The following is a 115343-nucleotide window of genomic DNA, read 5'->3' as shown; positions in this document are numbered from 1 at the left end:
CCGCAGCCTGGCCGGCGACGCCTGGCGCGACCTGCGCCGCAAGCCGATCTTCTGGATCAGCCTCGCCCTGGTGGTGCTGGTCGCCGCCATGGCCGCCGTGCCCGGGCTGTTCACCGCGAACGACCCGCGCGACTGCGTGCTGGCCCGCCAGCACGCCGGCCCGTCCGGCGGGGCGATCTTCGGGTACGACTTCCAGGGCTGCGACACGTACGCCCGGGCGGTGTACGGCGCCCGCGCGTCGCTGCTGGTCGGCGCGCTCTCCGCGCTGCTCACCGGCCTGATCGCGCTCGCCGTGGGGATGCTGGCCGGCTACTTCGGCCGCTGGGTCGACGCGGTGCTCTCCCGGGTGATCGACATCGTCCTCGGCATCCCGCTCCTGCTCGCCGCGATCGTGCTGCTCAAGCGGGTCAACAGCGACAGCTCGGCGGTCCGGATCGGCGCGGTCATCTTCGTGCTGGCGATCCTCGGCTGGACCACCGCCGCCCGCGTCGTCCGCTCCTCGGTGATCACCGCCAAGGAGCAGGACTACGTCGCGGCGGCCCGGATGCTGGGCGCCGGCGACGGCCGGATCATGCTGCGGCACATCCTGCCCAACGCGCTCGCCCCGGCGATCGTGGTGCTGACCATCGCCCTCGGCTCGTTCATCGCCGCCGAGGCGACGCTGAGCTTCCTCGGCATCGGGCTGAAGGCGCCGACCATCTCCTGGGGCATCGACATCGACGCCGGCCGGGTGCACATGCGGGAGTCGGCAACGCCCCTGCTGGTCCCCTCGATCTTCCTCGCGCTGACCGTGCTGGCGTTCATCATGCTCGGCGACGCGATCCGCGACGCCTTCGATCCGAAGCTGCGCTGACCCCACCCACCCGTCGCAAGCGAAAGGCAGGAACCGTGAGCCAGTCCGCCGTCCGACCCACGCCGGCCTCCCCGACGCCCGAGGGCGGGCACCTGCTGGAGGTACGGGACCTGCACGTCGAGTTCCGCACCGGCGAGGGCGTGGCCAGGGTCATCAACGGGGTCTCGTACCACCTGGATCCCGGCGAGACGCTCGCCGTGCTCGGCGAGTCGGGCTCCGGCAAGTCGGTCACCGCCCAGGCGATCATGGGCATCCTCGACACTCCCCCGGCCGTGATCCGCTCCGGCGAGGTCCGCTACCAGGGGCGGGACCTGCTGAAGCTGCCGGAGGAGCAGCGCCGGCAGGTGCGCGGCAAGGAGATCGCGATGATCTTCCAGGACGCCCTCTCCGCGCTGAATCCCGTCTTCCCGGTTGGCTGGCAGATCGGCGAGACGCTGCGCCAGCGAGAGGGCATGTCGAAGGCGGACGCCCGCGCCCGGGCCGTGGAGCTGATGGACCTGGTGCGGATTCCCGGCGCCGCCGGCCGCGTCGGCGACTACCCGCACCAGTTCTCCGGCGGCATGCGGCAGCGCGTCATGATCGCGATGGCGCTGGCCATGAACCCCAAGGTGCTGATCGCCGACGAGCCGACCACGGCCCTGGACGTCACCGTGCAGGCCCAGATCATGGACCTGCTGGCCGACCTGCGCCGCGACCTCGACATGGCGATGATCCTGATCACGCACGACCTCGGCGTGGTCGCCGACGTCGCGGACCGGATCGCCGTCATGTACGCCGGCCGGATCGTCGAGCACGCCGACGTCCGCTCGCTGTACCGGGCGCCGGCCCACCCGTACACGAAGGGGTTGCTGGAGTCGATCCCGCGGCTGGACGTACGGGGTCAGGAGCTCTCCACGATCAAGGGGCTGCCGCCCAACCTGATGCGGATCCCGTCCGGCTGCCCCTTCCACCCCCGGTGCCCGTACGTGCAGCAGGTCTGCGTCGACGTGGTGCCGCACGACCTGGTCCTGGGCGACGGCCGGACCAGCGCGTGCCACTTCGCCCAGGAGGTCCGTGATGACAGCGCCCGCTAGCCCGACCAAGGTGCGCGGCGAGACGATCCTCGCCGTCGACGACGTGGTCAAGCACTTCCCGATCCGCCGGGGCGTGCTCTTCCAGAAACAGGTCGGCGCCGTCAAGGCCGTCGACGGGGTCAGCTTCGAGCTGCGCCGCGGCGAGACCCTCGGGGTGGTCGGCGAGTCGGGCTGCGGCAAGTCGACGCTGGCCCGGTTGCTGATGCGCTTGGAGACGCCGACCGCGGGCCGGGCCACCCTGGAGGGCAGGGACCTGTTCTCCGCCTCCGGCGCCGAGCTGCGCCGGCTGCGGCGCAACATGCAGATGGTCATGCAGGACCCGTACACCTCGCTGAACCCGCGGATGACGGTGGGTGACATCATCGGCGAGCCGTTCGAGATCCACCCGGACGCCGCGCCGAAGGGCAGCCGGCAGACCCGGGTACGGGAACTGCTCGACGTGGTCGGCCTCAACCCGGAGCACATCAACCGGTACCCGCACCAGTTCTCCGGCGGCCAGCGGCAGCGCATCGGCATCGCCCGGGCGCTCGCCCTACGGCCCGAGATCATCGTCTGCGACGAGCCGGTCAGCGCTCTGGACGTGTCGATCCAGGCCCAGGTCATCAACCTGCTGGAGAAACTCCAGGACGAGCTCGGCCTGTCGTACATCTTCATCGCGCACGACCTGTCGGTGGTGCGGCACATCTCCGACCGGGTCGCGGTCATGTACCTCGGCAAGATCGTGGAGATCGGTACCGAGGAGGAGATCTACGAGCGCGCCACCCACCCGTACACCCAGGCGCTGCTCTCGGCCGTGCCGGTGCCGGACCCGGAGGCCCGCGACCGGCGCACGATGATCCGGCTCACCGGGGACGTGCCGAGCCCGGCCGACCCGCCGAGCGGCTGCCACTTCCGCACCCGCTGCTGGAAGGCCCAGGAGGTCTGCGCCATCGAGGAACCCCACGCGGTCCCCCGCGCGGCGGACCCGCACCCCTCGGCCTGCCACTTCGCCGAACTCCGCCCCACCCCCTGACCCCGCTCCCCTCCCCACCCCGCTCCCCCTCCCCACCCCGCCCTGTCCGCACCCCACCCGCCGCGTCGATCATGCAGTTGTGGTGGGCGAATCGTGCGGCTCCGCCCCTTTTGCGGGGCACCACAACTGCATGATCGACGCGAGCGGGGGGCGGGGGGGCGGGGGCGGGGAGGGAGGGGGGAGGGGGTGGGGTGGGTGGGTCAGTGGAAGAAGTGGCGGGTGGCGGTCAGGTACATCGTGATGCCGGCTTCCTTGGCGGCCGCGATCACTTCCTCGTCCCGGATCGAGCCGCCCGGCTGCACGATCGCGCGGACGCCGGCGTCGATGAGGATCTTCGGGCCGTCGGCGAACGGGAAGAAGGCGTCCGAGGCGCAGACCGAACCGCGTGCCCGGTCCGCCCCGGCGCGGGCGACCGCGAGCTGCGCCGAGTCGACCCGGTTGACCTGCCCCATCCCGACGCCGACGGTCGCGCCGTCCTTGGCGAGCAGGATCGCGTTGCTCTTCACCGCGCGCACCGCCCGCCAGGCGAAGGCCAGGTCACGCAGGGTCGCCTCGTCGGCGGCCGCACCGGTGGCGAGCCGCCAGTTGGCCGGGTCGTCGCCCTCGGCGTCGATCCGGTCGGCCACCTGGACCAGTACGCCGCCGGTGACCTGCCGCCACTCCGCCGGCAGCGGGTCGAAGGCCGGCGCGTGCAGCAGCCGGATGTTCTTCTTGCCCTGGAGGATCTCCACCGCGCCCTCGTCGAACCCGGGTGCCACCAGCACCTCGGTGAAGATCTCCGAGACCTGCCGGGCCAGCTCGACCGAGACCGGCCGGTTCACCGCGATCACCCCGCCGTACGCGGACACCGGGTCGCAGGCGTGCGCCTTGCGGTGCGCCTCGGCCACGTCGGCGCCGACCGCGATGCCGCACGGGTTGGCGTGCTTGATGATCGCCACCGCCGGCTGCCCGGCGAAGTCGTTGGCCGCCCGCCACGCCGCGTCGGCGTCGACGTAGTTGTTGTAGGACATCTCCTTGCCGTGCAGCTGCTCGGCCTGGGCGAGCCCGGCCGGGCTGGACGGGTCGACGTAGAGCGCCGCCGGCTGGTGCGGGTTCTCGCCGTAGCGCAGCACCGCCGAGCGGCGCAGCGACAGCCCGGCGAAGTCAGGCCAGCCGTCCTCCTCGGGCGCCAGCGTGGCGGCGCACCACTCGGCCACCGCCACGTCGTACTCGGCGATGACGGCGAAGGCGCGGGCGGCCAGCACGCGTCGCTGGGCCAGCGTGAAGCCGCCCTCGCCGAGCGCGGCGAGCAGCGCCGGGTACGCGGCCGGGTCGGTCACCACGGCGACCGAGGCGTGGTTCTTGGCGGCTGCCCGGACCATCGCCGGACCGCCGATGTCGATCTGCTCCACGCACTCCTCGACGCCGGCGCCGGAGGCGACCGTGGCCTGGAACGGGTAGAGATTGGACACCAGCAGGTCGATCCCCGCGATGCCGTGCTCGTCGAGCTGGGCGACGTGGGAGTCCTTGCGCAGGTCGGCGAGGAGCCCGCCGTGCACCTTCGGGTGCAGCGTCTTGACCCGCCCGTCGAGGATCTCCGGGAAGCCCGTCACCGTCTCCACCGGGGTCACCGGCCCCCCCGCGCCGGCGATGGCCGAGGCCGTGCTGCCGGTCGAGACGATCTCCACCCCGGCCGTGTGCAGCGCCCGGGCCAGCTCGACCAGGCCGGTCTTGTCGTAGACGCTGACCAGCGCCCGCCTGATCGGGCGGCGTTCGTCCTGAGTGGAACTCACGGGACCGTGACCTTTCTTCCGGTGATCGTCCAACCTTCACGGACCAGGCGGCCCACCTGCTCGACGAGCTGGCGCCGCTCGGCTTCCTTGATGCGCTCGGTGAGCGTCTCGACGTCGTCGTCGTCGTGCACCGGCACGGCGACCTGCGCGACGATCGGGCCGGTGTCCATACCGGCGTCGACGAAGAAGAGCGTGGCCCCGGTGACCTTCACGCCGTAGGCGAGGGCGTCGCGCGGGCCGTGGATGCCGGGGAACGCCGGCAGCAGCGTGTTGTGCGTGTTCAGGTAGCGGTCGCCGAAGGCGGCCAGGAAGTGCGGGCCGACCAGCTTCAGGAAACCGGCGGAGACGACCAGGTCGGGCCGGTGCTCGGCCACGCGGGCGGTCAGCGCGGCGTCCCAGTCCTCGCGGGTGGGGTGGTCGGCGACCCGCTCGACGAAGGTCGGCACGCCGGCCGCGGCGGCCCGGTCCAGGCCCGCGATGCCGTCCCGGTCGGCGCCGACGGCCACCACCCGGGCCCCGTACGCGGGATCGACGCTCGCATCGAGCAGGGCCTGGAGGTTGCTCCCGGAGCCGGAGACGAGGACGACGATGCGGGCGACGGACGCGGGCTCGGTCACCGGGCCACCCTATCGGGCGTGCCGGCCGGTCCATCCGCTGGGCATTGCGACATTCACCGACGACGTGAATGGTCCGGACCAGGTACGCTGCCGGTCGCTCGGGCCCGGCGCGCGTCCGGCCCGCACCCGTCAGTGATCCGACGCCCGCGGGGTGTCGAGTGGAATGAGGAGTACGCCGAGATGCAGCCCGGATACCAGCCGCAGCAGCCGCAGGTCAACAACAACATGACGATGTCGATCGTCGCCATCTTCCTCTTCTGGCCGCTGGCCATCCCGGCGATCATCAACGCCTCCAAGGTGAACCCGCTGCTCCAGCAGGGTGACTACGCCGGGGCCCAGGCTGCCGCCGCCGAGTCGAAGAAGTGGTCCAAGTGGGCGCTCATCGTCGGCATCAGCTGGTACGTGATCGTGCTGGTGTGCTGCCTGCTCGGTGGGCTCGCCGGTGTGGTGGGCGGCAGCACCTCCACCAGCAGCTACTGACAGATCGGACGAGGAGTCGCATGCAGCCCGGTTACCCCGGACAGGATCCGTACGGCCAGCAGCCGCACCAGGATCCGACCGCGCCGCACCACGACCCGTACGCCCCGCCGCCGGCGGCGCCGTACGGTCAGCAGCCCGTCTCCGGGCAGCCGCAGGATCCGTACGCCGCGCCGCAGGATCCGTACGGCCAGCAGAACCCGTACGGCCAGCAGGACCCCTACGGCCAGCCGCCGACCTCCGGCCAGCCGCTGACCTCCGGCCAGCCCTACGGCCAGCCGCCGACCTCGGGCCAGCCGTACGGGCAGCAGCCGTACCAGGACCCGTACGGCCAGCAGGCGTACGCACCGCCGCCCATGTACCCCAACGCGGGATTCGCCGCGAAGGGGCCGGGGCAGCAGCAGAACACCCTCGGTCTGGTGTCCATGATCCTCGGCATCGCCTCGATCCCGCTGGTCTGCTGCTACCTCGGCATCCCGCTGGGCATCGGCGCACTGGTGACCGGGTGGATGGGCAAGCAGAAGGCCGCCCAGGGGCTGGCCGACAACAACGGTCAGGCCCTCGCCGGCCTGATCTGCGGCGCCATCGGCGTCGTGCTCGGCCTGCTCCAGGTCATCCTGGTGGGCTTCAGCTTCACGCTGCCCAACCAGCCCTGACCGCCATGCGACAGGGGCGTCCCGGCTCGTCCGGGGCGCCCCTTCGGCGTCTGGCGGCCTCAGCGGGGCGCGCGGGACAGCACCCGGGTCGCGGCGGCGCCGATCAGCGCCCCGACCGTGACGACCGCGGTCGCCACCGCCGCCACCTGCCAGGCGACGGGCCCCACCTGGACCAGCCGGCCGCCGCCCAGCGATCCGGCGGAGGCGGCCGCGGCGGCGCCCAGCAGCAGACCGGCCACCGGGCCGGCGAGCGCCGCCGCCCCGAGCAGCGGCCCCCAGCGCAGCGGCGCCCGGTCGTCGGCGGCGAGCCGGAGCAGCCGGCGGGCCAGCAGCCACCCCGCGGCCATCCCGGCGAGGACCGGCACCGCGAGCAGCCCGGCGCCGAGCCCGTCGACCGGCCCGCGCGGCAGCCCGGCCAGCAGCGGTACGGCCGGCAGCGCCCCCACGGAGACCTCGCTGGTGCGTACCGCCGTGTCGGTGCCGACGGCGAAACCCGGGCCGAGCAGGTAGCTGACCGACCAGACCGTGGCATTGGGCGCGTAGGCGAGACTGACCAGCGTGATCCCGGCCTGGCCGGCGACCCCGGTGCGGTAGGCCCCGATCAGGTCGGCGGCGTCCCCGCCCCCGGTGGCCACGGCGAGCCCGGCCGCGCCGGCCCCCGCGCCGAACAGCAGCAGCCCGGCGACGAGCCCGGTGCGGATCCCGTCGCGCAGCGGCTCCGGGGACCGCGCGGCGAGCAGCCCGGCCACACGCGTGGTCCGCACCGAGCCGACCAGGGCCCCGAGCGTGCCGAGCACCACGAGGGTCAGCCCGGCGCGCACCGGTGACACGCCGACCAGCACCGCGCCGAGCACCCCGAGCAGCGCGTACGCGACGCCGACCGCACCGGCGGCGAGGAGCGCCTGCCGGGGTGACCGCCCGCCCCGCGCGCCGATGGCCCGGCTGGCGTGCACGCCCGCCCGCGTCAGCCGCCAGAGCACCAGCGCGGTCAGCGCCAGCGGGGCGAGCCCGAGCGGGCCGGCGGCGGTGTCCAGCGGCACGCCGTGCCCGAGCAGCCAGCCGGCCAGCCCGGCGCGCAGCGCGCCCGGCACGGAGGCGGCACCCTCGCTGAGCTGGAACAGCCAGAGCACGACCACGACCGGCAGCCAGGAGGTGAGCGCCGCCCACCCGGCGGCGACCCCGGCGGCGACGACGAGCGGGGCGCGGCTGCGGCGCGGCTCGCCGGCGCGCGGCGCGGGCACCCGCCGGCTCCGCCCGACGGGCGCGGCCGGCCGGGCGCAGGGGCCGACGTCGGCGCCGGGACGGCTGGGCTGATCAGGGGTGACGGAGGACATCGCGTCTACTCTGGCATGCCGGGCCGGCGGTGGCAGTCCGATACCGCCCCGTAGCGGCGACGAGTTCCGTGATCCACCATCTCCGGCCCCCGATCCGGTCTAGCCTCGGGCGCAGGGACGCGACCGTAGGGTCGCGGCACCGACGTCCGGAGGAGAGCCGTGAACACTCCGTATCCGCCGCCCCCGCCAGCACCGTCCGCGGCCGGTAGCGACCGCACGGTCCTCTGGGGCGTGCTCGGCATCATCCTCGGCCTGCTCTGCTGCGGCATCCTGGGGATCGTCTTCGGTTACCTGTCGATCCGGGACGCCAAGCGCTTCGGCCAGTCGCCCGTGCTCGGCTACCTGGCGATCGCGTTCGGCGTGCTCAACATCATCGGCAACGGCGTTCTCTGGGCCGGCGGCAACTACCCGCTCTACAACGACTGAGGCCGCCCGCGTCACGACGACGGAGGGCCGACCGCGAACGGTCGGCCCTCCGGTCGTACGTCGGTCGGGCTCAGCCCGCGGACATGATCTCCCGCATGAGCTTGGCGGTCTCGGTCGGGGTCTTGCCGACCTTGACGCCGACCGCCTCCAGCGCGTTCTTCTTGGCGTCGGCGGTGCCCGCCGAGCCGGAGATGATCGCACCGGCGTGACCCATGGTCTTGCCGGGCGGCGCGGTGAAGCCGGCGATGTAGCCGACCACCGGCTTGGTCACGTTCGCCTTGATGAACTCGGCGGCGCGCTCCTCGGCGTCGCCGCCGATCTCACCGATCATGACGATCGCGTCGGTGTCCGGGTCGGCCTCGAACGCGGCGAGCGCGTCGATGTGGGTGGTGCCGATGATCGGGTCACCGCCGATGCCGACGCAGGTCGAGAAGCCGATGTCGCGCAGCTCGTACATCATCTGGTAGGTCAGCGTGCCGCTCTTGCTGACCAGGCCGATGCGGCCGGTGCCGGTGATGTCGGCCGGGATGATGCCGGCGTTGGAGGCGCCCGGCGAGGCGATGCCCGGGCAGTTCGGGCCGATGATCCGGGTCCGCTCCCCCTTGGCGACGTTGTACGCCCAGAACGCGGCGGTGTCGTGCACCGGCACGCCCTCGGTGATCACCACGGCCAGGTCGATCCCGGCGTCGATCGCCTCGACGACCGCGCCCTTGGTGAACTGCGGCGGCACGAAGATCACGGTCACGTCGGCACCGGTCTGCGCCATCGCGTCCGCGACGCTGGCGAAGACCGGCAGCTCGGTGCCGTCGAAGTCGACCGTCTGGCCCGCCTTGCGCGGGTTGACGCCGCCGACGACGTTGGTGCCCGCGGCGAGCATCCGCCGGGTGTGCTTGGAACCCTCGGAACCGGTCATCCCCTGGACGATGACCTTCGAGTCCTTGGTCAGCCAGATAGCCATTGTCAGACCCCCGCAGCCGCCAGCTCGGCGGCCCGCTCGGCCGCGCCATCCATCGTGTCGACCCGCTGGACCAGCGGGTTGTTCGCGCCGTCGAGGATCGCCCGGCCGGCCTCGGCGTTGTTGCCGTCGAGGCGGACGACCAGCGGCTTGGTGACCTGCTCGCCGCGCTGCTCGAGCAGGGCCAGCGCCTGCACGATGCCGTTGGCGACCTCGTCGCAGGCGGTGATGCCGCCGAAGACGTTGACGAAGACGCTCTTCACCGACGGGTCGGAGAGGACGATCTCCAGTCCGTTCGCCATCACGGCGGCGCTCGCGCCACCGCCGATGTCGAGGAAGTTGGCCGGCTTGACGCCGCCGTGCCGCTCACCGGCGTACGCGACCACGTCGAGGGTCGACATGACCAGGCCGGCGCCGTTGCCGATGATCCCGACCTCGCCGTCGAGCTTGACGTAGTTGAGGTCCTTCTCCTTGGCGGCCTGCTCCAGCGGGTCCACCGCGGCCTGGTCGACCAGCGCCTCGTGGTCCGGGTGCCGGAACGCGGCGTTCTCGTCGAGGGTGACCTTGGCGTCGAGCAGCAGCAGCTTGCCCTCGCCGGTCTTGGCCAGCGGGTTCACCTCGACCAGCGTGGCGTCCTCGGCGACGAAGGCCTTCCACAGCCCCACGGCGGCCTCGACGACCTGGTCGGCGACCTCGGCCGGGAAGTTGGCGGCGGCGACGATCTCGCGCGCCTTCGCCTCGTCGACGCCGGTGTTGGCGTCGATCGGGGCCTTGACGACCTTCTCCGGGGTCTCGGCGGCGACCTGCTCGATGTCCATGCCGCCGGCGACGCTGGCGATGCAGAGGAAGGTGCGGTTCGCCCGGTCGAGCAGGTAGGAGAAGTAGTACTCCTCGGCCACGTCCGCGGTCACCGTGATCATGACCTTGTGGACGGTGTGGCCCTTGATGTCCATGCCGAGGATGTCGGTGGCGCGGGCCACCGTCTCCTCGGCGCCCTCGGCCAGCTTCACGCCGCCGGCCTTGCCACGGCCACCGACCTTCACCTGCGCCTTGACGACCACCCGACCGCCGAGGCGTTCGGCGATCGCGCGGGCCTCCTCCGGGGTCGTGGCGACGCCGCCGGCGAGCACGGGCAAGCCGTGCCGCTCGAACAGGTCCCGCCCCTGGTACTCGTACAGGTCCACGTTTGCGCGTCCCGTCCCGTCTCCGCGGCGCGCCGTCGCGCCGCCACCAGCGTTATGGAAAACAGTTTGACGCCTGTCATCACTCGAAACAGGCCATTGGGCGCAGCCTAGCGAGGTGGACACCGCCGGCAACCGAGCGGGTGCACGTTGTGTGGTAATGCACAATCGGCGGCGTCGCGCGGCCTTTCCGCGACTTCGGCCCGATGTCAGCCGTCCGGGCGATGTTGCCGGGGGCGCGTAACCCCTCCGTGGGGGCGTCGTTGAGTCAGGTGTCGGAGCGCTGATACAGCGCGGCGACGGGAGCGGCCGATGCCCTGTCGGTCGAGGGGTGGCGGCGGGGCATCGTGCATAGAGGGGCCGGACGTGTGAGGGGTGCGTCCGGCCCCTCCCCCTGTCCGGATTCGGCCGCCGACCGGCCCCGGTGCCGCGACCGCCGTCAGGCGACCGGCCGGATCCGCGACCGTCGTCAGGCGACCGGCTGGGCGACGTTCTGCCGGACCCACTCGACGATCGACTGGGTCGTCGCGCCCGGCGTGAAGATCTTCGCGACGCCGATCCGCTGAAGCTCCGGAATGTCGGCGTCGGGAATGATGCCGCCGCCGAACACGACGATGTCGCGGGCGTCGCGCTCGCCGAGCAGCTCCACCACCCGCCGGAACAGCGTCATGTGCGCCCCGGACAGCACGGAGAGCCCGACCGCGTCGGCGTCCTCCTGGATCGCGGTCTCCACGATCTGTTCCGGGGTCTGGTGCAGGCCGGTGTAGATGACCTCCATGCCGGCATCCCGCAGGGCACGCGCGACGACCTTTGCGCCACGGTCGTGGCCGTCCAGGCCCGGCTTGGCGACGACGACCCGAATACGAGAGCTCATCAGCGCATCCCTTTCACCGGCTCCGCGGCCTTCACTGAACGAACGGTAACCCGCCCGACCCTGCCCGGGAAATCCGGGCGGCGAACCTCACGGCACGCGGGCCCGGCCGGGTTCCCGTCGGCACCGGTACGGCGGACCGCGGCGACCCCCGGCGTCAAGCCGGACGACTCCGCCGTTCGGTCACCCTGCGCGACGAACGGGCAGTTAGGAGGGCACCGTTCGAGGGGTACGACCCATGACAATCACGGACGGAAAGGGACAGAACGCGGTGGCAATTCGGCGCTTCGGCTTGTGACGGGACTGGTGGTTGGCTAACGTGTCCACGGTTGTCATCAGGTCCACGGACGGGTGACGACGCGGCCAGCCGACGTTCACCCGAGCTTCACGGGCGTCGAGGAAGCCGCTTCGGATCCCCGACAACGGAGGGTGTGCGTGCGCCAGCGCCTGTCGTCTGAGCCCGATCGATATCGCGGTCGCCGCCGCGTACCCACCCCCCCGCGTAGCCGCTACGCAGCGGTCGTCACCACCGCGTTCGTCGGCGCCGGCATCGTCGCGATCGGCGCGGGCGCCCTGCCGGACGCCAAGAGCGTCAGCCCGTCGGTCCTCGACGAGCTCAAGGCCGCCTCGGCCGTCAACCAGGACGTCGCGGCCCGTGGCGACAACGCCGACCGCGCCAGCCGCGACAGCGACCGCGCCGGAGGCGACCAGTCCGCCGAGCGCGAGGTCTGGCTGCTCCCCCTCCAGGGCTACGAGTTCAACTCGCCCTACGGCATGCGCTGGGGCAAGCTGCACACCGGCGTCGACCTGGTCGCTCCCGAAGGCACGCCCTACGTCGCCATCCACGGCGGCACCGTCACCAAGGCCGGCTGGTTCGGCGGCTACGGCCACACCGTGATCGTCCAGCACCCCGACGGCAGCGAGGCGATCTACGGCCACTCCTCCGCGCTGAACGTCAAGGAGGGGCAGCAGGTGAAGGCGGGCGACCAGCTCGGCCTCGTGGGCAACACCGGCCACTCCTACGGCTCCCACCTGCACCTCGAGGTGCATGTCAAGGGCGAGCCGCTCGACCCGGTGCCGTGGCTCCAGGAGCGCGGAGTGGACATCAAGCTACAAGTCGAGGCGTACTACAGCGAGGTAGCCGACTCCTGACGCTGCGCATCGCCCGTCGACCGCCCGGATCTGTCGATCCGGGCGGTTTTTCGTGTGCCACGGCCAGCCAAAGTGAGCCGGGTCACAGGATCGACTGTGACCGGCGCCATCGCCATGCATGATCACTTTTGCGATCGAAAACCCCGAACGGGGACGCACCGGGCAGCGTCGACCGTCGTCGGTCCGTCGAGACTCCGTCCCACTACCCGTCACGCCGCGTGTCGACACCAGTATTTCGAGGTCAAGTGCCCCCTCGATCAGTGAAGGTCCGCCGTGCAGGAAGACATTCGGAACGAGAACACCCCCGACGCCCCCGTCCGGCACCGGAGGCGAATCGGCGGCCGCACCCGCGTGGTCATCGCCGCGGCGGCCCTGGCCGGCCTCGGCCTCGGCGGAGCGGCGTTCGCGGCCAACGGGAACGACGAACCCGCCGTACCGGCCGCCGCCGTCGACGCGCAGGCCCGCGCGGAGGCCGCCGACCGCGCCGACCGCTCCACCCGGTCCACGACCGCCCCGGCCACCCCCTCGGCGAGCCCGACGCCCAGCCCGACGAAGGCCAGCCCGTCGGCCAAGCCCAGCCCGAAGGCGACCACCGCCAAGCCGAAGCCGAAGCCGAAGAAGACCAGCAAGCCGAAGCCCAGTTGGGTCATCCCGATGAAGGGAGCGGCGATCACCTCCTGCTACGGCCCGCGCTGGGGCACGCAGCACGCCGGCATCGACTTCGCGCTGCCCGCCGGCACCCCGGTCCGCGCGGCCTTCGGCGGCACCGTCACCAAGGCCGGCGACGTCGGCGACGGGTACGGCATCTCCGTCTTCGTCGACCACGGCAACGGCTACCTGACCCACTACGCCCACCTGAGCACCGCCAAGGTGGGCGTGGGCGAGAAGGTCGCCGCCGGGCAGACCATCGGCCTGGAGGGGTCCACCGGCGACTCCACCGGCCCGCACCTGCACTTCGAGGTGCACCAGGGTCAGATGTGGAACCAGATCGACCCCGCGCCGTTCCTGCGCGCCCGGGGCATCGACGTGGCCTGCTGACCCGCAGCCACCGGAAACGGCCCGGTCCGGCGCGCTACCGGGCCGGGCCGCGCCGGCCTCAGAGCTTGTCGATCGGGGCGTGCCGGAGCACCAGCCACATCGTCTGGTCGCCGAAGTCGATCTGCGCCCGCGCTCCCGGGCCGTGCCCCTCGACGGCGAGCACCCGGCCCAGGCCGTAGCGCTGGTGGTTGACCCGGTCGCCGGCGGACACCTTCGGCCCCTGCGGCAGCTCGCTCGCCGTGGTCAGGCGGCTGGCGTCGACCCCCAGCCGCTTCGCCAGCTGGGCCGCCTTCGGCGTACCACCGTTGAAGCCCGCACGCCCGCCAGGCGCGCGGTCCGCGCGGCCGCCCACGCCGCCGCCCCCGCCGGCCCACGAGGTGTACGACCCCTCGGTGCGCTCCCAGCGGACCAGCTCCGGCGGCAGCTCCTCCAGGAACCGCGACGGCGGGTTGTAGGCCGGCTGCCCCCACGCCGAGCGGGTGACCGCCCGGGAGAGGTAGAGACGCTGGCGGGCCCGGGTGATGCCGACGTACGCCAGCCGGCGCTCCTCCTCCAGCTCCCGGCTGTCGCCCAGCGAACGCAGGTGCGGGAAGACGCCGTCCTCCAGGCCGGTCAGGAAGACCACCGGGAATTCCAGGCCCTTCGCGGTGTGCAGCGTCATCAGGGTGACCACGCCCTGGTGGTCCGGGTCGTCCGTGGGGACCTGGTCGGCGTCGGCGACCAGCGCGACCTGCTCCAGGAAGCCGGCCAGCGTCGCCCGCTCCCCCTCCTCGCCGATCGCCTCGATCCGCTCGGTGTACTCGCGGGCGACGCTGACCAGCTCCTGGAGGTTGTCGACCCGCCCCGCGTCCTGCGGGTCGAGGCTCTCCTCCAGCTCGGTGAGGTAGCCCGAGCGGGTCAGCAGCGCCTCCAGCACCTCCTCCGGGGTGCCCGTCTCGGCCAGCTCACGGGCGCCGTCGAGTAGGGCGACGAAGTCGGCGATGCCGTTGGCCGCCCGGGTGGAGATGCCCGGGGCGTCCTTCGCCCGGCGCAGCGCCGCCCCGAACGAGATCCGGTCCCGGCTGGACAGCGCCTCCACACACGCCTCGGCCCGGTCGCCGATGCCCCGGCGGGGGGTGTTGAGGATCCGGCGCAGGCTGACCGTGTCGTCGTCGTTGACCACCGCGCGCAGGTAGGCCAGCGCGTCGCGGACCTCCTTGCGCTCGTAGAAGCGCACCCCGCCGACCACCTTGTAGGGCAGGCCGACCCGGATGAACACCTCCTCGAAGACCCGGGACTGGGCGTTGGTGCGGTAGAAGACGGCCACGTCACCCGGGCGGGTCTCGTCGGCGTCGACCAGCCGGTCGATCTCGCGGGCCACCCAGTCGGCCTCGGCGTGCTCGGTGTCGGCCACGTAGCCGACGATCGGCTCGCCGGCGCCCGCCTCGCTCCACAGCCGCTTCGGCTTGCGCGAGGTGTTCCGGTCGATCACCGCGTTGGCCGCGTTGAGGATGGTCTGGGTGGAGCGGTAGTTCTGCTCCAGCAGGATCGTCCGGGCGTCGCTGAAGTCGCGCTCGAACTCCAGGATGTTGCGGATCGTGGCGCCCCGGAACGCGTAGATCGACTGGTCGGCGTCACCGACCACGCAGAGCTCCGCCGGCTCGATCCCCTCCGTGCCCGAGACCAGCTCCTTGATCAGCACGTACTGGGCGTGGTTGGTGTCCTGGTATTCGTCCACCAGCACGTGCCGGAACCGCCGGCGGTAGCTCTCCGCGACGTGCGGGTGGGACTGGAGCAGGTGCACCGTCGTCATGATCAGGTCGTCGAAGTCCAGCGCGTGCGCCTCGCGCAGCCGCCGCTGGTAGAGCGTGTAGGCCTCCGCCAGCGCCCGCTCGTTGGGGCCCTTGGCGCGGCCCGCGAACTCCTCGGGGTCGACCAGCTCGTTCTTCAGGTTGGAGACCTGGGCGGCCAGCCCGCGCGCCGGGTAGCGCTTCGGGTCGAGGTCCAGCTCCCTGGCGACCATCTGCATCAGCCGGCGGGAGTCGTCCGCGTCATAGATCGAGAAGGTCGACTTCAGGCCGGCGTGCTCGTGCTCGGCGCGCAGGATGCGCACGCAGGCGGAGTGGAACGTCGACACCCACATCAGGCGGGCGCGGGGACCCACCAGGTGGGCGACCCGCTCCTTCATCTCGCCGGCGGCCTTGTTGGTGAAGGTGATCGCGATGATCTCGCCGGGGTGCACGTCCCGGGCGGCCAGCAGGTAGGCGATCCGGTGGGTGAGCACCCGGGTCTTGCCCGAGCCGGCACCGGCCACGATGAGCAGGGGCGAGCCGGCATGGGTGACGGCGTCGCGCTGCGGCCCGTTCAGGCCCTCGACCAGGGCCTGCGGGTCGAGGTGGACGGCCGCCGACCTGGGCCGGTGCGGCGAGGTCGGGGCGGGCGCCGGTGCGGGCGGGGACGCGGGGATGTCGAAGAGAGGATGCATCGCACGGCGAGTCTATGCCGCCGGGCGGACACTTCCCCCCGCCGCGCACCGCCGGCTCGCCCGAGCCGGCCCCGCGTCCCTCCGGGGATGCGCGGAAAGGTCCCTCCGCACCTCCGTCGAGACGAAGATGTCACCCTGTCGCGTCTGGTGCCGCCGTCCCCCATGCAGAACGATGACGGTGAAAATCCGGCTCCTCCCCCGTACACGACTGGGAGAACGACCATGACTCAGCCGCGTTCGCGCGGTCGGGCGGCGCTGCGCCACCTCGCCGCGCCCACCCTCGCGTTGGCCGTCGTCGCCACGCTGTCCCCCGCTTCCCGGCCCGCGCCGGGCCCCGCCGACGACCGGGGGTCCGGCCTCACCCCCGTCGCGGTCTCCTACGCCGCCCCGACCGGCGGCGAGGTCAAGGGCAACTTCCTGAGCTACAACGACTTCCACGGCGCCATCGACCCGCCCGGCGGCAGCGGCGCGGCGGTCAACGGCACTCCCGCCGGCGGCGTGGAGTACCTCGCCACCTGGCTGAAGAAGCTGCGCGCCGAGGCCAGGGCCGAGGGGCGGACCACCACCACCGTCGGGGCCGGCGACCTGATCGGCGCCACCCCGCTCGTCAGCGCCGCCTTCCACGACGAGCCGACCATCGAGCTGATGGACGAGATCGGCCTCGACGTCAGCTCCGTCGGCAACCACGAGTTCGACGAGGGCGTCGACGAGCTGATCCGGATCAACAAGGGCGGCTGCCACCCGGTCGACGGCTGCCAGGACGGGGACGGCTTCGCCGGCGCGAAGTTCACGTACCTGGCCGCCAACACCGTCAGCAGGAAGACCGGCCTGCCGATCCTGCCCCCGGTCGACGTGCGGTTCGTCGGCGGCGTGCCGGTCGGCTTCGTCGGCGTGACCCTGGAGGGCACCCCGGACATCGTCAACCCGGCCGGCATCGCCTCCGTGAAGTTCACCGACGAGGTGGCGACCGCCAACAAGTGGGGCGGCCTGCTGAAGCTCTTCGGCGTCAAGGCGATGGTGCTGCTGGTGCACGAGGGCGGCGCCCAGTCGGCGCCGCCGACCACGCCCGGCGTCTCAGACTGCGCCAACTTCTCCGGCCCGATCGTGGACATCGTCCGCGGCCTGCGGCCGGAGTTCGGGCTGGTCGTCTCCGGCCACACCCACCGCTTCTACTCCTGCTCCCTGCCGAACTCCTCGGGCGCGCGCAGCGTGGTCACCAGCGCCGGCAACAACGGCCAGCTGATCACGGACGTGGACTACTCGCTGGACCGGCGCACGGGCCGGTTCACCGGGATCACCGCCCGCAACGTCGTCGTCGAGAACGGCGTCCGCAACCCGGACGGCACCTGGCAGCAGAGCGCGCCGGGCACGTACGTGCGCAACCCCGACCTGGTGGACCCGGGCGCCAAGGCGCTGGCCGACAAGTACCGGGCGGCCGTCGCGCCCATCGCCAACCGGGTGGTGGGCCGGATCTCGGCCGACATCGTGCGCGACGCCCTCCCCAGCGGGGAGAGCCCGCTGGGTGACGTCATCGCCGACGCGCAGCTCGCGTACACCCGCGCGAACGGGGCGCAGATCGCGCTGATGAACCCGGGCGGCATCCGGGCGTCCCTGTCGTACGCGGCCTCCCCCGGCGACGAGGACCCTGGCGAGATCACCTACGGCGAGGCGTTCACCGTCCAGCCGTTCAACAACCTGGTGGTCACCCAGACCCTCACCGGCGCGCAGCTGCGCAACGTGCTGGAGCAGCAGTTCGTGGGCTTCAACGGGCAGACCACCCAGCGCATCCTCCAGGTCTCGGCCGGGCTGACCTACTCCTACGACAGCACCGCCCCGGTGGGCTCGCGGGTGAGCGCCCTGGCGTTCGACGGCGCGCCGGTCGACCCGGCCGCGAGCTACCGGGTCACCACGAACGACTTCCTGGCCAACGGCGGGGACGGCTTCACCGAGTTGCGGGCCGGCACGGACCGGGCCACCGCCCCCGGCTTCGACGTCGACGCGCTCATCGCCCACCTGGGCGCCGGCGCTCCGGTCGCCCCCGGACCCGCCGACCGGATCACCCGCCTCGGCTGAGGCGCGGGCGGTCCCGGCGTCACGACGGCACCGGGACCGCCCGTCCGGGCACGGGTTGCGCCGAATCCTTGCGCGGGCCGGTCGGGGGTCGGCATACTCGACGACATGTTCGGTCAGCGCTTCTACTTTTACTACGGCACCGGGAGTCCGGCAGCCGTAGGTCGCGCCTGATCAATCAGACCTACGAGAAAGCCCCGGGCTCCTGGAGCCCGGGGCTTTCTCCGTCCCGGGATCCGGGCACCGGGCACCTGACGGCGAGGGGTACCCGATGATGACAGACGTGGTGGAGTCCAACGGCAGCCTGACGCGACCCGAGGCGGGCCGGCCCGGCCCCGGTGCCTCCGGGTCCCCGGTCGACGCGCCGGGAGGCGCCGACGACGCCGGGCCGGAGGCGCGCACCGGCACCCCGGAGCCGACCGCGGCCGCCCGGATCGTCGAGATCCGGGAGCGGATCGACGAGATCGACCGGGCGCTGATCGAGCTGTGGCAGGAACGGGCCCGGCTCTCCCAGGAGGTCGGGGTGACCCGGATGGCCTCCGGCGGCACCCGGCTGGTGCTGTCCCGGGAGCGGGAGATCCTGGAGCGCTTCCGGGTCGCCCTCGGCGCCGACGGCACGCAGCTCGCGCTGCTGCTGCTCCGCGCCGGCCGCGGCCCCCTGTGAGGCGTACGCCGGCGACGGGCGGCCCTGCGCGGCGTACGCCGGCGACGGCGCCCTGCGCGGGCGGGGCCGGGGCGGGCCGTCCCGGCCCCCGGAAACGACGGAACCGCCTGCCGTCGTCGCGATGACGGCGGCAGGCGGTTCCGTGGGGGTCACGCCTCGTGCGTCTGCACGACTTCGCGCTTCTCCGCGAAGTGACAGGCGCTCGGGTGGTCCGAGCCCGGGCGGATCTCCAGCAGCGGGACCTGCTCGGCGCAGACGTCCTGCGCCTTCCAGCACCGGGTCCGGAACCGGCAGCCCGACGGCGGGCTGACCGGCGACGGCACGTCACCGGTGAGGCGGATGATCGCCTTGTTGTCCCGCACGGTCGGGTCCGGCACCGGCACGGCCGAGAGCAGTGCCTGGGTGTACGGGTGGGTCGGCCGCTCGTAGATCTCGTCCTCGGTGCCGATCTCGGCGATCTTGCCGAGGTACATCACCGCGACCCGGTCCGACAGGTGCCGGACCACCGACAGGTCGTGCGCGATGAAGATGTACGACAGCCCGAGCTCGCCCTGGAGCTTCTCCAGCAGGTTCATCACCTGGGCCTGGATCGACACGTCCAGGGCGCTGACCGGCTCGTCGCAGACGATGATCTCGGGCCGTAGGGCGAGCGCCCGGGCGATGCCGATGCGCTGCCGCTGACCGCCGGAGAACTGGTGCGGGTACCGGTGGATGTGCTCCGGGTTGAGGCCCACCAGGTCGAGCAGTTCCCTGACCTTCTCCCGGCGGCTGCCCTTCGGCGCCACCTCCGGGTGGATCTCGAACGGCTCGCCGATCAGGTCGCCGACCGTCATGCGCGGGTTCAGCGAGGTGTACGGGTCCTGCATCACCAGCTGGATCTGCCGGCGCAGCCGACGCAGCGCCGGGCCGGAGAACTTCGAGATGTCCTGGCCCTTGTAGTGGACGCTGCCACCCGTCGGCTTCTCCAGGTTCATCAGGACCCGGGCCAGCGTCGACTTGCCGCAGCCCGACTCCCCGACCACACCCAGGGTCTCGCCGGCCTTGAGGTCGAAGGAGACCCCGTCGACCGCCTTGACGTGACCGATGGTCTTCTTGAACACCACGCCCCGGGTCACGGGGTAGTGCTTGACCAGGTCACGGACCTCGAGGATGTTCTCAGTCACGGTTCACCAGCTCCTCGGCGAAGTGGCAGGCGCTGGCCCGGCCGGCGCCGACCTGCAGCAGCGGCGGGACCTTCTCCCGGCAGACCGGCTGCGCCATGGGGCAGCGCGGGTTGAACGGGCAGCCCGGCGGGATGTTCATGAGGTTCGGCGGGAGACCCTTGATCGTCCGGAGCTCCTGCCCCTTCTCGTCGAGCCGCGGGATCGAGTTGATCAGGCCGATCGTGTACGGGTGCGCCGGCTTGGCGTACAGGTCGTAGACGTTGGCTTCCTCGACGATCCGGCCCGCGTACATCACCGCGATCCGGTCCGCGACGTCGGCGACCACGCCGAGGTCGTGGGTGATCAGGATCATGCCCATCTGCCGCTCGCGCTGGAGTTCGGCGAGCAGGTCCATGATCTGCGCCTGCACCGTCACGTCGAGCGCGGTGGTCGGCTCGTCCGCGATCAGCACCTCCGGGTCCAGGGCGAGCGACATCGCGATCATGGCGCGCTGCCGCATGCCGCCCGAGAACTGGTGCGGGTAGCTGCTGAACCGGCCCTTGGCGTTCGGGATCTTGACCTGGTCGAGCATCTCGATCGCGCGCTTCTTGGCGTCGGAGCGGCTCATCCCGCGCCGCACCCGGAACTGCTCGGCGATCTGGAACCCGACGGTGAAGACCGGGTTCAGCGCCGAGAGCGCGTCCTGGAAGATCATCGCGATGCCCTCGCCGCGGATGCGGCGCCGCTCCTCGAAGGACATGCGGAGCATGTCCTTGCCCTGGAAGCGGACCTGACCGCCGGTGACGAAGCCGGGCGGTGTGTCGAGGATGCCCATGATGGTCTGCGCGGTGACGCTCTTACCGGAGCCGGACTCGCCGAGCACGGCGAGGGTCTCCCCCGCGTCGACGTGGTACGTGACCCCGTTGATGACCTTGGCGACGCCGTCCCGGGTGCGGAACTCCACCCGGAGGTCTTCCACCTCGAGCAACCTGCCCGAGGGGCGGCCGGACGCGCCGGCCGCGGACTGCTCGGACACCAGAATGTCGGACAACTGAATCTCCCCTAGCGGAGTTTCGGATCGAGGGCCTCGCGGACCGCCTCACCGAGCATCACGAAGCTCAGCACGGCGGTGACGAGGAACGCGGCGGGGAAGAAGAGCAGGTAGGGCGCGACGCGGATGAGGGACTGCGCCTCATTGATCATGATGCCCCAGGAGACCACCGGGCTCTTCAGGCCGACGCCCAGGAAGGACAGCGTCGCCTCGGCGCCGATGTACGAGCCGACCAGGATCGTCCCGTAGACCAGCAGCGGCGCGAGGCAGTTCGGCAGCAGGTGCTTGAGGATGATCCGGCCGGTGCCCGCGCCCAGCGCGCGGGCGGCGACGATGTAGTCCGCCTCCCTGGTGGCCAGCACCGCGGATCGCATGAGCCGCATCACGACCGGCCAGCCCAGCACGATCAGCGACATGCTCACCAGGCCCATGATCTCGGCCTTGCTGTTGTTGGTCCCCGACCCGTTGAAGGTGGTAAGGATCACGATCGCGCCCAGCACGAACGGCAGCCCGAAGAAGATGTCGGCGACGCGGGAGAGCAGGGCGTCCACCCAGCCGCCGCGGTAGCCGGCCACGATCCCCACCGCGCCGCCGATGAGCAGCACGCCAACCACGGAGAGCAGGGAGACCACGATCGAGGCGCGGGCGCCGTAGATCACCCGGGCGAAGACGTCGCGGCCCTGAAAGTCGTAGCCGAACCACGCCTCCGACGACGGGCCGACGAGGCTGTTCTGCAGGTTGCCGTTCTCCGGGTCGCCGGAGCTGAACAGCGAGGGGAACGCCGTCATCAGTAGGAAGAGGACGATGAACGTCGCGGAGATCCAGAACAGCGGCTTGCGGCGCAGGTCGCGCCAGGCGTCGCCGAGCAGGCCGCGCGGCTTCTCCTGGCGGGCGTTCTCCGGCAGGCCGGCGTTGGTCGGCGCGCCGATCTCGTCGGGCGCCGTCGCGGGCGGGGTGCTGACGATCGAGGCGGCACTCGGGTCGCTCATGCCCGTACCCCACTCCGCTCGGCGCGGACACCGGTGCCCGCGCACGCTGCAATGATGATTCGTTCGCTGCGCTCACTCATAGCGGATCCTCGGGTCCAGGGCGGCGTAGAGCAGGTCGACCAGCAGGTTCATCAGCAGGTAGACGAGCACCAGGACCACCACGATGGAGACAACGGTAGCGCTCTCCTTGGTGACGATCGCGCGGTAGACCTGTTGGCCGATCCCGTTGATCCGGAAGATGCCCTCGGTGACGATCGCGCCGCCCATCAGGGCGCCGAGGTCGGTGCCGAGCAGCGTCACCACCGGGATGAGCGAGTTGCGCAGCAGGTGCACCCCGACCACCCGGCGCATCGGCAGCCCCTTGGCGATCGCCGTGCGCACGTAGTCGGCGCGCCGGTTCTCCGCGATGCTCGTGCGGGCCAACCGGGCGATGTACGCCATCGAGGCGCTACCCAACACGAAGCCGGGCACGATCAGCTCGGAGAGCCGCATCTCGCTGGAGACCGTCGGCTCGACGATGTGCAACTGCACGCCGAACAGCCACTGGGCCACGAAGCCGATGACGAAGATCGGCAGCGCGATGAGGAAGAGGCTGGAGACCAGGACCAGGTTGTCCAGGAAGCCGTTGCGGCGCAGGCCGGTGAGCACGCCGGCGGTGAGTCCGATGACCGCCTCGATGGCGAGCGCCACCAGGGCCAGCTTGAGGGTGTTCGGGTAGGAGGTGGCGATGATGTCGCCGATCTCCCGGCCACCCCAGGTCTGCCCGAAGTCCCCCTGGAAGAGGTTCTTCATGTAGTTGCCGTACTGCACGAGGAGCGGCTCGTCGAGCTTGAACTTGTCCTTCATCGCGTTGACGAAGCTGTCGGGGCAGGGACGCTCGCCACACTTGCCGGCGAACGGGTCGCCTGGCACCTTCCAGACGAGCCAGTAGAGCAAGAAGGTGGTCCCGATGAAGACCGGGATGAGTTGGAGCAGCCGTCTCAACAGATAACGGCCCATGGGGTGGTCCTCCAGACAGGGGGCGCGCGTCGGACGGCCGACACGGGGATGACAGACCTGGCGAGGCGGTGTGGTGACACCACCTCACGGAACGGCCCGGGTCGGGCTCACCGGTAGGTGAGCCCGACCCGGGGTCAGACCGTTCGGATCAGAGCTCGACCGAGGTGAGGTCGAGTTCGCCGACGTTGGACAGCTCGATCTTCTTGATCTTCTCCGAGTGGCCGGACTGCTGACCACCGAAGTAGACCGGGATCGAGGGGACGTCCTGGTCGATGAGGGCGACCGCCTCGGCGTACTTGGCGTGCGACGCCTCCAGGCTCGGCGCGGAGGCGGCTTCCTTGGCCAGCGCGTCGACCTGCGGGTTGCTGTACTTGCCGTCGTTCGAGGAACCGCCGGTCACGTAGAGCGGGCCGACCCAGTTCTCCACGTCCGGGTAGTCCTGCTGCCAGCCGGCGCGGTACATGCCGGTCATCTTGCCGGCGTTGATGTTCTGGCGGAACACCGCGAAGGTCGGCACACCCTCGGCGCGGGCGTTGATGCCGAGGTTCGTCTTCACCTGCTGCGCGACGGCCTCCATCCACTCCTTGTGGCTGGCGTCGGCGTTGTAGAACATGACCAGCTCGCCGGAGAAGCCACCGGCCTCGGCGAGGAGCTTCTTGGCCTCGTCGACGTTGAACTGGCAGGCGGTGCAGTTACCGGCCTTGGCGCCCGGGGTCAGCGGGTTGGCCCAGCTGTCGGCCGGCTTGCGCGAACCGAAGAAGATCTTGTCGCTGATCTCCTGGCGGTTGATCGACAACGAGATCGCGCGACGCAGCTTCGGGTTCTGGAAGCGCTTGTCGTAGATCGGGAAGGCGATGATGCCGGTCGACGGGGTGGTGGAGGAGATGGCCCGCTCGCCCAGGTCGTTCTTCCACTTGTCGCCCGCGATGGCGGAGACCGGAACCTGCTGCTGGAAGTCCAGGTTGCCGGCGAGCAGGTCGTTGTACGCCGCCGTGTCGTCCTGGTAGAGCTTGATGTTTACGTCCTTGATCTTCATCTTGTCGTTCAAGGAGTAGTCATCGAAGCGCGTCAGCTTGATCTGGACGTCGTCTTCCCACGACACGAACTTGATCGGGCCGTTGCCGATCGGCTTCTTGCCGAACGCCTCGGCGCCCTGGGTGAAGAACGCGTCCGGCAGCGGCATGAAGGTGCTGTAGCCGAGCTTGGTCGGGAACACCGCGGTCGGCGCGGCCAGGGTGACCTCGAAGGTCCAGTCGTCGACGACCTTCAGGCCGGACATCTCCTTGGCGGCGGGCTCGGGGGCCTTCTTCGGGCCCTCGGCGCCGTCCGGGTCCTCGGTGTGGACCTGGTCGAAGCCCTGGATGTCGGCGAAGAAGCTGCCGTTCTGCGCGCCGTTGGGCGAGTAGGCGCCCCAGTTCCAGGCGTCCACGAAGTTCTTGGCCTTGACGACGGTGCCGTCGTGGAACTTCGTGTCCTTCTTGATCTTGATCGTGTAGACCTTGGAGTCGGTCGTCTCGATCGACTCGGCGACCGCGTTACGCGGGGCGCTGCCGTCGTTCGGGTACTCGACCAGACCGGTCCAGATCCAGTCGATGATCGCCCCACCACCGGTCTCGGTGGTGTTCGACGGGACCAGGCCGACCTCCGGCTGAGTGCCGTCGATGGTGATCGCGCCGTCGCTGCTGGCGCCGGCGTCGCCACCGTCGCTGTCGCTGCTCGAGCAGCCGGACGCGACGAGCGCGAACGCCGCGCCCAGCGCGACCGCGCTGCTTGCCCGCTTCGAGACTCTCATTCCGAGGGGCCTCCTCTTTCTGAACCTGGATCCGTCGTGGGTTTCACGCACGTATGGGGGGTGACACGTCCGGCAACCGCAGTGCGGGAGCCGGTTTCACCGCAGTGAATTCGGGACAAGAATGTGTACCGATCCGCCGGGCCACCTCGCCCGTCGCGCTCGGCACCGCGCACACGAGACCACCACGGAGCACCGTCAACAGGCGGGGCCCATGGTCGTCAGGCCGTACGGAGTGCCTCACATGAGGGGTGAGGTGCTGCCACTGTGACACCCACCGGCCCGTTCCGTGAAGGTGCCGTTATCAAGCCGTTAGTTGGTCGCCACGTTGCCGATACCCGAAAAAAGATCATGATGTACGCCGGTCGTACCCCTCTGAGCAGGAAAGATATGGTTCGGAGGGGGTCCGCCCCCGGCGTAGGCTGAGCGGCTGTGAGCTTCCCCGCGTCCGCTCCGGTGCTGTCCGACGTCGTCCGCACGTTGGCCGTTTTTGCCCATCCGGACGATGTCGACTTCGGCTGTGCGGGCACCATCGCCACCTGGGTGGACGAGGGTGTCGACGTCTCGTACCTGCTCGTCACCCGGGGTGACTCCGGAGAGTGCGGCGACACCCCGCGCGCCGAGGTGGGCCGGCTGCGGGAGGAGGAGCAGCGGGCGGCGGCCGCCGCGGCGATCCGCCGGTTCCGGCCCGACCGGGTGTTGACCAGCTCGCCGCTGCGCCGGTGGGAGCAGCTCGTCGGGCCGGGCCGCCCGGACCACCTCGCCGTGGGCGAGGCCACCACCTGCGCGGTCTACCCGGACGCGCGAAACCGGTTCGCCCATCCCGGCCTGCTGGCCGCGGGGCTGGAGCCGTGGGTGGTCCGGGAGATCTGGTACGCCGGCGGCCCCGCGCCGGATCACGTCGTCGACGTCACCGACCGGTACGCGCGCAAGGTCGCCGCCATGGCGGCGCACCGCTCGCAGACCGGGCGGATGGACGTGGCGACCTGGGTGCGGGACCAACTCACCGCGACGGCCGACGCGGCCGGGCTGCCGGCCGGCCGGATGGCGGAGGCGTTCGCCGTGCTGCGCACCGGCTGAGCCCGGGGGCGAACGGATCCGGCCCCGGCACCGCGCGGGGCGGTACCGGGGCCGGAGCCGTGGAGCGGGCGTCGATCAGGCCGTGAAGCGCAGCTTGCGACGGCGGAACAGCAGCACGGCGACCGCGCCGGCGGCCAGCAGCGCCACGCCGGCGGCGATCGAGGCGGCGATCGGGGAGCCGGTCAGCGGGAGGTCCCCGCCGCTGCTCGCGGGCGAGGTCGACGGGGCCGGGCTGTCGACCGGGGCGCTCGGCGACGGCGACTCAGCCGGGGTGCTCGGCGAGGGCGACTCCGCCGGAGCGCTCGGCGACGGGGACTCGGTCGGGGCGGCGGCGAACGCGGCCTCGGCCTCGGCGGTCACGGTCGAACCGGTGCTGCCACCGAGGATCAGCTTCTGCGCGGCACGCTGGCCGGTGAAGAGGAACACCCGGCCGAAGGAGACCGAGTCCTGGGCGGAAACGGTCACCTTCACCTCGCCGGCGCCGTCCGCGGTCAGCCAGAACTGGCCGCCGTTGGTGGTCGTGGTGACCTGCCTGCCCTCGGCGTCGACCGCCGAGCCGCCGTCGACCGCGAGGGTGATCTCGCCCGCCGGGCCCTTGACGGTGAAGGGGCCGGCCTTCTCGCCGACGGTGGCCTTGGCGCTCGCCGGGTCCACGCTCAGCTCGGCCTTCGGCTCGGGCTGGTCGGTGGCGTTGGCGACCAGGTAGTCGTGGACCTTCTTGACCACGTCGTACTGCTTCTTGCCGAGCAGCTTCTGGTTGTCGACCCAGTCACCCAGCTTGACGCCGTCGCTGAAGTTCCAGATGGCGGTCTGGGTGCCGAAGTAGAGCAGCTTGTCCGCCTCGGCCTTCGCCGGGGCGGTGGCGCCGGCGGCGGCCAGCAGCTTGGCGGAGTCGGCGTTCGGGTAGCCGTGGGTCAGCACCCACTGCACCTTGCCGAGGTTCTTCACCTGGGACTCGTCCCAGGTGCCCTCCTTGTACTTGCCGTCGATCGCCACGTTGGTGTGGTAGTCGATGCAGAAGGCGGGGACGAGCTTCCCGTCGATCTTGAGTGCCAGCGCACCGGTGCTCTTCGGCTGCCCGTTGAGCAGGAGCGTGACGTTGCTGCCCTTGACCGACTTGGCGACGCCGGTCTTGTCGGCGGCGGCGGCCGGCGCGACCGCGCCGATTGCCAGCGCGCCGCCGGCGACGGTCGCCAGCGCGATCCGCGCCCAGCGCCGTCCTCGTTGTCCGAACATCAGATTCGTGCACCTCTCCCCAGGGGTGACCCGCGCACGGCGGGTTGCGTGAAGCCGCCGTTCCCGCGGGATGTGCACCACCCGCACGCGAGAACGCGACGGGGCATTATGTGACGGGACTTGATCGTTTGTCAGCCCCTGTGGGCCGCATTCGTCGGTTCCGCCCCATATGACGGGGAAAAGAAATGGATCACACGAGCCGACGGTCGGCCGCCCAGCGGGACAACTCGTACCTGTTGGACATCTGGAGCTTGCGAAGCACGTTGGACACGTGCGTCTCCACCGTCTTGATGGAGATGTAGAGCTCCTTGGCGATCTCCTTGTAGGCGTACCCCCGGGCGAGCAGCCGCAGCACCTCGCGCTCGCGGTTGGTGAGCTGGTCCAGCTCCGGGTCGGCCACCGGGGCGTCGGGACGGGCCGCGAACGCGTCCAGCACGAACCCCGCCAACCGGGGGCTGAACACGGCGTCGCCGTCGGCCACCCGACGGACCGCGGCGGCGAGCTCCTCCGGGGAGATCGTCTTCGTGACGTAGCCCCGCGCGCCGGCCCGGATCAGCCCGATCACGTCCTCCGCCGCGTCCGAGACGCTCAGCGCCAGGAACTTGACCTGCGGGTGGGTACGCCGCATCGCCTCCAGCACCGCCCGGCCGCCGCCGTCGGGCATGTGCACGTCGAGCAGCACCACGTCGGGCAGCGTGACGGCGATCCGGGTGACCGCCTCGCCGACGGTGCTCGCCTCGCCCACCACTTCGACGTGCGCGCCCAACTCGGCGCGGACCCCCGCGCGGAACATGGCGTGGTCGTCGACGAGGAAGACCCGCAGCCGCTCGGCGCGGGCAGTCGCCCCCTCGACCGGTTCCATCGACTGCTCGGTCATCACTTGTCCCTTTCCGCCGTTGCCGGGTCGCGGGTGATCGGCAGGATCAACCGGACCTCGGTCCCTTCCCCCGGCCCGGAGCGGATCTCCGCCCGGCCGCCGTGCCGCCTCATCCGCCCGATGATCGAACCCCGGACCCCGTGCCGGTGATCCTCCACCGTATCCGGGTCGAAGCCCTTCCCCCGGTCCCGGACGAAGACGCTGACCTGATCCGGCTCGACCTCGGCGTAGAGCGAGACGGTCTGCACCCCGGCGTGCCGGGCGGCGTTCACCAGCGCCTCGCGGGCGGCCGCCACCAGCGCACCGACCCGCTCGTCGGTCTCCCGGTCGCCGACCACCACCGCCTCCACCGTGATCGCGAACGTGTCCTCGACCTCGGCGGCGGCCTGCTCCAGGGCGGCGGCGAACCGCTCGGTGGGCGAACCGGTGGGCTTGTAGAGCCAGTTGCGCAGCGAGCGTTCCTGCCCCCGGGCGAGCCGCTGGACGGTCTTCACGTCGCTCGCGTTGCGCTGGATCAGGGCCAGGGTGTGCAGCACCTGGTCGTGCACCATGGCGGCCAGTTCTGCCCGTTCCTGCTCCCGGATGCGCCCCTCGCGCTCCGACCGGAGCTGGTTGTACGTCCGCCACAGCACCGGCGCGGCCACCACGCCGACCCCGGCGAGCCCGACCAGGGCGAAGATCACGCCGTTGAGCACGGCGTCGAAGTTCTGCGCCGGGGAGTAGACCGCGGCGACGCCGATGATGCCCACCGCGACCAGCACCCCGCCGCCGATGAACCGGAGCACGAAGGCCCGCCGGTCGCTCTCCTCCACCACCGCGCCCAGCCAGGGCACCGGCATGGAGTCGCCCCACTGCCGCCGCCGCTCCGGGGCCGACTGGTGCCAGATCACCCCGGCGCCGACCGCGATGATCGCGACCAGCCAGCCGGCGGTGCCCGCCGCCCCGACCGAGTCGAAGACCATCACCTGCACCAGCAGCACGCCGAGGCCGATCGCCACGAACGGCAGCAGCTGGGCGACGTCCCGGCGGGCCGGCACGGCGGTGTCGCCCGGGCGCAGCGGCACGACCGCCCAGAAGGCCGCGTAGAGCAGCAGGCCGAGCCCGCTCAGCCCCAGCAGCACCATGAAGGCGACCCGTACCCGCAGCACCGAGATGCCGAGGTGGTCGGCGATGCCGGCGGCCACCCCCGCGGCCATCCGGTGCTCGGGGGCGCGGTAGAGGCGGGGCGGCTGGGTCACGGCGCTGATCGGAGACTCCCTGGTCACGGCGGGCACGAAAGCGGGCGACGGTCCGTTTCCGGCGTCGGATCGATCGTCACACGCCGCACCGGGGCCCGACCACGGGGACGCCCCCGACATTCGGGCCGCCGGGATCTCAGGGTGGGGTCAGGGTCGGGTCCTGAGGCCGCCCGGCGGGTCGGGGCAGCAGGATCGAGGCATGACCGAGGAAGCTGCCCAGCCCGCCGATCCCGGGGCCGCTCAGCCGGGCGGGCCACCGCCGACCGCGACACCGACCGCCGGCTCCGCGGCGCCGCCCCCCGTGGCCGCGCCGTCTCCCGCCGGGGACGCGGGTGGGCCACCACCGCCCGGCGCCGGGCCAGGTCCCGGACCGCAGCCGTCGTTCGGCGGCGCCGGCTTCACCTCGCGGTACGGGCTGGTGCGCCCCCGCGACGGCCGCTACCTGGCCGGCGTCTGCGCCGCCATCGGCCGGGCCACCAACACCGACCCGGTCCTCTGGCGGGTGCTGCTGGCGGTGCTCGGCTTCTTCGGCGGCATCGGCATCCTGGTCTACGTCACCGCCTGGCTGATCATCCCGGGTGAGGGGGACAGCGCCTCCCCCGTCGAGTCCATGCTGGGCCGGGGCCGGTCCAGCATGTCCCCGGTCACCGTGATCGTGCTGAGCATCCTGGTCGCGATCAGTTTCGGCTACATCGTCACGGACGCGTTCCGGGCGGTGCTGCTCGGCGCCACGATCCTGATCGGCGGCGCGCTGCTGCTGAACCGCGACAACAGGACCACCCAGGGCGCGCCGGTCGGCCCCGTCCCGCCCGTGCCGCCCACCGCCCCGCCCGGGCCGGTGCCACCGGTCGGCCATCCCGCCCCGGTCGCGTACGCGGCTCCGCCAACCGTGGCCGTGCCCCCCGGGGCGGGTCCGGTCCCGGCCCCGCCGGCGACCGTCGCCCAGGCCACCTGGAGCGCCCCGGTCCCCCAGTCGACCGCCGAGCTGCCCGCCTGGCCAGCCGCCCCGGCCCCGCCCGCCCGTCCACCGGCGGGTACGCCGACCGTCGGCTGGCCGCCGGCAGCGCCCACGTCCGGCTGGCCCGCCGCAACCTCGGGCGCACCGGGACCGGGCCACCCGGCGTCCCCGCCCCTGCCCCCGGGCTACCGGCCCCCGTTCGCCCCGCACGGCCCGTACGCCGGGCAGACCGTCGTGCCGCCCGCACAGCGCAAACCGCCGAAGCCGCCGAAGCGACCGCGTGAGCGCTCCCCGCTCGGCGCGGTGACGTTCTCGCTGATCTTCCTCGCCCTGGGCGTGGTCGCCGTCGTCGACCTGCTGGACGTGTTCGACGTCGGGGCGTCGGCGTACTTCGCGGCCACGCTGGCCACCATCGGGCTCGGCCTGCTGGTCGGCACGTGGTTCGGGCGGGCCCGGTGGCTGATCGCGCTCGGCCTGGTGGCCGCCGCCGCCCTCGGGGTGGCCACCGTGGCCGAGTCGTACGATCGGATCCGGGGCGTCGACGGCAACGTCACCTGGGCGCCCACCGACCACCGCGACCTCGCCCTGCGGTACGAGAACAGCTTCGGCGACACGGTCCTGGACCTGCGCGCGGTCGACTTCGACAAGAAGAACACCGAGATCACCGTCTCCGTCAACTTCGGCGAGTGCACGGTGGTGGTGCCGCCGAACGTCGACGTCACCACGGTGGCCGACGTCAACGCCGGCGACGCGGTCGTCTTCGGCAAGCGCTCCGGCGGGCTCGCCGGCGAGCTGCGGGAGGCGGCCGACCTGGGTCCGGACGGCCCCGGCGGCGGCACGCTGCGCCTCTACATCCACGTCAACGCCGGCAACCTGGAGGTGACCCGGTGAAGGCCCACCGCACCGACATCGTGTCCTTCGCCTTCGGGCTGATCTTCCTCGGCCTCGCCGCGTGGTGGCTGCTCGCCCAGTTGCTCGGGCTCGCCCTCCCACCGGTCGGCTGGTTCCTGGCCGGCGCGCTGATCCTGATCGGCCTGTTGGGCCTGGTGGGCGCGCTGCGCTCCGGGCGGTCCGGCGGCGCGGCCACGCCCGGCGGCGCCGCCCCCTCCGACGCCGCCGCCCCGGACGCGGTCGAGCCGGACGCGGTCGACCCGGACGCGGCCGAGCCCGTCTCCGCCCCGCCGGGCGCGGAACCGGCGGGGCGGGCGACGGATCGGCAGGCCACGGAGGTGGACCCGACCCGCTGGGACCTCGACCGGCAGGCGCCGGCCGACGAGCCGGCGGCCTGGGGCGGCCGCCGGTCCGACTGGGGCGAGCGCTCCGACTGGGGCGGGCGGTCCGAGTGGGACGTCGCCGCGCCGATGACCGGCGGAGCGACGCCGAGCGAACCGACGGTGGGCGGACCGACGGCGACCGGATCCCGGGCCGGGGGCGAGGCCGACGAGTGGCCGACGGAGGCCGTCACCGACGTCCGGCCCGAGGCGGTCGAGGACCGCGCCGCCGACGAGGACGCCCTGCCCCGGCGGACCGACGGGCCGCCGGCCGGTGAGGAGCGCACGCGCGGCTGACCACAGCGGTGCGGCCGTCGGCGACGGCGGCCTATGCTGGCCGTGGAGAACTCGCCTCCGCCGGCCGGCCCGCGCCGACCTGGCCGCCGCGCCGGCCGGACCGCGCCGCCGTGGCGGTCCCGCCGCGATTCCCGTCTCTACCCGTCAGGAGTCCGTCCGACATGACGCAGTCCCCCGCCGTGCGCACCTTCGGCCGGTCCGGCCCGGTCCGCATCGGCGAGCGAGCCGCCCGCACCCTCGTCTCCGAGCTCGCCCGGATCAACGACCCGAAGGCCGCGCTGCTGGTCGGCGCGACGCCGGAGTCCGCGGTGCTGGCCGCGGCGATCGACGCGCTGCTGCCCGGCGACACCCTCACCCTGGTGCCCGCCGGGTCGACCTCCCCGGCGGCCCTCCGGGAGCACGTCACCGCCCAGGGTCGCTGGGTGGCCGACCGGGTCCGCGTGGTCGACACCCTCGCCGAGGCCGAGCCGGCCGCGGTGGTCGTCGCCGGGGAGCCGCTGACCGGCACGGCCGACGAGACCCGCGCCGCCGTCGAGGGCCTGACGAAGTACCTCGCCGACGGCGCGGTGCTGAGCGTGGCCACGACCGCCACGCCGGGGCGTACCGCGGGCGCCGCCGCCGAACTGGACCGGCAGGGCGCGCTGTACGGCGTCGGGGTCGACCTGGTGCTGCGCAACACGCCGCCGCTGCGGGTGTACCGGCTCCGCTACACCCCGGCCGACGCCGCGTCGGCCGCCCGGCTGGCCCCGGCGTACCGCCCGTCCAGCGTCCCGCTGACCAGGGGGATGCACATCGACTCCAACGGGGTGGCCGCGGCCGGCATCGCGCTGGGCCTCGCCGCGGTGGCCCGGGCGACCCGGCCGAAGTCGAAGCTCTGGCTGCTGCCGGCGCTGGCCGCCGCCCCGGTGGCCGCCTTCTTCCGGGACCCGGAGCGCGACGTGCCGGAGGACTCGTCGGCGGTGGTCGCCTCGGCCGACGGTCGGGTGCTGTCGGTGCAGCGGCTGCACGACGAGCGCTTCGGCGAGGGCGAGTGGCTGCGGATCGCCGTCTTCCTGTCGGTGCTGGACGTGCACGTCAACCGTGCCCCGGTGGCCGGCAAGGTGGTCGACTACTTCGTCGCCGACGGTGGCTTCGCCAACGCGATGAAGCCGGCGGCGGAGCACAACGTGGCCGCGTACACGGTGCTGGACACCGCGCGCGGCACGGTGGTCGTGGCGCAGCGCACGGGCCTGATCGCCCGGCGGATCGTGCAGCGGGCGCCGATCGGCGCGCTGCTGGCCCGGGGCGAGCGCTTCGGCCTGATCCGGTTCGGCTCGCGCACCGACGTCTACCTGCCGGCGGACGCGGCGGAGCCGCTGGTCGGCCCCGGGGACAAGGTCGTCGGGGGCTCGACCGTCATCGCCCGCTGGAGCTGAGGGCCTGTCCGGACGAGATGAAGAAGGGGCGCCGCGGGATCGCGGCGCCCCTTCTCGCGTACGTGCCTCAGGCGGTACGGCGCTGACGCAGCCAGAGCACCGGGCCGCTGACCAGGTAACCGACCACGATCAGGGCGAAGGTGAGCCGGATGTCGATCAGCGCGCCGATCACCGGGGCCAGCCATAGCCACGGCGGCAGCTTCACCAGCCGGGCAAGCTTCGCGTAGGGGAAGCTGGAGACCATGGCGAAGGCGAGCAGCGCCACGCCGGCGACCTGGACGATGCCCGGCACGGGCAGCCCGATGGCGACGGTCAGGGCGAGCACGGCGGCGGCCATGGTGGTGGGCACGCCGCAGAAGAACCTGCCGTCCTTCGGCGAGACGTTGAACCGGGCGAGCCGGATCGCCGCACACGCCGCGACGAGGGCGCAGGCCACCGCGGCGGCCGGTGTGGAGACCGAACCGGCCAGCGAGGCGTAGACCACCACGGGGGCGGCCAGGCCGAACGAGCACATGTCGGCCAGCGAGTCCATCTGCGCGCCGAACGGGCTGGCCACGCCGAACTTGCGGGCGAGCGCGCCGTCGAGGCCGTCGAAGACGACGCAGGCGATCAGGCAGAGCGCGGCGATGCGCACCTCGCCCTGCATGGCCAGGAAGATGGCCAGCATGCCGAGCATCAGGCTGCTGAGTGTGCAGGCGTTGACCACCGCGAACTTCATCCGGCGGGCGACCGTCCGCTCGCCCGGAAGCAGCGGGATCGACATCGCCGAGTCGTCGTCGACCGGGGTCGTGGGGCCGAGCGCGGGGCTGACCGGGACGATCGAGGCGACGTCGACGCGCTCCACCCGGGTGAGTCCGTAGCGGCGGCGCGGCCGGTCGGCGTAGCGGTGCTCGGGCATCGAGAGGTCGCTGGTCGCGTGCAGGTCGCCGTCGCGGCGCCCGACGCGGACCAGCAGCACCTGCCGGGCGAGCGTGCTGCTGCGGCGCAACGGGCCCGCCCAGCGACGCCCTGCGGGACGCGGACTGTCAGTGGTACGACGCCGGCGCCATGGGGCTCTCGGCACGTTTCCTCCATCACCGGATCGGTTACCGCCGCGAGGGCGGGTGTCCGGCTGTCTCGTGCCGGACCTTTCTGGCCCGGCAGCCGTTTTGCGGAGTACACCATCGCATAGGGGAACGGGGGTTGGCGATAGCTGCCGGCGGTACTTAATATCTGGTCTAACCGCGCGAACCGCTCTCTTATTCCCATCTCGGGCTCCATCGCCCGTTTCCTCCACCAACCCCACATCGAATGTACCGGACCCAGTCTCCGCCGGCTCGGCGAGCGGGCGCCGGCGACACCGATGTCCGGTTACGGACGGTCGCCTGCGGGGGCCTTGGCCAGCGCCAGTGCGGCGATCCCGCTCAGCGGCAGCCCGGTGAGCTGCTCCGGCGTGAACCACCCCGCGCGGGCGGTGGATCCGCCGGCTAGCTCGGTCACCCGCGGCTCGGTGGGCGTGTCCACCGCCACCCGGTAGACCACCCGGATGCCGTGCCAGTCGAGCGGGCGCCCCTCCGGGCCCAGCGCGGCCGGGTTGTGCAGGTTGTCGACGCAGATCAGTTCGACCACCCGACCGAGCTGGCCGGACTCCTCGACCAGCTCGCGCAGCAGCGCGGCGACCGGCTGCTCGCCGTGGTCGGTCCCGCCGCCCGGCAGGTGCCACCGGCCGGCACCCGGGTAACCGTCGGCGATCATGGTGAGCAGCACCCGGCCCGCGCGGTCGGTGACCAGGCCGTACGCCCCGAAGCGCTGCCTCCGGTCGGGCGGGAGCGGGGCGACCGGCCCCTCCACCGGCGAGCGGGGCAGATCCGGCAGCAGGGGCGACACGGGCAGGCCGAGAAGCTCGGCGGTGAACGGCACCAGCGGCACCGCCGCCGCCTCGGCGGTCGTGAACCAGCCCGCCTCGTCGCTGCCGCCGGCCGGCTCCGGCCGCAGTTCGCCGCCGCGCGCGACGACATCGAAGACCACGCGGTCGGTGTGCACCGCGACGCCGTCGTCACGGAAGGTCGTCACGTCGGCGGACACCGCCCGCAGCCCGGTCACCTCGATCGTGAGGCCGGTCTCCTCGGCGAACTCGCGGACCACCGCGTGCGCCGGATGCTCGGCGTGCTCGACGCCGCCCCCGGGAAGCTGCCAGACGCCCGGGACCGGGCACGCGCCCGAGCCGCGGACCAACAACACCCGCCCGTCCGGGCCCCGACACACCCCGTACGCGCCGACCCGTCGCCGTCGTTCCACCCGCCCGCACTCCCCCGCCCGCGCCGACCCGTTCCGCCGATCATGAGGTTAGCCGCAGCGGGTCCGGCGTGACGCCCGGTCAACCTCATGATCGACGAACAGGAAGGGAGGACCCTGGGGACGGGGCGGTCAGGCCAGGCGGGCGGCCTGGACGGCTTCCGCCGTCACCTCGGTCAGGCGGTCGGTGGGGAGGGCGCCCAGCTCCTCGCGGCCGAACCAGCGGGCCTCGCAGGTGGAACCGCCGACGTCGGCGACGGTGGGCGGGGCCGGCTTGTCGACCACGACCCGGTAGAAGGCGCGGACGCCGTGCCAGTCGATCGGATAGCCCTCCGGGCCGAGGGAGGCCGCGTCCCGGTGGCTGGCCACGCCGAGCAGCTCGACGAGCCGGCCGGTCTGCCCGGTCTCCTCGACCAGTTCCCGGATCAGGGCGGCGCCGGGCTGCTCACCGTAGTCGGTGCCGCCGCCGGGCAGGTGCCAGCAGCCCGCCCCCGGGTAGCCGTCGGAGACGCGGGTGAGCAGCACCCGGTCGTCCGGGTCGGTCACCACCGCGTACGCGGCGAAGCGCTGGGCGCGGTGCAGCCCGTCGGGGCCGGGCACGGCGTAGAACGAGGGGAACTCCGGCGCCTCGTCCGGAACGATGTCGGCGGACGAGGCGGGCAGGCCCAGGGCCCGCGCGGTGAACGAGCGCAGCGGCAGCTCGCTGGCTTCCTCCGGGGTGAACCAGCGGGCCAGGTCGGTCGGCCGGTCGACCCGGTCGGCGAGCGTCCCGCCCCGCACCGAGACCTGGTAGATCAGGCGGTCGGTGTGGATGGTGATGCCCCGCTCCGGCAGCGCCCGCATGTCGGCGAGCACGTCGTGCAGGCCCGCGACGGTGACGGAGAGGCCGGTCTCGGCGGCGGTCTCCCGGACGACGGTGTGGTGCGGGTCCTCACCGTGGTCGACCGCCCCGCCGGGCAGCGACCACGTGCCGGGGGTGCCGGAGCGCTCCGATGCGCGGACCAGCAACACCCGGCCGACTGAGTCAGCACAAACTGCGTATGCCGCGATCCTGCGGAGCGGCTCCAGCATGGTGGTCACGGGGCCAAATTCTCCCCGGCCCGGGTTACCTCCATCGAAAAGAGTCAGATTCCTGACTGAATGCTCGCGCCTCAGGGGCGGGTCAGGGTAGGGATCCGGGCGGTCACCGAGGCCGCTCCGACGACCGGCGCGGACCGTGGAGACATGACCTACACCGCCCCTCCCCAGCCCCCGTACAAGCAGCTCCGTCGCCCCGTCACGGACCGGATGGTCGCCGGAGTGGCCAGCGGCCTCGGCCGGTACTTCGCCGTCGACCCCACCCTGGTCCGGGTGGTCTTCGCCGTCGCCGGCCTGCTCACCGGCGGGCTCGCGCTGCTCGCGTACCCGATCATGTGGTTCCTGATGCCCGAGGAGCCGGCCGGCGCGCCCGCCTGGCCGCACCCGGCGCAGGCCGCGCCGCCCACGGTGACGCAGCCGACCGTGGCGCAGCCGACGCCGCCGACCTATCCGCCGGCGGCGTGAGGCGGGATCACTCCCACTCGATCGTGCCCGGCGGCTTGCTCGTCACGTCCAGCACCACGCGGTTGACCTCGGCGACCTCGTTGGTGATCCGGGTGGAGATCCGGGCGACCACCTCGTAGGGCAGCCGGGACCAGTCGGCGGTCATCGCGTCCTCGCTGGAGACCGGCCGCAGCACCACGGGGTGCCCGTAGCTGCGGCCGTCGCCCTGCACCCCGACGCTGCGCACGTCGGCCAGGAGCACCACCGGGAACTGCCAGACGCCCCGGTCCAGGCCGGCGGCGGTGAGCTCCTCGCGGGCGATCAGGTCGGCCCGCCGGAGCAGGTCGAGCCGCTCCTGGTCGACCGCGCCGATGATCCGGATGGCCAGGCCGGGGCCCGGGAACGGGTGCCGCCAGACCATCGCCTCGGGCAGGCCGAGCTGGAGGCCGAGCGCCCGGACCTCGTCCTTGAACAGCGTGCGCAGCGGCTCCACCAGCGCGAACTTCAGGTCCTCCGGCAGGCCGCCGACGTTGTGGTGGCTCTTGATGTTGGCGGTGCCGGTGCCGCCGCCGGACTCCACCACGTCCGGGTAGAGGGTGCCCTGGACGAGGAACTCGACGTCGCCGTGGGCGGCCACCTCCCGCGCCGCGGCCTCGAACACCCGGATGAACTCCCGACCGATGATCTTGCGCTTCTGCTCCGGGTCGGTCACCCCGGCCAGGGCGTCGAGGAACCGCTCCTGCGCGTCGACCACCTTGAGCTTGATGCCGGTGGCGGCGACGTAGTCCTTCTCCACCTGCTCGGCCTCGCCGGCACGCAGCAGGCCGTGGTCGACGAAGACGCAGGTGAGCTGGTCGCCGACGGCCCTGTGCACCAGCGCGGCGGCGACGGCCGAGTCGACCCCGCCGCTCAGGCCGCAGATGACCTCCTTGTCGCCGACCTGCTCGCGGATCCGGGCGACCTGCTCGTCGATGATGTTCTCGGGCGTCCAGGTCGGCTCGATGCCGGCGATGTCGTGCAGGAAGCGGCGCAGCATCTCCTGGCCGTGCGCGGTGTGCCCGACCTCCGGGTGGAACTGCACGCCGGCCCGGCGGCCGGCCACGTCCTCGAACGCGGCGACCGGCGCGCCCGCCGACTCGGCGGTCACCGTGAAGCCCGCCGGGGCCTCGGTCACGCAGTCGCCGTGGCTCATCCACACCGGCAGGTCGGCCGGCAGGTCGCGGAGCAGCACGCCGGGGTCGAGGAGGCGGGGGCGCAGCGGGGTCCCGCCGTACTCGCGGTTGCCGGTGCGGGCCACGGTGCCACCGAGCGCCTGGGCCATCGCCTGGAAGCCGTAACAGATGCCGAAGACCGGCACCCCGGACGAGAACATGCCGGCGTCGATCTGCGGGGCGCCCGGCGCGTAGACGCTCGACGGGCCGCCGGAGAGGATGATCGCCGCCGGGTCCTTCGCCAGCATCTCGGCGACCGGCATCGAGTGCGGCACGATCTCGGAATAGACGTTGGCCTCACGCACCCGGCGCGCGATGAGCTGGGCGTACTGGGCTCCGAAGTCCACCACGAGGACGGGGCGAGGCGTGCTCATGGCAGCAGATCCTACCGACGGCGCCCGCGCCACCCCCGCCGGTCCGTCACCGCGCCGCCTCGGTGATCCCCCCGCGTGGGCGGGCGACGTCGTCCTCGACCGCGGGGGCGTACCCCTCGGCGACGCTGACCTTGCGCGCGATGACACCGAGCAGCACGCCGTAGATCACCTTGGAGGTGATGTCGGCCACGGTGTAGGTGATCTGCCTGGCCACCACCCCGTCGGCGGAGTCCCACATCGCCGGCATCAGGTAGGCACCCGGGTAGAGCAGCCAGGAGATGAGCACCAGCCACCAGACGGCCCGCGCGAGACCTCGGGCGGACTCCGGCAGCCGGGCCAGGCTGCCGAAGATCACCCGGGCGACCAGGACAAGCAGGAACAGGAAGAACGCCGTGCTGACCAGACCCCAGATCCAGTACGGGGCCGAGCGGTCCACCTCGTAGAACTGCCCGGCGTAGCCGGTGTAGATCATCCCGAGGCCGCCGACCACGAACATCGCCCAGTTGCGATGGAACGCCCGACCGGTGACCCCCAGCACGATCAGCAACTGGATCAGCAGGACGGGGACGTCGATGGACCAGTTCATGTACCGGTAGCCGTTGGAGAAGAGCACGTCCGACTGGACGTATGCCGTCCCGTTCCAGGTGAAGGCCTGGCGCCAGCGTTCCGAGAGCACCCACAGCTCGAAGAAGGCCGACACCATCACCACGGCGGAGAGCACCGAGGCGAGCTGGTAGCGCGGTGCGGCAGAGCCGCGGGTCGCGAGGAAGTAGACCAGCCCGGCAGCCATCACCGCGAAGCCCAACGTGAGCACGTGGGACACCAGCGTGTACTGGATCACGTTGTAACCGAACAGGTTCTCGACGTTCACGGTGACCTCACGGCTTTCTGCGCGGCACGAACCTGCCGCGACTGTCACATAAGGTGCTTTTTATGCGTATAGGTTATCTGTGCCAGCCGGCACCGGACTTCCGAACGAGATCTCCACCGGCGTGCCGGCAGCGGCGCCCCGCTTGCCTCCGGGCCGTCACAAAGCGCCGCCCGGCGGGCGCGGCGCCCAGAACCGGCCGAGGAGCGGACATGACCGAGTGGTGGCTGTGGACGTACGTGGCCGCCATGGCGGGCGGGGTCGTGCTGTTCAGCCGGTGGCGCGCGGATCCGCGGGGCGTTCCCCGCAGCGAGTACCGGGTGGCGATCGCCATCCCGCTCTGGTCCGGCTTCTGGTACCTGGTCCTGGCACTGGGCGCCGGCACGGCGGAGGTGGCCGGCCACACGCTCTACTGGGCGCGGTACGTCGACTGGGCGGTCTCCTCGCCCCTGTTGCTGGTGGCGCTGATGCTGACCGCGACGCACTCGCTGCCCGGACGCTGTTGGGGACTGACGGGCGCCCTCGTCGGGGCGAACCTGGTGGTCTTCCTCTGCGGGCTGGCCGCCGAGCTCGCGGCGAACGACACGATCCGCTACACCCTCTTCACGATCGGGGTCCTGGCCCTCCTCGGGCTCTACGGCCTGATCTGGGGACCGCTACGCACCCACGCGCACCGTCAGCCGGAAGGGATCGCGGCGGTGTACACGGAGGCGGCCCTGCTGCTCAGCGTGCTCTGGGTGGGCTACCCCCTGTTCTGGATGATCGGCCCAGCCGGTGTCGGCCTGGTCAGTTCCGCCACCACCAGCCTGCTCTTCGTCCTGCTGTCCATCCTGACGAAGGTGGGCTGGAGCATCCTCGATCTCGGCCGGCTACGCGCCCTGTCCGCCCGTGATCAGCTCACCGTCGTCTGACCCGGTGTCCGGGGCCGGCTCCCGGGTGCCGGTGTCGGACGACCGGGCGCCCGCCCGGACCGGACGACCGCCGACCGGCGCGGCGGAGGGCCCGGGACGGCCGGACCGGCTGCTGCGGCGCGTCGGCACGGCGACGCAGCTCGCCCTCGGCGGGCTGCTGGCGTCGTCCCCGCTGATCGCCGCCGCCGGGCCGGGCGACTCGCCGGCCTTCCTGGTCGCGGGACTGCTCCTCGGGCTCCCGCACGGCGCGGTCGACCATCTCGTGCCCGCCCGGCTGTCGGCGCGCGCCCGGCCGCTGTCGGCGCGGGTGGCGCTGCTGGCGGCCTACGCCGCCGTGGCCGGCGTCGGGCTGACGGTCTTCCGGGCCGCGCCGGACCTGGCGCTGGTCGGGTTCCTCCTCGTGTCGGTCGTGCACTTCGGCACCGCCGACGTGGCGTTCCACGCCGAGCGGGACCGCCGGCCGGTCCGGCCGGGGGTGACGGCCGTGCTCGCGTACGGGGGACCGCCGGTGGTCGTCCCGTTGGCGCTGTGGCGGGAGCAGGTCGACCCGTTGCTGGCGACGGTGGCCCCTCAGGCGCCGATGCTGCTCACCGACGAGGTGCGGGCGCTGGCACTGGCCACGGTCCTGTGCGCGGTCGCGGTCACCGCGATCCGGGACGTCCGAGCGGGACGCGCCCGCGACGCCGTCCAACCGGTCCTGCTCGCCGGGCTGTTCGGCACGGTGCCGCCGGCCCTGGCCGTCGGGGCGTACTTCGCGGCCTGGCACTCCTGCCGCCACGTCGCCCGGCTGCTGCGGCACGACCCGCGCAACACGGCCGACCTGGCGGCCGGACGGGTCGGACCGCCGCTGCGTCGCTTCGCCCGGCAGGCGGCGGCTCCCACGGCGGTAGCGCTCGCCGCCCTGCTCGCCCTGGTCACCTGGCCCGGCCACCGGGCGGACCCGCTGCCCGCGACGTTCGCCGTGCTGGCCGCGCTGACCCTCCCGCACGCAGTGCTGGTCGCCTGGGCGGACCGACGCGGGCCCGGGTCGCCGCGCCGGGCGGGTGACGGGCTGCTCCCCCGCCGGGGTGCCCGGCGCCGCGGTTGACCGGGCACCGGGTCCCGGTCACCACCGCAGGGCGCCGGGGGCGTCGGCCGGGACCGCCGGGAGGCGGGGTGCCACCGGCGCCAACCGGCGGTACGGCGCACCGAGCGGCGGCCTCGGGTCCACGTCGCCCTTGTTGGGCCAGAAGGACATCGCGCGCTCCGCCTGGGCGGTGATGGTCAGCGACGGGTTCACCCCGAGGTTCGCCGAGACCGCCGCGCCGTCGACCACGTGCAGCCCCGGGTGGCCGAACACCCGGTGCCACGGGTCGATCACGCCGTCGGCCGGGGTGGCGCCGATCACCGCTCCGCCGAGAATGTGGGCGGTCATCGGGATGTCGAACGGCTCGGTCAGGGCGCCGCCGGGCGTACCGCCGATCTCCTCGGCCAGCAGCCGGGCCGCCTGGTTGCCGGCCGGGATCCAGGTCGGATTGGGCGCGCCGTGACCCGGCCCGGAGACCAGGTGACGGCCGAACGGGCCGCGCCGCAGCCGGGTCGTCAGCGAGTTGTCCACCGACTGCATGACCAGGGCGATCACCGTCCGCTCCGACCAGCCGCGCACCGACAGCAGCCGGGCCGCCGTGCCGGGCTGGCGGAGCAGGACCCCCACCCAGCGGCGGAGCCGGCGTGGCCCGCCGTCGACCAGCAGCGACTGGAGCAGGCCCATCGCGTTCGAGCCCCGGCCGTAGCGGACCGGCTCGACGTGGGTCTGCGGGTCGGGGTGGAACGAGCTGGTGATCGCCACCCCCTCGGTGAAGTCGAGCCCCTCGGCGCGGGCCCGCCGGCGGGGCACCGAGGCGCCGAGGATCGCCTCCGAGTTGGTCCGGGTCAGCTCGCCGAGGCGGGGCGAGAGCGCGGGCAGGGCACCCTCCGCCTTCATCGTGTGCAGCAGCCGCTGGGTGCCGAGCGCCCCGGCCGCGAAGACCACCTGGTCGGCGTGGATCACCTGCCGCCGCGCGCGCAGCCAGGCCCCCGTGCGCACGGTGTGCACCGCGTACCCGCCACCGTCGGCCGGGCGGACGGCGGTGACCGTGGTCAGCGGGTGCACCCGCGCGCCGAGCCGCTCGGCCAGCCAGAGGTAGTTCTTGACCAGCGTGTTCTTCGCGCCCTGCCGGCAGCCGGTCATGCACGCGCCGCAGTGCGTGCAGCCGGTGCGCGCCGGCCCGGCGCCGCCGAAGTAGGGGTCGGTGGCCCGCTGGCCGGGCCGGCCGATGAACACGCCGACCGGGGTGGCGTGGTGGGTGTGCCCCGCCCCCATCCGGTCGGCCACCGCCCGCATCGCCCGGTCCGCGCGGGTGACGAGGGGGTACGTGGTGGCGCCGAGCATCCGCTTCGCCTGGTCGTAGTGGCCGGCCAACTCGTCGCGCCAGTCGGTGACGTCCCGCCACTGCGGATCGGTGTAGAAGGCGTCCAGCGGCTCGTAGAGGGTGTTGGCGTAGACCAGCGAGCCGCCGCCGACCCCGGCGCCGGAGAGCACCAGCACGCCGCCGCCGGCCTTCCGGTCGGCCGGACGCAGCAGGGTGAGCCGCTGGAGGCCGTAGCAGCCGAGGCGGGGCGCCCACAGGAACCGCCGCAGCCGCCAGGAGGTCTGCGGGAACTCGTCGTCGGCGAAGCGGCGCCCGGCCTCCAGCACCCCGACCGAGTAGCCCTTCTCGGCCAGCCGGAGCGCGGTGACGCTGCCGCCGAAGCCGGACCCGATGACGAGCACGTCGTACCGCATGACCGCATCATTACCGCTCGGTAGCCATCGCGCCAGCGCCCGATTTCGCGGGATCATGCTCCCGTCCGCGATCCGGAGGCGCCCGCCCGCAACTCGGTGCCCCCGTCGGGACGTTGTCATCACCGGGGGTGTCGCATGACTCAGCGGACAGGGGCGCCACGCCCACGATGGGTGCTGGGGCTGGCCGCCCTCGCGGCCGTGGTCCTGGTGGCCGTGGGCGCCCTGGTGGTCACCCGGCTCGTCCGCGACGACGGGCCGCGGCGCGCGATCGGGCCGACGGGCGGCACCGGGACGCCGCAGGCCACCCCCAGCCCCACCCCCGGCCCGACCGCGCCGCCGGGCGCCGGCATCACCGGCCCGCTCAACCTCCTGCTCGTCGGGGTGGACACCCGGGTCAGCGTGCCGGGCTGGGAGCCGCACGGCGACGCCGTGCTGGTGCTGCACGTGCCGAAGGGCCTCGACCGGGCGTACCTCTTCTCCCTCCCCCGCGACCTGCTGGTCGACATCCCGGCCTTTCCGAAGGCCGGCTACCGCGGCGGGAAAACCAAGCTCACCCACGCGATGAGCTACGGCAGCCGGGTGCCCGGCAAGCCCAAGCAGCCGAGCACCGCCCAGGGGTACGAACTGCTGCGCAGCACGGTCAGCGGCTACACGGGGCTGCGCTTCGACGCCAGCGCGGTGCTCACCTTCAACGGCTTCGACCGGCTGGTGGACACCCTCGGCGGGGTGGACCTCTACGTCGACCAGCGGGTGGTCTCGCTGCACCGCCGCCCCGACGGGCGGCACCGGGAGCCCGCGCCGGGCGGCGGCGGCTACGTCGGGCCGCAGATGGTCTACGAGAAGGGCGAGCGGCACCTCACCGGCTGGCAGGCGCTGGACTACGCCCGGCAGCGCTACGTCACCGGCGGCGGCTACGCCCGGCAGCGCCACCAGCAGCAGCTGATCAAGGCGTTGGCCACGAAGATCCTCGGCGAGGACCTGGCCCGGCAGCCGGAGCGCGTCCAGCAGGTGGTCGACGCGCTCGGCGGCACCCTGCTCTACGCGGGCGGGCCGCGCGTCGTGGACGTCGCGTACGCCCTCGGCGGGCTCACGCCGGAGAGGTTCGTGCTGGTCGACCTACCCGGCGCGGGCGTCGGCAAGGGCAGCGGCTACCGGGGCGAGGAGCTCACGTCGACCGGACGGAAGTTCCTCACCGAGCTGCGCGCCGGCCGGGCGGACGCCTACCTCGCCGCCAACCCGAAGCTGCGCATCACGCGCTGAGCGCCCTCACCGGCGCTCGTGCGGGCGGAGGGCCGTCACCGGCGCTCGGGGCAGGCGGAGGGCCGTCACCGGCGCTCGGGGCGGGCGGGGCGCTGCGTGCCGTACAGCCACGCCTCGAAGAGGTCGTCGAGCTGCTCGCCCGAGACCCGCTCGGCCAGCGCGACGAACTCGGCCGTGGTCGCGTTGGCGTCGCGCTTCTGCGCCGCCCAGGTCTTCAGGATCTCGAAGAACACCTTGTCGCCGACGGCCACCCGCAGCGCGTGCACCGTCATCCCGCCGCGCTGGTAGACCGACTCGCTGAACAGGTTCTCCGCCCCCGGCTCGCCCGGCGGCGTCCGCCACACCTGGCCGGACGAGCCGGCGTAGCGGGCGTCGAACGCCTGCTGGGCCGTGCGCCCGCCGTCGTGCTCGGCCCAGAGCCACTCGGCATACGTGGCCAGGCCCTCGTTGAGCCAGATGTCCTGCCACTTCGCCAGCGACACGCTGTTGCCGAACCACTGGTGCGCCATCTCGTGGGCGACCACGCCGGTGTTCTCGCCGCCGGAGAAGAAGCTCGCGGAGTAGACCGGGCGGCTCTGCGTCTCCAGGGCGTACCGGATCCGGGCGTCGGAGACCACCACGCCGCCGTACGCCCCGAACGGGTACGGCCCGAACACGCTCTCCAGGTAGTCGGCCACCTCGACGGTGCCGGCGATCGACCGGTCCGCCGCGCCCTCCGGCAGGTCGGTGGTGACCGCGTGGAACACCGGCCGCCCCTTGTGCTCGCCCTCGGTGAGCCGGAACCTGCCGATGACGACGGTGCTCAGGTAGCTCGCCATCGGGTTGCGCTCGGCCCACCTCCAGGTGGTCCAACCGCCGGTGGTGCTCCGCCCGGCCGGCACACCGTTGCTGACCGCCGTCAGCCCCTTCGGCACGGTGATCTCGAAGTCGTAGGTGGCCTTGTCCGAGGGGTGGTCGTTGACCGGGAACCACGTGCTCGCCGACTCGGGCTGGCCGAGCGCGATCGCCCCCTCGTCGGTGTGCAGGAAGCCCCCGAGGCCGAGGGCCTCGTTGCGCAGCGGCTCCGGCTCCCCCTCGTACGCGATCTCGGCGACGAAGCCGTTGCCCGCGATCAGGCCGCGGGCCGGCGTGACGACCAGCTCGTCGCCCTTGCGGCCGTGCTTCGCCGGGGCCCCGTCCACCGTCACGGAGCGCACGGTCAGCCCGGCCAGGTCCAGGTTGAACGCGGACAGGTCGCTGGTCGCCGCCGCCTGCACGGTGGTGGTCCCGGTCAGGCGGTCCTCCGCCGGGTCGTAGCGCACCTTGACGGTGTAGCGGCTGACGTCGTACCCGCCGTTGCCGTAGGTCGGGAAGTACTCGTCGCCCGCGCCGGCCGCCCCGGGCGTGAACTGGCGCGACGCGCCGGGCGAGGCGGCGCCCGGGGTCGGGGCCGGGGCCGGCTCGTCGGCCGACCCGCATCCGGCCAGCCCGAGCGTCCCGGCCAGCAGCAGGCCGGTACCCGCGCACAGCGTCCGCCGCGACAGCGTCATCGCCTCGTCCCTCCCTGCGCCGCCGGCTGCCCCACCGGCGGCCCCTGGCGGACCCGCGCCCGACGGGTGCCGCTCGCCCGGGCCGGCGGCGCGGAAGCGGCCGGTGCGGCGCCGGGGTCCGGCGGCAGCCTACCGAGCGCCGCCGGAAGCCCGGCCCTTGCCCGCCCGGCTCAGGGCAGCGCGGGGGCGCTCCCGCCGACGAGCCAGGCGTCGAGGAGCGGGCGCAGGGGCTTCCCGGCGACCCGCTCGGCCAGCGCGACCAGGTCGTCCGTGGTGGCGTTGCCGCCGCGCCGCTCGGCGGTCCAGGTCCGCAGGATGCGGAAGAACGTGTCGTCGCCGACCGTGCGGCGCAGCGCGTGCACGGCCAGCGCGCCGCGCTTGTAGACGGCCGAACCGAACAACCGGGACCGTCCGGGGTCGACGGACGGCCGGGACCAGTCGGTCGCGGCGTACTCCAGCTCGAAGGTGCGCTGGGCGGTGCGACCGCCGTCGTGCTCCTCCCACAGCCACTCCGCGTAGGTGGCGAAGCCCTCGTTGAGCCAGATGTCGCTCCACCGGCTCAGCGCCACGCTGTTGCCGAACCACTGGTGGGCCAGCTCGTGCGCGACCACCCCCGGGTTGGGCCGCCCGCCACGGAAGAAGCCCGGCCCGTAGACCGGCCGCGACTGGGTCTCCAACGCGTAGCCAATCCGGCCGTCGGTGACCACGACCCCGCCGTAGGAGTCGAACGGGTACGGCCCGAACCGGCTGGCCAGAAAGTCGGCGATCTCGCCGGTGCGGGCCAGCGAGGCGGCCTCCGGCCCGGTCGCCGGCAGGCTCGCCGGGACCGCCGTGACCATCGGCTTGCCGGCGTGCGTGCCGCTGCGCACCCGGTAGTCGCCGATCACCAGGGTCGTCAGGTAGCTGGCCATCGGCGACCGCTCGGCCCAGCGCCAGGTGGTCCAGCCGGCGGCGCTGGTCCGCTCCCCCGGCACCCCGTTGCTCAGCGCGGCCAGCCCGTCCGGCACGGTCACCTCGATGTCGTACGTGGCCTTGTCGGACGGGTGGTCGTTGACCGGGAACCAGGTGGCCGCCGACCAGGGCTGGCCGAGGGCGATCGCGCCGTCGGCGGTGTGCAGGAAGCCGCCGCTGCCGAGCTGCCCGTCGGCCTTCGCCGCCGGCACGCCGGAGTAGTCCACCTCGACGGTGAACCGGGCGCCCCGGGGAAGGCCGTCGCCCGGGGTGACGACCAGCTCGTCGCCGTCGCGGGCGGACCCGGCCGGCCGGCCGTCGACGGCCACCCGCGACACGTCCAGCCCGGCGAGGTCCAGGTTGAACCGGGACAGCCCGCTGGTCGCGGTGGCCGTGAGCGCGGCCCGCCCGGAGAGCCGGTCGGTCGCCGGGTCGTAGCGGACGGCGAGGCGGTAGCCCGCGACGTCGTAGCCGCCGTTGCCGGCCCCCGGGACGTACGGGTCGGCGAGGTCGGCCGCCCCCGGCCGGAAGCCGCCCCGCTCGTCGCCGTCGGTGCAGGCCGTGAACACCAGGGCCGCGACGACGGCGACGGCGAGCGCGGGGCGGATCCGACGGCGGGTACGACGCACCGGCCGAGCCTATCGGCGCGGCCGGTGCGGGTGGTGCTGCTTGCGCAGGTCAGCGGTCGAGGACCAGGCCGACCTTCTGGAACTCCTTGAGGTCGCGGTAGCCGCACTTGGCCATGGCGCGGCGCAGGCCGCCGAAGAGGTTGAGCTGACCGTCCGGCTCGTCGGCAGGGCCGAAGAGCAGCTGCTCCATCGAGCCGAGCGGCTCGCCGGCGGTCTCGAACGCGCCCCGGGGCAGCGACGGGTGGCTGGCGGCGGAGTGCCACCAGGCGCCGCCGGCCGGCGCCTCCGCGCAGAGCGACAGCGGCTCGCCGAGCATCACCGCGTCGGCGCCGCAGCCGAGGGCCTTGGCGATGTCGCCCGAGGTCTGGATGTCGCCGTCGGCGATCAGGTGCACGTACCGGCCGCCGGTCTCGTCGAGGTAGTCCCGGCGGGCCGCCGCCGCGTCGGCGATCGCGGTGGCCATCGGCACCCGGATGCCCAGCACCGACTCGGTGGTCGACCACTCGTCGCCGCCGATGCCGACGATGACGCCGGCCGCGCCCGTACGCATCAGGTGCAGCGCGGTCTTGTAGTCGGTGCAGCCGCCCACGACGACCGGGAGGTCCAGGTCGGCGATGAACTCCTTGAGGTTGAGCGGCTCGTCGGTGGTCGAGACGTGCTCGGCGGAGACGATGGTGCCCTGGATGACCAGGATGTCCACGCCGGCGTCGAGGATCACCGGGGCCAGCGCCAGGGTGTGCTGCGGGGAGACCCGCACCGCCACCGTGCCGCCGCCGGCGCGCAGCTCGCGGACCCGCTCGGCGATCAGGTCGGGGCGGATCGGCTCCGCGTACACCTCCTGGAGCCGCTTCGTGGTGCGGGCGTCCTCGTCGAGCCCGGACAGCTCCTCCAGGACCTTCGTCGGGTTCTCGTAGCGGGTCCACAGGCCCTCGACGTTGAGCACGCCGAGGCCGCCGAGCTGGCCGAGCCGGACGGCGGAGGCCGGGCTCATCGTCGCGTCCGACGGGTGCCCGACGCAGGGGATGCCGAACTGGTACGCGTCGAGCTGCCAGGCCGTGGAGACGTCGTCGACGTCCCGGGTCCGGCGGCTCGGCACGATGGCGATGTCGTCCAGGTGGTAGCCGCGCTGCGCGGTCTTGCCCAGCCCGATCTCGACCACGTCACGCATGGGGGACTCCAGTTGTCGCAGGGGGGGGATGGTCAGCGGGAGTGGTAGTTGGGCGCCTCGACCGTCATCTGGATGTCGTGCGGGTGGCTCTCCTTGAGCCCCGCCGCCGTGATCCGGATGAGCTGACCGCGGCGGTGCAGCTCGGGGATGCTCTCCGCGCCGACGTACCCCATCGCCGCGCGCAGCCCACCGGTGAGCTGGTGGGCGACCGCGGACAGCGGGCCCCGGTAGGGCACCTGGCCCTCCACGCCCTCGGGGACCAGCTTGTCCTCGGCGAGCACGTCCTGCTGGAAGTAGCGGTCCTTGGAGTAGGACTTGCCCTGGCCCCGGGACTGCATCGCGCCGAGCGAGCCCATGCCCCGGTAGGCCTTGTACTGCTTGCCGTTGATGAAGATCAGCTCGCCGGGGCTCTCCTCGCAGCCGGCCAGCAGGCTGCCCAGCATCACCGTGTCGGCGCCCGCGACGAGCGCCTTGGCGATGTCGCCCGAGTACTGGATGCCGCCGTCGCCGATGACCGGGACGCCGGCCGGGCGCGCGGCGCGCGCGGCCTCCATGATCGCGGTGATCTGCGGTACGCCCACGCCCGCGACGATCCGGGTGGTGCAGATCGCGCCCGGCCCGACGCCGACCTTCACGCCGTCGGCGCCCGCCTCGACCAGCGCCCGGGCGCCGGCGTAGGTGGCGACGTTGCCGCCGACGATGTCGATCGTCACGTCCTTCTTGAGCTGGCGGACCATGTCCAGCACGGCCCGCTGGTGGCCGTGTGCGGTGTCCACGATCAGCACGTCGACACCCGCGTCGACAAGCGCCCGGGCCCGCTTGTAGGCGTCGTCGCCGACGCCGATCGCGGCGGCCACCCGCAGCCGGCCGGCGTCGTCCTTGGTGGCGTTCGGGTACTGCTCGCTCTTGGTGAAGTCCTTCACCGTGATCAGCCCGCGCAGCCGGCCCGAGTCGTCGACGATCGGCAGCTTCTCGACCTTGTGCCGGCGCAGCAGGTCGAGGGCGTCGTCCTTGCTCACCCCGACCGGGGCGGTGACCAGCGGGGTGCGGGTCATGATCTGGTGGACCGGGGTGGCCGGGTCGGAGACGAACCGCATGTCGCGGTTGGTGACGATGCCGACCAGCTGACCCTCGCCGTCCACGACGGGCACGCCGGAGATGCGGTAGCGCCCGCAGAGGGAGTCGACGTCGCGCAGCGTGTCGTCGGGGCTGGCGGTCACCGGGTTGGTGATCATGCCGGACTCGGAGCGCTTCACGAGGTCGACCTGGAGCGCCTGGTCCTCCAGGGAGAGGTTGCGGTGCAGCACGCCGATGCCGCCCTGACGGGCCATGGCGATCGCCATCCGGGCCTCGGTCACCGTGTCCATCGCGCTGGAGAGCAGCGGGATCGACAGGTTGATGTTGCGGGTCAGCTTCGTCACCGTGTTGACCCGGCTGGGCACCACGTCCGACTCGCCCGGCTGGAGCAGCACGTCGTCGAAGGTCAACCCGAGCGGAACCACCCGGGCGGAGCCGGCGGGCAGCTCCGGCAGGTGGCCGCCCAGCTCGCCGCTGTCGGCGCCGGCCGGAAGATCGGTGCTGGGCGAAAATTCCACGATTGCTCCCCTGAGCTGCTCGGACGGGCTTCAGCGAGGTGGCGCGGGCGGGCACCGGCACACGCCGGGTGACGGGCGCGTCGTCCCATCGTACCCACCGACCCGCGCCGCTCCCGGCCGGTGGCGGCCCAGGTCACCGGTGGCGGGGGCGGACGCGGCCCTGGCGTTGGGTCTACGGTGAGGGGGTGCACGACGAGCCCATCGACCCCTTCAACGGCGACCCGGCTGATCCGGCCGCCGGCCTGCACGATCCGGGCGACGACGCCCCACTCGACCCGCTGACGGACGTCGAGCGACAGGACGTGCTGGAGGATCTCGCCGACCTGGAGATCTACCAGGCGCTGCTGGCGCCGATCGGGGTGCGCGGGCTGGTCATCGAGTGCGAGGACTGCCGGGAGCCGCACTACTTCGACTGGGACCTGCTGCGGGGCAACCTGCGCCACCTGCTCAGCTCGGGGCGCCCCCGGGTGCACGAGCCGGCCTACGACCCCGATCCGGACCACTACGTCACCTGGGACTACGCCCGGGGCTACGCCGACGGGGTGCACGACACGCTGACCGAGGGCACCGACGAGGAGCCCGGGTCCGAACGCTGAGCGGGCGATATCACCGAAAGTCATCGCGCGGTGGCGATCCGTGATCCATTTCACGATTTCCATATTTGCGTTGATCGATAACTGGGCGGAATGTTGAGGTGGTTGGGCCGAGTTGAGAAGCGTCCGCGGGGGCACTCGGAGTCTTCTCCGTGTGGCTGCCCGCGGACGCGCCAACCCCCGATCGGAGAGTTCGTGCATCAGCCACTCACGCATCGTCCGAAGAGGCAGTTGATTCTCCCCGTCGTGGCGGCAGCCGCCATGATCGCCGGCGCACTGCTCGTTCCCGCCCCCCGCCACGGCGGCGCCGGAACAGGAGCGCACCGAGCGGGCCGAGGTCACCGTCAGGACGCAGACCGACCGGAGAACCTCTCAGGCGCTCCGTGCGTTCTGGACCCCCGAACGCCTCGAGGAAGCGGCCAGGAATCCCGTCGACACTCCCGTGGTCCGCCCCGGCACCGCACCGAAGGCCGGAGCGGAAGCCCTCCGGGCCAAGGCGGAGACGGCCCCGACGGCCACGGCCGACGCGGTGCCGCCGGACAACTGGGTGCCCCGCCCCTCGTCCTCGCCCTCGATCTCGCCCCTCGCGGTGAGCGTCTCCCAGCGCGTCTCCAACACCTACGTCCAGCCGCAGTCGGCGGTGGGCCGGATCTTCTTCTCCAACCAGGCCGAGACGGAGTTCTACACCTGCAGCGGGACCTCCATCACCTCCACCACGAGGAACGCCGTGTGGACGGCGGCCCACTGCCTCCACCAGGGGTCGGGCGGTGAGGCGGGATGGTTCGCCAACCACGTCTTCATCCCGGCGTACTCGAACGGATCCGACCCGTTCGGCTGGTACTTCGGACTCAGCATCATCGCCTCCAATGACTGGATCAACGGCGGCGACCTGAAGGACTCCGACATGGGAGCCATGATCGTCGTTCCGGAGGACGGGCTGGATCTCCAGGGCCGGGTAGGGGGCTGGGGCTACACGTTCGGTGGAGGGACGGCGTTCACCAATGCCCGCTCGTACGGCTACCCGGTGATCGGCTACAACAGGCCCGACTCCGACTTCGCGGAGGGCGAATACATGATGTTCTGCGAGGGGAACATCGTCGACGCCGCGAACCTCAACCCCCTTGACGACCGGCTGAGGATGAACTGCGACATGGGCGGCGGGGCGAGCGGCGGCCCCATGGCGACCGGCGTCGGGACGAGCGGCGGCCCCCGGATCGTCGGCGTCAACAGCCATCGCAACGTCGACAGCAACGGGAACTACAACAACAACTATCTGTTCTCCGCCAACCACGGCAGTACGGCGGTCTCGATCATCAACGCCGTCAACAGCTGACCACACCAGCACAGGGGGACCTGCCCGAACCCTCGGGCAGGTCCCCCTGGCGCTAGTCCTTGGTGATCACCGGCATCGGGTTCGACAGCTCGGCGTCCTCGATGCGTTCCGGCGTCCAGACCTCGCGGACGTCCTGCGGAGAATCATCCACCTCGTGGACGCTGACCCCTCCCCCGGCATCCGGGAGGGCTCCGGAGATGGCGATGCCGGCAACCAGCAGCCCTGCGGCAGCAAGCGATGCTCCGACAATCTTCTTCGTCAGCGAGACCTTTCCGCGTCCGCTGTCATCCAAGAAGCTGCGACCAGCCATTCGCACTCCGCTTCTGCAAGAGGTAGAGCGCCTCCTCGGCATTTCTCGACGATCCATCATACCCCGGTGACCATTCGAAAAGCGGCGCCCGGCTCGGCGTACGGATGATGACCTTGAATCGCACGCGCCGGCATCCCTCCGACCTCAGGATCCGGTCCGCGGGCGGCTCGCCGCACCGCCCGAGGGGTACGACTCAGGCCACCAGGCCGGCGCGGAAGCCGGCCGCCACGGCGTGCGCGCGGTCGCGCGCGCCGAGCTTGCGGAACAGCCGCCGCGCGTGGGTCTTCACGGTGTCCTCCGAGACGAACAGCTCCCGGCCGATCTCGGCGTTGCTCTTGCCCTCCGCCATGCCCAGCAGCACCTGGAGTTCGCGTTCGGTGAGCCCGACCTGGGAACGGCCGCCGCGCGGGCCGGGCCCGCCCCGCCGCCCCGGGGGCGTGGCCTCCGCCGGCTCGTCGGCGGGCTCGGCCGGGTCGTCGCCGCGCTGCGCCGGCACCACCGTCGGCGTGCCGCCCGGGCCGTCGGAGGCCGTCGCCGACCAGGTGGGACCCGGTTCGGCGGGCGGCCGGCCGGCCTGGCCGGTACGGGCGGGACCGCCGACCGCCGCCGTGTCCCGGGCCGGATCGGTGACCGGGCGCCGGGCCGCCCTGCCGGGTGAGGAGAGCAGCAGCAGGGCCTTGGCCACCGCGCTGGTCAGGTCCTGGTCGACGCCCTGGATGAGGCCCCGGGCACCGGCGCTGATGGTGGCCGCGGCGGCCTCCGACTCCTCGGTGCCGAGCAGCAGCACGGAGGCCTGCGGCGCGCGGGCGAGCACCCGCCGGACGAAGCCCGCGCTGTCCGGCCGGGTGAGGGCCGTGTCCACGAGCACCACGTCGGCCGGGCGCTCGGCCAGTCGCAACATCACCTCGGGATCGGAGACGGCCGTCCGCACCACGGCGGACAACCCGAGCCGTGCCGCCGCGGACGCCAGATGCTGCGCCGCGAGCGGTGTCCGAACGCACACGAGAACCGTACGCACAGTGGTCTCCTCTCCGTCCAGAAGCAGACCATGACCGGGTCGGGTCGCGAGGGGGTTCGGGCAATCCTCCGAACTTTTCCGACAAGTGGGGCATATGCCACTAGTTGCCGGAAGTTTTCGATCACAGGTGTGTGAGCCGGCGAGCGCCCGGGTACGGAGGTCCCAGGCCGGAAACGGCGCGCCTGCGCGGACCGTCGCCCGGACGCCGATTCACCAGGATCTGCGCGGTGCCGCGCGGGAGGAGGGGTGCTGATGTCGAACGTACGCAGACTGCCCGGACCCATCGTCGACCTCTGGGACTGGCAGCGGCTCGGTGCCTGCCGGGGCCGGGACAGCGCGCAGTTCTTCCACCCGGACGGGGAGCGTGGCTCGTCCCGCCTGCGCCGGGAGTCCGGCGCCAAGGCAGTCTGCCGCGCCTGCCCGGTCCGGGCCGAGTGCGCCGCCCACGCCCTCGCCGTGCGCGAGCCGTACGGCGTCTGGGGCGGCTTCAGCGAGTCGGAGCGGCTGCGGCTGCTCGCCGTCGGCTGGGAGGACCTGGCCGACCGCCGCCAGAGCCGGGTGGACGTGGCCCGACTGGAGGCCCGACTGGGCCAGCCGCACCGGTCTACCGTCCCCGCCCAGCGCAAGATCGCCTGAGCCGGCGGCCTTCGAGACCACACCGACGCCGCGTCCCCGCCCGGGGACGCGGCGTCGCGGCGTTCCCGCCCGCGCGCACCCTGTCCCCCGGCCCGGCGGGGCGCTCAGCGCACCGTGACGGTGACGGTGTGCCAGCCGGTGGCGCCGTCCGGGGCGACCGCCTGCCGCCGCCCGGTCTGCGTCTCGCCGGTGACGTCGGTCGCCCGGACCGAGAGGGTGTGCTCCCCCGGGGTGGCGTCCCACCGCCACGACCACTGGACCCAGGTGTCCACCGAGACCACGGGAGCCAGCTCCGCCTCGCGCCACGGCCCGTCGTCGACGCGTACCTCGACGCGGCGGATGCCGCGGTGCTGCGCCCAGGCCACCCCGGCCACCGTGACCGCCCCGGCGGTGAGCCGGTTGCGCGGGCGGGGCGTGTCGATCCGGGACTGGGTCTTCACCGGCCCCCGCGCCGACCAGCCGCGCGGCACCCAGTACGCGTCGAAGTCCGCGAAGCTGGTCAGCTCCAGCTCGGTCACCCACTTGCAGGCCGACACGTACCCGTACAGGCCGGGCACCACCATCCGCGCGGGGAAGCCGTGCCGCACCGGCAGCGGCTCGCCGTTCATCCCCACCGCCAGCAGCGCGTCGCGCCCGTCCCGGAGCACCGCGGTCGGCGTGCCGCAGGTCCACCCGTCCACCGAGCGGCCCACGACCTGGTCGGCGCCCTCCTCCGGCTCGGCCTCGTCGAGCAGCTCCCGGATCGGCACGCCCAGCCAGCGCGCGTTGCCGACGAGGTCCCCGCCCACCTCGTTGGAGACGCAGGCGAGGGTGACGTACCGCTCGACCATCGGGCGGGCGAGCAGGTCGGCGAAGCTCAGCTCGATCTCGTTGCGTACCCGGCCGTGGATGCGCAGCCGCCAGGTCTCCGGGTCCACCTGGGGCAGCACCAGCGCGGTGTCGATCCGGTAGAAGCCGAAGTTCGGCGTGACGTACGGGGCGAGCTGGGTCAGCGACAGGTCCGCCCCCGCCGGCACCGCCGGGGCGGGCGCCGCCGGTGCGGGCAGCGCGACGGCCTCCCGGGCCGCCGACACCCCCCGCCGGCCGGCGAGCCACCGGCCGCCGAGCCCGGCCACCCCGGCCGCGCCGACCAGCAGGCCGGCCCCGGTCAGGAACCGCCGCCGCGACGCCGGGTCGCTGGGCTCCAACGGCTCCGCAGGCGCCGCTACGGGCGGCGGCGCGGCCCCCTCGGCGGGCGGCGGCGGCGCGGGCGCCTCGGCGGCGGTGGGCGGCGCGGCCCCCTCGGCGAGGGGCGGCGGCGCGGGCCGTGCGGTGGGCGGGGACCAGGGCCACGGGTCGAGTTCGAGCGGACCGGCGACGAAGGCCCAGAGCACCGCCGCCCCGAGCCCGGCGCCGACCAGCGAGGGCAGCGCGTCGGTGGGCCCGGCGCCGGCCCGGGTCACGGCGGCGGCCACGCCGAGGGCGGCGAAGGCGGCGATACCGGCGAGGCCGATCGCCAGCCGGCGCAGGGAGAGCACGCCGAGCAGCGCGGCGAAGGCGGCGAGCAGCAGGCCCGTCCCGACCAGCAGTGCGATCTTGTCGTACGTGCCGAAGAGGGCGATGCCGAGCTGCTTGAGCGGCTCGGGCACCGTGTCGACCACGAGCCCCCCGACGGCGACCAGGGGCGCCGAACGGGGACCGGTCAGCACCGCCACCAACTCGGCGGAGCCGATCGCCACCGCGGCGGCGGTGACCCCGGCCAGGGCGGCGTACCCGCGCGTCGTGCTGCTCATCGAGCCAGTGTTTCCGATGCGCCCGCCGGCCGGTAGTCGCGCCGGCGCCCGCAAAGGCGTCGGGGCGCACCGTCACGCGGACGGTGCGCCCCGACGAGGCGTACGGCGAGGGTCAGAAGCCCGGGCCGTGCTGGTGGCCGTGGCCGTGGCCGTGGCTGTGGCCGTGCCCGCCGGCGGCCGGCTCGGCCTTCTCCGGCTTCTCCACCACGAGGCTCTCCGTGGTGAGCAGCAGGCCGGCGATCGACGCGGCGTTGGTGACCGCGTTGCGGGTCACCTTCACCGGGTCGACGATGCCGGACTTCGCCAGGTCGACGTACTCGCCGGTGGCGGCGTCGAGGCCGTGGCCCCACTCCTTGCCGGCGACCTTGTTGACGACGACGTAGCCGTCGTGGCCGGCGTTCTGGGCGATCCAGCGCAGCGGCTCGACCAGCGCCTTGCGCACGATCGAGACGCCGACCTTCTCGTCACCGGTGAAGCCGAGGTCGTCGTCGAGCACCGGCAGGATCTGCACCAGGGCGGCGCCGCCGCCGGGGACGGTGCCCTCCTCGACCGCGGCCTTGGTCGCGGCGATCGCGTCCTCGATGCGGTGCTTGCGCTCCTTCATCTCGACCTCGGTCGCGGCGCCGACCTTGATGACCGCGATGCCGCCCGAGAGCTTGGCCAGCCGCTCGGCGAGCTTCTCCCGGTCCCAGTCGGAGTCCGAGGCCTCGATCTCCTTGCGGATCTGCGCGACCCGGTCGGCGACCTCGCTCGACTTGCCACCACCGTCGACGACCGTGGTGTTCTCCTTGTCGACCACGACGCGCCGGGCGGTGCCGAGCACCTCCAGGCCCACCTGGTCGAGCTTGTAGCCCAGCTCGGGCGCGACCAGCTCGGCGCCGGTGAGGATCGCCATGTCCTGGAGCATCGCCTTGCGCCGGTCACCGAAGCCGGGGGCCTTGACCGCGCAGACCTTGAGGGTCTTGCGGATCGAGTTGACCACCAGCGTCGACAGCGCCTGGCCGTCGACGTCCTCGGCGATGATCAGCAGCGGCTTGCTGTTCTGGAGGACCTTCTCCAGCAGCGGCAGCAGCTCCTCGATCGCCGAGATCTTCTGCGTGGTGATGAGGATGTACGGGTCCTCCAGGACCGACTCCTGCGACTCCACGTCGGTGACGAAGTTCGGCGAGATGAAGCCCTTGTCGAACTGGAGACCCTCGGTCACGTCCAGCTCGGTGTGCAGGGCGGAGCCCTCCTCGACGGTGATGACACCGTCGCGGCCGACCTTCTCCATCGCCTCGGCGATCAGCTCGCCGATCGTGGCGTCCTGCGCGGAGATCGTCGCGACGTGCGCGATCGACTTCTTGTCGGCGACCTCGACCGCGCGGCCGAGCAGCGCCTCGGAGACCTTGGCGGCCGCCGCGTCGATGCCCCGCTTGAGGCCGGCCGGGTTGGTGCCGGCAGTGACGTTGCGCAGGCCCTCGCGGACCATCGCCTGGGCCAGCACGGTGGCGGTGGTGGTCCCGTCGCCGGCGACGTCGTTGGTCTTGGTCGCCACCTCCTTGACCAGCTGCGCACCGAGGTTCTCGTAGGGGTTGGTGAGCTCGATCTCCTTGGCGATGGTCACGCCGTCGTTGGTGATCGTGGGCACACCGAACTTCTTGTCCAGGACGACGTTGCGCCCGCGCGGGCCGAGGGTGACCTTGACCGCGTCCGCGAGGGCGTTGACACCGTGCTCGAGCAGGTGCCGGGCGTCGTCCGAGAAGCTCAGGATCTTCGCCATGAATGTCCCTTCGAAGCGACGTCGCCCCGGCCCGGCGAGCCGGACCGGGGCGACGACACTGATCGGTTGCTTACTTCTCGATGACCGCGAGGACGTCGCGGGCGGAGAGCACCAGGTACTCCTCGCCGGCGTACTTGACCTCGGTGCCGCCGTACTTCGAGTAGATGACGGTGTCGCCGACGGAGACGTCAACCGGGATCCGGTTGCCCTTGTCGTCGATCCGGCCCGGGCCGACAGCGAGGACGGTGCCCTCCTGCGGCTTCTCCTTGGCGGTGTCGGGGATCACGATGCCCGACGCCGTGGTGGTCTCAGCCTCGTTCGCCTGGACCAGGATCCGGTCCTCGAGCGGCTTGATCGCAACCTTGGTCGCGGTAGTCACGGGCATACCCTCCTGGGGTACTGGTTTCGTTACCGGTCGGCGAGCGACCGGCGTCAATCTGCCACATGCCACCGGGCGGGGCCGTCGTCGCGGGTGCCGGTCCGCCTGGCGTTCAGCGCCCGGGCCACGAGGCCCGGAAGCTGGCACCCTCGGGGTGAGAGTGCTAATCGCAGGTTATTCCTCGGCTAGCACTCCGTCAAGGAGAGTGCCAACCCGCCGGCCGGCGCGTCGGGTCCGCCGACCACAATGGCCGGGTGGATCTCGACCAACTCGCCGCCCTGCGTACGCCCGAGGGGTCGGCCGCGCTCGCCGCGGCCGCGCGGGTGGCCGGCGGCGATCCGCTGACCGCGGCGGCGGCGCTCCGCTCGACCGGGCTGCCGGCCGGCCTGGCGTCGGCCGCCCTCACCCAGGCCGAGCTGCGGCGCCGGGCGGTCGGCAAGTTCGGGCCGGCGGCGGCGGGGATGTTCCTCACCCGGGCCGGGCTGGAGCAGGCCACGCGGGGCGTCGTCGCGGCACGGCGGGCCGAGCGGCTGCGGGCCGCCGGGGTGCGCACGCTCGCCGACCTCGGCTGCGGCCTCGGCGCAGACGCGCTCGCCGCGGCCCGCGCCGGCATCCGGGTGTACGGCGTGGAGGCCGACCCGCTGACCGCCGCGATGGCCGCCGCGAACGCCGAGGCGGCCGGGCTGGCCGAGCTGTTCACGGTGGAGCGCGGCGACGCCACGGCGTTCGACGTGGACCGGGTCGACGGGGTGTTCTGCGACCCGGCGCGGCGCAGGGCGGGCACCGGGCGGCGCATCTTCGACCCGAACGCCTACTCCCCGCCCTGGGACTTCGTGGTCGGGCTGGCCGAGCGGGTGCCGCACACCGTCGTGAAGGTGGCGCCCGGCATCGACCACGCGCTGGTCCCGGCGGGCGCCGAGGCGGAGTGGGTGAGCGTCGACGGCGACCTGGTCGAGGCGGCCCTGTGGTGCGGCGAGCTGGCGCAGGTCCCCCGCCGCGCCACCCTGCTGCGCGACAGGCAACGGCCCTCCGTCGACGCCTCCGGCGCGGGAGGGGGGCCCGCCGATCGGCCGGCCGGCTCCTGCCAGCTGGCCGGCTCCGGCGCCGCCGAGGCCACCGTCGGCCCGGCGCGCCGGTTCCTGTACGACCCCGACCCGGCGGTGGTCCGCGCGCACCTGGTCGCCGAGCTGGCGGAGACGCTGGGCGCGACGCTGGCCGACCCGAGCATCGCCTACCTCTACGCGGACGCGCCGACGCCGACGCCCTTCGCCCGCTGCCTGGAGGTCACCGACGTGCTGCCGTTCTCGCTGAAGCGGCTGCGGGCGCTGCTGCGGGAGCGTCGGGTCGGGCGGGTGGAGATCCTCAAGCGCGGGTCCGCCCTGGAGCCCGAGAAGCTGCGCCGGGACCTGCGGCTGGCCGGGGACGAGGCGGCCAGCCTGGTGCTGACCCGGGTCGCCGGGGCGCCGACGGTGCTGCTCTGCCGGCCGGTCGGGTAGCGCGCGGGACCGTTGCGCGCCGGCGTCGACCGTCCGGCCCTTTTCGGCTCGCGGGTCGCGCGGGGTCGGGTTAGCTTGACCGTCATGGCGGGACAGGGCACTCCGGCGACCGCGCTGCTGACGAAGCGGAAGATCGCCCACAGCACCCATCCGTACGACGTCTCCCCGGACGCGCCGAACTACGGCGCGCTGGTCGCGGCGGCGTTGGGGGTGCCGCCGGAGCGGGTGTTCAAGTCGCTGGTCGCCGAGGTCGACGGCGCGTTGACGGTGGCGGTCGTGCCGGTCACCGGCGAGCTGGACCTCAAGGCGCTCGCGGCGGCGGCCGGCGGCAAGCGGGCCGCCATGGCCGACCGGGCGGTGGCCGAACGGGCCACCGGCTACGTGCGCGGCGGCATCAGCCCGCTCGGCCAGCGCCGGCGGCTGCCCACGGTGCTCGACTCGTCGGCGCTCGACCATCCCACCGTCTACGTCTCGGCGGGCCGGCGCGGCCTCCAGCTCCAGCTCGCCCCCCGGGATCTGGTGACGCTCACCGGGGCGGCCACGGCCCCGCTGTCGGCCCGTTGAGCTGGGCCGCTCCCGGCCGCGACGAGAGAGCGCTCCCCCGGTCGGCGACGGCCGGGTGTCAGGGACGTTGCTGAATTGTTACTGCCGACAACAAACTCGCGACCTCGGTGCTCTTGTGCCCACGCCGCCGCGCGGAATACGTTGCCGGACACAACAAACCAACATCGTCCCCCACCCCCGAAAGGACCCTGCTGATGCGCAAGGGCTTCCTCACCTTCGCCGCCGTGGGCCTGCTGGCCACCGGCGGCCTGACCGCCTGCGGCGACGACTCCGGTTCCGAGGCCGGCGGCTCCACCGAGAAGAAGCCGAAGATCGGCGTGATCCTGCCGGACAGCAAGTCCTCCGCCCGCTGGGAGGGCGCGGACCGCAAGTTCCTGGAGGAGGCGTTCAAGGCCGCCGGCGTCGACTACGACATCCAGAACGCCCAGGGCGACAAGACGGCGTTCCAGACCATCGCCGACCAGATGATCACCAACGGCGTCACCGCCCTGATGATCGTCAACCTGGACTCCGGCACCGGCAAGGCCGTGCTCGACAAGGCCAAGTCCCAGGGCGTGGCGACCATCGACTACGACCGGCTCACGCTGGGCGGCTCGGCCACGTACTACGTCAGCTTCGACAACGAGGTCGTCGGCAAGCTCCAGGGCGAGGGCCTGAGCAAGTGCCTGACCGACAAGGGCGCCAAGAACCCGGTCGTGGCCTACCTGAACGGCTCCCCGACCGACAACAACGCCACGCTGTTCAAGAACGGGTACGACTCGGTGCTCAAGCCGAAGTTCGACTCGAAGGAATACACCAAGGGCCCGGACCAGAACGTGCCGGAGTGGGACAACACCCAGGCCGCCACGATCTTCGAGCAGATGCTGACCCAGACCGGCGGCAAGATCGACGGCGTGCTCGCCGCCAACGACGGCCTCGGCAACGCGGCCATCTCGGTGTTGAAGAAGAACAAGCTCAACGGCAAGGTCCCGGTGACCGGCCAGGACGCCACCCCGCAGGGCCTGCAGAACATCCTCTCCGGCGACCAGTGCATGACCGTCTACAAGGCGATCAAGGAGGAGGCGAAGGCCGCCTCGGACCTGGCCATCGCGGTGGCCAAGGGTGAGAAGAAGGAGACCGGTCAGACGGTCAAGGACCCGGAGGGCGGCCGGGACGTCCCGGCGGTGCTGCTCACCCCGAAGCTGATCTTCAAGGAGAACGTCAAGGACGTCATCGCCGACGGCTTCGTCACCAAGGACGAGGTCTGCGCCGGGGCGTACGCCAAGCTCTGCGTCGACGCCGGCATCAGCTGACCCGTACCCGATTCCACGCGCACGCCGCCCGGCACGGACCCTGTGCCGGGCGGCGGTTCGCGCCGGACGGGATCCGAGACCTCCCCTCCACCTGAAGGAGACCCCCGTGTCCGCAACCCCCCTGCTGGAACTACGCGGGATCGACAAGAGCTTCGGTCCCGTCCAGGTCCTGCGCGATGTCGCCTTCGCCGCCCACCCGGGCGAGGTGACCGCGCTGGTCGGCGACAACGGCGCCGGCAAGTCGACCCTCGTCAAGTGCATCAGCGGCATCTACCCCACCGACGCCGGCGAGTTCCGCTTCGACGGCCGGCCGGTGACCATCAACAGCCCCCGCGACGCCGCCGCGCTCGGCATCGAGGTCGTCTACCAGGACCTCGCGCTCTGCGACAACCTCGACATCGTGCAGAACATGTTCCTCGGCCGGGAGAAGCGCAGCGGCATCGTGCTCGACGAGCCGACCATGGAACAGATGGCCGCCGACACCCTCGCCGGGCTGAGCGTACGGACCGTGAAGTCGCTGCGGCAGCACGTCTCCAGCCTCTCCGGCGGCCAGCGGCAGACCGTGGCGATCGCCAAGGCCGTGCTCTGGAACAGCCGGCTCGTCATCCTCGACGAGCCGACCGCCGCGCTCGGCGTCGCGCAGACCGCCCAGGTGCTGGAGCTGGTCCGCCGGCTCGCCGACAACGGCTTGGCCGTGGTGCTCATCTCGCACAACATGAACGACGTCTTCGCCGTCTCCGACCGGATCGCCGCGCTCTACCTCGGCCAGATGGTCGCGCAGGTGAAGACCACCGACATCACCCACTCGCAGGTGGTCGAGCTGATCACCGCCGGCCGCTCCGGCGGGCTCGGGCTCGCCACCGAGCCGGCCAACGGCGGCAACGGGCACGGCGCGGAGCCGGCCGGCAGCAACTCAGGAGGCGTCCGATGACCACCACCGTCGTGCACAAGGACGGCCCGGCGGCCGTCGCACCCCCGCCCACCCTCGGCAGCCACGTAAGCAACTACGTCAGCCGGGTCCGCGGCGGCGACATCGGGGCGCTGCCCGCCGTACTCGGCCTGGTCGTGCTCTGCACGGTCTTCTCGATCATGCGGCCGTCCTTTCTCACCGCCGGCAACTTCGCCAACCTGTTCACCCAGGGCGCCGCGGTCACGCTGATCGCGATGGGCCTGGTCTTCGTCCTGCTCCTCGGCGAGATCGACCTCTCCGCCGGCTTCGCCAGCGGGGTCTGCGCCGCCATCCTCGCCAACGTCGTCACCGTGCTCGGCTACCCGTGGTACGTGGCGGTCCTCGCCGCCCTCGTCACCGGCGTGGCGATCGGCACCACCCTCGGCTTCCTGGTCGCGAAGATCGGCATCCCGTCCTTCGTGGTGACCCTCGCCGGGTTCCTCGCCTTCCAGGGCATCGTGCTGATGCTCATGGAGGAGGGCACCAACATCTCGGTCCGCGACGAGGTGCTGGTGGCCATCGCCAACCGCAACCTTCCCCCCGTCCTGGGCTGGCTGCTGGCCGCGGTGGCGGTCGCCGGCTACGCGGCCGTGCAGCTGCTCCGGCACCGCACGCGGGTCCTCCGGGGACTGACGACCGACCCGATCGCGGTGGTCTTCGCCCGGATCGGCGGGCTGGCGCTCGTCCTCGGCGCGGCGGTCTTCATCCTCAACCTGGAGCGCAGCCGCAACGTCGTCATCAGCTCCCTCAAGGGCGTGCCGATCGTGGTGCCGATCATCGCCCTGCTGCTGATCTTCTGGACCTTCGTGCTCCAGCGCACCAGCTACGGCCGGCACGTCTACGCCGTGGGCGGCAACAAGGAGGCGGCGCGCCGGGCCGGCATCAACGTGGACCGCATCCGCATCTCGGTCTTCGTGATCTGCTCCTCGATGGCGGCCGTCGGCGGCATCGTCGCCGCCAGCCGGGCCAACTCGGTGGACCCCAACACGGGTGGCAGTAACGTACTGCTCTACGCGGTCGGCGCGGCGGTCATCGGGGGCACCAGCCTCTTCGGCGGCAAGGGCCGGGTGCTCGACGCCGTCCTCGGTGGCGCGGTCGTCGCGGTCATCGACAACGGGATGGGCCTGATGGGATACAGCTCGGGGGTGAAGTACGTGGTCACCGGCGTGGTGCTGCTGCTCGCCGCGAGCGTGGACGCGTTCTCCCGCCGGCGTTCCACCGCCACCGGCAACCGTTGACCGCGCGGCACCGGAAGTGACGACGGCGATGCGCGCAGGACCCAGCCAGGACGACATCCGCCGGCAGAACCTGGGCGCGTTGCTGCGGTACGTGCACGTACACGGGGCCACCACCCGCGCCGAGCTCACCACCACGCTGGGGCTCAACCGCAGCACCATCGGCGCGCTGACCGCCGACCTGGCCGGCGCCGGGCTGGTCAGCGAGGGGACGCCGAAGGAGACCGGCCGGGCCGGACGACCGTCGCTGGTCGTCCGGCCCGAGTCGGACCGGGTGCACGCGTACGCGTACAGCATCGAGGTGGACCGGCTGCGGGCCGCGCGGATCGGTCTCGGCGGCGCGGTGCTCGACCGCCGGGAGCTGGACCGCCCCCGGGGTCTGACCGCCGCGGAGGCCGCCCCGCTGCTGGCCGGGGCGGTCAAGGAGATGCAGCAGAGCGCGCCGGCGGACGCCGTCTGCGTCGGCGCGGGCGTCGCGGTCTGCGGCATGGTCCGGCGCGACGACGGGCTGGTCCGGCTGGGTCCGACCACCGGGTGGGTGGACGAGCCGATCGGCGCGGCGCTCGGCGCCGAGCTGGGCTGCGACGTGCCGGTGACGGTCGGCAACGTGGCAGACGTGGCGGCCTTCGCCGAGCACGCCCGGGGCGCGGCGGCCGGCTGCGACAACGTCATCTACCTGTACGGGGACGTGGGCGTCGGCGCCGGCATCATCGCCGGCGGGCGCCGGCTGACCGGGCACGGCGGCTACGGCGGCGAGGTCGGCCACATGGTGGTCGTCCGGGACGGCGCGCCCTGCGAGTGCGGCTCCCGGGGCTGCTGGGAGACCGAGATCGGCGAGTACGCGCTGCTGCGCGCCGCCGGCCGCTCCGACGCCCGGGGCCGCGACGCCCTGCTGGCCGTCTTCGACGCCGCCGACCGGGGCGACCTGCGGGCGCAGACGGCGGTACGCCAGGCCGGCGACTGGCTCGGCTTCGGGGTGGCCAACCTGGTGAACATCTTCAACCCGGAGATGGTCATCTTCGGCGGCGGCATGCGGGACCTCTACCTCGCGGCGGCGGCCCAGGTACGCAGCCGGCTGAACTCGATCGCCCTGCCGGCCTGCCTGGAGCACGTCCGGCTGCGTACCCCGAAACTCGGCGACGACGCGACGCTCATCGGCGCCGCCGAACTGGCCTTCGAACGCCTGCTCGCCGACCCCCTCGACGTCGGCTGACCGGTCCCGCCCCCGTCCCGGAGGAATGTGGACAGGGTGCGGGAGCAGACGGGCCGGTCCGGGTGAACCGATCGGTCGGTCCGTCCGTACCAGTGCGCGGACGGGCGAAGGCGAAGGCGTCGCCCGGGCCGGACTCGTTTCGGACCGGACCGAGGAGACACCACGGACATGGCACCGCTCAGATCCGCCCGTCGCCGGCAGGGACACCGCAGCAGCCGCCTGGCGGCGCTGCTCGTCACGATCGCCGCCGGGCTCGGGGTGCTGCCCGGCGTGGCCGTCGCCGCGCCGGGCGGTCAACAACTCAACGCGGCCGACGCCGCCCTGCTCAACGGGGTACGCCTGGCCGGGCTCTGGGAGATGCCGGCCGGGCAGATGGCCGCCGACAAGGGGCAGAGCGCGAAGGTACGCGAGATCGGCGCCGGCATCGCCACCGAGCACGAGGAACTGGACCGGCTCACGGTCGAGGCGGCCAACAAGCTCGGGGCGAGCATCCCGAGCGACCCGACGGCCGAGCAGAAGGGCTGGCTGACGGAGATGCAGAACGCCTCCGGCGCCCGATTCGACCAGATCTTCGTCACCCGGCTCCGGGTCGCCCACGGCAAGATCTTCCCGGTCATCGGGGCGGTCCGCGCCAGCACCCGCGACCCGGTGATCCGCAAGCTCGCCGACGACGCCAACCGGTTCGTCCTGCACCACATGCAGATGCTGGAGAGCACCGGGCTGGTCCGCTGGCCGGAACTGCCGCCGGCCGCCCTGCCCGCGCCGGGCGACGACGGCCTGCTCGCCGCCGCCTCCGCCAACTCCGGCCCGCCGATCGGGGTCAGCAGCACGGTGGTCTGGCTGGTCTTCCTCGCCGCCCTCGGCACGGGAGGCGTCGCGACGTACCGCATCCTGCGCCGCACCTGACCGACCGCCGTGCTGGCCGGCTGCACACGGCCGGCCGCACCCGCTCCGGCTACCCGAGGCCGGGCCGATGCATTACTCTCAGTGACTCTCGCAGGCATTCCTCCCGCTGCCAGCGGTCACCTGTTTCGCCCCTTTGCTCTGCAGCCATCCGCGCACCAGCCACCCAGCGTGGCTGGTGCGTCGGCGGCTGCAGAGCAAAGGGGACGCGGGGCGAGGGGGCAGCTCCGGCGACCGCGAGGAGAACTCCCTGGTCAAGGGAGCGTGTGCCGGAATCGGCCACGCTCGCGCCCGAAAACCGGGCGGGAATGACTACCCTGCGTGTCGGCGACCTCCTTCCGCCCGTCTCGTCACGCTGAGTACCCGCGGTGGCCTCGCCGCCGACGGCGGGGGACCCCACACCCACCCCGCCGAGACGTCCGGACGTGCGGTGGGACGGCCGGGCACGCTACTCGTTGAGTTCCGGTCCCAGCAGCCGGATCTCCTCGATGTCGAGGACCGCCTGCAACTCCCGCAGGACGATGTCGTCGATCTCGTTCGTGTCGCGCAGCCTGGTGACCTCGCGCCGCTTGTGTTCGAGCACGGCGAGCCGCAGCCGCCGGTCGAGTTCCCGGGCCTGCTCCGCCGACTGGCTCTCGTCGGTGGAACGGACGTCGTCGAGGTGCTGCTCGTAGTCCGCCCGGATCCGGTCGACCGCGTCCGGCGTCGCGCCGAGCCGGTCCGCGACCTCGGGCAGCACCGCCAGCGCGGCCTCGGTGGCACGCATCCGGGCCAGCCGCAGCTCGCCGACCCGCCGGGTGTCGCCGACCAGGCCCGCCCACCCGACGACGGCCGGCAGCGTGGTGCCCTGGATCAGCATCGTCAGCAGGATGACCACGGCGGTGGCGAAGATGATCAGATCGCGATCGTGCACCCGTGCGCCGGTGGGCGTGGTCACCGGCACCGCGAGGGCGGCCGCGAGGGAGACCGCGCCCCGGAACCCCGCCCACCCGGCCGCCGTCCGCACCCGCCAGTTGACCCGCTCGTCCTGCTCCGCCGCCCGGCGGTCGACGACCAGGAAGGCGAACGCCGCCAGGTGGATCCACAGCATCCGGGTCAGCACGACCACGCCGGTCACCACCACCGCGATGACCAGCGCCCGCATCACCGACAGGCTGGTCACCCCGCGCAGGGCGCGCGGGATCTGCATCCCCAGGAGGACGAAGAGCCCGCCGTTGATCAGGAAGGTGGCGAGGTCCCAGAAGCCGTACGCCAGCACCCGGGAGCGGGCCCGGATGACCCGGGGTGCGGCGTACGCCAGCATGAGGCCCGCGACCACCACCGCCAGGACGCCGCTGGCGTGCAGGAACTCGGCGAGGAGGAAGGCGACGAACGGCGTGAGGACGCTCAGCGCGCCCTCGCGCAGCGGGTCGTCGAGCCGTCGCCGGACCAGGATCACCGCCCAGCCCACCAGCAGGCCGGCGGCGACGCCACCGGCCGACGCGAGGACGAACCGCTCGGTCAGCCCCAGCAACCCCGGCTCCGTGCCGCCCACGATCAGGCCCACTCCGACGGAGAAGAGCACCAGCGCGGTGCCGTCGTTGATCAGGCTCTCCGCGTGCAGGGTGGTCAGGATCCGGCGCGGCATCCGCTTGGCCAGGCCGGCGACCGCCGCCGCGTCGGTCGGCGCGAGCACCGCGCCGAGCACCCAGGCGGCGGCCGGGTCGACGCCGAACCGCTGCACGACGAGCGACACCACGACCATCGTCGCCACCACCAGCCCCACCGCGAGCAACCCGATCGCGAGCAGGTTCGTACGGATCTCACGCAGGCTGGTGGTGATGCTCTCCTTGTAGAGGATCGCCGGCAGGAACAGCAGCAGGACCACGTCGGGCTCCAGCACCACGTGGGACAGCGGCGGCAGGAGCGCGAGCAGCGCACCCATCGTGATGAGCAGGACCGGGGGCGCCACGCTGTACCGCCCGCCGAGGGTCGTGCCGACCAGCACCGTGACGCCCAGTACCACGATCAGTTCGAGACCGCCCACGTCGCACCCCCGTCACCGGCCGACGCCACGGTGCCGGGTACGCGCCGGTCGCCTGCCGCTCCACCATCGTGGTACGGCGGTCCGGCGCGGCACGCTCGAACCCGGAAACAGGCGCCCCGCCCGCCGGCGTCGAAGGCGCCGTCCCCGGACGCGGCACGCCGCGCGGCGCGTCAGGAGCCGGTGCCGTGCCAGGAACGCCAGAGGGCCGCGTAGGAGCCGTCGGCCGCGACCAACTCGTCGTGCGAGCCGATCTCGGCGATCCGGCCGTCCTCGACCACCGCCACGCGGTCGGCGTCGTGCGCCGAGAAGAGGCGGTGCGCGATGGCCACGACCGTGCGGCCCTGGAGGACGGCCGCGAGGGACCGCTCCAGGTGCCGGGCGGCGCGGGGGTCGATCAGCGAGGTGGCCTCGTCCAGCACCAGGGTGTGCGGGTCGGCCAGCACCAGCCGGGCCAGCGCCAGCTGCTGCGCCTGCGCGGGCGACAGCGGGTGCCCGCCGGCACCGACCACCGTGTCCAGCCCGTCCGGCAGCCCGTCGGCCCAGTCGAGCGCGTCGACGGCGGCCAGCGCCGACCGGACCGCCGACCCGTCGGCGCCCGGTCGCACCATCGCCACGTTCTCCCGCAGCGTGCCGATGAAGACGTGGTGCTCCTGGGTGACCAGGGCGACGTGCGTCCGCAGCTCCGCCAGGGGCAGCTCGTCGAGCCGCCGACCGGCCACCGTGACCGAGCCGGTACGGGGCGCGTGCACCCCGGCGAGCAGCCGGCCGAGCGTGGACTTGCCGGCGCCCGAGGGGCCCACCATGGCCAGCTTCTCCCCCGGCTCCGGCACCAGGGTCACCCCGTGCAGCACGTCCCGACCCTCCCGGTACGCGTACCGGACGTCCCGGGCGGCGAGCCGCCGGTCCCCCGGTGGCGGAGGACCGGGCGGGCTCGTGGCGGACCGGGGCGGGGCGCCGGCCGGCGGGTCGGCGTCGGCCACCCCGAGCAGGCGGGCCATGGAGGCGCCGCCGACCTGCAACTCGTCCAGCCAGGAGAGCAGCCGGTCGACCGGGTCGATCAGCTGCTGCACGTAGAGCGTGGCGGCGGTGACCTCGCCGAGGCTCACCCAGCCCTTCAGGTAGAACCAGCCGCCGATGATCAGCGTCGCCACCACCGGCAGCACGTAGCCGATCTCGGCGATCGGGAAGAACACCGTGCGCAGCCGCAGGGTGTAGCGCTCGGCAGCGTACGACCGGCGGATGTCGGCGTCGGTGCGGGCCCGGCGGCGCGCCTGCTGCCGCAGCGCCTCCGTGGTCCGCGAACCCTCGACGGTCTCGCTGATCCCGTCGGTGATGTCGGAGTAGGCGGCGTTCTCCCGCAGGTAGCCGTCGGGGGCGCGGCGCAGGTACCAGCGGGTGCCGGCCCACAGCAGCGGCACCGCGAGCAGGCAGGGCAGCGCGAACAGCGGGTCGACCAGGAGCAGCGCGCCGACGATGAAGCAGCCGGTGACGACCGCGATCAGGGTCTCCGGCACCGCGAACCGGACCGTCCGCGACAGCGCGGAGACGTCCCGGGACGTCCTGGTGAGCAGGTCGCCGGTGCCGGCCCGCTCCACGGTGGCCAGCGGCAGCGCCAGGATCCGGTCGACGAACTCCTCGCGCAGCTCGGCCAGCACCCGCTCGCCGAGCCGGGCCGACGCCAGGTGGGCGAAGCGGACCAGCACCGACTGCACCAGCACGAACCCGGCGATCAGCAGGGCGATGCGGTCCACGGTGACGCCGGACGTGCCCCGGGAGATCCCCTCGACCAGGTCGCCGAGCAGCCACGGCGCGACCAGGCCGGCCGCGGCGGCCAGCGCGTGCAGGCCGAGCGCGACCCCGAGCGCCCTCGGATGCCGGCGGGCCAGCGTGCGGGCGTAGCGGCGCACCTGGCGCCCGTCGGCGACCGGCAGGGCGGTGGCCATCAGTCCTCCCCCCGGCTGACCGTCGCCCGGTAGCGCGGCTCGCCGTCGAGCAGTGCGGTGTGCGACCCCTCGGCCACCACCTTGCCGTCCTCCACGAAGATCACGTGGTCGGCGCGGTGCAGCACGAGCGGGCTGGTGGTGCAGACCAGGGTGGTGCGGCCCGTCCGGGCCGCGCCGAGCCGGTCCGCGATCCGGGCCTCGGTGTGCGCGTCCACGGCGCTGGTCGGCTCGACCAGCAGCAGGGTCTCCGGGTCGGCGACCAGCGCGCGGGCCAGCCGCAGCCGCTGCTGTTGGCCGCCGGAGAACTCCCGGCCACGCTCCGCGACCGCGCTGTCCAGCCCCGCCGGCAGGGCCTCGACGATGTCGGTCGCGCTCGCCGCCGCCAGCGCCGCCGCGATCGTCGCGTCGTCGGCCCGGTCGTGCGGGTCCAGCTCCGCGCGCAGCGGGCCGGTGAACAGGTGCGCGTCGTTGTCGGCCACCAGGATCCGCTCCCGGACCGTCGCCAGCGCCACCTCCCGCAGCGGTACGCCGTGCAGCGTCGCGTCCGAGTCGACGTACCGGCCGAGGCGGTCCACGACCGCCGCCGCGTCCTCGGGGGCGGTGGCGGCGAGCGCGGTGAACCGGCCCGGCCGTACCGTCACGCCGGAGGCCACGTCGACCAGCTCGCCGGGGCCGTCCGGCAGGGCGGCCGGGCGGGTCGGGTCGCGCAGCTCCGGGGCGAGCCGCAGCAGCCGCACCACCCGCCGGGCGGCGACGTGCCCCCGGGTCAGCTTGTCGACCGCCTCGGTGAGCTGCCGCAGCGGGCTGACCAGGAACGCGGTGTAGCCGTAGAACGCCACCAGCTCACCGGCGCTGATCTCGCCGCGCAGTGCGAACCGGGCGCCGAGCCAGGTGACCAGCACCAGGAACGCCCCCGGGAGCAGCACCTGGGCCGCCTCCAGCAGCGACTCGATGCGGGCCACCCGCAGGCCGTCGGCGCGCAGCGCCTGCGAGCGCGACCGGTAGCGCGCGGAGAGCACCGGCTCACCGCCGACGCCGCGCAGCACCCGCAGCCCGGAGACGATGTCGCCGGCCCGGGCGGTCAGCGCCCCCTCCGAGTCCCGGTACGCCTGCTGCTGCCGGTGCAGCGGCCGGATGAGCAGCCCGACGACCGCCATCAGCAGCGGCACGCCGAGCACCACGACCAGCCCGAGCGGCACCGAGGCGCCGAGCAGGATCACCCCGACGGTCACGATCGCCACGACCGCGCCGGCGCCCCGGGCGGTGATGTCGATGGCCGAACCGATCTGGCTGATGTCGGCCGTGCCGATGCTCACCACCTCGCCGGCGGAGACCCGGCGGGGCAGCGCGGCGCCGAGCCGGTTCGCCGCGCCCACGGTCAACTGCACCGTCCGGTACGCCCCGGCGAGGAAGTTGTGCACCGCGCAGCGGTGCCGCAGGATCCCCGCGACGGCCTGGAGCACGCCCAGCCCGAACAGCGCCAGTCCCCAGGTGAGCAGGGCGTCCTCGTCGCGGCGGGTGAGCCCGTCGACGGCCCGGCCGACGGCCGCCGGCACCAGCGCCTGGGCGACCATCCAGACGACGCCCAGCAGGATGCCGACGGTGAGCAGCACCTTGTGCCGCCCGGCCAGCCACACGAGGTAGCGGGTCGCCGAGCGGATGTCGGGTACGCCGGGGTCGCCGGCCGGTGGAAAGCGCATGGCCCACCGACGCTAGGTGGCGCGGCGAGGGTCCCGCCAACCAATTACCGCGTCGGCGTGCCGTGGCTCACGCATCTTCCACGGCCGCGCGGCCGGCCCCGCCTCAGCGGTCGACCTGGGTGAAGTCCCAGGAGTGCGGCGGGCGGGCCAGCAGCGTCGCGGGGGGCTCCGGCAGCGGACGCGGGTTGCTGCGCCACTTGGAGATGACCACCACCCGGTGGTCGGTGGAGGAGAACACCTCGCTGGACAGGTGCATCGGGTCGTGCTCGAACTCCGGCAGCGCGGTGTCGCACAACCAGGTGATCAGGTCCGCGGCGCCGTACGGCTCCGCCCGCGCCTCCCACATCCGCACGATCACGTCAGCCATCCTCGGGGTTCACACGCTGACCGTGGTCAGCGGCATGGCGGAGTCGGCGGGCAGGTCCAGCCGGCTCGGCGCGACGCCCGAGGCGACCAGGTGCGAGCCGAGGGCGGCGACCATCGCGCCGTTGTCCGTGCAGAGCCCGGGTCGGGGCACCCGGACCTGGATGCCGTGCGCGGCGGCGCGGTCCTCGGCCATCGCCCGCAGCCGGGAGTTGGCCGCCACGCCCCCGCCGATCACCAGCGTCTCCACGCCGTTGCTCCGGCAGGCGTCCAGCGCCTTGCGTACCAGCACGTCGCAGACCGCCTCCTGGAAGGACGCGGCCACGTCGGCGACCGGCACCGGCTCGCCGGCCCGCTGCCGCGCCTCGACCCACCGGGCCACCGCCGTCTTCAGACCGGAGAAGGAGAAGTCGTAGCGGTGGGCGGCGAGGTCCTTGGGGGCGGTCAGGCCGCGCGGGAAACCGATGGCGGCCGGATCGCCGGCCCGGGCCTCCCGGTCGATGTACGGGCCGCCGGGGAACGGCAGCCCGAGCAGCCGGGCCACCTTGTCGAACGCCTCGCCGGCCGCGTCGTCGATGGTGGCGCCGAGCGGGGTGACGCCCCGGGCCAGGTCGTCGACGAGCAGCAGGGAGGAGTGCCCGCCGGAGACCAGCAGGGCGATCGCCGGCTCGGGCAGCGGGCCGTGTTCCAGGGTGTCCACGGCGACGTGCGCGGCCAGGTGGTTGACGCCGTAGACCGGCTTCTCGGCGGCGAGCGCGTAGCCCTTCGCGGCGGCCACCCCCACCAGCAGCGCGCCGGCCAGCCCCGGGCCGGAGGTGACCGCGATCGCGTCGATGTCGGCGAGGGTCACCCCGGCCTCCTTCAACGCCCGGTCCATGGTCGGCACGATGGCCTCCAGGTGGGCCCGGCTGGCCACCTCGGGCACGACGCCGCCGAAGCGGGCGTGCTGCTCGACGCTGGAGGCGAGCGCGTCGGCCAGCAGGGTGTGCCCGCGTACGATGCCGACCCCGGTCTCGTCGCAGGAGGTCTCGATGCCGAGGATCAGGGGTTCGTCAGTCATCGCTCACTTCCCACGGTGCGCTGCATGACCAGCGCGTCGGTGTTGCTCGGTTGGTAGTAGCCGCGCCGCACGCCGATCGGCTCGAAGCCGTACGTCGCGTAGAGCCTCTGGGCGGGCGCGTTGTCCGCCGCGACCTCCAGCAGGGTGCTGCGGGTGCCGAGCCGGGCGGCCTCGGCGAGCAGCGCCTCCAGCAGGAGCCGGCCGACGCCGCGCCGCTGGGCGTCCCGGCGCACCGCGACGTTCTGCACCCACGCCTCGTCGGGCGGGGCCACGGCGAGCCCGGCGTAGCCGAGCAGGTCCCCGTCGTCGCCGGTGGCGACGACATAGAAGTGCCCGTTGGCCAGCTCGTTCCAGAACATCGCCGCCGACCACTGCTCGGCACCGAACAGGTCCGCCTCGATCGGCAGCACCTCGTCGACGTGCCACCACCGGAACCGCTCCAGCCGAACACTCACGGCGCCACCTCGGTTCGCGACTGCGGGGCTCGCAAACCCGGCTCACTCCTCGCGCTCACGGCGCCACCTCGGTTCGCGACTGCGGGGCTCGCAAACCCGGCTCACTCCTCGCGCTCACGGCAGGACCGGCTTGCGGGCGGTCGCCGCCACGGCGTCCGGGCGGCGCAGGTAGAGCGGGGTGAGCGCCTCCGAGGGGGCGCCGGCCCGGATGCGCTCGGCGGCCAGGGCCGCCAGCACACCCGGGTCCGGGTAGCGGGGCTCGTCCCGCACGGGCAGGCCGAGCGCGTCCGCGTACCGGTGCGCGCCGTCGCCGACCGCCGCCGTGACCGCCAGGCCGCGGGCCCGCTCGGCGGCGACCGCCGGCACGGACACCTCCGGCCCGACGATCCGCTGGCCCGCGCCGTCGTAGACCGCCCAGTAGATCTCCCGGCGGCGCGCGTCGCTCGCCGCCAGCACCGGCTCGCCGGCGGCCGCCGGGTGGCCGATGGCGTCCAGCGAGCAGACACCGTACGTCGGGAGGCCCAGCACCTGGCCGATGGTGGCGGCGGTGACCAGTCCCACCCGCAGCCCGGTGAACGGGCCGGGGCCGAGCCCGGCGACGATCGCACCAAGGTCGGCCGGGCGGGCGCCGGCCTCGGTGAGCACGGCGTCGACCTGCGGCGCGAGCAGTTCACCGTGGGCGCGGGCGTCGACCGTGCAGCGGTGCGCGCGGGTCGCCACGCCGTCCGCCGCGACCTCCACCAGCGCCGCGGTCACCGCGGGGGTCGAGCTGTCCACCACCAGTACGAGCACGGTGAGCCAGCCTAGTCGCCCCCGTGCTCACCCCCGGTCACGCCCCGTCCGGCGGCGCGGGCGGGCGGGTCAGCTCGGGGTGCGGAACTTGCGCAGGAAGGCCGGCAGCAGCCAGGGGCGCCGCCCGCTGACGCGCACCTTTCCGGTGAGCACCGCCCGGGCCCGGCTGACCCGACCGAACATCATCAGGTTGAGCGTGCCGGGATCGTGGTCGATCCGGGCGTCGGGCCGGGCGTCGGGGTCGGCGAACGTCATCCGCCCCCGGTGCAGCAGGAGCCGGACCGGGGCCGCGTACGCCGAGCGGAACTCGACCACGACCGGGCGTTCGCGCGGCGGCGCGCCGCCGTCGATCAGCCGTCCGTAGCCGTGCCGAACCACCCCGGCCAGGAACAGCTCCATGAACAGCGCGGCGTCGGGACCGGGGAGCGACCACGGACGCCCGGTGGCGCGGGCGACGTCGTGACCGTGGATGAGCAGCTCGTTGACCAGGTGCGCGCAGAGGCCGGCGAGGGGCACCCGGGCCCCGCCGAGCCAGGGCACCGTCTCGTCGGGGCGCCGGCCCTCGCAGGCGAGGAGGAGCCGCCCGACATCGGCCCGCAACCTGTCGGCCAGGGCCTGCGGCTCGCGCTCGGTGAGGTGCCGCAGCAGCACGTCGTTGAAGTCCGCCACCGTGTCGACGGTGACGTCGGGGAGCTGCCGGAGCAGACCCGGCACCGGCAGGGGTGGATGCTCCGGGTCCACCAGGCACACGTAGTACCACGCGAGGGAGCCCACGTGGGCCAGCGTGTCGGCCACCGACCAGTGGGCGGTGGCCATGGCCTCCGGTGGGGTGGCGCGGACCAGGTCGAGGAAGCGGTCCGTCTGGTCCGCCAGCGCCGTCCGCGCCACCCGCCACCGCTCTTCGCTGACCGTCGCCGCCATCGCCGCCTCCCGGCTCGCCGACCGCTCGACGCACAGGCTACAACGGACGGTCACCGCCCGGTGACCGCGAAAGTGCGCAGCCGTCAGCCGGCGGAGCGCTCCCAGTCGACGGTCGGCAGGCCGGCGTCGGCGAGCGCCTTGTTGGCCGCGCTGAACGGGCGGCTGCCCAGGAAGCCGCGCGGGTTCATCGGGCTGGGGTGCCCGGCCTCCAGCACCACGTGCTGCGGGTTGGTGACCAGGGCGGCCTTCTTGCGCGCGTAGCCGCCCCAGAGCAGGAAGACCACCCGCGAGTCCATCGCGTCGAGCGCCCGGATGGTGGCGTCGGTGAACTCCTCCCAGCCGCGGTTGGCGTGCGAGCCGGGCGTCGCCTCGCGGACGGTGAGCACGGAGTTGAGCAGCAGCACGCCCTGGGCCGCCCAGCCGCTGAGGTTGCCGCCGCGCGGCTTCGGCACGCCGAGGTCCTCGCCCAGCTCCTTGAAGACGTTGCGCAGCGACGGCGGCACGCTCACGCCCTCCCGCACGCTGAAGCTGAGCCCGTGCGCCTGCCCCGCCTTGTGGTAGGGATCCTGCCCGAGGATCAGCACCCGGCAGTCGGCCGGCGCGCAGAGCCGGTAGGCCGAGAAGAGGTCCTCGACCGGCGGGAAGACGGTGCGGGTCGCGTACTCGCCCGCGACGAACTCGGCCAGCGCGGCGGTGCGGGCCGGGTCGAGGTGCGGGGTGAGCACGGCACGCCAGTCCTCCGGCAGCAGCGCCAGCAGGTCCAGGGTGGGGGCGTCGTCGGGCATCGGCAACCTTTCGCCTGTCGGGTCCGTCCCGGGCACTCTAGGCAGCCGGTACGACAGCGCTCAGCCGAGGGCCGCCAGGCGCTGCGCCCAGTCGCCGCCGACCGGCTCCAGCTCGACCACCCGGGTGTCGTCGTCGCGCCGGTCGACGCGCACCCGCAGGTGGGCGTCGACGAGCTGCTCGACCAGGCCCTCGCCCCACTCCACCACCGTCACCGACTCGTCCACCGAGGCGTCCAGGTCGAGGTCGTCGATCTCGGCGCGCGGGTCGGCGGCGTCCCCCAGCCGGTACGCGTCGGCGTGCACCAGCGCCACCGTGCCGCCCCGGGCCGGGTCGGGCCGGTGCACCCGGGCGATCACGAAGGTGGGCGAGGTGACGTCGCCGAGCACCCCGAGCCCGGCCCCGACGCCCCGGGTCAGCGCGGTCTTGCCGGCGCCGAGCGGCCCGGTCAGCAGCAGCAGGTCGCCGGCGCGCAGCAGCTTGGCCAGCCGCCGCCCGAACTCGTGGGTGTCGTCGACGGTCGGCAGCTTCACGACGTGGCTCACAGCGCCTCCAGGAACCGCAGCAGCGCCGCGTTGACCTCGTCGGCGTGCTCCAGCATCACCACGTGCCCGCTGTCGGTGATCTTGACGAACTCGGCGTGCGGCAGCCGCCGGACGATCTCCTCGGAGTGCGTCACGGGAGTGATCATGTCCTTGTCGCCGACGACCACCAGCACGGGGGTGTCCGCCAGCGCGGCGAGCGCCGGGAACCGGGAGTGCGTGGCCAGCGTCCGCAGGTAGCGCGTCACCGTGTCGGCGGAGGTGCGGGAGTTCATCGTCTCGACGTACGACACCAGGGCCGGGCTGGGGCGGCGGGTGCCGAAGCCGTACTTGCGGGTGAGCAGCCACGCCACGTTGGTGGTGGACCTGCGCGCCCGGTCGATCACCGGGCCGCCGTAGCGGGTGACGTTGCCGACCATGTGCAGCACCGGCGCGCCGACCCGGCCGAGCAGGGCGGGCGCGACCAGCTTGGTCTCGGCGACCAGGCCGCCCGAGGTGGCCATCAGCACGGTGCCCACGACCCGGTCGCCGAACAGCTCCGGGAACAACTCGGCGAAGGCCATGATGGTCATTCCGCCCATCGAGTGGCCGACCAGCACCAGCGGCCCCTCCGGGGCGGTCCGGTCGATCACCTCGCGCAGCGTCCGGCCGAGCGCGGTGAGGTCGTACTCGCCGGTCTCCAGCCGCCCCGACCGGCCGTGCCCGGGCTGGTCGTACGCGACGATCCGGTGCTCGCCCCGCTCGGCGAGCAGCTTGCGCTGGAAGTGGAAGGTGCCCATGTCCAGGCAGAAGCCGTGCACCAGCACCACGGTCGGGTTGCCGGGCACGGGCCGGGTCGGCTCCACCACCTCGACGTGGATGTCGGTGCCGTCGGGCATCTCCAGCCGAAAGGAATCGTCGTACCGCTGGTCGCCGAAGACCTCCCCGGCGTACCGGTCGGTGGGGTCGGCCTTGAGCTTGCGGACCAGGGCGCGTTCGGTGGCGACGCCGGCCGCGAGCCCGGCGGCGGCGACCCCGACGGCGGCCAGCGCGCCGATGGCCGCCCGGGCGTGTCCGGTACGCGGCAGCGGGATGCGGGTACGGGTCGTCACGGGCGCTCGCCGTCGTAGACGCGGGGCACCCGGGTGCTGCCGAACCGGGTGACGATCTCGTAGTTGATGGTGCCGACCGCCTCGGCCCAGTCGTCGGCGGTGGGCCCGCCGTCGGCACCGTCGCCGAAGAGGGTGACCTCGTCGCCGGCGGCCACCGGGTCGTCGCCGCAGTCGAGCACGAACTGGTCCATGCAGACCCGGCCCGAGATCGTCCGGCGCTTGCCGCCGAGCTGCACCGGGCCGCTGTTCGAGGCGTGCCGGGGCACCCCGTCGGCGTAGCCGAGCGGCACCACCGCGAGGTTCGCCGCCCGCTCGGTGGTGTAGGTGTGCCCGTACGAGACGCCGGAGCCGGCCGGGACGCGCTTGGTGAGCATCACCCGGGCCCGGGCGGTCATCGCCGGGCGCAGCCCGTAGCTCCCGCCGGACACCGGGGAGAGGCCGTAGACGGCCAGCCCGGGCCGGACCAGGTCGAAGTGGGTGTCGGGCCGGGTCAGGGTGGCCGCCGAGTTGGCCAGGTGCCGGTAGCGCGGCCGCAGGCCGGCCCGCTCGGCCATGCCGATCCCCTCGTGGAAGACGGCGAGCTGGCGGTCGATGGTGGGGTGGCCGGGCGAGTCCGCGTACACGAAGTGGCTCCACACCCCGACCACCTCGACCAGGCCGTCGGCCTGCGCCTTGGCGGCGGCGTCGAGCAGGGCCGGCCAGTCGGCGACGGTCGCGCCGCCCCGGGCCAGCCCGGTGTCGATCTTGAGGTGCAGCCGGGCCGGCCGGCCGGCGGCACGGCCCGCCGCGACCATCTCGTCGAGCTGGGGCAGGCTGGCGACGCCGAGGTCGACCCCGGCGGCGACGCCCTCGTGCAGCGGCAGCCCGGGCGCGAGGAGCCAGGCCAGCACCGGCGCGGTGATCCCGGCCCGGCGCAGCGTCAGCGCCTCGTCCAGCGTGCAGACCCCCAGCCAGTCGGCCCCGGCGTCGAGGGCGGCGCGGGCGGCCGGGACCATGCCGTGGCCGTAGCCGTCGCCCTTCACCACCGCCATCAGCTCGGCGGCGGTGCCGGACCTGAGCCGGCTCACGTTCTCGCGGATCGCGTCCAGGTCCACGCGCACCTCGGCCTGCCACATGCCCCCAGCCTACTTTCCGCGCCGATCCCCCGGCCGAGGCCGGCGCAGCCGGTGCCGCCGGCACAGGAGCCACCGCCGGTGCCGCCGGTGCGGCCGGGTCAGCCGAGGCGGGCGAGGACCGGGCGGAGGGCGTCGGCCACGTCGGGCGCCGTCACCGGCCCGCCCCGGGCCGCCTCCCGTCCGGCCAGCCCGTGCAGGTACGCGGCGGCGGCCGCCGCCCGCTCCGGGGGCAGCCCGGCCGCGAGCAGCGAACCGAGCAGCCCGGCCAGTACGTCGCCGGTGCCCCCGGTGGCCAGCGCCGGGGTGCCGGTCGGGTTGACGTACGCCCGGCCGTCCGGCGTGCCGATCACCGTGCGGTCGCCCTTGAGCAGCACCACCGCGTTCATCCAGGCGGCCAGCCGCAGGGTGGCGCCCACCCGGTCGGCGCCCGGCTCCTCCCCGCAGAGCCGGGTGAACTCCCGGTCGTGCGGCGTGACCACGATCGGGGCGTCCCGCGTGCGCAGCCGGCCGGCGAGGGAGCCGTCGACCAGCAGGGTCAGCGCGTCGGCGTCGAGCACCACCGGCACCGGGGCGGCGAGCACCGCCCGCAGCTCCGCGGCCGCCTCCTCGCCGGTGCCCAGGCCGGAGCCGCAGACCCACGCCTGCACCCGCCCGGCGTCGGCGACCCGTCCGGTCGCGATCACGGACGGGTACCGGCGCAGCACGTCGTCCCGGGCCGAGCCGGCGTAGCGGACCAGGCCGGTCGGGCCGGCCAGCGCCCCCGCGACGGAGAGCACGGCCGCGCCCGGGTAGGTCGCCGAGCCGGTCGCGACGCCCACCACGCCCCGGGTGTACTTCTCGGAGGCCGGGCCGAGCCGGGGCCACCAGCCGGCGACGTCCGACCACTCGGTCACGCCCAGCGCCGGGCTGCCCCGCAGCCACGGCTCCAGCCCGATGTCGACCAGCTCCACCTCACCGGCGAGCGCGGCGGCCGGGCCCACCACCAGGGCGGGCTTCAGCCCGCCGAACGTCACCGTCACGTCGGCCCGCACCGCGCTGGGGCGGCCCGACGCGGTCAACGGCACCCCTCCGGTGTCGACCGCGACCCCGCTGGGCACGTCCACGGCCACCACGGCGGCCGGGGCGCCGTCGCGCCCGCGGTGCCGTACGAGGCTGGCGGCGAGCTGGTCGGCGGTGTCCCGGAGCCCGCCGCGCCCGCCGATCCCCACGATGCCGTCCAGCACCAGGTCGACGGTCCCCGGCGGCCGGTCGACGACCCGCCCGCCCGCGGCCCGCAGCGCGACCAGCCCCTCCGCGTGTGCCCGGCCGGGGGACAGCAGCAGCGCCGACACGGCCGCGCCCCGCCGGGCCAGGTGCGCGCCGGCGAGGAGCGTGTCGCCGCCGTTGTCACCGGAGCCGACCAGCAGCAGCACCCGCGCGGCGTAGACGCCGCCCCGATCCGCCAGCAGCAGCGCGCAACGGCGGGCCAGCCCGGCCGCCGCGCGCTTCATCAGCGTCCCGGGCGGCAGCGTGGCCATCAGGCCCGCCTCCGCCGCGCGTACGTCCGCGACCCGCCACACCGCTCTCATGCCACCCCGTCCCGTCCGATTCCCGGCGCGCCGCGACCGGCACGCCCCCGATCACCGTTCCGCGACCACCATGGCCGAGGCGATCCCGCCGTCGTGGGACAACGAGAGATGCCAGCGGTTGACTCCGCGCTCGGTGGCCGCCGCCGCGACCGTGCCGGAGACGGTCAGCCAGGGTCGGCCGTCCGGGTCCGGCACGATCTCGCAGTCGTGCCAGCTCAGCCCGGCCGGGGCGCCGAGCGCCTTGGCGACCGCCTCCTTGGCCGCGAAGCGGGCGGCCAGCGACTCGGGCGAGCGCGGGTTGCCGGATCGGGTGCAGCGCTCGGCCTCCGTGAAGAGCCGGTCGGCGAGCAGCGGTGTCCGTGCCAGGGCCCTGGCGAACCGCTCGACGAGGACGACGTCGATGCCGACAGCGACGATCACCCGCTCACCCTACCGGCGCGGGCGGCCGCACATTAGCCGCCGCTTCCGCGCGGGGCAACGCCTGTGGACGACCGGCCGTACGCCGGGAGGGACGTCGTCCACAGGCGACGCGCGGGGGTGTGGACGGCGCCTAGCGTCGCGGCCGTCGATGTTCTCGCGAGGCGGGGGGGGCCGAGGATGACCGAGCAGCCGTTGACCGTACGACCGGACGCGCTGCGCCGGGCCGCGCGCGGGCTCGACGACGACGCGTACCGGCTGGCGCACGGGCTGGCCGGGGCGTCCGGGCTGGTGGTGCCGGCCCCGGAGTGGTCGGCCGGGGCGGCGTTGGCCGGGCTGGAGTCGGCCGTGCACGCCTGGTTCGGCGGGCTCGGCGCCCGGGTGGCCCACACGGCCGGGGCGGTCCGTTCCGCCGCCGAGGCGTACGAGTCGGTGGACGACCGGGCGGCCGGCCGGCTCACCGCGCTGTCCCGGTGACCGCGCCGGCACCCCCGGCGGCGGGTCGGTCGGCCCCGGCCGGGCACGCGGCGCGTCCGGTCGCCGGCCCGGCGGGCCGGACACCGGCGACACGCCCGGCGCACCCCGCCGACCGCGCGGCGGACGTCGGCTACCGGCAGCTGTGGGCGGCCGATCCCGAGGCGTGGCGGGCCGCCGGGGTGGCCTGGCGGGGGCTGACCGGGCCGGTGGCGCGGCGGGCCGACGGGCTGGTCGCCGGCGCGGCGGCGCTGCGGGCCGGCTGGTCGGGCGGGGCGGCCGTCGCCGCCGACGCCCGGCTCGCGGCCCTGCGCACCGAGCTGACCTCCGCCGCCCCCGCCCTGATCGAGGCCGACCAGGTGCTGGCCGAGTTCGCCGGCCGGCTGGCCGCCGCCAGGGCCCGGCTCGCCGCCGCGGTGGCCCGCGCGGACGCGGCCGGGCTGCTGGTCGACCGGCAGGGCCGGGTCACCGTCGACCCCGCTCGCGCGCCGGCGACCGCCCGCTCCGGGGCGGGCGCGTCCGGAACGGGCACCTCCGGAGCTGGCGCACCCGTGGTCCGCGCGCCCGCAGCCGGCCCGTCCGGGGCCGGCGCGCCCGGAGCGAACCTGCCCGGGTCCGGGGCGGCCGGGGCCGGAACGGCCGGGTCCGGGGTGGGCGCGGCCGAGGTGGGCGCGGCGATCCGGGCGGCGCTGGAGCTGGCCGGTGCGGCCGACCGGGAGGCCGCGGGCCGGCTGGACGCGCTGGCCGCCGCCGCCCGCGCGGCGTGGGCGGACGCGCCATCGCCCGGTCGCCCGGCGCCCGGCGCCGACCCGGCCGCGGTGCGGGCCTGGTGGGCCGGGCTCACCCCCGCGCAGCGCCGGTGGCTCGTCGCGCACGAGCCGGGGCTCCTCGGCCGCCTCGACGGGGTGCCGGTGGCCGCCCGCGACCAGGCCAACCGGCTGCTGCTCGGGGCACGGCGGGAGGAACTGCTGGCCGCGCGGCGACGGCTGCTGGAGCGGGTGCCGCGCGGGCCGGTCGAGCTGGCCGGGCTGCTGCGGGTCGGGAAGTCCCTGGCCGGGCTGGACGCGCTGGCCGCCCGCCTGGCCGGCGACGAGCAGCCCCGGGCGTACCTGCTGGGGCTGGGCACGGCCGGCGAGGGGCGGGCGGTGGTGGCGCTGGGCAACCCCGACCGGTCGGCCCGGGTGCTGACCTACGTGCCGGGGATGACCGCCGGCCTGCACGACGTGCCCGGCGAGCTGGGCCGGGCGGCCCGGGTGCTGTCCCGCTGCGCCGCCCTCGCCCCGGAGGAGGAGGCCGCCGCGGTGCTCTGGCTGGACTACGACGCCCCCGACTTCCTGCACGAGGCGGCGTGGCCGGGTCAGGCCCGGGACGCCGGCCCGGCGCTGCACCGGTTCCAGGACGGGCTGCGGGAGACCCACGACGGGCCCCCGGGCCGGCAGACCGTGCTCGGGCACAGCTACGGCTCGCTGGTGGTCGGCACGGCCGCCCGCGATCACGGGCTGGCCGCCGACGCGCTGGTCTTCGTCGGCTCGCCCGGGGTGGGGGTCGCGCACGCGGGCGAACTGGGCGTGCCGCCCGGGCAGGTCTGGGCGAGCACCGCGCCGGACGACGTGATCCGGTGGGCCCGCCCGCCGGACGAGCTGGCCCGCCGGTCCCTGCTGGGCGCGTCGCCGGTCGGCCCCGCGATCGGGGGGCTGCTCGGCGCGCCGGAGCGGGAGCTGTGGTTCGGGCAGGACCCGTCCCACCCGGGCTTCGGCGGGCGTACGTTCCCCAGCGGCCGGCACGGCCACACGGGCTACTGGGCGCCCGACAACCCGGCCCTCGACGGGATGGCCCGGGTGGTGCTCGGCCGCTGACCCCGCGACGCGCGACGGGCCCCGTCCACCGGCGCGGGTGGACGGGGCCCGTCGTGGGGCGTACGGCTACTCGACCGTGACCGACTTGGCCAGGTTGCGGGGCTGGTCCACGTCGTGCCCCCGGGCGGCGGCGATCTCGGCCGCCATGACCTGCAACGGCACGGTGGTGACCAGCGGCGCGAGCAGCGTCGGCGTACGCGGCACGTAGATCAGGTGGTCGGCGTAGCGGACGACCGCCTCGTCGCCCTCCTCCGCGATCACGATGGTCCGGGCGCCGCGCGCCCGCACCTCCTGGATGTTGGAGACCACCTTGTCGTGCAGCATGCCCCGGCCGACCGGGGACGGCACGATGCAGATGACCGGGGTGCCCTTGTCGATCAGCGCGATCGGGCCGTGCTTCAGCTCGCCGGCGGCGAAGCCCTCGGCGTGCATGTACGCCAGCTCCTTGAGCTTGAGCGCGCCCTCCAGTGCCACCGGGTAGCCCACGTGCCGGCCGATGAAGAGCACCGTCGGCTCGGCCTTCAGGTCGCGGGCCAGCTCGCGGACGGGCTCGATGCGCTCCAGCAGCTCGCGCAGCTTGCCCGGCATCTCCTGGAGCTGGGCGACCACGGCGGCCACCTCGTCGGCGAACTTGATGCCGCGCACCTGGGCCAGGTGCAGGCCGATCAGGTAGCAGGCGACGAGCTGGGTGAGGAACGCCTTGGTGGAGGCGACGGCGATCTCCGGCCCGCCGTGGGTGTAGAGGACCGCGTCGGACTCCCGGGGGATGGTGGAGCCGTTGGTGTTGCAGATGGCCAGGACGCGGGCCTTCTGCTCCTTGGCGTGCCGCAGCGCCATCAGGGTGTCCATCGTCTCGCCGGACTGCGAGATCACCACGATCAGCGTGGACCGGTCGAGGACCGGGTCGCGGTAGCGGAACTCGCTGGCCAGCTCCACCTCGCACGGGATCCGGGTCCAGTGCTCGATGGCGTACTTGGCGACCAGACCGGAGTGGTACGCGGTGCCGCAGGCCACGATGAAGATCTTGTCGACGTCGCGCAGGTCCTGGTCGCTGAGGCGTACCTCGTCGAGCATGATCTCGCCGGAGTCGGTGAGCCGGCCGAGCAGCGTGTCGGCGATGGCCTGCGGCTGCTCCTCGATCTCCTTGAGCATGAACCAGTCGTAGCCGCCCTTCTCGGCGGCGGAGGAGTCCCAGTCGATGTGGAAGTCCTTGCCGCTGGCGGGCTGGCCGGCGAAGTCGGTGATCTCGATGGTGTCGCCGGTGATCAGGACGATCTGGTCCTGACCCAGCTCCACCGCCTCGCGGGTGTGCTCGATGAACGCGGCCACGTCGCTGGCGAGGTAGTTCTCCCCGTCGCCCCGCCCGACGACCAGCGGCGAGTTGCGCCGGGCGCCGACCACCGCGCCGGGCACCGCGGCGTCGACGGCGAGCAGCGTGAACGCGCCCTCCAGCCGCTGGCAGACCACCCGCATGCCGGCGGCGAGCAGCTGCGGCCCGTCGGGGTGCCCGGCGGCGCGCAGGTCGGCCAGCGCGGCGGAGAGCAGGTGCGCCGCGCACTCGGTGTCGGTGTCGCTGGTGAACTGGACGCCGTCGGCCTCCAGCTCGGCGCGCAGCTTCCCGAAGTTCTCGATGATGCCGTTGTGGATCACGGCGACCCGGCCGTCGGGGGCCAGGTGCGGGTGGGCGTTGCGGTCGGTCGGCCCGCCGTGGGTGGCCCAGCGGGTGTGCCCGATGCCGGTGGTGCCGTCCCCGATGCCGATCGGGCTGGCCGCGCAGGACGTGGGGTCCTCGGCCGCCCGCTCGGAGAGCACCTTCTCCAGGTTGGCCAGCTTGCCGGCCTTCTTCTCGGTCAGCAGCGCGCCGTCGCAGACGATGGCGACGCCGGCCGAGTCGTAGCCGCGGTATTCCAGCCGCCGCAGTCCGTCGAGCACGATGCCGAGCGCCGGGCGCGCGCCGGCGTAACCAACGATTCCACACATGTCCCGCAGCCTAACCTAGTTCCACTCATCGCGCGTGCGCGAAAGCCGGGTAAACGATCACCCAACTTGAGCGATCGGAGGGGAAGCGGCACTCTCCGTGACATAGCTCCGCCCGGCGCCGCCGACGCCGACGCCGGTTCCGGGCGGTCGGGCCGCCCTCGGCAGGGGTTGAAGCCGCGCCGGGAGTCCGTAGGCTGGCGGGCGTGACGACCGCCGACGTGGATCCGCTGGTGGCCCGGATGCGTCCGTTCGGGACGACCGTCTTCGCCGAGATGTCCGCCCTCGCCGTGCGCACCGGCGCGGTCAACCTCGGTCAGGGCTTCCCCGACACCGACGGGCCGCCGGAGATGCTCGCCGCCGCCGCGGAGGCGCTGCGCACCGGGCAGAACCAGTACCCACCGGGTCCGGGCGTCCCGGCGCTGCGCGCGGCGGTGGCCGCGCACCAGCGCCGGTTCTGGGGGCTGGAGTACGACCCCGACGGCGAGATCGTGGTGACGGCGGGCGCCACCGAGGCGATCGCGGCGGCGGTCCTCGGGCTCTGCGAGCCGGGCGACGAGGTGGTCTGCTTCGAGCCGTACTACGACTCGTACGCCGCCTCGATCGCGCTGGCCGGCGCGGTCCGGCGCCCGGTCACGCTGCGTCCCGCCGCCGACGGCCGGTACGCCTTCGACCCCGCCGCCCTGCGCGCCGCGTTCGGCCCGCGCACCCGACTGGTGCTGCTGAACTCGCCGCACAACCCGACCGGCAAGGTGTTCACCCCCGACGAGCTGGCCCTGGTCGCCGAGCTGTGCCGGGAGCACGGCGCGTACGCGGTGACCGACGAGGTCTACGAGCACCTGGTCTTCACCGACGCGTCCGCCCCGCACGTCCCGCTGGCCACGCTGCCCGGCATGCGCGAGCGGACGTTGCGCATCTCGTCGGCCGGCAAGACGTTCTCCTGCACGGGCTGGAAGGTCGGCTGGGTGAGCGGGCCGGCGACGCTGGTCTCGGCGGTGCTGCGGGTGAAGCAGTTCCTCACCTTCGTCAACGCCGCGCCGCTCCAGCCGGCGGTCGCGGTGGCGCTGGCCCTGCCCGACGACTACTTCACCGGGTTCCGCGAGGGTATGCGGGCCCGCCGGGACCAGCTCGTCGGCGGGCTCACCGACGCCGGGTTCGAGGTGCTCCCGCCGGAGGGCACGTACTTCGTCACCGCCGACGTCAGCGCGCTGGGCGGGCGGGACGGGATGGAGTTCTGCCGGTCCCTGCCCGAGCGGTGCGGGGTGGTCGCCGTGCCGACGCAGGTCTTCTACGACGACCCCGAGGCCGGTCGACACCTGATCCGCTTCGCCTTCTGCAAGCGCCCCGAGGTGCTGGCCGAGGCGGTCACCCGACTGCGCCGGCTGTCCGCGGCCTGACCGACGCGTACGCCTGACCGTCAGCCGGCCGGGCGGAAGGACGTCGGCCCGGCCCCGCCGGTGGCGGACCCGGGCCGACGGGAGGTCAGGCGGTCGGGCTGGCGGTGCGGACCTGCTCGGCGATGCGCTCGGCCGTCTCGCGGGCGGTGCGCTCGGTGGCGGCCTCGACCATGACCCGGACCAGGGGCTCGGTGCCGGACGGGCGCAGCAGCACCCGGCCCGTCTCGCCCAGCTCCGCCTCGGCCCGCTCGACCTCGGCCCGGACGGCGGGCGCGGCCGCGCCGACCGTACGGTCGCCGACGGGAACGTTGATCAGCACCTGCGGCAGCTTGGTCACCACGGTGGCCAGCTCCGCGAGGGACTTCCCGGTGGCGGCCAGGCGGGACATCAGGTGCAGCCCCGTCAGCACGCCGTCGCCCGTGGTGGCGTACGCGGGCATGACGATGTGCCCGCTCTGCTCGCCGCCCAGCGCGAGGCCGGACGCGCGCAGCTCCTCCAGCACGTACCGGTCACCGACCTTGGTCTCGAGGAGGCGGATGCCCTGCGCGGACATGGCCAGCCGCAGGCCGAGGTTGCTCATCACGGTGGCGACCAGGGTGTCGTCGGTGAGCGTGCCGGCCTCCCGCATGGCGAGCGCGAGGATGGCCATCACCTGGTCGCCGTCGACCTCGTCGCCGTCGGCGGTCACCGCGACGCAGCGGTCGGCGTCGCCGTCGTGCGCGATGCCCAGGTGCGCGCCGTGCTCGACCACCGCGGCCCGCAGGGCCTCGAGGTGGTTGGAGCCGCACTCGTCGTTGATGTTGAGGCCGTCCGGCTCGGCGTAGATGGCGACGACCTCGGCCCCGGCCTCCCGGTACACCACCGGCGCCACCTCCGCCGCCGCGCCGTTGGCGCAGTCGACCACGACCTTGAGGCCGTCGAGGCGGTGCGGCAGGGTGCCGATCAGGTGCTGCACGTAGTGGTCGGCGCCGTCGAGCAGGTCGTGCACCCGGCCGACGCCGGCGCCGACCGGCCGCTTCCAGGCGGTGGTGGCGTTCGCCTCGACGGCCGCCTCGATCCGCATCTCGATCTCGTCGGGCAGCTTGTGCCCGCCGGCGGCGAAGAGCTTGATCCCGTTGTCGGGCATCGGGTTGTGCGAGGCGGAGAGCATCACGCCGAGGTCGGCCTTGGCCTCGGCGGTGAGGAACGCCACGGCCGGGGTGGGCAGCACGCCCACCCGGACCACGTTGGCGCCGGCGCTGGTGAGCCCGGCGACCACGGCGGCCTCCAGCATCTCGCCGCTGGCCCGGGTGTCGCGCCCGACCACGGCCAGCGGGGGATGGCTCCGGTCCGACTCGGCGAGCGTGTGCGCGGCGGCGACCGCCACCGCCAGCGCCAACTCAGGCGTGAGATCCGCGTTCGCCCGCCCGCGTACGCCGTCCGTGCCGAACAACCGGCCCATACCCGCCAACCTCCGATGAAACGGTCCAGGAAAGGCGAACGGCCGGGCCACCTCCCGTCGAGGGGAGGTGAACCCGGCCGTCCGTCAGAAGTACAACGTGCAGCTGTTGATCAGCGCTTCGAGTACTGGGGAGCCTTGCGGGCCTTCTTGAGGCCGTACTTCTTGCTTTCCTTGACCCGGGCGTCCCGGGTGAGGAAGCCGGCCTTCTTCAGCGCCGGACGGTCGTCCGGCTCGCTGACGATCAGGGCCCGGGCGATGGCCAGCCGGAGCGCGCCGGCCTGACCGGTGGTGCCGCCGCCACGCAGGTTGGCGATGACGTCGAAGGCCTCCGGCTTCTCGGCGGTGACCAGCGGGTCCTTGATGAGCTGCTGGTGCACCTTGCTCGGGAAGTATGCCTCGAGGTCACGGCCGTTGCACGTGATCTTGCCGCTGCCGGGGACGATGCGCACCCGGACGATGGCCTCCTTGCGCCGACCCACGGTCTGGATCGGGCGGTCACCACGCGGCGCGCGGGCGACGGGCGCCGGCGCCTCGGTGGCCTCCTCGGGGGCAACCTCGGTCTCGGTGATGTCGGTCATGCTGTTTCCTTCGCCCGCGCTCACTGCGCGATCTGCTTGATCTCGAACGGCACCGGCTGCTGCGCGCCGTGCGGGTGCTCGGCACCGGCGTAGACCTTCAGCTTCTTGATGAGCTGACGGCCGAGCTTGTTGTGCGGGAGCATGCCCTTGACGGCCAGCTCGATGGCCCGCTCGGGACGCTTGGTCAGCAGCTCGTCGTAGCCGACCTGCTTCAGACCGCCCGGGTAGCCGGAGTGGCGGTAGGCGATCTTGGTCTGGCGCTTGTTGCCGGTCAGCGCGACCTTGCCCGCGTTCACGATGACGACGAAGTCGCCCGTGTCGACGTGCGGCGCGAAAGTCGGCTTGTGCTTGCCGCGCAGCAGCGTGGCGGCGTGGGTGGCCAGGCGGCCCAGCACGACATCAGAGGCGTCGATGACGTGCCACTGACGCTCGATCTCACCCGGCTTCGGGCTGTACGTACGCACAGGTATACCTTGTCTCGTCGTCGGTCTGGGGTCGCGCGCCGAGGTTACCGGGCGCGCACGAACGACCAAGCGTACCTCAGGCGGCACGCCTCTGGATGTCGTACAACAGCAGGCAACGATACCCGCCGCCCCGTCGGCAGGTCAAAACGGGGTACCGCCCCCGCCTGGCCCCCGAGGATACATGGCGGGGGTCACACCCCGGTCAGCCGGCGCGGGCCCGGCCGCACGTAGACCAGCCAGGTCACCCCCAGACAGACCGCGTACGCGACGATGAAGGCGACGTACGCCGCGTCCGCGCTGCCCCCGGTCAGGAACGACTGGCGGAAGGCGATGTTCACCAGCACCCCGCCGGAGGCCCCGACCGCCCCGGCGATGCCGATCAGCGAGCCGGTCATCCGCCCGGCCCAGCGCTGCGCCGCGGCCGCCTCCCGCCGGCCGGCGTCCACCTCCGCCGTCGCCCGGGCCCGGAAGATCGCCGGGATCATCTTGTACGTCGAGCCGTTGCCGATCCCGGAGAAGACGAAGAGCGACAGGAAGCCGAGCAGGTAGAGCCCGAACGACCGCTCCCGGGCGGCGAAGAGCACCAACGAGGCGCCGGCCGCCATCGCGACGAAGTTCCAGAAGGTCACCCGGGCCCCGCCGAGACGGTCGGCGAGGTGCCCGCCGACCGGCCGGACCAGCGAGCCGACCAGCGGGCCGAGGAAGGTGAGCCAGGCGGCGTCGACCGGGGTCGGGAAGCGCTCGGCGAACTGGAGCTGGAGCACCTGGCCGAAGGCGAAGCCGAAGCCGATGAACGAGCCGAAGGTGCCGATGTAGAGCAACGACATGATCCAGGTGTGCGGGTCGCGGGCCGCCTCGCGCAGCGCGCCGGGCTCGTTGCGCGCCCCCGGGATGTTGTCCAGCCCGCGCGCCGCGGCGAACGCGGCCAGCACGATCAGCGGCAGGTAGACCGCCGGCACCAGCCGGGGGTACGCGGCGCCCGCGGTCGCCAGCACCGCCAGGCCGACCAGTTGCACCGCCGGCACGCCGAGGTTGCCGCCGCCGGCGTTGAGCCCGAGCGCCCGGCCCTTCAGCCGTTGCGGGTAGAAGAGGTTGATGTTCGCCATCGAGGAGGCGAAGTTGCCCCCGCCGACGCCGGTCAGGCAGGCCAGCACCATCAGGGTCGGGTAGGAGACGCCGGGCTCCAGCAGCACCGTCATCGGCACGGCCGGAACGAGCAGCAGCAGCGCGCTGACGATCGTCCAGGTCCGCCCGCCGAGGCGGGCCACGGCCAGCGTGTAGGGCAGCCGCAACGCCGCCCCGAGGGCGGCCGGCACGGCGGTGAGCAGGAACTTCCCCGCCGGGTCGATGCCGTACTCGGGGCCGAGGAAGAGCACCATCACCGACCAGAGGCTCCACACGGAGAAGCCCACGTGCTCGGCGAAGATCGAGACCCAGAGGTTGCGGCGGGCGACCGGCTCCCCCGTCGTACGCCAGAACTCGGGGTCCTCGGGCCGCCAGTCGTCGATGCGGTGCCGGCGACCGGCGACCGGCGGGGCGGCCTCGGCCAGGGGTGTGGTGGGGGCCAGTGTGCTCACGGCGACTCCTCCTCGTCGGGTGCGACCTGGAGGAACGCTAGGAACCGGGGGTTACCCGACGGTGCCCGTCGCGGGTCGGGCCGGAAACGGAGACCGCACCGCGGGCGGATGCCGCCGGTGAGATGTCAGAGTTCCTGGAGGATGCGCAGCGCCCGGCCGACCCGGAGCATGGTCGCCGTGTCGGCGACGTCCACGCACTCGGTGAACCACTTCTTCATCGGCGAGGAGATCCGGTCGGGCATCACCACGTACGCGCCCATCGGCACCGCCAGGGGCGAGTCGCGCAGCAACGCCTCCTCGACCACCTCGGCCACGATGACGATCGGCACGTCGGTGGAGTTGTAGACGTCGGAGCTGATCACCAGTCCGAGCCGTTCCCGGGCGCCGTCGATGCGCCAGACCTCGCCCCTACGCAGCACGCGGGCGCCCGCCGAAGAGCACGTCGTCGACCATGCCCACCTCGCGGGCGTCGGCGAGGGCGGCGGCTTCGAGGTCGAGCGCGGCCCGGCCGACGGCGGCGGCGTGCGCGGTGAAGACCTCGCGCAGCGCCTTCTCCCGGGCCGCCTGGTCCATCCACGCCGACAGGGAGAGCCCCTCGCGCTTGGCGAACCGCCGGGCCTCCTCGATCGTCTCGTCCGAGAACGACAGGGTCACCTTGGCAGTCATGCCGTGGAGACTACCCAGCGGTATGACCGCCAGTCATCCCGTCGGCCCCGACTATTCGCGTCGGCCGCCGAACACGGCAAACCGCCACTGCTTGAAGAAGCAGTCGACGTCGGCCAGGCCGGCCTCGGCCAGCCAGCGGCACTGCGCGGCGACCGGCGCCGGCCGGTCGTACGCCATCCGGCCCTCGGCGGCCGCGATCTCGTCGGCGTCGGAGCCCAGCGCGGCGATCCGCGCCAGCCACACCTCGTGGTACCGCCGGTCGAGCGCGGCGGTGGGACCGGCGACCTGCTCGGCGTTGACGAAGACGCCGCCCGGTGCCAGCGCCGCCGGCACCCGGCGGTAGAGCTCGCGCTTGCCGGCGTCGTCGAGGTGGTGCACGGCCAGCGCGCTGACGATCGCGTCGTAGCGGCCGGAGGGCAGCGGGTCGGCCAGGTCGGCCAGGTCGGCCAGGACCGTCCGGTGGGCGACCCCGCGGGTGCGCAGGTGGTCGGCGGCGACGGCGAGCATGGCCGGCGCGGCGTCGACCAGGGTCAGCCGGACCCCCGGCACCGCCGCGGCGAGCAGCAGCGACAGCAGCCCGGTGCCCGCGCCCAGGTCCAGCACCTCGGGGGTGCGCCCCGCGGCGAGCGCGGCCCGCAGCGGCGGCGCGGCCACCTCGACCGCGGTGCCGTAGAAGGCGTCGAAGCAGGGCACCAGGCGCCGGCGGGCCTCGTCGTAGCTGCCGGCCACCGCGTCGAAGACCTCGGCGACGTCCATCGCGTCTCCCAGAATATAGGACCTAGGTCCCGCATTGTAGACGCTGCGAGCCGGCCCGCCGCCCCCGTGCGGTGTGAGCGGCTCTTGACAGGACCGAAACAAACGGGACCCGGACCGGAAATCGCCCCCCGGCACGCTTTGCCGACATGACAGACGGTGCACACGCGGCGACCGGACCGGGGCGGACGCCCCGGGAGGTGGCGACGCACTGCCCGTACTGCGCCCTCCAGTGCGGGATGACGCTGCGCGAGGAGTCCGGCCGGGTGACGGTGCTCCCCCGGCAGTTCCCCACCAACCGGGGCGGCCTCTGCCAGAAGGGCTGGACCGCCGCCGAGCTGCTCGACCACCCCGAACGGCTGACCACCCCGCTGCTGCGGGACCCGGTCGGGGGCGAGCTGCGCCCGGCGACCTGGGACGCCGCCCTCGACCGGATCGTCACCGGCCTGCGCACCGTCCAGCGCGGACACGGGCGCGACGCGGTGGCCGTCTTCGGGGGCGGCGGACTCACCAACGAGAAGGCGTACGCGCTGGGGAAGTTCGCCCGGGTGGCGCTGCGCACGAGGCACATCGACTACAACGGACGGTTCTGCATGTCCTCGGCGGCGGCGGCCGGGATGCGCGCCTTCGGGATCGACCGGGGCCTGCCGTTCCCGCTGGCCGACCTGGGCCGGGCCGACACGCTGCTGCTGGTCGGCGCCAACCCGGCGGAGACCATGCCCCCGCTGGTGCGCTGGCTGACCGAGCAGCGCGAGCGCGGCGGTCGGCTGATCGTGGTCGACCCCCGGGTCACCGCCACCGCCCGCCAGGCCGACCTGCACCTGCAACCCCTGCCCGGCACCGACCTGGCGGTGGCGAACGCGCTGCTGCACGTCGCGCTCACCGAGGGCTGGATCGACCGGGACTACGTGGCCGACCGCACCAGCGGATTCGAGGCGGTCCGCCGCGCCGTGGCCGGCTGGTGGCCGGCCCGCGCCGAGGCGCTCTCCGGCGTGCCGGTGGCGGACCTGGAGGCGACCGCCCGGGCCCTCGGCACCGCCGAACGCGTGATCATCCTGACCGCGCGTGGCGCCGAGCAGCACGCCAAGGGCGTCGACACGGTCGCCGGCTTCGTCAACCTGGCGCTCGCCCTCGGGCTGCCCGGCCGCCCCGGCTCCGGCTACGGCTGCCTCACCGGGCAGGGCAACGGGCAGGGCGGGCGGGAACACGGGCAGAAGGCCGACCAGCTCCCCGGCTACCGCAGGATCGACGATCCGGCCGCCCGGGAACACGTCGCCGGGGTCTGGGGGGTGCCGGCCGAGGAGCTGCCCGGGCCGGGCGTGCCGGCGTACGAGCTGCTGGACTCGCTGGGCACGCCCGGCGGGCCGAAGGCGCTGCTGGTCTTCGGCTCCAACCCGGTGGTCTCCGCGCCCCGGGCCGCCCGGATCGAGGGCCGGCTACGGGACCTCGACCTGCTCGTGGTCGCCGACTTCCTGCTCTCCGAGACGGCCGCGCTCGCCGACGTGGTGCTGCCCACCGCCCAGTGGGCCGAGGAGGACGGCACGATGACCAACCTGGAGGGCCGGGTGCTGCGCCGCCGCGCGCTGCGCCCGCCGCCGCCCGGTGTCCGTACCGACCTGGAGATCCTCGCCGATCTCACCGCCCGCCTCCGGGGTGGTGCCGGCGGCGCGGACACCACCGACCCGCGGGGCGTGTTCGCGGAGCTACGACGGGCCTCGGCCGGCGGGATCGCCGACTACGCCGGGGTGAGCTGGGAGCGGATCGACGAACGCGACGGGGTGTTCTGGCCCTGCCCGGACGAGGACGGCCCGGACACGCCCCGGCTCTTCGCCGACCGCTTCCCCACCCCGGACGGGCGGGCCCGGTTCCACGCCGTGGAGCACCGGCCGGCGGCCGAGGAGGTGTGCGCCGAGTACCCGCTGCACTTCACCACCGGACGGGTCCTCGCCCAGTACCAGTCGGGCACCCAGACCCGCCGGGTCGCCGCACTGCGCCGGGCCGCCCCGGACGCGTTCGTCGAGCTGCACCCCGACCTGGCCGGACGGCTCGGCATCGGCGACGGCGAGCCGGTACGGGTGGTCTCCCGGCGGGGCGAACTCCGCGCGCCGGCCCGGCTCAGCACCGCCATCCGGCCGGACACCGTCTTCGCGCCGTTCCACTGGGGCGGCGCCGCGCGGGCCAACTCGGTCACCAACGACGCCGTCGACCCGGTCTCCGGGATGCCGGAGTTCAAGATCTGCGCCGTCCGGCTGGAGAGGGTGGACGAACCATGAGCGACCGAATCGTCCGGCAGAGCCCGGTGACGTGGCCATGACCGAGCGCGTGGTGATCATCGGCAACGGGATGGCCGGCTCCCGACTGGCCGGCGAGCTGCACGCCCGGGGCGGGGACCGGAAGGTCACCGTGCTCGGCGCGGAGCCGCACCGGGCGTACAACCGGATCATGCTCTCCACGCTGCTGGCGGGCCGGATCGGCGAGCCGGACGTGGAGCTGGCCGAGGCCGCCGGGCAGGGTGTCGACCTGCGGACCGGGGTGACGGTCACCGCCGTCGACCGCGCCGCCGGGACGGTGCACACCGACGACGGCGACCGCGTCGCGTACGACCATCTGGTGCTCGCCACCGGCAGCCGGGCCGTGGTGCCCCCGCTGCCCGGCCTGGACGGGCCCGAGCTGCCGGATCGGGTGGTGCCGTTCCGCACCCTGGACGACTGTCGGCGGATCCTCGCCGCGGCCGACGGCGCCCGCCGCGCCCTGGTGCTCGGCGGGGGCCTGCTGGGGCTGGAGGCGGCGCGCGGGCTCGCCGCCCGGGGCCTCGACGTCGGGGTGGTGCACCCGGTGCCGTACCTGATGGAACGGCAGCTCGACCCGGCCGGCGCGGCCGTGCTGGCCGGCACGCTCGCGGGCCTCGGGGTGGCCACCCACCTGGCCGTCGCGGCCACCGGGGTGGTCGCGGACGCCGACGGGGTCCGCCTCGACCTGGCCGACGGCCGGTCGCTCACCGCCGACCTGCTGGTCCTCTCCTGCGGGGTACGCCCCGACACCGCCCTCGCCCGCGCGGCCGGGCTGGCCGTGGAGCGGGGCGTGCTGGTCGACGACCGGCTGCGCACCAGCGACCCGCGGATCTCGGCGGTCGGCGACTGCGCCCAGCACGACGGCGCCCTCACCGGCCTGGTCGCCCCGGCCTGGGCGCAGGCCCGGGTGGTGGCGCAGGTGCTCACCGGGGAGGACCCGCAGGCCCGCTACCGGCCCCGGCCGGCGGTGACCCGGCTCAAGGCGGCCGGCATCGACCTCGCCGCCATGGGCGACCCGGGCGACGGCGGCACCGGCGAGGAGCTGACCTTCGCCGACCCGGCCCGGGGCACGTACGCCCGGCTGCGCATCCACGACGAGCGGCTGACCGCCGCGATCCTGCTCGGCGACAACCCGGCGGTCGGCACGGTCATCCAGCTCTTCGACCGGGGCCAGCCGGTGCCGGCGGACCGGCGTTCCCTGCTGCTCGGCCGGGCGTTCGGCGCGACGGCGGGCGCGCAGGCGGCGACCCCGGCGCTGATGCCGGACGCGGCGACCGTCTGCCAGTGCAACGACGTCAGCAAGGGGGAGTTGGTGGGCTGCTGGCGTTCCGGGGCCCGGACGGTCGACGCCGTGGTCGCCGCGACCCGGGCCGGCACGGGGTGCGGCGGCTGCCGGGACGCGGTCGCCGGCATCGTCGGCTGGCTGTCCGAAGTCGATTCGGTGGAGGTGACGCGATGAACGAGCGGGTCAGCAGGTTGGTGGTCGTCGGCAACGGCATGGTGGGGCAGCGCTTCGTCGACGCGCTGCGCGCCCGCGACCCCGAGGGGCGGTGGCGGGTCACCGTGCTCGCCGAGGAGACCCGCCCGGCGTACGACCGGGTGCGGCTCTCGGCCTTCTTCGACGGGGTGGGCGCCGAGGAGCTGAACCTGCACACCCCCGACGACGGGGTGGAGCTGCGCCTCGGCGAGCCGGCCACGGAGCTCGACCGGGAGCGGCGGCTGGTGCGCACCGCGGCCGGCGAGCACCCGTACGACGCCCTGGTGCTGGCCACCGGCTCCTACGCGTTCGTGCCGCCGGTGGACGGCGCGACCCTGCCCGGGGTCTTCGTCTACCGGACGCTGGACGACCTGGAGGCGATCCGGGAGCACGCGCGGGGACGGCGCACCGGGGCGGTGGTCGGCGGCGGGCTGCTCGGGCTGGAGGCGGCGAACGCGCTGCGGCTGCTCGGGCTGGACACCAGCGTGGTCGAGTTCGCGCCCCGGCTGATGCCGGTGCAGGTGGACACGGCCGGCGGCGCGATGCTGCGCCGGTACGTCGACGAGCTGGGCGTCGCCACCCACCTGGGCGTCGCCACCACCGCGGTCCGGCCAGGCCCCGACGGCACGGTCGCCGGGCTGGAGCTGGCGGACGGGACCGTGCTCGACGCCGACCTGGTGGTGGTCGCGGCCGGCATCCGCCCGCGCGACGAGCTGGCCCGGGCGGCGGGTCTCGCCCTGGGCCCGCGCGGCGGCGTGCTGGTCGACGACGCCTGCCGGACCGCCGACGAGCGGATCTGGGCCGTCGGCGAGTGCGCGGCCGTCGACGGGACCTGCCACGGCCTGGTCGCCCCCGGGTACGCGATGGCCGAGGTGGTCGCCGACCGGCTGGTCGGCGGGGCGGCCACCTTCCCCGGCGCGGACACCGCCACCAAGCTGAAGCTGCTCGGCGTGGACGTGGCCTCGTTCGGCGACGCGCACGGCACCACGCCCGGTTGCCTCGACGTGACGTTCACCGACCCGGCCACCCGGGTCTACGCCAAGCTGGTCCTCTCCGACGACGCGCAGACCCTGCTCGGCGGGGTGCTGGTCGGCGACGCGAGCGCGTATCCGACGCTGCGGGCCAGCGTCGGCGGCCCGCTGCCCGCTCCCCCGCTGACGCTGCTCGCCCCCGAGGGAGCGACCGGCGCGGGCGCCGGGGCGCTGCCCGCCGCCGCGCAGGTCTGCTCGTGCAACGCGGTGACCCGCGCCGACATCGACGACGCGATCGCCGGGGGCTGCGCGGACGTGCCGGCGCTGAAGGCGTGCACCCGGGCGGGCACCAGTTGCGGCTCCTGCGTGCCGATGCTCAAGCAGCTCCTCGACGCGGCCGGGGTGCGGCAGTCCACCGCGCTCTGCGAGCACTTCGACGCCGGCCGGCAGGAGCTGTTCGACATCGTCCGGGTGCGCGGCATCCGCACCTTCTCGCAGCTCATCGCCGAACACGGCCGGGGCCGGGGCTGCGACATCTGCAAGCCGGTGGTCGCCTCGATCCTCGCCTCCCTCGGCTCCGGGCACGTGCTCGACGGGGAGCAGGCGTCGTTGCAGGACACCAACGACCACTTCCTGGCCAACCTGCAACGCGACGGCAGCTACTCGGTGGTGCCCCGGATCCCTGGCGGCGAGATCACCCCGGAGAAGCTCATCGTGATCGGCGAGGTGGCCCGGGACTTCCAGCTCTACACGAAGATCACCGGCGGGCAGCGGATCGACCTGTTCGGCGCGCGGGTCGAGCAGCTGCCGCAGATCTGGCGCCGGCTGGTCGACGCCGGCTTCGAGTCCGGTCACGCGTACGGCAAGGCGCTGCGCACGGTGAAGTCCTGCGTCGGCGAGACCTGGTGCCGGTACGGGGTGCAGGACTCGGTCGGGCTGGCCATCGCCCTTGAGCTGCGCTACCGGGGGCTGCGCGGCCCACACAAGATCAAGTCGGCGGTGTCGGGCTGCGCCCGCGAGTGCGCCGAGGCCCGCAGCAAGGACTTCGGCATCATCGCCACCGACACCGGCTGGAACCTCTACGTCGGCGGCAACGGCGGCTTCCGGCCCCGGCACGCCGACCTCTTCGCCACCGGCCTGTCCACCGAGGCGCTGGTCCGGTTGATCGACAGGTTCCTGATGTACTACATCCGCACCGCCGACCGGCTGCAACGCACCGCCGCCTGGATCGAGGCGATGGAGGGCGGGCTGGACCACCTCCGCGCGGTCGTCGTGGACGACTCGCTCGGCCTGTGCGCCGAACTCGACGCCGCGATGGCCCGGCACGTCGCCTCCTACTCCGACGAGTGGCGCGACGTGCTGGAGGACCCGGTACGACTGCGCCGGTTCGCCTCCTTCGTCAACGCCCCCGAGGTGCCCGACCCGTCCATCACCTTCGCGCGCGAACGGGGCCAACCGGTCCCCGTGGGCCGGACGCCGGCCGGCGAGGGCCGGCAGCCGGTCGCGCTGGGCATGCCGGAGGTGCGGCGATGACCACCACGACGCCCCGACCGCTGGAGGTACGGCGATGACCATCACGATGACGACGACGGTGCGCGCCGCGACGCGTACCTGGACGCCGGTCTGCCCGCTCGACCGGCTGGACCCCGAGCGGGGCGTCGCCGCGCTCGTCGACGGCGTGCAGGTGGCCCTCTTCCGCACCGCCGACGGGCTGTTCGCCATCGACAACCTCGACCCGGTCGCCGGGGCGTACGTGCTGTCGCGCGGGATCGTCGGCAGCCGGGGCGGGGTGCCGACGGTCGCCTCGCCGCTGCACAAGCAGGTGTACGACCTGCGCACCGGGGCCTGCCTGGACCTGCCCGGCGTCGCCGTGCCCCGGCACGACGTGCGCTGCCGGGACGGCCTGGTCGAGGTGCGGCTGCGACAGGAGGGGTGAATGCGCGACGAACTGGCGGGCTTCACCATCGGGGTGACCGCCGACCGCCGGCGGGACGAACTCGCCGCGCTCCTCCAGCGGCGGGGCGCCCGGGTGGTGATCGCCCCGGCCCTGCGGATCGTGCCGCTGGCCGACGACACCGACCTGCGGGAGGCCACCCGGGCCTGCCTCGAACGGCCGCCGGACGTCCTCATGGCCAACACCGGCATCGGCATGCGCGGCTGGTTGGAGGCGGCCGAGGGCTGGGGGCTGGCCGAGCCGCTGCGCGGCGTGCTGGCCGGCGCGTACGTGGTGGCCCGGGGGCCCAAGGCGCGCGGGGCCATCCGGGCCGCCGGCCTGCACGACCAGTGGTCACCCGACTCGGAGAGCTGCGAGGAGGTGATCGAGCACCTGTGCCGGCGCGGGGTGGCCGGGCAGGTGATCGCCATGCAGCTGCACGGCGAGCGGCAGCCGGAGTGCACGCTGGCGCTGGAGGCGGCCGGGGCGACCGTGATCGAGGTGCCCGTCTACCGCTGGGCGCCGCCGACCGACCCGGCCCCGCTGCACCGGCTGATCGACCTGGTCGCCGGCCGGCTGGTCGACGCGGTCACCTTCACCTCTGCGCCGGCGGCGGAGGCGCTGCTGCGCGCCGCCGGGGACCGCTCGGACGCGGTGCTGGACGCGTTCCGGGGCGACGTGCTCGCCAGTTGCGTGGGCGCGGTCACCGCGGAGCCCCTGCTGCGGCGCGGGGTGCCGGTCAGCGCGCCGGCCAGGGCCCGCCTGGGCGCCCTGGTCCGGACCATCGTCGACGAACTGCCGCGCCGGACGGTCACCCTGAAGGTGGCCGGTCACCTGCTCACGTTGCGCGGGCACGCCGCCGTGGTCGACGGCGAACTGCGTCCGCTCGCGCCGGCGCCGATGGCGGTGCTGCGGGCGCTGTGCGGCTCGCCGGGCCGGGTGCTGTCCCGGACCGCCCTGCTGCGGACGCTGCCACGCGGCGCCGACGAGCACGCCGTGGAGATGGCGGTGGCCCGGCTGCGCGCCGGGTTGCGCGCGCCCCGGGTGGTGCAGACGGTCGTCAAGCGCGGCTACCGCCTCCGGGTCGACTGACGCGACCCGGAGGCGGTAGCCGTCCCGTTCAGCCGACCGGCGCCGGGTAGCCCCGGCCGTGCTCGGCCTCGAGGCGGAGCATGGCGTGTTCCACGACGGTCACCAGCACCTGCTTGACCGCGTCCCGGTGCCGGGCGTCGGTCAGCACCAGCGGCACGTCCGGCGAGATGGCCAGCGCCTCGCGGACCTCCTCCAGCTCGTACTGCGGCGCGCCGTCGAAGCGGTTCAACGCCACGACGTACGGCAGCCTGCGGTTCTCGAAGTAGTCCAGCGGCGCGAAGGCGTCGGTGATCCGGCGGGTGTCCACCAGCACGGCCGCCCCCACCGCGCCCTTGATGATCTCGTCCCACATGAACCAGAAGCGGGTCTGGCCCGGCGTGCCGAAGAGGTACAGGATCAGGTCCTCGGCCATGGTGATCCGGCCGAAGTCCATGGCGACCGTGGTGGTCTGCTTCCCCGGCACCTTGGACGGGTCGTCGATGCCGACACCGGCCGCGGTCATCACCGCCTCGGTTCTCAGCGGAGTGATCTCCGAGATCGCGCCGACCAGGGTCGTCTTGCCCACGCCGAAGCCACCCGCGACCACGATCTTCGCGGAGATGATTCCCCGGTTTCGGCGGGCCCCGGCGGGGTCATAGCCTGCGAAGTCCACTTAGCACCCTTCCAAGGATTTCCATCCGCTCCTCGAACCCCTCGGCGGGAGCGGCAGTGTGTAGCGTCAGCAGGCTCTCGGCCACCATGTCGGCGACCAGCACCCGGGTGACGCCCAGCGGCATCCGGGTGTACGCGGAGATCTCGGCCAGCGACTGCGCCCGGCCCTCACAAACGGTGGCGATGCGGTGCTTGTCGTGCCCCGCGAAGCGGGCCTCCGCAGCCTGGGTCGCGCTGGCCGTCAGGACCGCCTCCAGGGCGATGTCCATTCGGGCCTCGGTCCGGCCGCGGGTGACCGCGTACGGCCGTACCAGCGCACCACGTGGGTCCACGCGCCGTTGGTCCATCGACGATCACCTCCTCTCCCGGCCGGGCCCCTGGTCGGGCACCGGATCCTCTCGTTCCTGGCGACGCACTCCGCGCGTCGCGCCCGCTAGGACCGCACCGCGTCCCGGGGCAGCGGCACCAGCGCCGCGCCGACGCGCTCGACCAGCAGCGCCATCTCGTAACCCACCTGACCGACGTCGCAGCTGCGGGCCGCCAGCACGGCCATCGACGAGCCGTCGCTGATCGACATCAGGAACAGGTAGCCGCTGTCCATCTCGATGACCGTCTGGAGCACACCGCCGGCGCTGAACATCCGGGCGGCGCCCTCGGTCAGGCTGACCACGCCCGAGGTGATCGCCGCGAGCTGGTCCGCCCGGTCCGCGGGCAGGTCCCGCGAGGAGGCGAGCAGCAGCCCGTCGGCGGACACCGCCACCACGTGGGCGATCCCCGCCACGCTGTCGGCGAAGTTGGTGAGCAACCAACTCATGTCCTGCATGGCCGCTGGCCTGTTCATCGACTCGTCTCCTTGGTCGAGGTGCTGTTCTGGTCCGTTCCGGCCGCCCGGCCGCGCTGCACGCCGCGGTGGTAGGCCGACAACAGGCCCCGAACTTCGTCCGGGGTACGCCGGCTGCGGTCGCGGCCGCCCCGGGGCTCGATCCCGCCGGGCACGAGCTGTGCCTGCGGCTGCCGCTTGGGCAGCCCCGAGCGGGTGGTGCCGGCGGTGGCGGGGGCCGCCGCCCGGCTGGCCCGGGACCAGCCCTCGTCTGCCGCGGTCCGCCAGGCGTCCGCGTCGGTCGCGGGCGCCGCCGGGGCCGGTTCCGCGACCGGCGGCGCAGGGGGCGCGGCGGGGGGCGGTGCCGCAGGGGGTGTGTCCGGCGTGGTGGGCCGCGCCGCAGCCGGCGGCGGGGTGTACGACGGCGGTGCCGGCTGCGCGGGCGGCGGGGCGGTGTCGGTGCTGCCCGGCGTACGCGTGGGCAGTCGGGGCGCGCGGGGCTGCGCCGGTGCCGACTGGGCGGCGGCCGGCGTCCCGACGGCGGGTGCTCCGGCGCTGGGCGCCCCGGCGGCCTGCTGGGCCGCGGCCGACTGGCTGAAGTCGGGGCGGGTGAAGATGGCCGTGGCGTCGTTACCGTGCGACCGGAACCACACCGCCTCCATCTCCCGGAAGATCGGTGCCTCGGCCGGCAGCTCGGCACGCGGGGTGATCGGCGCGGCGGGGGCGGGCGGGGCCGTGGCCGCCAGGCCGGCCCCGAGGCCGCGACCGGCGCCCGGGTCGGTGCCGAAGCCGGTCTCCCGGGCGGAGCCGGCGAACCCCGCCGACAGCCCGGTGGCCGGCGAGCCGGCGATCGGGCCGACCGGCAGGCCCGGCGCCGGGGCCTCCCCGCCGGGGACGCGCTTGGGCAGCGGGTCGACCGTGGGGTACGCGACGGTCGGCGTACCGACCGAGGCGCCTCCGCCGGCGAAGGCCGGCCGGGCCGGGGGCGCCGGCGGAGCGGCCGGCTGCGTCGGCGTCAGGCCGCCGGCCTGCACCGGGGCCGCGGTGTCCCGCGCCTGTTCCGGGGCCTGCCACGGCGTCGGGGCGGCGGTCCGCCACTGGTCGGTGAGGGTGGCCGAGGCGGTACGCCCCGCGCCGGCGGCCGGCTCGCCGAGACCGGCCGGGGTGAGCGGGTTCTGCTCGACCGCGAGCGGCTGCCGGGGCCGGGTGATCTGCTGGTCCCGGCTGTGCACGGGCGGCAGCACCACCGTCGCGGCGGGGAGCGTCACCTGGGCGACGGTGCCGCCCTCCACGTTGCGGCGCAGCTCCACCCGGATGCCGTAGCGGGAGGCCAGCCGGCTGACCACGGCCAGACCCATCAGCCGGAACGCCGCGACGTCGACGCTCGGCGGGGCGGCCAGTCGCCGGTTGAGCGAGTCGAGCTGGTCGTCGGTCAGGCCGAGGCCCCGGTCCTCGACCTGGATCAGGACGTAGTCCCGGATCCGCCGGCCGTCGGCGACCACGGTGGTGGTCGGCGGCGAGAAGCGGGTGGCGTTGTCGAGCAGCTCGGCGACGAGCCGGACCACGTCGTTGACCGCGTGCGCCGCGACCGAGATGTCGGTGTCGACGGTGCCGAACTCGATCCGGTTGTAGAGCTCCACCTCGGACTGCGCGGCCCGCAGCACGTCCACCAGGAGGGCGTCGTCGCGGCGCGGCACGGCCGAGTCGGCGCCGGCCAGGACGAGCAGGTTCTCGTCGTTGCGGCGCATCCGGGTGGCGAGGTGGTCCAGCTCGAAGAGCTGCGCGAGCCGCTTCGGGTCCTCCTCGCCGCGCTCGATCGCGTCGAGCTCGCCGATCATCCGGTCGACCAGGGTCTGACTGCGCCGGGCCAGGTTGAGGAACATCGCCGAGACGCTGGTACGCAGCGCGGCCTGCTCGGCCGCCACCCGGACCGCCTCGCGGTGCACGACGTTGAAGGCGAGGGCGACCTGGCCCACCTCGTCGCGGTTGTTGAGCTTGATCGGGTCGCGTACCTGCCGGACGATCTCCTCGACGCCGCCGTCGCCGACGTTGCCGACGTTCTGCAGCCGCTTGACCGCGTCCGGCAGGTCGTGGTTGGCCACCGAGAGGGCGCCCTCCCGCAGCCGGCGCAGCGAGTGGTTGAGCGAGCGGGCCAGCACCACGGCGAGGGTCACCGCGACGATGAGGGTCAGCAGCACCAGTGCCGTCTCGATGAAGGCCTGCCGGATGACGTCCGACTGGGCCTGGTCGGCCTGAGTGAGCAGCCGGTCCTGGAGCCGGATCTCGGCCCAGCGCATGAGGTCGTTGACCGCGCCGATGGCGGCGGTGGCGTCCTGGGCGGTCACCGGCGAGGGCTGCCCGACCGAGCGGGTGATGTCGGCGGCCACCCGGTCGGCGAGGGTGACCGCGTCACCGGAGACCGTGCTGTCGACCAGGGCACGCTGGGTCGGGTCGGCGGCCAGGGAGAAGGCGACCAGTGCCTCCTGCTGACTGGTCAGCGTGGCCACGAAGGAGGAGAACTGCTCCTCGTCGAGCCGGTTGGCGACCAGGGCGGTGTAGACGACCGACTGCTCCTCGGCGACGGCCGCCTTGGCGCGGGCGAACGCGGCGACCGCGCGCCGGGCGTCCGAGAGCCGCTCGTCGCCGGGCAGCTGGGCCAGCCCGTCGCCGTACGCGACCAGGTCGGTGATGATGACGCCGTAGCGGAGCGCCGCCTCGGCGACCGCCATCTGCTGGCGGTCCAGCACCTCCTGCCGGGTGCTGGCGAGCGTCTCCAGGTGCTCGTCGATGGTGGCCAGCCGCTCGCGTACGGCGGCCGGCACCTCGCCGACCCGTCCGCGCTCCGCCCGGTACGCCTCGACCCGCTCGTCGGTGCTGCGCACCCGCAGGTTGTAGGCGTCGGCCTTCTGCTGCGGCGTCGACAGGAAGGCGGCGGCGGCCATCCGCTCGGCGTGCAGGTCCTGCGTCAGCGCGGAGACGTCGACGGAGAGCGCGGTCAGCGCCCGGGCCTGGTTGGCGTCGAAGGTGTTCTCGCCGACGGCGACGAGGCGGACCGTGGCCAACGCGAGCACCGCGGCGACCGGCACGACCAGGATCAGGGCGAGCTTGGAGCGGATCCGCACGTCGCGGAGCCGGGGCAGCCGACGCCGCTTGGGCTGTTCGGTGTCGCCACTCGCGGGCAGGGTCGTCGGTCCGGTGCTCACGACATCGCCTCCGTCGTTTCTTCCACGCCTGCCCCGCCGACTCGCGCCCGGTGCAGCGGACTGCGCCACACGCGGCACGGCCGCGATTTCATCAGAACTGATCCTGTTTGGGAAGTCGCGGCGGGGTAGGAAACGGTCGCACGGCTCGCATCCCGTGATCCGGTCAACTAATACCTTCAATTCTCCATGCCCGTGAACAGGGCATGTAACTCCAGAGTGGTCATCCGTGTCGCATTAGTAAGCGTCTGCAAACTTCCCGTTGCCCCACCATGTGGGATACGCGTCCCGAAACGCTCCGGAGGCTCCGCTTGACCGCGGGGCCTGGCGTTGGCAAGGTTTTGCAGGCTTCGCGCACACCGTACGGCAGACCGATCCCGTTCCTCTACTGAGGACGGACAACCCGGCGGTGACCGGGCATCGTCCCGGGCCGCATCTGGAGGACTGAGTTGACCCCCATCCGCTCCGCGACCGCCGCGGCGCTCGCATCGGCCGTGCTGGCCACCACGCTCACCGGCTGCCAGTTCGGGGCGGACGAGCAGGACACCAGCCCCATCGTCATCGCCGCGGACCTCGAACTCTCCGGCGCGGCGGCGCCCATCGGCAAGGCGTACCAGCGGGCGTTGGAACTGAAGGTCGAGCAGCTGAACGCCTCCGGCGCGCTGAACGGCCGGAAGGTCGACCTGAGGGTGAAGGACAACCGGTCGGACGCGAGCGAGTCGCTGCGCAACATCGGTGACTTCAGCAGCGATTCCGAAGTCAGCGCCATCATCATGGGCGGCTGCAACGAATGTGCCGTCGGCGCCGTCCGCACCATCAACGAGAAGCGAATTCCCACCATTGCGCTCGCCGCGTCCAGCGCCGTGTCCACCCCGGTCGCCGAACGGCGGTACGTGTTCAAGCTCTCTCCGAACGCGGCCGACAGCGCCGCGGCCCTCGCCTCCGAGATGCGCCGCAAGGGTGTCCGCAAGGCGGGCGTGCTGCACAGCGACGACGCCTACGGCCGCGAGGGGTTGACCGCGCTGCGCGCCGAGTTCGCGAAGGCCGGCGTCAAGCTGCTGCGCGAGGAGGCCGTGCGCACCACCGACACCGAGGTGGGCCAGCAGGTCAAGGACCTGCTGGCGAAGAAGCCGGACTCGCTGGTCGTGTGGACCCCGGCGGAGCAGGCGACGCTCGCCGCCACCGCCGCCCAGCAGGCCAAGTTCGAGGGCGAGCTCTTCTTCGACGCGGCGGCGGCCGGCGACCTCTTCCTCGGCGCCGCGTCCCGGGCGACCGAACGCGCCACGCTGGTCTTCACCCAGACCATGGTGATCGACGACGTGATCGCCACCACCCCGGCCAAGGCGGCCCGCCGCCAGTGGTTCCAGGACTACACCGCCCGCTTCGGCGGCTACAACGGTTCCTCCTCGTTCGCGGCCGACGCGGTGCAGCTCATCGCCGACGCCGAGCTGCGCTCGGGCGGCGAGCCCGGCGAGGTCGACCGCGACGGCATCCGCGACGTGCTGGAGACGACCCAGTTGGACGGCCTCTCCGGGCCGATCCGGATGACCCCGGACAACCACTCCGGCCTGATGCCGCAGGCCCTCACCACCCTGGTCGCACGCAACGGGCGCTGGCGCCTCGCGGGCTGACCGGCCGGTCGGTGGCGGAGGGGTGCCGGCGCGCGGCAGCGCGCCGGACCAGCGTCATGGTGTGGCCCGCCGTGTCCCGGCGGGCCACACCATCAACCGTTCGAGCAGGTCAGCGGGCCGACGTGGTGGCGCGGACCCACGGCAGGGCGAGCCGCTCGACCAGGGACAGTGCGCTGTAGAGCAGGATGCTCATCAGCGCGATCAGCACGATCGCCGCCCAGGCGGTCGCGGTGTCCCCCACGCCGTTGTACTGCAGGATCTGGTAGCCCAGCCCCGGCTTGTCCGAGTAGAACTCGCCGATCACCGCGCCGATCGCGGCCAGCGGCATCGCCACCTTGAGCCCGACGAACATCTGCGGCAGCGCGGCGGGGAAGCGCACCTTGCGGAACGCCTGCCACCACGAGGCGTTCAGCGAGCGGGCCAGCTCGGCCAGGTCGTTCGGGGTGGTGGTGAGCCCGGTCGCCGTGGAGAGCACGATCGGGAAGAAACAGAGCAGGAACACCATGGTCAGGATCGGCTTCGCACCCCAGCCGACCGAGACCACCAGCAGCGGGCCGAGGGCGATCTTCGGCACCGCGTTGACCGCCACCAGCAGCGGCGCGAACATCCGCTCGACGCGCCGGGACCCGGCCAGGGCCATCCCGATCAGCACCCCGGCCACCGCCGACAGCAGGAAGCCGACCACGGTCATCATGGTGGTGACACCCAGCGCCGGCAGCAACACGTCGGTTCCCGCGACCATCGCCTGCCACACCGCCTGCGGCGGGGGCAGCGACACCGGGTGCACGAGTTGCAGGCCGGACGTGACCAGCCACCAGGCGGCCAGCGTGATCACGGCGCCGAGCAGCGGCAGCCCGACGGCCGCCGGGCGGACGCCGGATCGGCGCGGGGGCGCGCCGGCGCCCGCGGGCTTCTTCCCGGCGTGGCCGGGCCGGGTAGCGGTCGTCTCCGTCACGGGTTCTCCTCTCCTGCCGGCCGGGCCGGCACGCGACGGGGGTGCGGCCCCCAGGTCACCCCGGGTGGACCGCACCCCCGTGCTCACGGTCGGCGTACGTCAGGCCTTCGGCGCGAGGCTGAAGTCGATGATCTGGTCGGGGGTGATGTTCTGCTTGAGCGCGCCGGCGCCCTGGAGGATCGCGATGCTCTTGGCTACCCGGCCGCTGTCCAGCGTGCCGAGCTGGGTGCCGGAGTTGTTGGAGCGCACGTAGCCGGCCATGAGCTGGAGCTCGGCGGCGGCCGCGGCGGGGTTGGCGGCGTCGACGTTCTTCTTCAGCAGCTCGCCCGCCTCCTGCGGGTTGGTCAGCGCGTACTCCAGGCCCTTCATCAGGGCCCCGGTGAAGCGCTTGACCATCTCCGGCTTCTCCTTGGCGAGCTTGGATGAGGTGATCAGCACGTTGCCGTAGAGGTCCTGCATCACGTTGCTGTACGGCAGCATGACGGCCTTCTGCTTGGTCACCGTCTCGATGGTGGGCTGGCCGACGACGAACTGGCCGATGCCGTCCACCGTGCCGGAGCCGAGCATGCCCATCAGGGCCTGGGCCTGACCATTGACCCACTGCACCTTGCTGGCGTCCACGCCGGCCATCCGGGCGTACGTCGGGAAAAGGTTGCGCACGACGGAGCCCTCGGTGTCGGCGAGCTTCTTGCCCTCCAGGTCCTTCGGCGACGCGATGCCCTTGCCCTCGACGGTGGCGATGGCGGCCATGGTGCGCTGCTGGATCGCGGCGACCGCGACGAAGTCCTTGGCCTGGCCGCTGCCGAGCTGGAGCAGGCCGCCGGTGAGGTCGATCGGGCCGAACTGGGCCTGCCCGCCGACGACCTGCTGGATCACCGCGCCTGTGCCCTGACCCGGCTTGATGTCGACGTCGAACCCGGCCTCCTTGAAGAAGCCCTTCTCCTTCGCGACCCAGGCGTAGGAGTCACGGCCGAAGTTGCCGAACGAGGTGAGGTAGGTCACCTTCTCCAGCGCCCCGCCGCTGCCGCCCTTGGCGTCGGCGCCGGAGTCCGAGTCGCCGCTGCACCCGGAGACCAGGGCGAGGGCGGTGGCCAGCGCAGCGGCAGCGACCGTACGGGTCAGCCTTCTCATCAGTGCACCATGTCCTTTCCGACCGGAGCGGCGCGCCGCCGCCGGAGGGGGTTGTCTGGCGGGCCGGCCGAGGGGTTGAGCCGGCACCAACCGTCGTGAGGGGACTCTTAGCTGGCACAGCGTACGAGAAACCGCCCCCGACAATGCCAGGCGTATGGGTTTCGTTACGGAAAAATCCTCGCGTCCACCCCGGACGACGTGCTGTCCACACGGGGCGGTTACCCTGGGCCGCGATCGCTGATCCCCGACTCAGGGAGGCCGCCGGAGATGATCCAGCTTTCCGGGGTGTCCCGCACCTTCGACGGCCGCAGCGGCCGCGTCGAGGCGCTGCGCGGCATCGACCTCGACGTGGCGGCGGGTGAGTTCGTCGCCGTACTCGGCCGCTCCGGTTGCGGCAAGTCCACCCTGCTGCGCCTGATCGCCGGCCTGCTCCCGGTGAGCGAGGGCAGGATCACCGTGGCCGGTACGCCGATCACCAAGCCGCGCCGGGACATCGCGATGCTCTTCCAGCGGCCCGCCCTGCTCCCCTGGCGCACGGTCCTGGACAACGTGCTGCTCCCGGTGGAGATGTTCGGCTGGAAGCGGGCCAAGCACCGCGACCGGGCCCGGCAACTGCTGGACCTCGCCGGGCTGGGCGGCTTCGAGAAGCGGCTACCGCACGAACTCTCCGGCGGCATGCAGCAACGGGTCTCGCTGTGCCGGTCGCTGATCGGCGAGCCCCGGGTGATGCTGATGGACGAGCCGTTCTCCGCGCTCGACGCGCTCACCCGCGAGGAGCTCTCCGGCGAGCTGCAACGCGTGCACATGACGTCCGGGGCCACCGTCGTCTTCGTCACCCACTCGATCGACGAGGCGGTGCTGCTGGCCGACCGGGTGGTCGTACTCAGCCCCCGCCCCGGCCGGATCCGCAAGGTGGTGGACGTCAACATCCCGCGACCGCGCACCCTCGGCCGCAACGCGCACCTGGCGGACGTCGCCCGGGTCAGCGCCGACCTGCACGAACTCCTCATGGAGCGGGACCTGCCGGCGACAGCCGGCGCGGAGGGACGATGAGCATGCGGGTCACCGTCTTCACGGAGCCGCACCGGGGCGCCAACTACGACGACCAGCTCCGCTTCGCCCGGCTGGCCGAGGACGGCGGCTTCGAGGGCTTCCTCCGCGCCGACCACTACCAGGCGATGGGGGACGAGGCCGCGCTGCCCGGCCCGACCGACGCCTGGCTGACGCTCGCCGCGCTGGCCAGGGAGACCAGCCGGATCCGGCTCGGCACCCTGGTCACCTCCGCCACCTTCCGGCTGCCCGGCCCGCTGGCCGTCATGGTGGCCCAGGTGGACCAGATGAGCGGCGGCCGGGTCGAGCTCGGCATCGGCGCCGGCTGGTACGAGCGGGAGCACGTCTCCTACGGCATCCCGTTCCCCGGCGTCGGCGAGCGCTTCGACCGGCTGGCCGAGCAGCTGGAGATCATCACCGGGCTGTGGCGGACGCCGCCGGGCGAGACGTACAGCTTCACCGGCGACCACTACCGGCTGGTGGACGCCCCCGCGCTGCCGAAGCCGGTGCAGGTGCCCGGCCCGCCGGTCATCGTCGGCGGCCGCGGCCCGAAGCGCACCCCCGAACTCGCCGCCCGGTACGCCGACGAGTTCAACATGCCGTTCAAGACCGTCGCGGAGACCGCCGCCGCGTACGAGCGGGTGCGGGAGGCCTGTGACCGGGCCGGCCGGGCCGAGTCGGGACGCGCCCCGCTCACCCTCTCCGCCGGGCTCGTGGTGGCGATCGGTCGCACCGACGCCGAGGCGCACCGCCGCGCCGCACCGCTGCACGTCAAGAGCGCACTGCCGCCCGAGGACCCGGTGGTCGGCTCGCCCGCGCAGCTCGTCGACCGGATCGGCGAGTTCGCCGCGATCGGCGCCACCCGGGTGCACCTGCGGCTGATCGACTTCGCCGACCTCGACCACCTGGAGCTCATCGCCGCCGAGGTGCTCCCCCGACTGGACGGAACCCGATGACAGACGCGCACCTCGAACTCGGCCCGGTGGGCCAGGAGATCGTGTACGAGAACGACCGGGTCCGGGTCTGGCACATCCGCCTGGAGCCGGGCGAGCGGCAGCCGCTGCACCGGCACGACCACCCGTACCTCGTGGTGGCGATCCAGGGGGCGAAGAACGTCGTACAGACGATCGACGGCACCCTCATCGACGCCGACGAGCCGACCGGCGGGGTGGTCTACCGGGACCCGGGGGCCGTGCACATGCTGACCAACGTGGGCGACACGACGTACCTGGCCAGGCTGGTCGAACTGAAGTAACCGCGGGCCGGCGGGTCGCCCCCCGCTCGCGGCGCGCCGGTGGCGACCTGGTCAACAGGTGCGTAACGTGCCGGACATGGCCTTTCGGACCTGGGGCAGACTGCTGCTCACCGCGCTCGGGGTGAGCCTGCTGGCCGGGGCCGGTCAGCTCGGCATCGCCTTCGGCTTCGGCATCGTCCGGCTCTCCGGCACCTTCACCGGCGCCACCGTCAACCAGTGGCCGGCCCAGCTCGTCTGGGCGGGCTGGTTCGCGGCGAACGCCGCCGTGGTGGGCGCGGTGCTCACCGAGCGCCTGGCCCGCCGGGACGGAGGGCTGGCCGGCACCGGGCGCCTGCTCGCCGTCGCCGGCGCCGCCGCGCTGGGCGCCACCGTCGTCGCGCCGCTCTGTATGCAGCCGGCCAGGGCGGCCGAACTCGTCTCCATGGACCCGGTCTGGGCCGTCGGCATCTGTGCGGTCCTCGGTGCACTGGTCGGCGCGGGCGCCGCCCTCGCCGTACTGCTCCAGCCGCCGGTGGGATGGAACGTGGCGGCGATCGCGGGCGCGGTCTGGCTGCTGGCCCTGGTCTCGGTGGCGCCGACGCTGGTCTCGACCGGGCCGCTGGACACCGTACGACTGGGCGTGCTGGAGCCGGCGTCCCTCGACGCCGGCGCGGCGCAGGGGCTGGCCCTGGTGGTCCTGCCGCTGGTGGCACTGCTGGCCGGCGCGGCGACCGGCGGGCTGGCCCGGTGGCGGGGCCACCCGCCGCTGGTCAGCGGCGCGACGGGGGTGGCGGGACCGGTGCTGGTCGCGTTCGCCTACCTGACCGCCGGTCCGGGCGACACCGCCGACCGCTACCAACTCACGCCGTACTACGCGGCGCTGCTCGCGGTGGCCGCCGGCGCGCTCGGATCGGCCGCAGCCGCGCTGCTGCGCTGGCCGCTCGTCACGCGCACCGCCCCCACCGGGGCCATCGAGCCGACCGACATCCTCCGGCCGCTGCCCACCGGCCCGGCCCTGCCGCGGACCCCGGCGTCCACCGGCGACGAGCCGGAGACGGTCGACCTGGCCGGCGCCGCCCCGGTCGTCGCCGACCAGGCCGGCGCCACGGGCCCCGGCGCGGTCACCGCCGCCACCGGCGACGGCTCGGCGCCCCGGGTTGTTCCGCCGCACTGGGACTGGCCCGCCGACGGAGGGATCGTCCCGGCTCCCGCCGCCGACGCCCGGACGGGCACGGCTCCCGAGTGGACGGCCGAATCGCCGGCCTCGGCTCCCGGCGACCTGTTCACAGTCGACCGCCCGCGCGAACCGGAGACCAGCCGCACACCGGACAGCACCGACGAGCAGGCCCCGACCACCTCGGTTGCACCGGTTGCACCGACCGTTCCGGCCAGCCCGGTCGCCGACGAAACGCCGCCAGCCGAGAAGACGACGCCCGGCGCTCAGCCCACCGGGAAGGTGACGCCCGGCGCGCAATTCGCCGGGCAGGCGACGCCCGCTGGAGTGCCGACCGAGGAACCGACGCCCGCCGGACAGCCGACCGAGGGGGCGACAACCGCCGGACAGCCGATCGAGAGGGCGCGGCCCGGCGCGCAGCCCGCCGCGGAGGCGACGCCCGCGGGCCAGCCGGCAGAAGCGGTCGCCGAACAGCAGGCCGTCCCGAGCGCGCCCAAGCCCCGCCGTACGCGTAAGCCCCGGTCGACGCGTCAGCCCGCCGCCACGGTGGCACCGGAGGGTGCGGGCCCGACGCCCGACGCCACGGGCAGCCCCGTGACCGGGCCCACCGCACCGGTCACTGCGGTGTCGTCGCCATCCCCGGACGCCCCCGCCGCGCTCGGCACCACGACCAGCACGACCGCACCCGGTACGACGACCGGTGCCCCGGCCGAAGCCGCGCCCGACACCACGACCGGCCCCCGGCCGGACGCCACGGTCGGAACCGGGCCCCGCACGACCGGCCCCGAAGCCGGCCCCACGGCCCGAGCCGGATTCGACACCACGACCGGCCCCATCGCCGGAGCCACGCCCGGCAGCACGGCCGGAGCGGTCTCCGGCGCGCCGGATTCGGACGGGAGCGGCCCTCGCGCGGTGCCGCTCTTCGCGCCGGACGGCGAGGCGGCTCCCGGCCGGGCCGTCGAGTCGGCCGCCGGCGCCGCGTCCCCGTCCGCCCCGGCGTGGCCGGCTCCGCCCCGGCCCCAGGCCGACGGCACCGCCGAGGCGGCACAGCCGGCCGCAGAACCCGCGCCGGACGCGACGCCCCGACCCCGCCACCGGGCCCCGATGCCCGACCTGGCCCGGGCCGCGAACTGGGAGGCGCTCGCCACCGCACGACGGGGCGGCCCCGTCCCGGCGCCCGCCGAGCCCACACCGGAGAACGGCGTCCCCGCCGCCCGGGCGGAGGCACCGTCGCCCGGTTCCCCGTCGCCCGTCGAGGCCGAGCAGCCCACCGGGCGGAATCGGGGCCGGCTGGGCCTGTTCCGCCGTAACCGGCCCCGGGCCGAGGACGCCGAGGCCGACCGGGAGTCCGAGCCGCTGCCGGCGCAGGACGAGGAGTACGTGGACTGGGTCACCGGCCTGAGCAAGCCGGTCCCGGACAACGAACCCGAGCAGGAGAGCGGCCGGCGGTCGTTGCGCTCCACCGGCCGCCACCACCGGGACTGACCCGACCGGCCGACGCCCGCCCCGCCCCGGGAAACCGGAGCCGGGGCGGGCGTCCGCCGTTGCGAACCTCCGCCTCCCGGGCGACCGCCCTCCCGGGCGCCGACTCGGACGGGCGTCGATCCGACGGACGACGGTTCGGACGGATGTCGTCGTCGGACGCGTGGTCGCGCCGCTCAGGCGAGCGGCAGGTAGACCCGGCCGCCGGAGGAGAGGAACTCCTCCGACTTGTCCTTCATGCCGCGCGCCGCGTACTCCTTCAGCTCCTGGGTGATCTTCATGGAGCAGAACTTCGGGCCGCACATCGAACAGAAGTGGGCGGTCTTCGCCGGCTCCGCCGGCAGCGTCGCGTCGTGGTACGACCGCGCGGTCTCCGGGTCCAGCGACAGATTGAACTGATCCTCCCAGCGGAACTCGAACCGCGCCTTCGACAGCGCGTCGTCCCACGCCTGCGCGCCCGGGTGTCCCTTGGCCAGGTCGGCCGCGTGCGCCGCGATCTTGTACGCGATCACGCCGGCCTTGACGTCGTCGCGGTCCGGCAGCCCCAGGTGCTCCTTGGGGGTCACGTAGCAGAGCATGGCGGTGCCGAACATGCCGATCATCGCCGCGCCGATCGCCGACGTGATGTGGTCGTACGCGGGGGCGATGTCGGTGGTCAGCGGGCCGAGGGTGTAGAACGGCGCCTCGTGGCACCACTCCTGCTGGAGGTCCACGTTCTCCTTGATCTTGTGCATCGGCACGTGCCCGGGGCCCTCGATCATCACCTGCACGTCGTGCTCCCAGGCGACCTTCGTCAGCTCGCCGAGGGTACGCAGCTCGGCGAACTGCGCGGCGTCGTTGGCGTCCGCGATCGAACCCGGGCGCAGTCCGTCGCCGAGCGAGAACGTCACGTCGTAGCGGGCCAGGATCTCGCACAGCTCGGCGAAGTTCGTGTAGAGGAAGTTCTCCTCGTGGTGCGCCAGGCACCACGCCGCCATGATCGAGCCGCCCCGCGACACGATCCCGGTCACCCGGTCCACCGCCAGCGGCACATACGGCAGCAACACCCCCGCGTGCACCGTCATGTAGTCGACGCCCTGCTCGGCCTGCTCGACGACGGTCTCCCGGAACACCTCCCAGCTCAGCTTCACCGGGTCGCCGCCGACCTTCTCCAGCGCCTGGTAGATCGGCACGGTGCCGATCGGCACCGGCGAGTTCCGGACGATCGCCTCGCGCGTCTCGTGGATCCGCTTGCCGGTCGACAGGTCCATCACCGTGTCCGCGCCCCAGCGGGTCGCCCAGGTCAGCTTCTCCACCTCCTCGGCGACCGACGAGGTGACCGCCGAGGTGCCGATGTTGGCGTTCACCTTCACCAGGAACGCCTTGCCGATGATCGCCGGCTCGCACTCGGGGTGGTTGACGTTGAGCGGCAGCACGGCCCGCCCGGCGGCGATCTCGTCCCGGACGAACTGCGGCGCCATGCCCTCCCGGACCGCCACGAACTCCATCTCCGGCGTCACCACGCCGGCCCGCGCGTACGCGAGCTGGGTGGGGCGGCGGCCGTCGACGCCGGCGAGCGGGGTGCCCGCACCCCGGACCGGGGCGACGTCGCCACGCTCGGCGATCCACGGCCCGCGCAGTGGCGGCAACCCGACCTCGGGGTCGGAGCCGGGTCCCGACGTGTCGTAGAGCCGCAGCGGCGGGTTGTCACCGGTCAGTTCCACCTCGGCGAACGGCACCCGCACGTCCGGCCGGGGCCCCTCCACGTACACCTTGCGACGTGCCTGCATGACAGCCTCCCTGGTGATCAAGCGGACCAGCCGAAGTGGTCCAGCGGGCCGCGTCCCGCGCCCAGTTCCCAGTCCCGCGCGCCGGTCAGCGCGCGGAGGACGTACTCCTTGGCGGCGGCCACCGCCGTCGGCACCGGGTCGCCGAGCGCCAGCCGGACGGCGATCGCCGCCGAGAACGAGCACCCGGTGCCGTGGTTGTGCCGGGTGTCGACCCGGGGCGCGCGGAGCAGGGTGGTGACGCCGCCGCCGTGCAGCACGTCGACCGCCTCGCCGTCGGCGTCCACGTCGCCGCCGGTCACCACCACGTGCGCCGGCCCGCCGGCGGCCAGCGCCTCGGCGGCGGCCACCATCTCCTCGACCGTGGTCACCGGGCGTCCGGTGATGGCCGCGGCCTCAGCGCAGTTCGGCGTCGCCACCTGCGCGTACGGCAGCAGCCGCTCCACGGCGGCGACCACGCCCAGCCGGTGCCCGCTGGTGGCGACGAGGACCGGGTCGACGACGAGGTGCGGCAGCCGGCCGTCCTTCGCGGCGTCGGCCACCGCGTCGGCGACCGCCGGGGTGCCGAGCACACCCGTCTTGACCGCGCGGACGGTGAAGTCGGCGAGCACGCTGTCGAGCTGCTCGCTGACCGTGCGCGGCGGCAGCGGCAGCACGGCGTCGACGCCCCTCGTGTTCTGCGCGGTGACCGCGGTGAGCACGCTGGTCCCGTACGCGCCGAGGGCCGCGAAGACCTTCAGGTCGGCCTGGATGCCGGCACCCGCGCCGGAGTCGGAGCCGGCGATGGTGAGGACGGTCGTCGGGGTCATCGTTCCTCTTCCGTGGTGGCGGACGGGAGCTCGGGCCGGACCTGCGCGCTCGCGGCGCTGGCGGGCCGGCTCGCCGTGGCGGCGGCTGCCGTGGCGGCGGCTGCCGTGGCGGCGGCTGCCGTGGCGGCGGCTGCCGTGACGGTGGCTGCCGCCGCCTCGGGGTCGTCGGCGCGCATGACGGCACCCAGCACCGCCACCCCCACGGCACCCG

General features: G+C 73.7%; 100 protein-coding genes and 2 pseudogenes (1 of these 102 running past the window's edge). 41 read left to right on the top strand and 61 right to left on the bottom strand.

Annotation, left to right across the window (positions count from 1 at the left end; genetic code table 11):
* The 3 genes in view from ACFHW0_RS05430 to ACFHW0_RS05420 are tightly spaced (at most 35 nt apart) and all read left to right on the top strand, a layout consistent with a single transcriptional unit that may run on beyond the window.
* A protein-coding gene (locus ACFHW0_RS05430; RefSeq protein ID WP_416605856.1) for an ABC transporter permease crosses the window boundary here: on the top strand, positions 1-853 show its 3' portion. Its footprint begins 104 nt before the window's first position; only the last 853 of its 957 coding nucleotides appear in the window; its start codon lies beyond the left edge, outside the window; it ends in the stop codon at positions 851-853.
* Between the two features lie 35 nt (positions 854-888).
* On the top strand, positions 889-1926 hold the full coding sequence (locus ACFHW0_RS05425) for an ABC transporter ATP-binding protein (RefSeq protein ID WP_416605855.1): 1038 nt from the start codon (positions 889-891) through the stop codon (positions 1924-1926).
* On the top strand, positions 1910-2938 hold the full coding sequence (locus tag ACFHW0_RS05420; protein ID WP_416605854.1) for an ABC transporter ATP-binding protein: 1029 nt from the start codon (positions 1910-1912) through the stop codon (positions 2936-2938). The genes ACFHW0_RS05425 and ACFHW0_RS05420 overlap by 17 nt, the downstream gene beginning before the upstream one ends.
* Before the next feature lie 200 nt (positions 2939-3138).
* On the opposite strand, the gene purH is transcribed toward ACFHW0_RS05420, so the two are convergent.
* Positions 3139-4710, bottom strand: a complete 1572-nt coding sequence (gene purH / locus ACFHW0_RS05415) for a bifunctional phosphoribosylaminoimidazolecarboxamide formyltransferase/IMP cyclohydrolase (protein ID WP_416605853.1) — start codon at positions 4708-4710, stop codon at positions 3139-3141.
* On the bottom strand, positions 4707-5327 hold the full coding sequence (purN, locus tag ACFHW0_RS05410; protein ID WP_416605852.1) for a phosphoribosylglycinamide formyltransferase: 621 nt from the start codon (positions 5325-5327) through the stop codon (positions 4707-4709). The genes purH and purN overlap by 4 nt, the downstream gene beginning before the upstream one ends.
* 180 nt (positions 5328-5507) lie before the next feature.
* Between purN and ACFHW0_RS05405 the strand changes: the two genes are divergently transcribed.
* Positions 5508-5807 (top strand): CD225/dispanin family protein, encoded by a 300-nt coding sequence (locus ACFHW0_RS05405; RefSeq protein ID WP_416605851.1) that lies wholly within the window; start codon positions 5508-5510, stop codon positions 5805-5807.
* A gap of 20 nt (positions 5808-5827) precedes the next feature.
* Positions 5828-6460, top strand: a complete 633-nt coding sequence (locus ACFHW0_RS05400) for a DUF4190 domain-containing protein (protein WP_416605849.1) — start codon at positions 5828-5830, stop codon at positions 6458-6460.
* Between the two features lie 59 nt (positions 6461-6519).
* On the opposite strand, the gene ACFHW0_RS05395 is transcribed toward ACFHW0_RS05400, so the two are convergent.
* Complete coding sequence (locus ACFHW0_RS05395; protein WP_416605848.1) at positions 6520-7794, bottom strand: DUF6350 family protein; 1275 nt, start codon at positions 7792-7794, stop codon at positions 6520-6522.
* A 159-nt stretch (positions 7795-7953) separates the two neighbouring features.
* Between ACFHW0_RS05395 and ACFHW0_RS05390 the strand changes: the two genes are divergently transcribed.
* A complete protein-coding gene (locus ACFHW0_RS05390; RefSeq protein WP_416605846.1) occupies positions 7954-8220 on the top strand; it encodes a hypothetical protein in 267 nt (88 codons plus the stop codon).
* A gap of 70 nt (positions 8221-8290) precedes the next feature.
* On the opposite strand, the gene sucD is transcribed toward ACFHW0_RS05390, so the two are convergent.
* From sucD to ACFHW0_RS05375, 3 genes are all read right to left on the bottom strand, one after another.
* Positions 8291-9178, bottom strand: coding sequence for a succinate--CoA ligase subunit alpha (gene sucD, locus ACFHW0_RS05385; protein ID WP_101412719.1), 888 nt, complete (start codon positions 9176-9178; stop codon positions 8291-8293).
* Between the two features lie 2 nt (positions 9179-9180).
* Positions 9181-10359 carry an ADP-forming succinate--CoA ligase subunit beta gene (sucC, locus tag ACFHW0_RS05380; RefSeq protein WP_121399796.1) on the bottom strand — a complete coding sequence of 393 codons (1179 nt, stop codon included), beginning with the start codon at positions 10357-10359 and terminating at the stop codon, positions 9181-9183.
* Positions 10360-10825: 466 nt separating this feature from the next.
* The gene (locus ACFHW0_RS05375) at positions 10826-11230 is read right to left on the bottom strand and encodes a cobalamin B12-binding domain-containing protein (protein WP_416605844.1); all 405 of its coding nucleotides are present in this window, start codon (positions 11228-11230) and stop codon (positions 10826-10828) included.
* 432 nt (positions 11231-11662) lie between these two features.
* Between ACFHW0_RS05375 and ACFHW0_RS05370 the strand changes: the two genes are divergently transcribed.
* On the top strand, positions 11663-12379 hold the full coding sequence (locus ACFHW0_RS05370) for a M23 family metallopeptidase (protein ID WP_416605843.1): 717 nt from the start codon (positions 11663-11665) through the stop codon (positions 12377-12379).
* A 273-nt stretch (positions 12380-12652) separates the two neighbouring features.
* Positions 12653-13417, top strand: coding sequence for a M23 family metallopeptidase (locus tag ACFHW0_RS05365; protein WP_416605842.1), 765 nt, complete (start codon positions 12653-12655; stop codon positions 13415-13417).
* A gap of 58 nt (positions 13418-13475) precedes the next feature.
* On the opposite strand, the gene pcrA is transcribed toward ACFHW0_RS05365, so the two are convergent.
* On the bottom strand, positions 13476-15881 hold the full coding sequence (gene pcrA, locus ACFHW0_RS05360; RefSeq protein WP_416605840.1) for a DNA helicase PcrA: 2406 nt from the start codon (positions 15879-15881) through the stop codon (positions 13476-13478).
* 222 nt (positions 15882-16103) lie between these two features.
* Between pcrA and ACFHW0_RS05355 the strand changes: the two genes are divergently transcribed.
* Both ACFHW0_RS05355 and ACFHW0_RS05350 read left to right on the top strand, forming a co-directional pair.
* A complete protein-coding gene (locus ACFHW0_RS05355) occupies positions 16104-17954 on the top strand; it encodes a bifunctional metallophosphatase/5'-nucleotidase (RefSeq protein WP_416605839.1) in 1851 nt (616 codons plus the stop codon).
* A gap of 268 nt (positions 17955-18222) precedes the next feature.
* Positions 18223-18615 carry a chorismate mutase gene (locus tag ACFHW0_RS05350; RefSeq protein ID WP_416605838.1) on the top strand — a complete coding sequence of 131 codons (393 nt, stop codon included), beginning with the start codon at positions 18223-18225 and terminating at the stop codon, positions 18613-18615.
* Between the two features lie 149 nt (positions 18616-18764).
* Here the strand turns inward: ACFHW0_RS05350 and ACFHW0_RS05345 are convergent, their stop codons facing one another.
* The 5 genes from ACFHW0_RS05345 to ACFHW0_RS05325 all read right to left on the bottom strand — a co-directional run bounded on the left by ACFHW0_RS05345 (position 18765) and on the right by ACFHW0_RS05325 (position 24588).
* Positions 18765-19778 (bottom strand): ABC transporter ATP-binding protein, encoded by a 1014-nt coding sequence (locus tag ACFHW0_RS05345; protein ID WP_416605836.1) that lies wholly within the window; start codon positions 19776-19778, stop codon positions 18765-18767.
* A complete protein-coding gene (locus ACFHW0_RS05340) occupies positions 19771-20793 on the bottom strand; it encodes an ABC transporter ATP-binding protein (protein ID WP_416606143.1) in 1023 nt (340 codons plus the stop codon). The genes ACFHW0_RS05345 and ACFHW0_RS05340 overlap by 8 nt, the downstream gene beginning before the upstream one ends.
* A 26-nt stretch (positions 20794-20819) precedes the next feature.
* Positions 20820-21797 (bottom strand): ABC transporter permease, encoded by a 978-nt coding sequence (locus ACFHW0_RS05335; protein WP_416605835.1) that lies wholly within the window; start codon positions 21795-21797, stop codon positions 20820-20822.
* A 72-nt stretch (positions 21798-21869) separates the two neighbouring features.
* Entirely contained in the window at positions 21870-22796 is a 927-nt protein-coding gene (locus tag ACFHW0_RS05330) for an ABC transporter permease (protein ID WP_416605834.1), read from the bottom strand.
* Positions 22797-22944: 148 nt separating this feature from the next.
* Positions 22945-24588, bottom strand: a complete 1644-nt coding sequence (locus tag ACFHW0_RS05325) for a peptide ABC transporter substrate-binding protein (protein ID WP_416605832.1) — start codon at positions 24586-24588, stop codon at positions 22945-22947.
* 429 nt (positions 24589-25017) lie between these two features.
* Between ACFHW0_RS05325 and ACFHW0_RS05320 the strand changes: the two genes are divergently transcribed.
* A complete protein-coding gene (locus ACFHW0_RS05320; RefSeq protein WP_416605831.1) occupies positions 25018-25665 on the top strand; it encodes a PIG-L deacetylase family protein in 648 nt (215 codons plus the stop codon).
* Positions 25666-25740: 75 nt separating this feature from the next.
* Here ACFHW0_RS05320 and ACFHW0_RS05315 read toward each other — a convergent pair whose 3' ends face one another.
* From ACFHW0_RS05315 to ACFHW0_RS05305, 3 genes are all read right to left on the bottom strand, one after another.
* Positions 25741-26901 (bottom strand): Cys-Gln thioester bond-forming surface protein, encoded by a 1161-nt coding sequence (locus ACFHW0_RS05315; RefSeq protein ID WP_416605829.1) that lies wholly within the window; start codon positions 26899-26901, stop codon positions 25741-25743.
* Positions 26902-27091: 190 nt separating this feature from the next.
* Positions 27092-27778, bottom strand: coding sequence for a response regulator (locus ACFHW0_RS05310; protein WP_416605827.1), 687 nt, complete (start codon positions 27776-27778; stop codon positions 27092-27094).
* Positions 27778-29043, bottom strand: coding sequence for a PspC domain-containing protein (locus ACFHW0_RS05305; RefSeq protein WP_416605826.1), 1266 nt, complete (start codon positions 29041-29043; stop codon positions 27778-27780). Before ACFHW0_RS05305 ends, ACFHW0_RS05310 begins: the two co-directional genes overlap by 1 nt.
* A 172-nt stretch (positions 29044-29215) precedes the next feature.
* Here ACFHW0_RS05305 and ACFHW0_RS05300 point away from each other — a divergent pair, with 172 nt between their 5' ends.
* The 3 genes and pseudogenes from ACFHW0_RS05300 (at position 29216) to ACFHW0_RS05290 (ending at position 32957) form a co-directional block, all read left to right on the top strand.
* A complete protein-coding gene (locus tag ACFHW0_RS05300) occupies positions 29216-30865 on the top strand; it encodes a PspC domain-containing protein (protein ID WP_416605825.1) in 1650 nt (549 codons plus the stop codon).
* Positions 30862-31045: pseudogene (locus ACFHW0_RS05295) on the top strand (hypothetical protein); the annotation flags it as partial. The gene ACFHW0_RS05300 and the pseudogene ACFHW0_RS05295, both read left to right, overlap by 4 nt.
* 658 nt (positions 31046-31703) lie before the next feature.
* Positions 31704-32957 (top strand): phosphatidylserine decarboxylase, encoded by a 1254-nt coding sequence (locus ACFHW0_RS05290; protein WP_416605824.1) that lies wholly within the window; start codon positions 31704-31706, stop codon positions 32955-32957.
* Positions 32958-33024: 67 nt separating this feature from the next.
* On the opposite strand, the gene ACFHW0_RS05285 is transcribed toward ACFHW0_RS05290, so the two are convergent.
* The 3 genes from ACFHW0_RS05285 to ACFHW0_RS05275 form a co-directional block, all read right to left on the bottom strand.
* A complete protein-coding gene (locus ACFHW0_RS05285) occupies positions 33025-33945 on the bottom strand; it encodes a CDP-alcohol phosphatidyltransferase family protein (RefSeq protein WP_416605822.1) in 921 nt (306 codons plus the stop codon).
* 362 nt (positions 33946-34307) lie between these two features.
* The gene (locus ACFHW0_RS05280) at positions 34308-35234 is read right to left on the bottom strand and encodes an NUDIX hydrolase (protein ID WP_416605821.1); all 927 of its coding nucleotides are present in this window, start codon (positions 35232-35234) and stop codon (positions 34308-34310) included.
* Positions 35235-35363: 129 nt separating this feature from the next.
* Positions 35364-36311, bottom strand: coding sequence for an NUDIX hydrolase (locus ACFHW0_RS05275; protein WP_121399811.1), 948 nt, complete (start codon positions 36309-36311; stop codon positions 35364-35366).
* Positions 36312-36455: 144 nt separating this feature from the next.
* Here ACFHW0_RS05275 and ACFHW0_RS05270 point away from each other — a divergent pair, with 144 nt between their 5' ends.
* Positions 36456-36773, top strand: a complete 318-nt coding sequence (locus ACFHW0_RS05270) for a PspC domain-containing protein (RefSeq protein ID WP_416605819.1) — start codon at positions 36456-36458, stop codon at positions 36771-36773.
* Between the two features lie 7 nt (positions 36774-36780).
* On the opposite strand, the gene guaA is transcribed toward ACFHW0_RS05270, so the two are convergent.
* Positions 36781-38337 carry a glutamine-hydrolyzing GMP synthase gene (guaA, locus tag ACFHW0_RS05265; RefSeq protein WP_416605818.1) on the bottom strand — a complete coding sequence of 519 codons (1557 nt, stop codon included), beginning with the start codon at positions 38335-38337 and terminating at the stop codon, positions 36781-36783.
* Positions 38338-38383: 46 nt separating this feature from the next.
* Positions 38384-39208, bottom strand: coding sequence for a bacteriorhodopsin (locus tag ACFHW0_RS05260; RefSeq protein WP_416605817.1), 825 nt, complete (start codon positions 39206-39208; stop codon positions 38384-38386).
* 209 nt (positions 39209-39417) lie between these two features.
* Here ACFHW0_RS05260 and ACFHW0_RS05255 point away from each other — a divergent pair, with 209 nt between their 5' ends.
* Complete coding sequence (locus ACFHW0_RS05255; protein WP_416605816.1) at positions 39418-40116, top strand: bacteriorhodopsin; 699 nt, start codon at positions 39418-39420, stop codon at positions 40114-40116.
* A gap of 4 nt (positions 40117-40120) precedes the next feature.
* Positions 40121-41203 (top strand): Brp/Blh family beta-carotene 15,15'-dioxygenase, encoded by a 1083-nt coding sequence (locus tag ACFHW0_RS05250; RefSeq protein WP_416605814.1) that lies wholly within the window; start codon positions 40121-40123, stop codon positions 41201-41203.
* 18 nt (positions 41204-41221) lie between these two features.
* On the opposite strand, the gene ACFHW0_RS05245 is transcribed toward ACFHW0_RS05250, so the two are convergent.
* Entirely contained in the window at positions 41222-42919 is a 1698-nt protein-coding gene (locus ACFHW0_RS05245) for an FAD-dependent oxidoreductase (protein ID WP_416605813.1), read from the bottom strand.
* A gap of 135 nt (positions 42920-43054) precedes the next feature.
* Here ACFHW0_RS05245 and ACFHW0_RS05240 point away from each other — a divergent pair, with 135 nt between their 5' ends.
* Positions 43055-44179, top strand: a complete 1125-nt coding sequence (locus ACFHW0_RS05240; protein WP_416605811.1) for an LCP family protein — start codon at positions 43055-43057, stop codon at positions 44177-44179.
* Between the two features lie 65 nt (positions 44180-44244).
* On the opposite strand, the gene ACFHW0_RS05235 is transcribed toward ACFHW0_RS05240, so the two are convergent.
* From ACFHW0_RS05235 to guaB, 4 genes are all read right to left on the bottom strand, one after another.
* On the bottom strand, positions 44245-45708 hold the full coding sequence (locus ACFHW0_RS05235) for a M1 family metallopeptidase (RefSeq protein WP_416605810.1): 1464 nt from the start codon (positions 45706-45708) through the stop codon (positions 44245-44247).
* 170 nt (positions 45709-45878) lie between these two features.
* A complete protein-coding gene (locus ACFHW0_RS05230; protein WP_416605809.1) occupies positions 45879-47288 on the bottom strand; it encodes a M1 family metallopeptidase in 1410 nt (469 codons plus the stop codon).
* 49 nt (positions 47289-47337) lie between these two features.
* Positions 47338-48456 carry a GuaB3 family IMP dehydrogenase-related protein gene (locus ACFHW0_RS05225; protein WP_416605807.1) on the bottom strand — a complete coding sequence of 373 codons (1119 nt, stop codon included), beginning with the start codon at positions 48454-48456 and terminating at the stop codon, positions 47338-47340.
* A 32-nt stretch (positions 48457-48488) separates the two neighbouring features.
* Positions 48489-50051, bottom strand: coding sequence for an IMP dehydrogenase (guaB, locus tag ACFHW0_RS05220; protein WP_416605806.1), 1563 nt, complete (start codon positions 50049-50051; stop codon positions 48489-48491).
* A gap of 185 nt (positions 50052-50236) precedes the next feature.
* Between guaB and ACFHW0_RS05215 the strand changes: the two genes are divergently transcribed.
* Together ACFHW0_RS05215 and ACFHW0_RS05210 are read left to right on the top strand one after the other, a co-directional pair.
* The gene (locus tag ACFHW0_RS05215) at positions 50237-50647 is read left to right on the top strand and encodes a DUF5319 domain-containing protein (RefSeq protein ID WP_416605805.1); all 411 of its coding nucleotides are present in this window, start codon (positions 50237-50239) and stop codon (positions 50645-50647) included.
* A 439-nt stretch (positions 50648-51086) separates the two neighbouring features.
* Complete coding sequence (locus tag ACFHW0_RS05210; protein ID WP_416605804.1) at positions 51087-51977, top strand: trypsin-like serine peptidase; 891 nt, start codon at positions 51087-51089, stop codon at positions 51975-51977.
* 52 nt (positions 51978-52029) lie between these two features.
* On the opposite strand, the gene ACFHW0_RS05205 is transcribed toward ACFHW0_RS05210, so the two are convergent.
* Both ACFHW0_RS05205 and ACFHW0_RS05200 read right to left on the bottom strand, forming a co-directional pair.
* The gene (locus tag ACFHW0_RS05205; RefSeq protein ID WP_416605803.1) at positions 52030-52287 is read right to left on the bottom strand and encodes a hypothetical protein; all 258 of its coding nucleotides are present in this window, start codon (positions 52285-52287) and stop codon (positions 52030-52032) included.
* A gap of 193 nt (positions 52288-52480) precedes the next feature.
* Complete coding sequence (locus ACFHW0_RS05200) at positions 52481-53305, bottom strand: response regulator transcription factor (protein ID WP_416605801.1); 825 nt, start codon at positions 53303-53305, stop codon at positions 52481-52483.
* Between the two features lie 252 nt (positions 53306-53557).
* Here ACFHW0_RS05200 and ACFHW0_RS05195 point away from each other — a divergent pair, with 252 nt between their 5' ends.
* A complete protein-coding gene (locus ACFHW0_RS05195; RefSeq protein ID WP_089003203.1) occupies positions 53558-53941 on the top strand; it encodes a WhiB family transcriptional regulator in 384 nt (127 codons plus the stop codon).
* A 104-nt stretch (positions 53942-54045) separates the two neighbouring features.
* On the opposite strand, the gene ACFHW0_RS05190 is transcribed toward ACFHW0_RS05195, so the two are convergent.
* From ACFHW0_RS05190 to groES, 3 genes are all read right to left on the bottom strand, one after another.
* Entirely contained in the window at positions 54046-55713 is a 1668-nt protein-coding gene (locus tag ACFHW0_RS05190) for a molybdopterin-dependent oxidoreductase (RefSeq protein ID WP_416605800.1), read from the bottom strand.
* Between the two features lie 112 nt (positions 55714-55825).
* Entirely contained in the window at positions 55826-57475 is a 1650-nt protein-coding gene (gene groL, locus ACFHW0_RS05185) for a chaperonin GroEL (RefSeq protein ID WP_416605799.1), read from the bottom strand.
* 70 nt (positions 57476-57545) lie between these two features.
* A complete protein-coding gene (gene groES, locus ACFHW0_RS05180) occupies positions 57546-57860 on the bottom strand; it encodes a co-chaperone GroES (protein WP_121399825.1) in 315 nt (104 codons plus the stop codon).
* A gap of 248 nt (positions 57861-58108) precedes the next feature.
* Between groES and ACFHW0_RS05175 the strand changes: the two genes are divergently transcribed.
* From ACFHW0_RS05175 to ACFHW0_RS05145, 7 genes are all read left to right on the top strand, one after another.
* On the top strand, positions 58109-59350 hold the full coding sequence (locus ACFHW0_RS05175; RefSeq protein ID WP_416605797.1) for a THUMP-like domain-containing protein: 1242 nt from the start codon (positions 58109-58111) through the stop codon (positions 59348-59350).
* Positions 59351-59434: 84 nt separating this feature from the next.
* The gene (gene ybaK / locus ACFHW0_RS05170; protein ID WP_416605795.1) at positions 59435-59914 is read left to right on the top strand and encodes a Cys-tRNA(Pro) deacylase; all 480 of its coding nucleotides are present in this window, start codon (positions 59435-59437) and stop codon (positions 59912-59914) included.
* Between the two features lie 194 nt (positions 59915-60108).
* On the top strand, positions 60109-61206 hold the full coding sequence (locus ACFHW0_RS05165; protein WP_416605793.1) for a sugar ABC transporter substrate-binding protein: 1098 nt from the start codon (positions 60109-60111) through the stop codon (positions 61204-61206).
* A 106-nt stretch (positions 61207-61312) separates the two neighbouring features.
* Positions 61313-62137, top strand: a complete 825-nt coding sequence (locus tag ACFHW0_RS05160; protein ID WP_416605791.1) for an ATP-binding cassette domain-containing protein — start codon at positions 61313-61315, stop codon at positions 62135-62137.
* Entirely contained in the window at positions 62134-63393 is a 1260-nt protein-coding gene (locus tag ACFHW0_RS05155) for a sugar ABC transporter permease (protein WP_416605790.1), read from the top strand. Before ACFHW0_RS05160 ends, ACFHW0_RS05155 begins: the two co-directional genes overlap by 4 nt.
* A gap of 28 nt (positions 63394-63421) precedes the next feature.
* Positions 63422-64603, top strand: coding sequence for an ROK family protein (locus tag ACFHW0_RS05150; RefSeq protein ID WP_416605788.1), 1182 nt, complete (start codon positions 63422-63424; stop codon positions 64601-64603).
* A 168-nt stretch (positions 64604-64771) separates the two neighbouring features.
* Positions 64772-65509, top strand: a complete 738-nt coding sequence (locus tag ACFHW0_RS05145; protein WP_416605787.1) for a DUF4142 domain-containing protein — start codon at positions 64772-64774, stop codon at positions 65507-65509.
* A gap of 445 nt (positions 65510-65954) precedes the next feature.
* On the opposite strand, the gene ACFHW0_RS05140 is transcribed toward ACFHW0_RS05145, so the two are convergent.
* The 14 genes from ACFHW0_RS05140 to ACFHW0_RS05075 form a co-directional block, all read right to left on the bottom strand.
* Entirely contained in the window at positions 65955-67532 is a 1578-nt protein-coding gene (locus tag ACFHW0_RS05140; RefSeq protein WP_416605786.1) for a Na+/H+ antiporter, read from the bottom strand.
* A gap of 170 nt (positions 67533-67702) precedes the next feature.
* The gene (locus tag ACFHW0_RS05135) at positions 67703-69475 is read right to left on the bottom strand and encodes an ABC transporter ATP-binding protein (RefSeq protein ID WP_416605785.1); all 1773 of its coding nucleotides are present in this window, start codon (positions 69473-69475) and stop codon (positions 67703-67705) included.
* Positions 69475-71175, bottom strand: a complete 1701-nt coding sequence (locus ACFHW0_RS05130; protein WP_416605784.1) for an ABC transporter ATP-binding protein — start codon at positions 71173-71175, stop codon at positions 69475-69477. Before ACFHW0_RS05130 ends, ACFHW0_RS05135 begins: the two co-directional genes overlap by 1 nt.
* A 103-nt stretch (positions 71176-71278) precedes the next feature.
* A complete protein-coding gene (locus ACFHW0_RS05125) occupies positions 71279-71533 on the bottom strand; it encodes a hypothetical protein (RefSeq protein ID WP_416606142.1) in 255 nt (84 codons plus the stop codon).
* A gap of 18 nt (positions 71534-71551) precedes the next feature.
* The gene (gene tsaD, locus ACFHW0_RS05120; protein WP_416605782.1) at positions 71552-72598 is read right to left on the bottom strand and encodes a tRNA (adenosine(37)-N6)-threonylcarbamoyltransferase complex transferase subunit TsaD; all 1047 of its coding nucleotides are present in this window, start codon (positions 72596-72598) and stop codon (positions 71552-71554) included.
* Entirely contained in the window at positions 72595-73053 is a 459-nt protein-coding gene (gene rimI, locus ACFHW0_RS05115; RefSeq protein WP_416605781.1) for a ribosomal protein S18-alanine N-acetyltransferase, read from the bottom strand. The genes tsaD and rimI overlap by 4 nt, the downstream gene beginning before the upstream one ends.
* 114 nt (positions 73054-73167) lie before the next feature.
* Positions 73168-73845 carry a tRNA (adenosine(37)-N6)-threonylcarbamoyltransferase complex dimerization subunit type 1 TsaB gene (tsaB, locus tag ACFHW0_RS05110; RefSeq protein ID WP_416605780.1) on the bottom strand — a complete coding sequence of 226 codons (678 nt, stop codon included), beginning with the start codon at positions 73843-73845 and terminating at the stop codon, positions 73168-73170.
* 69 nt (positions 73846-73914) lie between these two features.
* Positions 73915-74766 (bottom strand): maleylpyruvate isomerase family mycothiol-dependent enzyme, encoded by an 852-nt coding sequence (locus tag ACFHW0_RS05105; protein ID WP_416605779.1) that lies wholly within the window; start codon positions 74764-74766, stop codon positions 73915-73917.
* A gap of 83 nt (positions 74767-74849) precedes the next feature.
* Positions 74850-75551 (bottom strand): uracil-DNA glycosylase, encoded by a 702-nt coding sequence (ung, locus tag ACFHW0_RS05100; RefSeq protein WP_121399841.1) that lies wholly within the window; start codon positions 75549-75551, stop codon positions 74850-74852.
* A gap of 60 nt (positions 75552-75611) precedes the next feature.
* Positions 75612-76094, bottom strand: a complete 483-nt coding sequence (gene tsaE / locus ACFHW0_RS05095) for a tRNA (adenosine(37)-N6)-threonylcarbamoyltransferase complex ATPase subunit type 1 TsaE (protein WP_416605777.1) — start codon at positions 76092-76094, stop codon at positions 75612-75614.
* Positions 76091-77182 (bottom strand): alpha/beta fold hydrolase, encoded by a 1092-nt coding sequence (locus ACFHW0_RS05090; protein WP_416605776.1) that lies wholly within the window; start codon positions 77180-77182, stop codon positions 76091-76093. Before ACFHW0_RS05090 ends, tsaE begins: the two co-directional genes overlap by 4 nt.
* Positions 77179-78297, bottom strand: a complete 1119-nt coding sequence (alr, locus tag ACFHW0_RS05085; protein WP_416605774.1) for an alanine racemase — start codon at positions 78295-78297, stop codon at positions 77179-77181. The genes ACFHW0_RS05090 and alr overlap by 4 nt, the downstream gene beginning before the upstream one ends.
* A gap of 98 nt (positions 78298-78395) precedes the next feature.
* The gene (locus tag ACFHW0_RS05080; RefSeq protein ID WP_416605772.1) at positions 78396-79865 is read right to left on the bottom strand and encodes an NAD(P)H-hydrate dehydratase; all 1470 of its coding nucleotides are present in this window, start codon (positions 79863-79865) and stop codon (positions 78396-78398) included.
* 51 nt (positions 79866-79916) lie between these two features.
* Positions 79917-80285 carry a holo-ACP synthase gene (locus tag ACFHW0_RS05075; RefSeq protein ID WP_416605770.1) on the bottom strand — a complete coding sequence of 123 codons (369 nt, stop codon included), beginning with the start codon at positions 80283-80285 and terminating at the stop codon, positions 79917-79919.
* Positions 80286-80462: 177 nt separating this feature from the next.
* On the opposite strand from ACFHW0_RS05075, the gene ACFHW0_RS05070 reads away from it, so the two are divergent.
* Together ACFHW0_RS05070 and ACFHW0_RS05065 are read left to right on the top strand one after the other, a co-directional pair.
* On the top strand, positions 80463-80759 hold the full coding sequence (locus ACFHW0_RS05070; RefSeq protein ID WP_416605768.1) for a type VII secretion target: 297 nt from the start codon (positions 80463-80465) through the stop codon (positions 80757-80759).
* Positions 80756-82612: an alpha/beta hydrolase gene (locus ACFHW0_RS05065; RefSeq protein WP_416605767.1), complete on the top strand. Its 1857-nt coding sequence runs from the start codon at positions 80756-80758 to the stop codon at positions 82610-82612. Before ACFHW0_RS05070 ends, ACFHW0_RS05065 begins: the two co-directional genes overlap by 4 nt.
* Before the next feature lie 66 nt (positions 82613-82678).
* Here the strand turns inward: ACFHW0_RS05065 and glmS are convergent, their stop codons facing one another.
* The gene (glmS, locus tag ACFHW0_RS05060; protein ID WP_416605765.1) at positions 82679-84592 is read right to left on the bottom strand and encodes a glutamine--fructose-6-phosphate transaminase (isomerizing); all 1914 of its coding nucleotides are present in this window, start codon (positions 84590-84592) and stop codon (positions 82679-82681) included.
* Between the two features lie 203 nt (positions 84593-84795).
* Between glmS and ACFHW0_RS05055 the strand changes: the two genes are divergently transcribed.
* Positions 84796-85986 (top strand): pyridoxal phosphate-dependent aminotransferase, encoded by a 1191-nt coding sequence (locus ACFHW0_RS05055; protein ID WP_416605763.1) that lies wholly within the window; start codon positions 84796-84798, stop codon positions 85984-85986.
* An 85-nt stretch (positions 85987-86071) separates the two neighbouring features.
* Here ACFHW0_RS05055 and glmM read toward each other — a convergent pair whose 3' ends face one another.
* The 7 genes from glmM to ACFHW0_RS05020 form a co-directional block, all read right to left on the bottom strand.
* A complete protein-coding gene (gene glmM / locus ACFHW0_RS05050) occupies positions 86072-87427 on the bottom strand; it encodes a phosphoglucosamine mutase (protein WP_416605761.1) in 1356 nt (451 codons plus the stop codon).
* 110 nt (positions 87428-87537) lie between these two features.
* Entirely contained in the window at positions 87538-88005 is a 468-nt protein-coding gene (gene rpsI / locus ACFHW0_RS05045) for a 30S ribosomal protein S9 (protein ID WP_121399850.1), read from the bottom strand.
* Between the two features lie 20 nt (positions 88006-88025).
* Positions 88026-88469, bottom strand: a complete 444-nt coding sequence (gene rplM / locus ACFHW0_RS05040) for a 50S ribosomal protein L13 (RefSeq protein ID WP_154941857.1) — start codon at positions 88467-88469, stop codon at positions 88026-88028.
* 191 nt (positions 88470-88660) lie between these two features.
* Complete coding sequence (locus ACFHW0_RS05035) at positions 88661-90046, bottom strand: MFS transporter (protein WP_416605760.1); 1386 nt, start codon at positions 90044-90046, stop codon at positions 88661-88663.
* A gap of 125 nt (positions 90047-90171) precedes the next feature.
* A complete protein-coding gene (locus tag ACFHW0_RS05030) occupies positions 90172-90465 on the bottom strand; it encodes a type II toxin-antitoxin system PemK/MazF family toxin (protein ID WP_121399853.1) in 294 nt (97 codons plus the stop codon).
* Positions 90455-90712 carry a DUF6364 family protein gene (locus ACFHW0_RS05025; protein WP_416605759.1) on the bottom strand — a complete coding sequence of 86 codons (258 nt, stop codon included), beginning with the start codon at positions 90710-90712 and terminating at the stop codon, positions 90455-90457. The genes ACFHW0_RS05030 and ACFHW0_RS05025 overlap by 11 nt, the downstream gene beginning before the upstream one ends.
* Before the next feature lie 51 nt (positions 90713-90763).
* The gene (locus tag ACFHW0_RS05020) at positions 90764-91468 is read right to left on the bottom strand and encodes a class I SAM-dependent methyltransferase (protein ID WP_416605758.1); all 705 of its coding nucleotides are present in this window, start codon (positions 91466-91468) and stop codon (positions 90764-90766) included.
* 146 nt (positions 91469-91614) lie between these two features.
* Here ACFHW0_RS05020 and ACFHW0_RS05015 point away from each other — a divergent pair, with 146 nt between their 5' ends.
* Genes ACFHW0_RS05015 through ACFHW0_RS04995 form a run of 5 tightly spaced genes read left to right on the top strand, consistent with a single transcriptional unit; the run spans position 91615 to position 99229 of the window.
* Positions 91615-93738: a molybdopterin oxidoreductase family protein gene (locus ACFHW0_RS05015; RefSeq protein ID WP_416605756.1), complete on the top strand. Its 2124-nt coding sequence runs from the start codon at positions 91615-91617 to the stop codon at positions 93736-93738.
* Positions 93739-93775: 37 nt separating this feature from the next.
* Positions 93776-95215, top strand: a complete 1440-nt coding sequence (locus tag ACFHW0_RS05010; protein WP_416605755.1) for an FAD-dependent oxidoreductase — start codon at positions 93776-93778, stop codon at positions 95213-95215.
* A complete protein-coding gene (gene nirB / locus ACFHW0_RS05005; RefSeq protein WP_416605754.1) occupies positions 95212-97737 on the top strand; it encodes a nitrite reductase large subunit NirB in 2526 nt (841 codons plus the stop codon). The genes ACFHW0_RS05010 and nirB overlap by 4 nt, the downstream gene beginning before the upstream one ends.
* A gap of 34 nt (positions 97738-97771) precedes the next feature.
* Positions 97772-98140 (top strand): nitrite reductase small subunit NirD, encoded by a 369-nt coding sequence (gene nirD, locus ACFHW0_RS05000; RefSeq protein WP_416605753.1) that lies wholly within the window; start codon positions 97772-97774, stop codon positions 98138-98140.
* Entirely contained in the window at positions 98141-99229 is a 1089-nt protein-coding gene (locus ACFHW0_RS04995; RefSeq protein WP_121399859.1) for a uroporphyrinogen-III synthase, read from the top strand.
* A gap of 28 nt (positions 99230-99257) precedes the next feature.
* Here the strand turns inward: ACFHW0_RS04995 and ACFHW0_RS04990 are convergent, their stop codons facing one another.
* From ACFHW0_RS04990 to ACFHW0_RS04975, 4 genes are all read right to left on the bottom strand, one after another.
* The gene (locus ACFHW0_RS04990; RefSeq protein ID WP_088998389.1) at positions 99258-99881 is read right to left on the bottom strand and encodes a GTP-binding protein; all 624 of its coding nucleotides are present in this window, start codon (positions 99879-99881) and stop codon (positions 99258-99260) included.
* Complete coding sequence (locus tag ACFHW0_RS04985) at positions 99862-100227, bottom strand: DUF742 domain-containing protein (protein WP_088998388.1); 366 nt, start codon at positions 100225-100227, stop codon at positions 99862-99864. The genes ACFHW0_RS04990 and ACFHW0_RS04985 overlap by 20 nt, the downstream gene beginning before the upstream one ends.
* Before the next feature lie 86 nt (positions 100228-100313).
* Entirely contained in the window at positions 100314-100721 is a 408-nt protein-coding gene (locus ACFHW0_RS04980) for a roadblock/LC7 domain-containing protein (protein WP_067359650.1), read from the bottom strand.
* Complete coding sequence (locus ACFHW0_RS04975; protein WP_416605751.1) at positions 100718-103903, bottom strand: nitrate- and nitrite sensing domain-containing protein; 3186 nt, start codon at positions 103901-103903, stop codon at positions 100718-100720. The genes ACFHW0_RS04980 and ACFHW0_RS04975 overlap by 4 nt, the downstream gene beginning before the upstream one ends.
* Before the next feature lie 446 nt (positions 103904-104349).
* Here ACFHW0_RS04975 and ACFHW0_RS04970 point away from each other — a divergent pair, with 446 nt between their 5' ends.
* Positions 104350-105531 (top strand): ABC transporter substrate-binding protein, encoded by a 1182-nt coding sequence (locus ACFHW0_RS04970; RefSeq protein WP_416605750.1) that lies wholly within the window; start codon positions 104350-104352, stop codon positions 105529-105531.
* A gap of 109 nt (positions 105532-105640) precedes the next feature.
* Here the strand turns inward: ACFHW0_RS04970 and ACFHW0_RS04965 are convergent, their stop codons facing one another.
* Both ACFHW0_RS04965 and ACFHW0_RS04960 read right to left on the bottom strand, forming a co-directional pair.
* Positions 105641-106486 carry an ABC transporter permease gene (locus ACFHW0_RS04965; protein ID WP_416605749.1) on the bottom strand — a complete coding sequence of 282 codons (846 nt, stop codon included), beginning with the start codon at positions 106484-106486 and terminating at the stop codon, positions 105641-105643.
* A 99-nt stretch (positions 106487-106585) separates the two neighbouring features.
* The gene (locus tag ACFHW0_RS04960) at positions 106586-107617 is read right to left on the bottom strand and encodes an ABC transporter substrate-binding protein (protein WP_416605748.1); all 1032 of its coding nucleotides are present in this window, start codon (positions 107615-107617) and stop codon (positions 106586-106588) included.
* Between the two features lie 267 nt (positions 107618-107884).
* Between ACFHW0_RS04960 and ACFHW0_RS04955 the strand changes: the two genes are divergently transcribed.
* The 4 genes from ACFHW0_RS04955 (at position 107885) to ACFHW0_RS04940 (ending at position 112560) form a co-directional block, all read left to right on the top strand.
* The gene (locus tag ACFHW0_RS04955) at positions 107885-108670 is read left to right on the top strand and encodes an ABC transporter ATP-binding protein (protein ID WP_121399865.1); all 786 of its coding nucleotides are present in this window, start codon (positions 107885-107887) and stop codon (positions 108668-108670) included.
* A gap of 2 nt (positions 108671-108672) precedes the next feature.
* Complete coding sequence (locus tag ACFHW0_RS04950) at positions 108673-109623, top strand: LLM class F420-dependent oxidoreductase (protein WP_416606141.1); 951 nt, start codon at positions 108673-108675, stop codon at positions 109621-109623.
* The gene (locus ACFHW0_RS04945) at positions 109620-109922 is read left to right on the top strand and encodes a cupin (RefSeq protein ID WP_088998381.1); all 303 of its coding nucleotides are present in this window, start codon (positions 109620-109622) and stop codon (positions 109920-109922) included. Before ACFHW0_RS04950 ends, ACFHW0_RS04945 begins: the two co-directional genes overlap by 4 nt.
* Positions 109923-109998: 76 nt before the next feature.
* A complete protein-coding gene (locus ACFHW0_RS04940) occupies positions 109999-112560 on the top strand; it encodes a hypothetical protein (RefSeq protein WP_416605747.1) in 2562 nt (853 codons plus the stop codon).
* A 173-nt stretch (positions 112561-112733) separates the two neighbouring features.
* On the opposite strand, the gene thiC is transcribed toward ACFHW0_RS04940, so the two are convergent.
* The 3 genes and pseudogenes from thiC to ACFHW0_RS04925 all read right to left on the bottom strand — a co-directional run.
* Positions 112734-114326, bottom strand: coding sequence for a phosphomethylpyrimidine synthase ThiC (gene thiC, locus ACFHW0_RS04935; RefSeq protein WP_416605746.1), 1593 nt, complete (start codon positions 114324-114326; stop codon positions 112734-112736).
* Between the two features lie 17 nt (positions 114327-114343).
* A complete protein-coding gene (gene thiD / locus ACFHW0_RS04930) occupies positions 114344-115132 on the bottom strand; it encodes a bifunctional hydroxymethylpyrimidine kinase/phosphomethylpyrimidine kinase (protein ID WP_416605745.1) in 789 nt (262 codons plus the stop codon).
* Positions 115129-115343 (bottom strand): annotated as a pseudogene (locus ACFHW0_RS04925) (hypothetical protein); the annotation flags it as partial. The pseudogene ACFHW0_RS04925 and the gene thiD, both read right to left, overlap by 4 nt.

It is taken from the genome of Micromonospora sp. LOL_025, from assembly GCF_048060285.1.
Taxonomy (GTDB): Bacteria; Actinomycetota; Actinomycetes; order Mycobacteriales; family Micromonosporaceae; genus Micromonospora.
Note: the sequence above shows the minus strand (reverse complement) of the source record. Positions and strands in the feature narration are given on the sequence as shown.

Bases quoted from the DNA above. Each gene is read 5' to 3' on its own strand.
- ACFHW0_RS05375 (WP_416605844.1), bottom strand. From the start codon at position 11,230: ATGAGCTCTCGTATTCGGGTCGTCGTCGCCAAGCCGGGCCTGGACGGC.
- ACFHW0_RS05135 (WP_416605785.1), bottom strand. From the start codon at position 69,475: ATGGCCACCGCCCTGCCGGTCGCCGACGGGCGCCAGGTGCGCCGCTAC.
- tsaD (WP_416605782.1), bottom strand. From the start codon at position 72,598: ATGACTGACGAACCCCTGATCCTCGGCATCGAGACCTCCTGCGACGAG.
- thiD (WP_416605745.1), bottom strand. From the start codon at position 115,132: ATGACCCCGACGACCGTCCTCACCATCGCCGGCTCCGACTCCGGCGCG.
- ACFHW0_RS05070 (WP_416605768.1), top strand. From the start codon at position 80,463: ATGACCGAGCAGCCGTTGACCGTACGACCGGACGCGCTGCGCCGGGCC.
- guaA (WP_416605818.1), bottom strand. From the start codon at position 38,337: ATGAGCACGCCTCGCCCCGTCCTCGTGGTGGACTTCGGAGCCCAGTAC.
- ACFHW0_RS04945 (WP_088998381.1), top strand. From the start codon at position 109,620: ATGACAGACGCGCACCTCGAACTCGGCCCGGTGGGCCAGGAGATCGTG.
- ACFHW0_RS04950 (WP_416606141.1), top strand. From the start codon at position 108,673: ATGCGGGTCACCGTCTTCACGGAGCCGCACCGGGGCGCCAACTACGAC.
- ACFHW0_RS05225 (WP_416605807.1), bottom strand. From the start codon at position 48,456: ATGCGTGACGTGGTCGAGATCGGGCTGGGCAAGACCGCGCAGCGCGGC.
- ACFHW0_RS05105 (WP_416605779.1), bottom strand. From the start codon at position 74,766: ATGGCGGCGACGGTCAGCGAAGAGCGGTGGCGGGTGGCGCGGACGGCG.
- groL (WP_416605799.1), bottom strand. From the start codon at position 57,475: ATGGCGAAGATCCTGAGCTTCTCGGACGACGCCCGGCACCTGCTCGAG.
- glmM (WP_416605761.1), bottom strand. From the start codon at position 87,427: ATGGGCCGGTTGTTCGGCACGGACGGCGTACGCGGGCGGGCGAACGCG.
- ACFHW0_RS05270 (WP_416605819.1), top strand. From the start codon at position 36,456: ATGACCTACACCGCCCCTCCCCAGCCCCCGTACAAGCAGCTCCGTCGC.
- ybaK (WP_416605795.1), top strand. From the start codon at position 59,435: ATGGCGGGACAGGGCACTCCGGCGACCGCGCTGCTGACGAAGCGGAAG.
- ACFHW0_RS05330 (WP_416605834.1), bottom strand. From the start codon at position 22,796: ATGGGCCGTTATCTGTTGAGACGGCTGCTCCAACTCATCCCGGTCTTC.
- ACFHW0_RS05240 (WP_416605811.1), top strand. From the start codon at position 43,055: ATGACTCAGCGGACAGGGGCGCCACGCCCACGATGGGTGCTGGGGCTG.
- ACFHW0_RS04995 (WP_121399859.1), top strand. From the start codon at position 98,141: ATGCGCGACGAACTGGCGGGCTTCACCATCGGGGTGACCGCCGACCGC.
- ACFHW0_RS05255 (WP_416605816.1), top strand. From the start codon at position 39,418: ATGACCGAGTGGTGGCTGTGGACGTACGTGGCCGCCATGGCGGGCGGG.
- glmS (WP_416605765.1), bottom strand. From the start codon at position 84,592: ATGTGTGGAATCGTTGGTTACGCCGGCGCGCGCCCGGCGCTCGGCATC.
- ACFHW0_RS04985 (WP_088998388.1), bottom strand. From the start codon at position 100,227: ATGGACCAACGGCGCGTGGACCCACGTGGTGCGCTGGTACGGCCGTAC.
- ung (WP_121399841.1), bottom strand. From the start codon at position 75,551: ATGCCCGACGACGCCCCCACCCTGGACCTGCTGGCGCTGCTGCCGGAG.
- thiC (WP_416605746.1), bottom strand. From the start codon at position 114,326: ATGCAGGCACGTCGCAAGGTGTACGTGGAGGGGCCCCGGCCGGACGTG.
- ACFHW0_RS05300 (WP_416605825.1), top strand. From the start codon at position 29,216: ATGACCGAGGAAGCTGCCCAGCCCGCCGATCCCGGGGCCGCTCAGCCG.
- rpsI (WP_121399850.1), bottom strand. From the start codon at position 88,005: ATGACCGACATCACCGAGACCGAGGTTGCCCCCGAGGAGGCCACCGAG.
- ACFHW0_RS05290 (WP_416605824.1), top strand. From the start codon at position 31,704: ATGACGCAGTCCCCCGCCGTGCGCACCTTCGGCCGGTCCGGCCCGGTC.
- ACFHW0_RS05315 (WP_416605829.1), bottom strand. From the start codon at position 26,901: ATGTTCGGACAACGAGGACGGCGCTGGGCGCGGATCGCGCTGGCGACC.
- ACFHW0_RS05145 (WP_416605787.1), top strand. From the start codon at position 64,772: ATGGCACCGCTCAGATCCGCCCGTCGCCGGCAGGGACACCGCAGCAGC.
- ACFHW0_RS05020 (WP_416605758.1), bottom strand. From the start codon at position 91,468: ATGGACGTCGCCGAGGTCTTCGACGCGGTGGCCGGCAGCTACGACGAG.
- nirD (WP_416605753.1), top strand. From the start codon at position 97,772: ATGACCATCACGATGACGACGACGGTGCGCGCCGCGACGCGTACCTGG.
- ACFHW0_RS05155 (WP_416605790.1), top strand. From the start codon at position 62,134: ATGACCACCACCGTCGTGCACAAGGACGGCCCGGCGGCCGTCGCACCC.
- ACFHW0_RS05335 (WP_416605835.1), bottom strand. From the start codon at position 21,797: ATGAGCGACCCGAGTGCCGCCTCGATCGTCAGCACCCCGCCCGCGACG.
- ACFHW0_RS05010 (WP_416605755.1), top strand. From the start codon at position 93,776: ATGACCGAGCGCGTGGTGATCATCGGCAACGGGATGGCCGGCTCCCGA.
- ACFHW0_RS05400 (WP_416605849.1), top strand. From the start codon at position 5,828: ATGCAGCCCGGTTACCCCGGACAGGATCCGTACGGCCAGCAGCCGCAC.
- ACFHW0_RS05325 (WP_416605832.1), bottom strand. From the start codon at position 24,588: ATGAGAGTCTCGAAGCGGGCAAGCAGCGCGGTCGCGCTGGGCGCGGCG.
- ACFHW0_RS04960 (WP_416605748.1), bottom strand. From the start codon at position 107,617: ATGAGAAGGCTGACCCGTACGGTCGCTGCCGCTGCGCTGGCCACCGCC.
- ACFHW0_RS05205 (WP_416605803.1), bottom strand. From the start codon at position 52,287: ATGGCTGGTCGCAGCTTCTTGGATGACAGCGGACGCGGAAAGGTCTCG.
- ACFHW0_RS05405 (WP_416605851.1), top strand. From the start codon at position 5,508: ATGCAGCCCGGATACCAGCCGCAGCAGCCGCAGGTCAACAACAACATG.
- pcrA (WP_416605840.1), bottom strand. From the start codon at position 15,881: ATGCATCCTCTCTTCGACATCCCCGCGTCCCCGCCCGCACCGGCGCCC.
- ACFHW0_RS05310 (WP_416605827.1), bottom strand. From the start codon at position 27,778: ATGACCGAGCAGTCGATGGAACCGGTCGAGGGGGCGACTGCCCGCGCC.
- ACFHW0_RS05190 (WP_416605800.1), bottom strand. From the start codon at position 55,713: ATGAGCAGCACGACGCGCGGGTACGCCGCCCTGGCCGGGGTCACCGCC.
- ACFHW0_RS05355 (WP_416605839.1), top strand. From the start codon at position 16,104: ATGACTCAGCCGCGTTCGCGCGGTCGGGCGGCGCTGCGCCACCTCGCC.
- groES (WP_121399825.1), bottom strand. From the start codon at position 57,860: ATGCCCGTGACTACCGCGACCAAGGTTGCGATCAAGCCGCTCGAGGAC.
- ACFHW0_RS05015 (WP_416605756.1), top strand. From the start codon at position 91,615: ATGACAGACGGTGCACACGCGGCGACCGGACCGGGGCGGACGCCCCGG.
- ACFHW0_RS05080 (WP_416605772.1), bottom strand. From the start codon at position 79,865: ATGAGAGCGGTGTGGCGGGTCGCGGACGTACGCGCGGCGGAGGCGGGC.
- ACFHW0_RS05150 (WP_416605788.1), top strand. From the start codon at position 63,422: ATGCGCGCAGGACCCAGCCAGGACGACATCCGCCGGCAGAACCTGGGC.
- ACFHW0_RS05420 (WP_416605854.1), top strand. From the start codon at position 1,910: ATGACAGCGCCCGCTAGCCCGACCAAGGTGCGCGGCGAGACGATCCTC.
- ACFHW0_RS05395 (WP_416605848.1), bottom strand. From the start codon at position 7,794: ATGTCCTCCGTCACCCCTGATCAGCCCAGCCGTCCCGGCGCCGACGTC.
- ACFHW0_RS05025 (WP_416605759.1), bottom strand. From the start codon at position 90,712: ATGACTGCCAAGGTGACCCTGTCGTTCTCGGACGAGACGATCGAGGAG.
- alr (WP_416605774.1), bottom strand. From the start codon at position 78,297: ATGTGGCAGGCCGAGGTGCGCGTGGACCTGGACGCGATCCGCGAGAAC.
- ACFHW0_RS05350 (WP_416605838.1), top strand. From the start codon at position 18,223: ATGATGACAGACGTGGTGGAGTCCAACGGCAGCCTGACGCGACCCGAG.
- ACFHW0_RS04940 (WP_416605747.1), top strand. From the start codon at position 109,999: ATGGCCTTTCGGACCTGGGGCAGACTGCTGCTCACCGCGCTCGGGGTG.
- ACFHW0_RS04955 (WP_121399865.1), top strand. From the start codon at position 107,885: ATGATCCAGCTTTCCGGGGTGTCCCGCACCTTCGACGGCCGCAGCGGC.
- ACFHW0_RS04980 (WP_067359650.1), bottom strand. From the start codon at position 100,721: ATGAACAGGCCAGCGGCCATGCAGGACATGAGTTGGTTGCTCACCAAC.
- ACFHW0_RS05130 (WP_416605784.1), bottom strand. From the start codon at position 71,175: ATGCGCTTTCCACCGGCCGGCGACCCCGGCGTACCCGACATCCGCTCG.
- ACFHW0_RS05245 (WP_416605813.1), bottom strand. From the start codon at position 42,919: ATGCGGTACGACGTGCTCGTCATCGGGTCCGGCTTCGGCGGCAGCGTC.
- sucD (WP_101412719.1), bottom strand. From the start codon at position 9,178: ATGGCTATCTGGCTGACCAAGGACTCGAAGGTCATCGTCCAGGGGATG.
- ACFHW0_RS05235 (WP_416605810.1), bottom strand. From the start codon at position 45,708: ATGACGCTGTCGCGGCGGACGCTGTGCGCGGGTACCGGCCTGCTGCTG.
- ACFHW0_RS05165 (WP_416605793.1), top strand. From the start codon at position 60,109: ATGCGCAAGGGCTTCCTCACCTTCGCCGCCGTGGGCCTGCTGGCCACC.
- ACFHW0_RS05195 (WP_089003203.1), top strand. From the start codon at position 53,558: ATGTCGAACGTACGCAGACTGCCCGGACCCATCGTCGACCTCTGGGAC.
- nirB (WP_416605754.1), top strand. From the start codon at position 95,212: ATGAACGAGCGGGTCAGCAGGTTGGTGGTCGTCGGCAACGGCATGGTG.